Below are 94168 nucleotides of genomic sequence, written 5' to 3'. Positions count from 1 at the left end.
GGCGAGTTCCTCGGTCGTGGCCGCGGTCTCTTCCAGCGAGGAGGCCTGCTCCTCGGTGCGCTTCGAGAGGTCGTCGGCGCCCATGTTGATCTCGCGGGCCGCGAGGCCGACATCGGCCGAGGTGGTCTGGATCGTCGAGACCGTCTCGGAGAGGCGGTCGACCGTCTCGTTGATGGCGCCCTTCAGATCGGCGAACTTGCCGCGATAGGCGGTCTCGACCCGATTGGTCAGGTCACCGCCGGCGATCGCCGACAGCGTCCCGGCGAACTCGGTCGTGGCGGAATCCACCACCGCGTTGATCTCGTTGATGCCGGCGACGAGGCGCTGCATCTGCTCGTCGGCATCCTTGATCTCGAGCCGGGCCGAGAAGTCGCCGGCCGCAGCCGCCGCGACCACCTCGCCGACATCCGAGACCACCGCCTCGATCGACTGGGCACGCGCGAGACGGGTGGCTGCCGCTGCCCGCTCCTGTTCCTGCAATTCGGCGACCTGCTCGATCGCCGAGCGCAGCACCGCGACCGAGCGGGCCATGATGCCGATCTCGTCGCCGCGCTTGGTATGGGGGACTGTGACGGAGGTGTCGCCCTTGGTCAGGCGCTCCATCACCAAGCTCAGATCCGTCATCGGGCGCACGATCGAGCGGCGTGAGAAGACCAGCGCGCCTGTGATCGCAACTCCGAGCAGGACGATCAGCGCCAGCGGCAGAAAGGTGCGGACCTGCGCCGCAAAGGAAACCGTGTCGGCCTCGGCCGCATCGGCGCGCTTCTCGTTGAGGCTGCTGAAGGCCGTCAGCTCTTCCTGCAGAGCGGCGCGGCTCTTCCTGCTCGCCTCGCTGTTGCCCCAGACATCGGCGGCGCGGCCGGAGACTTCTCGGGCGAGGCGTACCGTCTCGGTGCGGATCGTGACGAACTCGCCGATCAGCTTGCCGATCTTGTCCATACGTTCGCGCTCGCTTTCGGGCGCGATCCGGACCAGGCCCTTGATGCGATCGTCTACGCGCTTGAGCCCGGCCTCGACCGTGGCTGCCGCGTTGCCGGCGTCATGAGGATTGCGTGCGGAGTAGACCTGCAGCGAATCGGCGACGACCTGATTGACCGCGACGTTCAGGCGTTCGGTGAACAGGGCGATGTTGTTCTGGTCGGAGGAGTGCCCATACATGCTCTCCATCCGCGAGATCGCGAGCAGCGCACAGCCCATCGCGATCAGGGCGCCGACCGCGACGATCGCGATTTGCCCCACGATCTTGGTCCCGATCGACTTCATCATCCCCTCCGTAGGCCATTCCACGGCTTTGCCGTGTAATAAGTCGTAACGAAGGGCATTGAACGCTGGGTTAACTCCGGCGCGTAACTTATGGTGAAATAAGCATCATGCGGGGCGAGAAACGAGGCAGGCAAGGCTGCCGGAAGGTCGTCAGCCTTCCGATGCCTTGCTCTTCCGGGCCGGTGCCTTCGCGGTCGGCTTGCTCTCGGCGGATTTGCTCTTGGCGGGCTTGCTCGCAGCGGATTTGCTTTTGGCCGCCGTCTTCGTGCTCTTGGCTCGCGCTCCGGTCCTGCCGGCCCCGCTGCCGCCCTTCGTCGCCGCCTTGGCGTTCACGAGCTCGATCGCCTGTTCCAGCGTGATGCTGTCCTGCGCCAGAGTCGTCGGCAGCGTGGCGAAAATCTTCCCCCAGGCGACATAGGGGCCGTATTTGCCGGCCTTGACCTCCAGCGCCCCGCCCGAGGGATGCTCGCCGAGCGGCCGGCCGGGCGTGGCCGAAGCACCTCCGCGACGGCCGCCGCCGCTCTCCTTGGCGACGATCAGGTCGATGGCGCGGTTGGCGCCGAGTTCGAGAACGTCGTCGCCCTTGTCGATATTGGCGTAGACCTTGCCGTGCTGGACATAAGGTCCGAAGCGTCCGATGCCGACGAGGATCGGCTCTCCGCTTTCGGGATGGCGCGCCACCTCGCGCGGGAGCGAGAGCAGGGCCAGCGCCTTCTCCAGCGTCACGCTCGCCGGGCTCATGCCCTTGGGCAGGCTGGAGCGCTTCGGCTTCTCGCCCTCGCCGAGCTGGATATAGGGGCCGAACCGGCCATCCCGCATCGTGACTTCGAGGCCCGTCGCCGGGTCGGGGCCGAGGATGCGCACGCCGGGCTGGCCCTGGCCGCCTTCGGCGCTCGCCTCGCCATCTGCTGCAGGGACGGAGAGGGGGCGCGTATAGCGGCATTCCGGGTAGTTGGAGCAGCCGACGAAGGCGCCGAACTTGCCGAGCTTGAGCGAGAGCGTGCCGTTGCCGCAGGTCGGGCAGACCCGCGGATCGGAGCCGTCAGCGCGCTGCGGGAAGATGTATTCGCCGAGGAAGCCGTTCAGCGCCTCCAGCACCTCGCCGACGCGCAGGTCCTTGGTTTCGCCGATCGAGGCCTGGAACTCCTCCCAGAAGGCGCGCAGCAGCGCCTTCCAGTCCATCTCGGCATTCGAGACGCGATCGAGGTTCTCTTCGAGGTTCGCCGTGAAGTCGTACTCGACATAGCGCTTGAAGAAGCTCTCAAGGAACGCCGTGACGAGCATGCCCTTGTCCTCGGGCACGAGGCGCTTCTTGTCGATGCGGACATATTCGCGGTCGCGCAGGGTCGAAAGCGTCGCGGCATAAGTCGAGGGTCGGCCGATGCCGAGCTCCTCCATGCGCTTGACGAGGCTCGCCTCCGAATAGCGCGGCGGCGGCTCGGTGAAGTGCTGGTCGGCGGCAATAGACCGCTTCTCCAGCTTGTCGCCGCCCTTCATCGCGGGCAGCTTCTTCGAATCCTCGTCTTCCTCGTCGTCGCGGCTCTCCTGATAGAGCGTCAGGAACCCGTCGAAGAGCACGACCTGGCCGGAGGCGCGCAGGTCGAGATTGCGCCCGCCGACCTTGGCCGCGATATCGACCGTGGTGCGCTCCATCTCTGCCGATTCCATCTGGCTCGCGATGGTGCGCTTCCAGATCAGCTCGTAGAGCTTTGCCTGCTCCGGCTCGAGCTGACGCGCGACCATGGCCGGCAGCCGGCCGAGATCGGTCGGGCGGATGGCCTCGTGGGCCTCCTGCGCGTTCTTGGCTTTGACCGTGTATTTGCGCGGCACATTCGGGACATAGCGGTCACCGAATTCCTTGCCGATGACGCGGCGCGCCGCAGCAATGGCCGAGCCGTCCATGTCGACGCCGTCGGTACGCATATAGGTGATGAGGCCGACCGTCTCGCCGCCGATGTCGACGCCCTCATACAGACGCTGGGCGAGCTGCATGGTCCGCGCCGGAGCAAGACCGAGCTTCCGGGAGGCCTCCTGCTGCAGCGTCGAGGTCTGGAAAGGCGGGTAGGGGTGGCGCTTGACCGGCTTGGCCTCGACTTCCGCCACGGTGAAAAGGGCTGTTTCCAGCGCCTCCTTGAAAGCCTTGGCCTCCTCGCCGTTGCCGATGTCGAGGCGGGTAATCTTCTTGCCATCCGCCCCGACGAGGCGGGCCTCGAAGGTCTGGCCGGATTCGGTCGCGAGCGTCGCCACCAGGGACCAATATTCGCGCGCCCGGAAGGCTTCGATCTCGCGTTCGCGGTCGCAGACGAGCCGCAGCGCCACGGACTGGACGCGCCCGGCCGAGCGCGCACCCGGCAGCTTGCGCCACAGCACCGGCGAGAGCGTGAAGCCGACGAGATAGTCGAGCGCGCGGCGCGCCAGATAGGCGTCGACCAGCGCCTGGTCGATGGCGCGCGGATTGGCCAGCGCCTTCTGCACTGCGTCCTTGGTGACCGCGTTGAAGGTCACGCGCTCGACCGGGATGCCTTTCAGCACCTTCTTCTGGTTCAGCGCCTCCAGCACATGCCAGGAGATCGCTTCGCCCTCGCGGTCGGGGTCGGTGGCGAGGATCAGCTTCTCGGCGCCCTTCACGGCGCGCGCGATCTCGGCGACCTGCTTGGCGCCGCGGCCCTCGATCTCCCATTTCATGGTGAAATCGTTCTCGGGCTCCACCGAGCCGTCCTTGGCCGGCAGGTCGCGGATATGCCCGAACGAGGCGATCACCTCGTAGTCGGAGCCGAGATATTTGTTGATCGTCTTGGCCTTGGCCGGCGACTCGACGACGAGGAGCTTCATGGTTTGGTCTCGATAACAGCCCTGATCAGAGCGCGGAACCGGCCGAGACGGACGGTTCCGCGACCCGCAAGACCCCTGCGGTTCGGAATTGCGCGCGAAAGTGGGTCACGGCGTCCGCCGTGTCAAACGCCTATTGCGCTGCGGGAGCAGCCTGCGACGCTTCCGCCGCCTGCTGATGCAAGGGTGAGACATGGGCGCCCGGCCCGCATTTGCAAGCGGCTGGCGCGGTCTACCCGTCATTGCGAGGAGCGAAGCGACGAAGCAATCCAGGGGCGCCGCACGCTACGTCTCCCTGGATTGCTTCGTTCCGCTCGCAATGACGGCTGGGACCTCAGCCCCGAGCTGCCAGCAGCCGATCGACGAAGCCTTCCAGCGAGGCTCCGTATATCCAGCGCAGCACTGCGACGACGTCCTGCTCGGGGTCGGCCCAGATGATGTTGGTTCCGGCGCCCATCGCCGAGAAGGCACTCTGCGGCACGTTGGGCCGCGCTGCCGGCCCCTGCGCCAGCCACCAGAGATAGCCGTAATTGCCGAGCGTGGGCGAGGGCGTCAGCATACGCTCGACCCACACCTTCGACAGGAGCTGCCGGCCGGCCCACTCCCCCTTGCGGGCAACCAGCAAGCCGAAGCGGGCATGGTCGCGCGCACCGATGAAGAGGCCGCCGCCCCAATGGCCGCCGCCGGGCACGGACTGGATGCGCCGCCCGTCGATCTCGACATAGGAGTTCTCGTAGCCCTGCCACTCCCAGTCCGGGGAGGCGCCGACGGGGTCCATAATGCGCTCGCGCAGCACCTCCGCCAGGGGGCGCCGGAAGCGCTGGAGCAGGGCATAGCTCAGCACGTTCACCCGCACGTCGTTGTATTCGTAGAAGCTGCCGGGGGTCTTGAGCTCGCGGCGCTCTCCCTTCCGGCTGTTATCGGCCCCGGGGCCGATCTGGCGGTTGTGGTCGACTTGGTCGGACTTGCCGAAGAGCTCTCCCTGCCACTCGCTCGACTGCTGCAGCAGGTGGCGCCAGGTGATCTGGCCGTTATGCGGGCCGGCGAAGGCGGAATCGTCCACGCTCTTGCAGACGGGCTCCTCGACATCGCGGATCAGCCCGTCGTCGAAGGCGATGCCGGCCAGCACGGCCAGATAGCTCTTGGCGATGGAGAAGGTCATGTCGGTGCGGTTGGTGTCGCCCCATTCGGCGACGATGCGTCCGCCCTTCAGGATCAGCCCGGCCGGGCCGCCGCGCTCCCGCACCGGGCCGACGATCTCGGTCCAGGGGCCGCGCTCGTTCCACTCGACATTCCCGACATAGGAGCCGTCCGGATAGTAGAGGCTGCGCGGCCAGGGGCTCTCATGCTCCTGGGCATAGGCGACTGCCGCCGCGAGCCTGCCGGCATCGAAGCCGGCCTCGGTCGGCGTCAGGCTCTGCCAGTCGGCGCCATGGGTGGAAGGAACATAGGCGTCGGTCGGCTTGGGCAAGGCTATCGTCCTCTCCGGCAGCGGAAAGGACCTGATCTAGCGCCGTTTGGCTGAAAGCTCCACGCCCCTGGGGACATGACGCCCTCCCGCCTCGGAGCGGCTTGCGCAGCTCCCGACTCGCGCCTAGACAGTCTGCTTCAAATGACATCGCCAGCCCCGCTCTATCCGCACCGCCATCTCCTCGGGATCGAGGGGTTGTCCCATCTGGACATCGAGGCGCTGTTGGACCGGGCCGAGGACTATGTCGCGCTCTCCCGGCAGGTCGAGAAGAAGGCGGCGACGCTGCGCGGCCGCACCCAGATCAATCTCTTCTTCGAGCCCTCGACCCGCACGCAGGCATCCTTCGAGCTTGCGGGAAAACGGCTCGGCGCCGATGTGATGAACATGTCCGTCGCCTCCTCCTCGGTGAAGAAGGGCGAGACGCTGATCGACACCGCCGCGACCCTGAACGCCATGCGGCCCGACATCATCGTCGTGCGCCATCATGCGGCGGGCGCGGTCAACCTGCTGGCGCGCAAGGTCGGCTGCTCGGTGGTCAATGCCGGCGACGGCGCCCATGAGCACCCGACGCAGGCGCTGCTCGACGCGCTGACGATCCGCCGCAACAAGGGCCGTATCCAGGGGCTGACGGTGGCGATCTGCGGCGACATCGTGCATTCGCGCGTCGCCCGTTCGAACATCATCCTGCTCAATGCGCTCGGCGCGAAGGTGCGGCTGATTGCACCCTCGACGCTGATGCCGCCCGGCATCGAGCGCATGGGCGTCGAACTCTACACCGACATGAACAAGGGCCTCGAAGGCGCTGACATCGTGATGATGCTGCGTCTCCAGCTCGAGCGCATGCATGGCGCCTTCGTGCCGTCTTCGAAAGAGTATTTCCGCTATTTCGGGCTCGACCGTGACAAGCTTGAGCGCGCCGCATCCGACGCGCTGGTGATGCATCCCGGCCCGATGAACCGCGGCGTCGAGATCTCCTCCGAGGTCGCCGACGGCGCCCAGTCGCTGATCCGCGAGCAGGTCGAGATGGGCGTCGCCGTCCGCATGGCGGTGCTCGACGCGCTGGCGCAGCATCTGCCGAATGCTTGACGGGATGGAACCGAGCATGACTGATCCGCAGGATCTCGCGATCGTCGACGCCCGGCTGGTCGACCCCGCGAGCGGGCGCGAGGGCAGGGGCTCCGTGCTGTTGCGCGGCGGCGCGATCGCCTCTGTTGAATGGGGGGCCGCACCCGCGACGCCCGAGGGCCTGCGCCGCATCGATGCCAAGGGGATGGTGGTCACGCCCGGCCTCGTCGACCTGCGCGCCTTCCTCGGCGAGCCGGGAGCTGAGTTCCGCGAGACTCTCGGCTCAGGCTCCCATGCCGCCGCCGCCGGCGGCGTGACGACGGTCGTCTGTCGGCCGGACACTGACCCGCCGATCGACGACCCCGCCATCATCGACTTCCTGAAGCGCCGCGCCCGCGACAAGGCGATCGTCAACGTGCTGCCCTCCGCCGCCCTGACCAAGGGGCTGGAGGGCAAGGAGATCACCGAGTTCGGCCTGCTGCTCGAGGCTGGCGCCGTTGCCTTCGGCGATGGGGCGAAGGGCCTGCGCAATCCGCAGGTCATGCGCCGGGCCATGATCTACGCCCGCGACTTCGACGCCCTGATCATGAACCATGTCGAGGACCCGGAGCTCCGCGGCTCGGGCGTGATGAACGAGGGCGAGTTCGCCAGCCGAAAAGGCCTGCCCGGCATTCCGCTCGAGGCCGAGACGGTGATGCTGGAGCGTGACCTGCGCCTCGCCCGCGCGACCGGCGCCCGCTACCACGCGGCGATGATCTCCTGTGCCGAATCGGCCGAACTGGTGCGGCGCGCGAAGCAGGACGGCGTCCGCGTCACCTGCGGCGTCTCCATCAACAACCTGTCCCTCAACGAGAACGACGTCGGCGACTACCGCACCTTCTGCAAGGTCTCGCCGCCGCTGCGCTCCGAGGATGAGCGCCTCGCCATGGTCGCCGCGCTGGCGGAGGGTGTGATCGACGTCGTCGTCTCTGACCACGACCCGCAGGATGTCGAGACCAAGCGGCAGCCCTTCGCAGAGGCCGCCGACGGCGCGCTCGGCATCGAGACCATGCTCTCGGCCGCGCTGCGTATGGTGCAGGCCGGGCAGATCGAGCTGCCGCGCTTGCTGGCCGCCCTGTCGGCACGCCCTGCCGCCCTGCTCGGAATCGGCTGCGGGCGGCTCCAGCCCGGCGCGCCGGCCGATCTCATCCTGCTCGATCCCGAGGCGCCCTATGTCGTCGACAAGCGCAAGCTCAAGTCGCGGGCCAAGAACTCGCCCTTCGACGAGGCGCGGCTCGAAGGCATCGTGCAGGCGACCTTCGTCGGCGGGCGGGTGGTCTACGAGGCTGAAAGCTAAAGGCGCTTGAACCTCCACGGGTCATCCCGGGCGGCTTGTCCGGGATGACGTCGCGCTTTCTATTGGACCTGACCGATTCTATTGTGCGCCTGGGCGGGCGACGTGAGGGGCTAAATGGCTGAGACGCTGAACTGGAGCCTTTCCGGGCCCATGACGCTGGTTGCCCTCGTCGTCGGCTATCTCTTCGGCTCGATTCCCTTCGGCATCATCCTGACGAAGCTCGCCGGCGGACCTGACCTGCGCAGCATCGGCTCGGGCAATATCGGCGCGACCAATGTGCTGCGCACCGGCAACAAGAAGCTCGCCGCCGCGACCCTCGTCGGCGACATGCTGAAGGGCACGGTCGCCGTCCTTGTCGGCATGCACCTTCTGGGCGGACCTCAGGCTGCGCTGGCGGCAGGCATCGGCGCCTTCCTGGGCCATCTCTTCCCGGTCTGGCTGGGGTTCAAGGGCGGCAAGGGCGTCGCAACCTATATCGGCGTGCTGATCGGCGTGAAGGCGGTGGTCGCGCTCGCCTTCTGCGTCGTCTGGCTCGGGCTCGCCTGGCTCTTCCGCTATTCCTCACTTTCGGCGCTGGTTGCGAGCCTGCTGACGCCGCTGCTGCTCTGGCTTTGGGCCGGCATGCCGCAGGCCGCGGTCGTGATGGCCGTCCTGACCGTGCTGCTTTGGATCATGCACCGGGAGAATATCGCCCGGCTATTGGCCGGAAAAGAAGGCAAGATCGGCCAGAAGGGCTGACCGGGAATGGCTGGCATCGCGCTTTCCGATCGCCAGCGTCTTGAATGGCTCCGGCTGATCCGCAGCGAGAATATCGGCCCGCGCAGCTTCCTTTCGCTGATGAGCCGCTTCGGCAGTGCCGCCGCCGTGCTCGATGCCTTGCCGGACCTTGCCCGGCAGGCTGGCCGCTCCGTCCGCATCTGCTCTCCGGCGGAGGCTGAGCGCGAGCTTGCGGCGCTGGATCGTCTCGGCGGCTGCTTCATCGCGCTTGGCGAGCCTGACTATCCTATTCCGCTGCAAGCGATCGACTCGGCTCCCCCGCTCATTGCCGTGCTCGGCGAGGCAGACGCGCTGCGGCGGCCATCCGTCGCGCTCGTGGGCTCCCGTAACGCCTCGGCGGCAGGATTGAAGTTCACCGGCCGGCTAGCGCGCGAGCTTGGCGAGGCGGATTTCGCCATCGTCTCGGGGTTGGCGCGCGGAATCGACACGGCCGCCCATGAGGCAAGCCTCGACACCGGCACCGTGGCCGTGCTGGCCGGCGGGCTCGATGAAATCTATCCGCCGCAGAACATTCCGCTGGCCCGGCGCATCATCGAGCGCGGCGCACTCGTCAGCGAGATGCCGCTCGGTTGGGTTGCCCGCGCCCGCGACTTCCCGCGCCGTAACCGGCTGGTCTCGGGGCTCTCGCTCGGAACGGTCGTCGTCGAGGCCGCACAGCGTTCCGGCTCGCTGATCACCGCCCGTTTTGCCAATGAGCAGGGCAGGCTGGTCTTCGCGGTGCCCGGCTCGCCGCTCGATCCTCGCGCCGAGGGCGGCAACCACCTGATCCGCGAAGGCGCGACGCTCTGCGCTGATGCTGCGCATGTTGTCGAGGCGCTGGCGCCGCTCCGGCAGGGCGAACTCGCATTCGTGTCGGAACGCCGCGTCCTGCGCGAGCCGGATCGTGCGCGACCGCACGAGTCGATGTGGGACGAGCTCGATTTTGCCGAGGTCGAGCCGGCGCCGGCTGTTCCCGGCAACGACGATGGCTTTCAGCCACACCCGTCGGGGGCGCAATCCGGAGAAGGGGCGCAGGCGACCGATCTTGGCCGCCTCGTGCTCGACCTGCTTGGCCCGACGCCGGTCGGGCTGGACGATCTGGTCCGTTCCAGCGGGCGCTCGGCGCGCGACGTCAATCGCGCTCTGATAGAGCTGGAGCTGGAAGGGGCAGCCCGCCGCCACCCCGGCGGCGCCGTGTCGCGCGGCTGAGCCGAAGAGGCTTCGGCGGCGCGGCACTTATCCGGACGGGCCGCCTGTCTTGGCGAGGCGCGCAATCTCGGCGGAGGCTTCGATCCGGACCATCTCCAGGAAATAGGAGAGGGCGTTCAGCTGCGCGTCTCGCGCCATGATCCTCATCTCGGCAGCCATGCCCTCGATGAAGGACGCGGCGTCGAGCGCGGAAGCATAATGCTGGGGGGGATAATTGTCGCCGCCGCCCTGGCCGGCTCGGTCAGGCGGCGTCAGATTTCGAACAATATGCCTCATCGCCGATGGAATCTCCCCAAGCTCGACGACCGCTGCGCCCGGGAGGTGTCGATCCCTTCCAGGAATATACAATTATAGATTGCATTTTATCGGAAACTGCAAGTTCAGGTCGTAAGAAAAAGCGCGGCAAGCGGCAGCGTCGCCAGCGCAAGCAGTGTCTGCAGCGTGGTGATTTCAGCCATGAGTTGCGCGTCGCCGCCGAGGTCGCGCGCCAGGAAATAGGCCGCCGTCGCTGTGGGGACCGCGCCGGCGACCACCGTCATCGCCAGCGCCGGGCCGGTCACGCCGAGAAGCCCGGCATAGAGCCAGGCCAGGAGGGGCATGGCCACCAGCTTGAGCACGACCGCGATGCCATGGGCCAAGCGCGGGCGCGCCAGCCGGTTGAGATCGAGTGCCGAGCCGACGACGAGCAGGCCGATGCCGAGCGAGGCCCGGCCGAGAACGTCGAGATAGCCGGTGAAGGCCGAAGGCAGCATCCACTGGACCTGGTTCAGCAAAAGGCCGACCGCCGAGGACCAGATGAAAGGGTTGACGAGGATCGAGCGAATCGTCGCCCCGGCGCTCATCGGCTTGCCGTTGGCGAAGCGGGCAAGCACCAGCACGCACATGACATTGAGCAGCGGGATCATCGCCGCGATGGCGATGGCCATCAGCGTCGTGCCGGCCCGTCCCTGAAGCCCCGCCGCGACCGCGAGGCCCACGAAGGTGTTCCAGCGCACCGAGCCCTGGAAGATCGAGGTGAAGGCCGGGCCGTCGATGCCCGCATGCGCCAGTGCGGGACGCGCCACCAGCAGCAGGGCCGCGACGCTCAGGATGGCGAAGACGAGGCTTAGGCCCATGGCGAGAACCGGCACGCCGCGAAGGTCTGCCATGGCGAGGGTATGGATGACCACGGCCGGGAACAGGAGCTGATAGGTCAGCCGCTCGACACCGACCCAATGAGCCTGCGAGACGATGTTCCGGGTCTTCAGGACCCACCCCGTCGCGATGACGAGGAAGACGGCGATCAGGCTGTCGAGCATGTCCGGGAAACTGGCCGGGCGGGCGGGATGGGGAACAACGGAGCCCGGAATCCGTTGATGCATCGACTGTCGAAACGGCCTGTCCCATGCCCGGCAGCGTCCGGCAAGAGCGGCGACGAAAGCGCGCTCTGTTCGTGCCGCAATGCCGCCGCGATTGGTTCAGGCCCTGTTCAACCGGATTGCGCGAACCTCGGCTCATGGTTCGGGGATCCCGCTAAAGGAGATGCCGTTATGTCTCTTAAGAAGAACGTCGCCATTGCTCTGACCGCTGCGAGCGTCGTGGCCGGCAGCTTCGCTGTTCCGGCGATGGCTCAGGAAAGCCGCAGCTTTGATCCGGCCCGCCTCGATAAGGCGAAGGCCGAGTACAGCCAGTATCGCCATCGCCACTACCGCGGCGGCTATTATCGCGGGGGATCGGCGCGTGGCGCTGCGGTCGCCGGTGCGATCGGTCTCGGTATTCTCGGCGCGGCCGCTGCCGCGGCGAACAGCCGGGCCTACTACTCGGAGCCCTACTACGACGAGTACTACGCTCCGCCGCCGGTCTATGCACCGCGGGCCTATTACCGGCCTTATGGGTACGGCGACTTCCGCGACTATCGCTGAGGCGTTTCCGCCCAAAGAGGCGATCATCGACAGGCCCGCGCTCCGCGCGGGCCTGTTTCGTTTCGCGAGTTATCGGCGAAACTGCTCCTCGTCGTCTTCCTCGACCGCAGATAGCCGGCCGAGCCGGTCCAGAGCGCCTTGGAGGATGTAGGCGGCGGCCATCTTGTCGACGACGGCCGCCCGTTTGGCGCGCGAGGCATCGGCATCGAGCAGCGTCCGCGTCACGGCCAGCGTAGACATCCGCTCGTCCCAGAACACGATGGGCAGCGCCGTGAGCGGCGCGAGGTTGCGCACGAAGGCGCGGGTCGACTGCACCCGCGGCCCCTCCGTCCCGTCCATGTTGAGCGGCAGGCCGATCACCAGCCCGGCGACCTGATACTTTTCCGCGATTTTCAGGAGCGCCGCGGCATCGAGGCCAAACTTCACGCGCTGGATGGTTTCCAGCGGGGTCGCGATCTGCCGCTCGACATCCGACAGCGCCAGCCCGATCGTCTTTGTGCCGAGGTCCAGGCCGAGCAGCCGCGCATGGGGCGGCAGTTCCAGGAAGGTTTCGAGCTCGACGAGGGGGCTGGTCATGCATAGGGCGGTAGCATGCATGGTGGGCGGTTGCGAGCGCACCTTGTCCTGCGCCCGACGAATGGCCGTTTCGCGGGAGCCGTGGCGCCAGTGCCATCGCCTAAAGCGGCGAGCCGCGCTATATGCCGGCGGAGAATGTTCCGCCTGTCGAAGAGTGGGTCGGTAGAACATTTCCGCCCAGAAACCGCTCCGCTGCCAGCGCGAATCTTTTCATGTCTCATGTAGCCACCCGCAAGATGGACGCCCCGGTCTCGCTCTTGCCGGGCATCCTGCTCTCGGCCGCGGTCGCGATCGCCTCCGCCTTGCTGGAGCCTGTGCTGAAGGCGGCCACCGGCGGTCGCATCGGCATCCCGGCCATTGTGGTCGCGCTCATCATCGGGATGGTGCTGCATCCGCTGGCCAATAACCTCCGCTTCGCGCCGGGCATGACCTTCTGCGTCAAGAAGCTCCTGCGCTGGGCGATCGCGCTGCTCGGCTTGCGCATTGCACTGGGCGACATCGCCGCGCTCGGCCTCTCGACGGCGCTGCTGGTCGTGGGCTCGATGGTGGCGACTGTTGTGGTCGGCTTCGTTCTGGCGCGCCGGCTCGGACGCGAGGCCGGCATGGGCGCGCTCGCTGGTGTCGCCACCGCTGTCTGCGGCGCCTCCGCGGCGCTCGCCACCGCGACCGTCGTGCCGGACTACCGTAACAAGGCCGCCGACGTCGCTTTCACCGTCATCGCGATGAACGTGGTGGCGACCATAGCGATGCTGGCCTATCCGCTGATCTGCGTCTGGCTCGGCTTTTCGCCGCAGCAGACCGGCATCATGCTCGGCGGCACGATCCACGACGTCGCGCAGGTCGTCGGCGCCGGCCAGTCCGTCTCGGACGAGGTCGCCAATGCGGCCGTCATCGTCAAGCTCTTCCGCGTCTTCCTGCTGCTTCCCGCCGTGCTGATCGTCGGCTGGTGGCTGGTGCGGGACGGCAGCGAGATGACCAAGGCGAAGGTGCCGGTTCCAGTCTTCGCCATCGTCTTCCTCGGCCTGTGCGTGCTGAACAGCGTGCTTGCGCTCTCGCCTGCCGTTCAGCCGTTCTATGGGCCGCTCCGGGACGGGTTGCTAGAGGCCTCGCGCTGGGGCCTGCTCATCGCGATCGCGGCGCTGGGACTCGGCACCTCGATGGGCGCCATGGTGCGGCTCGGCTGGCGGCATCTGGCGCTGGTCACGGGCACGACCCTGACCATCCTCGTCATCGTCACCGCCGGCCTCTTCCTCATCGGCTGAGCAGGGTAGAGCTGTACGAAACGACATGACCGACATCGTCATCACCGAATTCATGGACGAGGCCGCCGTGGCGAGCCTCAGGGCGCGCTATAGCGTCCATCACGACCCGGAGCTTTTTGCCAAACCGGATGAGCTCGCACGCCTGCTCGGGGGGGTGCCGGCCCTGATCGTGCGCAACCAGACCCAGGTGCGTGGCAAGGTGCTCGAAGCGGCGAATGCGCTGAGGGTCATCGGCCGCCTCGGCGTCGGCCTCGACAATCTCGATATGGGGGTCTGCGCCGAGCGCGGCATCAAGGTCTTCCCGGCCACTGGCGCGAACAGCCTCTCCGTAGTCGAATACGTCATCGGCACCGCAATGACGCTCCTGCGCGGAGCCTATTTCGCCAATGCGGCGATGCTGGCTGGCGAATTCCCCAAGACGAAGCTGATCGGCCGCGAGATCACCGGCAAGCTGATGGGGCTCGTCGGCTTCGGCGCGATCGCGCGTGACGTCGCCCAGCGCGCTCGGGCGCTCGGCATGGAGGTCGCAGCCTTCCATCCGCGCCTGGCCACCAACGATCCCGCCTGGGCTGGCGTGCGTCGGATGGAGCTCGACGAGCTGTTGTCGAGCGCCGATGTGATCAGCCTGCATGTCCCGCTGACGGACGAGACGCGGGGCCTGATCAATGCGAAGGCTTTCGCCCGGATGAAGCCGGATGCGATCCTGATCAATACCGCCCGCGGCGGCATCATGGACGAGGCGGCGCTGGTCGAGGCGCTCAAGGCCGGCCGGCTCGGCGGCGCGGCGATCGACGTCTACGACCAGGAGCCGTTGGGCAAGGCCGCCGCGCAGGTCTTCGCCGGTGCGCCGAATCTGATCCTGACCCCGCATATCGCCGGCAACACGGTGGAATCGAACGGCCGCGTCTCCGGCCTCGTCGCCGAGAAGGTCCTGGCGGCGCTGGACGGGCGAATCTAGGCTACAAGCTTGTGGACGGGGAGTGACCGCTCTCGACCCAGTTCGGTGATTGGGCGTCAGCCCGCATTACGACCTAAACTGGCCCATAGCCGACGTCGTCCAAGTCTGCTTTATGGCAGCCGATCGAGATAACAATCGCGTTCGCCTGCTAGCACAACCCGGCCGTGCAATGGCTAAGGCGAGACGGATTAACCGCTACAATAATTCTGTAGGTCAGACTTGCCATGTGCAGGGTGACGGCAAGGACAATGCTGCATGCCTACAGCGGCTCGCCTATTAGCGAGCATGCGACGCGTGCCAAGTCGGTCACCTACGATAGCTAGGCCGTTTGGCTGATCTCAGTTGATGAAAGCAACTGACCGATAGCCGGAACTTGAGTGGCGCTTTGCGGCGCCGTACGACAGGCTGAGCATACGAGACAGAAGAGCGTCTCGCTACGGTTGCTTACGTGGATCCGCGATCGTGAAACCAGCCGCGCAGGCCATCGCGGATCATCGGCACCCTGTCGAGGACACCGGATGTCAACGGATCGTCGCTGTCCATATAGATTTTTCCATCGGGAGCGACAGTAAATACGGCGCTGAATAGGCCTTTATCATAGCGCACTGTTGCATTTATTTGCCAAGTGATCTCCGGACGTCCAGCAACTCCGCTGACCGGCATGGGTACTACGGGGCCTATCTGCTTAACTATGTCCGCAATGTTGGTTGGACGCTCAGGGGACCAAGACTGATCGAGGTCGCCAATGCTCTCGGCCAGCATGAAGGGTCCCGCCTCGCCCTGCACGACGCCGCAGAAAAATCTGGCATAGTCGGCTGCCTGCTCCGGCCTTTCGAGAAGGACCTTCTCTGCCTGATTGAAAAGGTGGACACGTCGGGCGTTGCCTTCGATAGGAAAGGCGACAGTCTTTCCGAGCATGAACAGCGCACTCCGCGCCTCGGTTTCGTCGCTGCGCCCGCCAAGCAGCACCTCGACGACCGTGGCCGCCTCGTAACAACGCGGTTGGTGAGTCCTTATCGCGCGCATCGGGCGCTGCCGGATCGACTGGAAGAACGGTCTCGTCGACATCGCCCGTTCCAGGCGCGACATCAGGCTCTCGGCTTCTGCAGCGTCCTCAACCTCGTGCCAGCTTCCGGAATACAGAGGCTGGAATGGCCAGGCTGCGGACCCCAGTTCCGACCGGGGTGGCGGCGTCTCGGCGATCGGCGGCGAGGTGAGGTATGGAAAGAGCAGAGGATCGTTGATGTCGGCCGCAATGGCCACCTTGGTACGACCAAGCGCAGCGCGCTGCTCGACCTCCTGAGCAATCTTGTCCCGGTCTGCCATGAGGTGCGACAGGGCTGGATCGACGGCATCCAGCATGGCCATATACGCCTCGAAGCCACCGATCGCCTCAGTGCTCGGCGTCCGCCAGGCGATGATTTTGAGATGGTCGAGATCGCGTTTGGCGGATGCAAGATCACCGGCCGTACCCGACTCGGCTATCCTCGCCGCGAGAAGAGCGGCAAGTTTTCGGTCGAGGGTCGTAGCAGCGCTGGCGTCCATATGTGACCTCGATGGGAGATACGTGAAACTGGCTGGGTCCAGTCCGGCGCCTGACGGATCCACGAGAGTGTCGATGAGCGAAACGATCGCCTGCCCGACATAGGGTATTCCGCCTCTGAACGCCGCAGAGCGCGCATAGTCTGCAAAAAGCTCCAGGTGCGCGGAGCTGACCGAAGGAAACCCGACAAGGGCGGTTGTCGCCCGCAGCACCGCGAGTGCTAACCAAGGCCTTCGCCTGGTGGCTGGCGCGGTCCACGCCTTGTCGATAACCGACAGGACCAACTCGACCTCGCCCAGCCAGGCCAGGTGAAGCCAGAGTGAGACGAGCGCCCCTGTCAGGGCTGACGGCTCGTTCGACGACTCAGCGTCGAGTGCCTTCAGCAGAAGCTCGGCGAGAGCGAGAGCCCCTGCGACGCCTCTGGGTTCTCGCGCAGGGAGCCATTCTTCCACCGCTGCCGCAATGCCGCGGAGGAGCCGATGTTTATCGGCCGGTTGCTGCGGTTCCTGGAGTGCGACGAAAAGCACCCCAAGCGAGTCTCGGATCAGAGCTAGATGATCCGTCTCCATCAGGATCATATAAGCGAGAGGGCCGATCTCCAGTTTATCAGCATCGGCAGATGACCAACTGGATTGGCCGCACCATTGCGTAAGAGATCGCCACATGGCCGGGCGATCGCCGGAGCCGCTTGTCAGGCTGGCACGCAACGCAGCCACCGCCAGTTGGACACGCTGGCGCTGGGCTCCATCCTCGCCTCCGGTCCCAACCCAAGGTAGGAGCGTCAACCTCTGCCATAGTTTGTCTACGGACAAGGATGAGCGTTCGGGCATCTGAAAACGATAAAAGATGCCTGCTGAGGTTTCGATCAAGAGGTTGCGCGTATGCGGCAACATGGCAGCGGTGTTGATCGGCGCGGTTTCAAGGCTGTCGACGATCTCCGACAGGAGGAGCGCTGCCTCGCTCCCGTCGCCGGCTTGGCACGCCGTTACGGTGACATTAGCAATGAACCCCGCAAAACCGCGCTCGCCCCATTGGCTAAGTCCGTGTCGAGACCACAGGGGCTTCAGGAGGTTCCAGCGCGCCGCGTCCGTAGCAAAATCAAGCTGGCTGCCATCGAATACCGCATACATATCCGCTGCTGCGATGCGCAAGGCGAAGGCCACGTCGTCCGGCGAGGGCGTCAATCGAGCGGCATCTGCCATCACCGAATCTACGAACCGCCGGCGCTCGGCCCGCTCACCTTCGGTCAGGCCGGCTTCCGCCAGGCCGCCAGCTGCCTCGTCTCCACGTTTTTCCCAATAGATACTGCCGATCACATAGGCTAGCGATTGCGCCAGGGCCGCCAAAGTCTCAGAGTCGCCTGTGGTGGACCGAAGCCGCAAGACGACGTCGCCAAGCCGACGCAGACGGTCAAGAGCGAAGGCGGCCGTGCTCATGGCTGTCCCTGCGCGCTGTCGAAGCTGCCCGAAAGGCTCGTTGCGCCCCCCTTTCGGTCGGTGGTCGGATCGCTGCCAGCGGACATTGCCCGAAGCTTTGCATCGTGGTCGGCGTACTCGTAATTGATATGTTTGTTCACCGCGCGACCGGCGAAATTGGCCAGCTGCTGCAGGCTGGCGGCCAGATTCCGCGCCACGGCCTCGTTGCCGGGGGCAGCGGCTAGAAGCTGACTCTCGAAACGGTCGTAAACCGCGAAGGCGGCTTCGAGATCCTCCTGAGAGGGTGTCTCATCCTTGCGGGCTTCCGCCATATCCACGATCAGGCCGCGGACGAGAGCCGATATGACGACCGGATCTAGGGTCCCCGCAGCTGGAAGGAGATAATCGAGCGCTGCTGTGGTCCTGGGATAGTCCTGAAAGCAGAGCCGCGCGAAGAAGGCGACATCCCAGGGAGAGAGTATCCACGCCGTCTGCCTCAGCCAATCGGCGCGGTCAGCCCAGATCAGGGGGTCAACGGGCCGGTCGCCTGCGGGAGCGAGCAGATCGAGCACGAGGCGCTCGCCGATCAGGTCCGGCACGAGTGGCGCCAACTGCCCTGCGCCCCCGCTCGACCCCGTGATCGACTGGTAGAGCGCCTCGTCTACAGGGCGAGGCCAATGTGCGGCTCCGAGGTCATAGGACGTCTTACCCGCCGTCGACAGGTTGTGAAATGCACGGCGATCTAGCCCTCGGACGAGGGTTGCCGCGGCGACGAGCCTTTCATGCTGATCGCGGCTCTCCTCGGCGGCGAGCCGGTCGCCGCGGGAAGCCGCCAGGCGATCGAGCCAGATTTCGCGTTCACGCTCGATCAGCGTGCTGAACAGGGCAAGCCTCTTGTCCTCGGCAGTCGCGTCCTGATCGACCTCCGGCAGCATTCGCGCGAACAGGAAATCGGCGACGATGGCCGCAAAGAGCGGACGGCAGGCCTTGTCATACTCACGCAACACTTCGAGCAACTCGCTGTCGCTCTGTGCCACGGGCGCATCAGCGGCCCGGTTGCGCATCAACCGAACAAGATCCTTATCCGAAAGCGCGGCAAGACGATGGATATTCTGCGGGGCTGCAATCCGCAGGCATTCATGCGCCGCAGCGCCTTTCAGCTTCGAGAAGAGCGGGTCATTCGCATTGCGTTCGATCAGCACGACGCGCACCGGCGATTTCAGCTCATGGTTCTGCGCCCGGATGGCTAGGCCCTCGAGAAACTCCATGGTTCCCGGATGGGCGGCCGCATAGTCGATCACCAGGATCGCCGGGTGCTCGCCCACCGGCCACAGCGCGGCGCCTTTGCCGTCGATCGCGAAGGCCTGCACGAACCCGCTGGCTGGCCAGCGCTGTCGATGACGCTCGAGAAGTTCCATCGCGAAACGGCTTTTGCCGGAGCCCCCGTCGCCACAGATCGCGTGCCATCGGAAAGACCTGCGGATGCCGCCGTCGCTGCTGGCGGATTCGCCGAACAGGACGGCTTCGACCTCCGCGAAATCCTTGGCCCGCCCCTGCAGTTCGTCGATGGCGAATTTGAAGCTGAATCTCATGTGTTGCGGGTCGGCGCCCGCATGTCCGAGCTCGGCCTTATCGATACGGGGCCATGTCAGCCCCCTCATCTGGTTCAGGCAAATGGACTCGTGAATGCTGCGGAGCAGTCCTTCGACGCGCCCGAGCGAGGACCGGATCTCGTTCTGGGCGTCTTGCAGCTGGGGAAATACCGCGAGCGCTTTCTTGATCTCGTCATCGATGCCGGCGACGGCACGCTTGAGATCGACGAACTCGGCTGCGAAGAAGATCGCCTGGAAACGTGGGTTCGTCTTGATCTCTTCGGCGATATAGAGCGCGAACACGTCGTACCAGCCGCAGCCATGGTCGCCGCGGAAGACGCTGCCGAAAAGGTCTGGACATGGTCGTCCTGTAGTCGCCTGAATTTCTGCCAGCGCGCGCTCGACAGCTTCGGCGCGCGCCCGCCTGCTGTCTTCGAGGAGCCGCGCTTTGAGACCGTCGCGATTGTCCGGCTGGTCATAAAGCGCCTCGGTACGCGGATCGATGACATGGCCCAGCACGCGATCGATATCGTCGAAGGTCAGCGCGTCCTCGCGCAGGGTATTGGCGTCGAACACCTTGAGGCGCTCATCGAGGAACGCCTTGACGCTCGAATTGAATGAGCGCTCCTCGTCCCGGGCATGCTGCCCCATTGCATCGACTGCATCGACCAGTCTTCTGTGGTCGTCGAGCACCGCACGAACGGCCCCCAGATGCGCTGTCCGGATTCCCCGCACCAGATCATGGTTGACCGGCCGGCTTCTGCCGATCATCCCGCGCTTCAGGCAGCCATTTGCCCAGTCCTTGACCGCCGGAATGGCCAGAGGGAGGCCGAGCATCGAGCCGCATTTCTGAAGCGCCTCAGCCGCTGCAGCGAGCGTCCATGATTCTACAATCATCTCTAACGCAGCCTCGTCCAGCTTTCACATCTCAACTCGTAACGCGGCGATAAGACAGGCGACTGTCGACGCAAATAGAGGTGGGGCGGCGCTCATCCAGCTGGTGGCACTTTGGATGCGCGACCGCGCAGGCTGGCGCTCAGCCTACGGGCAAGCTCCGCCGTATCCGGCGCGGATGCGGTGTCGGTACTGGCGGGGCGCTGATACCATCGGCTGGGCTGCCGACGCATGACGAGTTCCGGTGGTTGCGCGAGATAGAACGGGTTCGGATCGGCTTGACCGGCGAAGGCAGGGTCCGAGAGGTAGTTCGGCTTGCGGGCGATGACCGGCTCGTCACCTGCGATCTGCAGGATCATTTCCTCCGGCTCAAGATCGAGAATGGCGAAGGGAGTCGCAAAACCAGTGACTTCCGCGATGCCGCGGGCCGCCAGGATATTGTTTGCGCCAAAGGCCTGGATAACCTTGCAATTGCTCAGCATAGTTGGCCAGTCGCCCGCATAAAGTCTCTGAATTTGGGTCACATCCTGCCAAAAACTCCAGGTCTGCACGCCATACCCGCGCATCAGCGTCATGGCCTGGCGCAACTGCGGTAGGGTCCCGAGCTGCGCCGCTTCGTCGAGCATGAACAGAGTAGGACGCGGCGGCTTGCCGCGCCGCCGCACGAGTGCGCTCATCAACGCGCCGATCCAGAGCCTTAGCAAGCCGCCATGGGACTCAAGCTTGTTCGGCGGCAGCACCAGGTAGATCGACAGGGGCTCGCCGGATGTGACCGCAGCCATATCGAAGGTTGAGGAGGCCACGGATTCGAGCACCTCACCCCCGCGGAGGAAGCCGAGGCCATCGAGAGCGAAGCTCACGATTCCTCCCATCGTCTGCTCGGCGGGGCTGCGGATGCTGCGGCCAATCATCTGAGCTTCTGGGTGGCTCGAATTGGACAGCATTTGCGCGACCGTCTCCGTGTCCGCCGCCAGGGCGCTGACGATCTCCCGGACCCTGCCGAGATGGCGCTGCTCCTGCGGTTCGTCGGCCAAGACGTAAAGAATGACGCCGATGATCAGGTCCTGCGCTCGGTTGGACCAGAATGCGTCTCGAGGATCGACGTACTCGGCGAAGAGGGCCGAGACCAGCGCGGCGGTATCGTCGACGTCTCCCGCGCCGAAGGCCTGAATCGCATCAAGGGGGTTCAGACAGTCGCTGGTGAAGCCGGTAATGCCCATCGGGTCAATCACGATGACCTGCTGCCCGAGCTCCCGACGCCGCCGGGCCGTCACCATCACATTCTCCCCTTTTGGATCGATGACGATGATCGGTCCGCCGAAGCGCAGAAGTGTGGGGATGATCGCGCTGACACCCTTTCCGGCGCCGGTCGGGGCAATCGTGACGAGGTGCCCCTCACCGCTGAGCAGGACCGGGTCCAGAAAGCCATGCCTGGGCGACGTGTTGGGGTCCCCGAAATGGAAGCCGATAGGCTGGCGGCGATGCTCGTGCTCCAGCGACCAGCCCACAAGGATATCGGGGGTATCAAGCGCTTCGGGAAGGCGAGGGCCGAGAGACGTGAAGGCTTCTGACAAGGACGTCACTCGATCGCTCCAGGGTTTCGAAAAGGAACGACGCGTAGCGGCGGCCTTATCGCAACGCGCGACTGGCCGGTGACTAGCTCGTGATCTTCGAGCATCTCGACCTTTCCGGACGCATCGATCCGGAAAGCAGCGTTGCTGAGCTGCGATCCGTAGATGACGTTCGCGTGCCAGGTCAGCCCGTGCTCGGCTGGTTCGGATCTCAACGGTTCTACCTTCAGCGCCTCGGTCGAAAGTAATAGCGTCGCGGCCTCGCCGGCCGTCTCCACGATGTTAAAGGGGCCGCTAGCGCCCCAGACGACACCGGTGAAGAACTTGAGATAGGCCGACTGGTGGACCGAATCGGCGTCTAGACGAGGCGATAGCCGCTCGTTGAGATCGTGAATGGCGGGCGAACTGCCCGTCACCGGAACAAACCTGCCGTCGCCGATGATAAATGCGCAAGCGCCGTAGCCGTCGACCGTCCGGGCCTCGACCTCGATCAGGTTCCAATCATCGCCATAGAAGGGCAGTTGTAGCGCACGGCCACGGCGTATCGGCTCGAGATATGACGGATTCCACCAACGGCTGCGGTTCGTTTGAAGAAGCTGCGATGCGATCTGCAGTTCCTGCTCGTCAAGCCGGACCCATTCTCCCGTTACCAGCACAGGGCATTTGAAGTTATCGGCTTGGATCACGGCGCATTCCGTTAGGGCATGTAGCGCCACTTTGAACGAGGGGGATGCCGTAACGCAATGCCTCATCTACTTCGCTCTAGGATTTCGGGAGCCTCCGCTGAATGACAGGGCGTTGCGAATGGGAGAGGCCGCCTCCCGGAGCTTACAATTGATTGCAAATGCCGAAACGAACGGTGCCCGTTTCGGCGGATCCGGCTGAGGCCAGTGGCGCCGGATCAGAGCGAAGTGATGCAGACGACGCGCATGCACCAGCCATTCCCGTCGCTCGATAAGACATCGAGATCTAGACGGATCCGATTTTGCCGAATTTGCTCTGTTATGTCCGGTAACGGCCCGTGAGCTAAAGCCCGATAGTGGCGTCCGCGACCGGAATGGCCCCTTAGCTACCACCCGGAGCTGGTCCACTTTGGCCCTTCAGGAAGTCTTCTGGTGGCCCCACCGCTTGCCCGGCAAGGGACGCGATTTCGTAAGATGCTACTGATACGGCATCGCAGGCCATGACGGTCCACGCGAAGCGACGCGCCTCGCGTGGACCAGATGTCTTCAGGCCCGATACCAGCTGGCTAGGCTCCAGGTGTCCACATCCCAGCCGCTATAATTGGGAACCAGCCCGTTTTCCGCTGCAGCGATGCGCGTGCGTGCGATCAGCGGTAGCAGGACATGGGCCTCGCAGAAGATCTCGTTGACCTTGATCAGCAGCGCGGCGCGCTTGGCCGGGTCGAGTTCCTTCTGTGCGGCCTTGTAGGCCTCGTCCGCGGCAGGGTCCGAGTAGCGCGAGATGTTGCGGCCCAGCCACTTGTTCTCCTTGCTGGCGATTTCCCAGGAGACGCACTGGTTGAGGAAGCGCTCGGGATCCGGCTGCGGCTGCGTCTGCGTGTACATCTCCATGTCGACATAGAGCTTGGTGTAGGTGTCGGGGTTCGCGACATCCGATGAGAAGAATGTCGAGGCGGCGACAGCCTTGAGCTCCAGGTCGATGCCGGCCTTCTGGCAGGCCTGCTTGATGATGGCCTGCGTCTTCTGGCGGGGAGCGTTGATCGATGTCTGGAAGACGTATTTGAGCTTCTTGCCATCCTTCTCGCGGATGCCGTCGCCGCCGCGCTTGTAGCCGGCCTCGTCGAGGATCTTGTTGGCCTTGTCGATGTTGAACTCGTATTTGAGCCTGGCCGACTTGAAGCGCTTCGGCTCGTTGACGAAGCTCGCGGTCGCGACGCCGCCACGGCCATAGATGAACTTTTCGACCGAGTCGCGGTCGAGCAGCAGGTTGATCGCCTCGCGGACCTTCGGATCCGACAAGGTCGGGTGCTTGGTCTTGACGCTGGAGCGCTCGCCGTCGACCTCGGTCCACGGGTCGGTCGTGTTCAGGATGATGAATTCGACATTGCCGCTGGGCACGGAGAGTACCTTGCCGCGGCCGCCGGTCTCCATGCGCTTGAGGACCTCGTCCTCGACCTGCAGGCTCCAGGCGTAGTCGTATTCGCCGGTCTGCAGCACGGCGCGTGCTGCGGAGACGGAGTCGCCGCCGCCCTTGAATTCGAGCGTGTCGAAGAAGGGCTGGTTCTTGACGTGATAATCCGTGAAGCGCTCGGCGGTGAGGATGTCGCCCGGCTTGAAGTCCACGAATTTGTAGGGCCCGGTGCCGATCGGCTTCAAATTCGCGGGCGCCTCGCGCGATTTCGCGCCCTTGTACTCGCCGAAATGATGCTTCGGGATGATGACGCCGGCGACGCCGACGAAGGCATCTGCCCAGAACGGCGTTGGCTCCTTGAAGGTGACCTTCACGGTGAGCCCGTCGATCTTCTCGACCTTGACGTCCTTGTAGGCACCTGAGGTGACCGCAGCGGTCTCCGGATCGGAGGCGTATTCCCAGTTGAAGACGACATCGTCGGCGGTGAAGGGCTTGCCGTCATGCCATTTGACGCCCGGCTTCAGCTTCCACGTCACGCTCAAGCCGTCCGCGGCGAGGCCGTTGTTTGCCCGGGTCGGAATCTCGGCGGCCAGCTGTGCGACGAGATTGCCTTCCTCGTCCCAGCCGGCGAGCGGCTCATAGAAGATGCGCGAGGCTTCCTGGTCCTTGCCGCCGCTGGCGAAATGCGGGTTGAGCAGCGTCGGCGCCTGCCAGATCAGGATCTTGAGCGGGCCGCCGCCGCCGGCCTTGGTCGGCTTGTACTGATGCTTGCTCTGCGCCATGGCGACGCCGTTCCACAGCAGCATCTGGCTCGCCATGGGGGCCGCGATGCCCACGGCCGCGACGCGCTGGAGAAACCCGCGGCGCGACAAGCCACCAGCCTTCACATCGTCGATTAGGGTCTGCAGTTCCGAGCTGTTCATGTCTATCTCCACGAAAGATGTCGACTACCGTTCCGCCTCGCCGGTTTTCCGGACTGTTTTTGACTTGATGAGATTCAGAATTTGTCTTGAGAATAGATTATTATTTTCAATAACTTGCATGGTCTCCGATCTGGGTTTGCGACGCGCTACATCTTCGCTGTCAGCCCTCCGTCGATGGTCAGCACGTGGCCCGTGATGAAGGATGCGGCGGGCGAGGCCAGGAAGACCGCTGCGCCGGCGATTTCCGCGGGTCGACCCAGCCGGCCGAGAAAGGAGCGCCCGGAGAGAGCCGCCGCCGTTTCCGGCGCGGCCAGCAGCGCCTCGTTGGCTTCGGTCGCGAAGACGCCCGGCGCGATTGCGTTGCTGGTGATGCCGTGCGGGCCGTATTCCGCTGCCAGCGCGCGCATCATGCCGGTCAGGCCGTGCTTGCAGCCGGCGTAGACGGCATCGTTCGGCCGCGCGACATGGCCGGCAATCGAGGTGACGATGATGAGGCGCCCTTTTTGGCGCTCGCGCATGAGGCGGGCCGCCTCGCGAGCCAGCCGATAGGTCGCGACGAGATTGACCTCGACCATCTCCGACAGCTCGGCGTCGCTAAACTGCTCGAGCGGCTTGCGGTTGCGCATGCCGGCATTGCTGACGACGATGTCGAGCCCGCCATGGTCGCGCGCGATTGCCGCAAAGGCGGCGCGCGTCTGTTCGGCGTCCGTCATGTCGAAAGGCAGGGCGATGGCCTTGCCGCCTTCGTTCGCGATCGTGTCCGCCGCCTGGCCGAGGCGGTCGGCGTCGCGTCCCGACAGAATGACGGTCGCGCCGGCAGCCGCCATGGCCCGGGCGATCTCGAAGCCCAGACCGCGCCCCGCGCCTGTCACCAGGGCGATGTCGCCCGCCAGCGAGAACAGTCCCGCCAGCGAAATTCCAGCGCTTGCGACCGTCGTCGCGACCATGCTCACGCCGCTCCGGAGCCGTCGACGAGGACTGACCATCCGTGCGGATCGTTGTCGGGCCGACGATGCAGCTTCGTGATCTCGGCGTAGAGCCTCGAGGTGACGGATCCGGTCTTTCCCCCTCCGACGGTCAGCGTTTCCCCGCGATAGGTCAGCTGGCCGATCGGCGAGACGACGGCCGCCGTGCCGAGCCCCCAGACCTCCTCGATCTCGCCGCTGCGAATGCCCGCCATGACCTCGTCGATGGCGATCGGGCGCTCGCTGACGGTCTCGCCCCATTCGCGCAGCAGCGTCAGCGCGGTGTCGCGGGTGACGCCCGGCAGAATCGAGTCGCTCAGCGGCGGGGTGACGATCTCGTTGCCGATACGCAGCATCACGTTCATCGTGCCGACTTCCTCGAGGAAGCGACGCTCGACGCTGTCGAGCCAGAGCACCTGGGTGTGGCCCGCCGCCTTGGCCTGTTCGCTGGCCATCAGGCTGGCGCTGTAGTTGGCGGCGGCCTTGGCCGAGCCGATGCCGCCGCGCGCCGCCCGCACATGCGTTTCGGAGGCCAGGATGCTGACCGGAGCGCTGCCCTCGGAATAATAGGAGCCGACCGGCGAGAGGAAGATCATGAAGGTGTAGCGGGCGGCCGGGCGCACGGCCATGAAGCCCTCGGTCCCGATCATTGTCTCGCGGACATAGAGAGCCGTGCCCTGCTGATGCGGGACCCAATCGCGATCGAGGTCCACGAGCCGGAGCAGGCCTTCCAGCACGTCGTCCTTGTCGACGGCCGGCATGCATAGGCGCGCCGCCGAGCCGTTGAGGCGGTCCAGATGGGCGTGGGGGCGAAAGAGGCGGATCGCACCGTCATCGCAGCGATAGGCCTTGTGTCCGTCGAAGATGGCCTGCCCGTACTGAATGGCGGAGGCGGAGGGATGCAGCGTCACTGCGTCGAAGGGCACGATGCGATGATCGTGCCAGCCCTTCGCGCTGTCGTAGTCCATCAGGAACATGTGATCGGTGAAATAGTCGCCGAAGCTGCGGCCGACATCGGCCGGGATGGGCTTCGGGTTTGTCGTGCGGGTCACGGGGATCTGGATGGGCATGGCGAGAGCACCGGCTGTCAGAGTGCGATGTCGCGGGCGAGATGGCCGAGGCAGTCGCCTGGCTTCACGCTTGCGAAAGTGCGGATGCAGATGGCGAGGCCGCCGCCTTTGAAACGGACCTCGACCGGCGGATTCCACGGTGTCGTCGGGTCGTGGATGAAACCTGCAAGCGCTCCCGCCGAGAGTTCGTCGCCGAGCGCAAAGGCGGGCTCGAAGATGCCGGCCGCAGGCGCGAAGGCGAACAGGTCCGCATCGCTGATCGTGAGATGGCGGGTCGGGAAAGGCGCCGTCGAGGGCGCGGCCTGCGGCAGCATGCTCAGATGGCGCAGGACGCCGGTCACGCCCGCTTCGAGCATCGCCTTCCCCGCGAGATTGACGGTGGAGCCGCCGCCGAATTCGCCGGTCAGGAAATGGCAGCCGTTCTGGTCGGCGACATTGCCGAAGACGCGGTCCTGGCCGTCCAGCGCCTTCAGGCTGTCGAAATAGGCCACGCGCGGCGGCGAGAAGGCGGCGATGAGGCCGGCTACGGCTGCCTTCTTCTCTCCATCCTCCCATGTCGGCGCAAACAGCGTCGGTAGATACTGCAGCGACGAGCCCCCGGCATGCATGTCGATCGCATAATCGGCGAGCGGCAGGAGCTCGCTGGAGACGTAGTGCGCGATCATCTGCGTGACCGTGCCGTCCCGGCTGCCCGGGAAGCTGCGGTTCAGATTGATCTGGTCGATCGGCGAGGTGCGTGTGGCGGCGAGATAGGCCGGCTGGTTGACGGACGGCACGATGATGACGCGCCCCGCGAGATCGAGCCGCTCGAGCTGCCGCATCAGGCTGTAGAGAAAGAGCGGCCCTTCGTATTCGTCGCCATGGACGCCGGCGGTCAGGAGAAGCGTTGGTCCCTCGCCACGCTTCGCCACGGCGATAGGCACCGGAATATGACCGTATGCGGAATCGTGGACCGAATGCGGAATCCGCAGGTGGCCCCGTGCAACGCCATCCCGGTCAAGCGGAATCGACGCTGAAATCAGCGACTTCTGACCCATATTATCCCCTCGTCCCGGCTTTCCGAACGCCCTCTTGGGCGGGCGGCCGGAAGCTCTCTGTCTTTCGAAGAGCGTCGGATTTTTGCGACGCAACAACAACAGGAGATACGGGGGGCGCCATCACGGTATTGGCAATTTTTGCTCAGCTGCCCCAGGATCTGGACGTCAAGATTGCCGAAGGGCGCAATAAGTTTTTGCGGTCCGGCGAAAGCGGGGATGGGATGCGGGCGAAACCGGAGCAGACACTCGACGCGACCGACGAGCGCATCCTGGAGGCATTGAAGAGAAATGCCCGGATCTCGAACATCAAGCTCGCCGAGCTCATCGGCATCTCGGCCGCGCCATGCCTGCGCCGGGTCAAGGCGCTGGAGAGCAGCGGCATCATTACCGGCTATCAGGCTTGCGTGGACCGCGAGAAGATCGGCCTCAATGTGATGGCCTTCTCCGAGATTCAGCTCAAATCGACGGAATCGAAGTCGATGCTGGAGTTCGAGAAGGCCGTAGCCGGCATCAGCGAGATCAAGAACTGCTACGTGACCTCGGGAGGATGGGACTACATCCTCGAGATACAGACGACCACGCTCAGCGAGTTCGAAACCCTGAGCAACAAGAGGCTGAACAATCTGCCCTGGGTCAGACGGATGCGCTCTCGTTTCGCGTTGCGGAGGGTGTGACCCCGTTCTCCGAGAATGCGCCGCCGAGCAGCATTTCGAGATGGTGTCGCGAGCACTGCGTTAGCCTGCGCGATAAGTTGGTCGGACGCTTGCTTTGATCGTGGCGCCAAAATTCGCTTTTCGCGCATAACCCAAACCTGCGGTGCGTCTCGGAAATGAGATTGAAGACTCCGTCGACTGATGGCCAATCAGCGTAGACCGGCGCAGCAAGAGCACCATCCTGTCATGCCGACAGCATCCGGCGTGCGATGTCGCGGTAGATCAAGCTCGCAGCGACGAATTCGTCGACGGGGACGAATTCGTCGACCTTGTGCGCCATAGAGAGCCGCGCCAGGGCCAATCACAATCCCTTCCGCTCCGGCGTCGCGGAAATGGACGAGGTCGCACGCCCCCTGAAAACCGAACGGGCCCGGTGACGCGATGCCGTTGGCGGCTGCGGCGGCGACACTTTGGCGAACGATCGGCCGGTCGGAGGCCGTTTCGGTGGCCCCGCCCGTGGTCGGTTTGAAGCCGATAATCTCCGCCCTGACACCGAGTTCGGACTGAGCCCTGGCGAGGAAGGCGGCGATTTCGGCCTTCACTTCCGCCTCGTTCTCACCGGGGACGAGACGGCGGTCGAGCAGCATCTCGCAGGCCCCGGGCAGGACATTGTCCGCATGGCCGCCGGAGATGCGCGTCACGGTCAGGCTGGCTTCGCCGACGAGCGGATGCGTGCGGCGCCTGACGCTCTGCTCGTGTTCCCGGGCGATCAGCCCGAGCAACTCGCCGGCGCGCAGGATGGCGTTCTCGCCCAGATGCGGCGTGCCCGAATGCGCGGGGACGCCGTGCACCCGCACGATCGGCCGCAGGCTTCCCTTGTGGCAGCTATAGACCGTGTTGGAGGTGGGCTCGCCGACCACGGCGAAGTCGATCGGCGGGCGCTTGGCGGCAAAGTGGCGCGCGCCCTTGCTGCCGACTTCCTCGTCGCCGACGAATACCGCCAGCAATGTGCCGGACCAGGCGGACCGCTCGGCTGCCAGCATGCGCACCGCCTCCAGCATCGCGGCGAGCGGGCCCTTGCAGTCGCAAGTGCCCCGCCCATAGAGCCGCCCGTCGGCCTCCCTCAGCACGAACGGGTCTGAAGACCAGCCTTCGCCTGCCGGGACCACGTCCATATGGGTGTTGAAGACCAGTGTCGGTCCGGGACCGTTCGAAAGCCGTGCCTCGACATTCGCCCGGCCGGGTTCGTATTCGTCGATCACGGCATCGAGCCCTGCTTCGCTGAGGCGAGCCGCAACATAACTGGCCGCTTCTGTCTCACGCCCGGGTGGGTTTTCGGTGCAGAGCGCGACGAGATCGGCAAGGTCCCGCTTCATGCGGGGAATATCCGGGGAAACGCTCATCATTGCCCTCGCTTGTACCGGGCCGAGATCATCAGTCGCTGATCGCCGTGGAGTCGGCCTTGCCGAAGGCCGCGGTCAGATGCTCACGCATCATCGTGCTCGATCGCTCGAGGTCGCCGGCGAGCACCGTGTCGATGATGGCCACATGCTCGCGCAGCCAGTCGCGGACCCGGCGGAGATTGCCGTAGCTGTTGAACTCCAACAGCCTGCGCAGCCGGTTTTGCTGCTGGATTGCCTGAAGGAAGAAGGCGTTGCCGCTGAACTCCGCGAACATCTCGTGGAAGCTGGCATCCGTGTCGAACAGGGCCGTGGCGTCCACGGTGGACAGGTCTGGGTGGGACAGGAAATAGAGATGGTGAGCGCGCGCACGGCTGAGCGCCGTCGGGTCGGCCTTGAAAGTCGGCACCAGAAAGAGGGCCGGCTCTATCACCCGGCGGAAATCGTAGCTCGAAGCCATGGCTCGGCGCGAATCCAGCATCGGCAGGAACGTCCAGCCATGGCCCTTGTTGCGCGCGATCAGCCCGTCTTCGGCGAGCCGCGCCAGCGTGCGCATCAGAACGACGCGGTCGACACTGTAGCGCTGCGCAATTTCACTTTGGGTCAGTGATGCCGGCAGATGTCCGCGCAGGCGGTCTCCGACCAACTGGTCGTAGAGGTCGCGGTCGGCCGAACTCGGCACCTCCAATTCGAGCCGCTGCAAAGCGTCGAAAGGCTTCAGGAGGAAGAAGCCGTGATTGCGCCGGGCCTCGACGACACCGAGCTCGCAGAGAAGTTGCAGAGCGCTGCGGATCGGGGAACGCGACACGCCAAGCAGATCGCCGAGCGCCTGTTCACGCAGATGATGCCCCGGCTCGAAACGGGCATTCCGGATCAGATCGAGGATCTGATTGGCCAGGCGGTGACGGCTTTGGGAGGAGCTGCGTGCCATCTATGACGTCAACTGCAGAACGGGGCCGGTCCGCGCGCGTTAGCGTCGCTTCCGGACCCTGCGGAGATTGGGGCGGCGAGCGCCGGTTCGGTCCTGGCTTCGGTATCCTCAATCAGGGCGCGAAGTCGAGGCATGGCATCCACGAAGGCGCTTTCAAGCCTCTCGCCGAGTGCGTTCAGCACGGTGTACCAGTCTGAGGCGGCGGCGCGGGCGGCCAACGCCGGTGCAAGCCCTTCGACCATGGCCCAGGAAGCGCCCATCGCCTCCGGCCGCAGGGGCAGCCCCGCGGAGCGGGCCAGCTGCGCAGCGCGCGCCGGATCGTTGTCCTGCAACAGCGCCATCAACACAGTGCCGAGCCCAACCGCCTCGCCATGCAGGACCGTGCCACCGCTCGCCGCCTCCAGCGCCCAGGCGAAGATGTGCTCTGAGCCGGCGTTGAACCGTGCTTTGGGATGCGAAGCGAAACCGGGCGCAAAGCGGGCCGAGATCGTGACGATCTCCAGGAACGCGGAGAGTTCCCCCGCAGCAACACCGGGGGCTAGCGTGTCGAGCGCCGCCAGCTGAGCACGCGCGAGCCCACGCAGTCCTTCGTCCCACTGCACATCGTGTCCGGCCTCGTGTCCTAGCGACCAGTCGAACAAAGCAGTGTGACTACATAGAATCTCGGCGAACCCGGCCCGGTTGAGCCTGTCGGGCGCCGCGGCGATCAGCTCCGGCACCACGAGCACGGCGTCCGGTATCGGGCAATTGCGCTCGGCCGTCCGGGTTTCGCCATCCATCACCCAGGCGGTGCGGGTGAAGCAGGCATTGTTGGCCGCGGAACCGGGGAGCTGGATGAGCTTCTGGCGATTGACCTTTGCGATGTATTTCGCCGCGTCCATCGCCAGTCCCCCGCCGATGCCGACGAGCGTCGGCGGGCCGGAGAGGTCTTGCGCAGCGCGGTCGAGCGCGCTGCGATGGTTGCTGGCAATGATCAACTGGCGGGCGGGCCTGGCGGTCAGCATCGGCTGAACGGCGCGCCAGGGAGAGGGCGTCGTCACGACCGCGGCCTGCGCTATGGTGCTGCCTGCCGCCAGCAATGCAACCGCACCGACAGTCGGCTCTGGCCAGGCTGTCGGCAGCGGTGCCGGAAGGATGTGGATGGCGGGATTGTCGCCAGACATTCTGCTGCTTCCTGAACGCCAGGTCGGCCTTCCGGCAGGGTTGATGGGTTCAGGCCTCGACGATGTCGCGCGAAATCGTGCTGAGGGTGCGCGCCGCCCCGTCCGTCACCAGCACGGTTTCGCTGACCGCGACCGTGAACTGGTTGTAGACGCGCAGCGTGATCGGAACATGGAACGCCATGCCTGCCTGCAGCGGTACGTCGATGCCGCGGAACAGACTCAGAATGTTGCCCTCGCCCCAATCGGGCGCGAAGGAGATGCCCATGCTGTAGCCGGTGCGCTTGCGGAAGCCCGCGGTCTGGCCGTGCTTGTCGATCACCGCCTGAACGGCGTTGTGGACGTCGGCGCAGGTGTTGCCGACGCGCAGCTTGCCGATCGCGACCTCGAGGGCCTCGGCGCACACCGCATACATGTCGCGGGCTTGCTGCGGAATTGGGCCGCAGGCCACGGTGCGGAAAAGCGCGGCATGGTAGCGATTGTAGCAGGCCGATGTTTCGAGGACCGTCACGTCGCCGCTCTGGATCGTCCGTCGGCGCCAGGTGGTATGGGGGATGCCGGAACGCGGCCCCGAGGTAACGAAGGGCTCCATGCCGACATATTCCGAGCCGGCCTTGATCGCTGCGCCCATGATGGCGCTGGCGACGTCGTTTTCGCTGGCGCCGATGCGGGTGGCGGAAAGCCCGGCGAGCATGCCGGCATCGTTCGCACGGCCGGCCTCTTCGAGTTGCGCGATCTCGAGCGGGGATTTTACACGGCGCAGCGGCTCGACCAGACCCGTGGCGTCGAGCAGCGTGCCGAATTCGGCGATCAGCCGATTGTAAAGGTTGATGGTCAGGAACCAGCCGCCCTGGTCGATGCCGACGCGCTTGCCCGCATATCCGCGCTGCTTCAATTCGGCGGCGAGAGCGGAAGCCGGATTCACGTCGTCGGCATAGCCGATGATCTCGTCGACATAGGTGTTGAGCCGCGCATTCATGGCTTCAAGCCCGCGGAGCACATGGAATGGCTCGCCGTTCGCCGGCACGCACAGGCACTGGAAGCTGTAGTAGCCGGGGGTCTGCTGGCCGCAGATGTAGAAGACGTTCTCAGCGCCGGACAGCAGGAGAAGGTCGAGGCCGCGCTCGGCCATGACGCCGCGGAGCTGCGTCAGCCGCCGATCATATTCGGACTTCGGGAAGGCGCTCTCCGCGCCTTGCGGCACCTGCTTCATGATGGTGTCGAAATCAGCATCGGACATGGTCTGACCTTTTCAACCGCTCTACTGCCTCAGGCACACTGTGCCGCTGCGGGCATGTGAATGATTGTATAATTAGCAACAAACAGTCCAACTCAAGTTCAAATTTGCGGCGCCTTGATTGGAGACAGCGTGAGCTTCCGCCATGACGGCTTCCGCCTCTCCGAGGCTCCAAAATACCCGTTTCTGTCAGTAATATGGCCTGTAAACTCGGCGTCGCTCAGGTGAACGCACGACTCATCGTGGTGCGCGGGAAAGCATCATGCCGACATTCTGTGCAAATAATTGCTGAAATTGATGCAAAAAAAACAAAGCTGCAGATCGACCGGCGGCGCACTCGGGTCTTTAATCTCCCCACTCGGATCACTCGCGCTGCATGGAGATCGGAATGGCCATCACCTTCAATCAAAGGATCGCAACTGCGCTGGCATTCGGCGTGAGCCTGGTCGCTCCCGGAGCGGCGCTCGCCCAACAGGCGTGCTCGTCGATGCAGGTGCTGCTCGGCATCGCTCCCAATCACCGCGAGCATGTGATGGAGTTCATCGCTCCGAAGCTGAAGCAGAAGTTCAACGTGGACCTCGTCGCGGAGGCGATTGGTTCGGCCGCCATGGTCGAGCGCGTTCAGGCGCAGGTCGCCGACCCTCGCATTTCCATTGCGCAATGGGACGCGCCGATCGGCCTGACCGCCTGCGAGCGCGGCCTGTGCAAGCCGATCGACTTCACCAAGGCGCCGAACGCCAAGGGCCTCTCTGACTGGGCCGTGACGAAGCTGGCCGATGGCCAACCCTACGTGCTCGCGACCAATGTTCTCGGCGTCGGCATCATTTATGACGAGGAGCAGTTCAAGAAGAACAAGCTCCCCATCCCGACCTCCTGGGCTGATCTGCAGCGTCCCGAGATGAAGGGGCGTCTCGCGATCACCGCGCCCCAGAGCACGATGGGCACCGCCGCTCTGGTCATGCTGGCCAAGCTCGACAAGGGCGGCGAGAAGAACATCGAGCCCGGCTTCGCGACGACGAAGAAGATCCTGCCCAACGTCCATACGGTCTTCACGTGGACGTCGGAGCTCTCGAACCTGATGCAGCTCGGCGAGGTCTGGGCCGCGGTGACGAGCTCCAACATCGCCCCGGCGATGCGTTCGCAGGGCATTCCCATGAAGTTCGTGCTGCCGAAAGAGGGTTCTCCGACCGTCAATGGCGGGCTGTCCATGATCAAGGGCGGTCCCTGCGAGGACGCAGCTTACGAGTACGTCAACCTGTACTACAGCGACGAATTCCAGGTTCTGCGCATGCGCAAGGGCGGCACCGCCAGCCCGACCAAGACGTCCTGGGACAAGCTTTCGGCCGAGGAGAAGTCCGGCATGGGCATCACTGCTGCCGACTTCGAGAAGCTCGTCGATTTCGACTGGAAGGCGATCAACGACGCAAGGCCGGGCTGGATAGAGCGCTGGCAGCGCGAAATCCGCTGAGCGGAACGGAGCGGGCGCCGCCCGGCGCCCGCTTTCGATCGGAGACCTGCATGTCGAGCCCTACCGTAAACGCCTCTGAACTGGATCCGCCCAGGCCGATCCTGAAGCTCCAGCGTGTTCGCAAGACCTTCCAGGGCCAGGTCGTCCTCGACGACCTTGACCTTGAGATCGGGGCCGGCGAGTTCCTGTCGCTTCTTGGCCCGTCCGGCTGTGGCAAGACGACGACGCTCAATCTCGTAGCTGGCTTCCTGAAGGCTGATGCCGGCTACATCTCGCTGCGCGGAGCGCTGTCCAACGAGCTGCCGCCGCAGAAGCGCAAGCTCGGCATGGTCTTTCAGAGCTATGCGCTGTTTCCGCACATGACTGTGTTCGACAACGTCGCCTACGGCCTCCATCGGCGCGGCGTGCCGTCCGGGCAAGTGTCCGACCGCGTAGCCGCGATGCTCGATCTCGTCCGCCTCGGCCAGGCGCAAGGCAAATACCCCTCGCAGCTCTCTGGCGGCATGCAGCAGCGCGTGGCGCTGGCCCGTGCACTCGTCACCGAGCCGGACCTGTTGCTGCTCGACGAGCCCCTCTCCAATCTCGATGCCGCCCTGCGCAAGGACATGCAGGTCGAGATCAAGCACATCCAGGAACGCCTCAAGGTCGCCACCCTGCTCGTGACGCACAGCCAGGAGGAGGCGCTCGTGATGTCTGATCGCATGGCGGTGATGCGCGGGGGCCGCATCGAGCGGATCGGGCCGCCGCATACGGTCTATTCCGACCCGCGCACCGCCTTCGTCTGCACCTTCGTCGGAGACGCGAACCTGTTCGAGGCGCGCGTTGCGGCGCATGAGGGCACGCCACGGCTCATGGTCGGTGATTGGGCCGTGCTGGCGGACGGTCCTTTGCCGGAGCAGGCCGGCACGCTCGGCATCGCCGTCCGCCCGGAGCATATCGCGATTGCGCCCGCCGGCATGGCCAGCGGCGACAACGTGCTGTCGGGCAGCGTCTCGGACACGATCTTCAAGGGCAGCAACATCCTCTACGAGGTCCGTGTCGGAGACCGCGACATCCTCGTACTCGGCCTGCCGAAGATTGGCGAAGCCCCCTTTGCCCGTGGCGATGCCGTCAGCATCGCCTTTTCCCGCAAGGCCGTGATCCTGCTGGCGGGGGCGGGCCATGGCTGAGGGCACCGCGACCCGCGTCACGCGTGCCGGCGAGAGCATGCGCGGCTGGGTTCTGTTCATCGCGCCGATCGTTCTGCTGCTGATCGTCTTCTTCGTCGTTCCGCTCGTCGATCTGCTGAGCCTCAGCCTGACCGAGCACAAGCCCGGCCCGCGCGACCCCAACGCCGCGCTGACACTGGTTAATTTCGTCAAGATTCTCGGGGATCCATTCTACCTCGCCATGGCCGGAAACTCGCTGCTGCTCGGCCTGTTGACGGTGATCGCGACGCTGTTGATCGGATATCCGGTCGCCTTCTACCTGACACGCAGCTCGGGTTGGGAGCGCACGCTGATCTCGGTGGCCTGCCTGCTGCCGATCTTCACCAACCTCATCGTCGGCATTCTCGGCTGGTACATTCTCCTTCTGCCGTTCGGGGTGTTCCAGCAGCTGCTGTCCGCGCTGGGGCTGGTCGATGGGCCGATCCAGTGGATCCGCTCGTCCTCGGCGCTGGTCGCCGTGCTGACCTATGAGCACCTGCCCTTCGCCATCCTGATCCTCGCCTCGACCATCCAGAATGTGCCGCAGGACAAGATCAACGCCGCGCGTATCCTGGGGGCCTCCATGCCGCGCATCGTCTGGAGCCTGATGCTGCCGTTAACGGCGCCGGGGCTGATCGCGAGCGCGATCCTCGTCTTCTCGCTGTCGGTCTCGTCCTATCTTATCCCCATCCTGATCGCGGGGCCGCGGACGCAAGTGCTGCCGATCTCGATCTTCTCCTACTCGAGCGAGCTCCTGAACCGGCCGATGGCCTCGACGCTGGCGTTCATTCTGCTCGTGATGGTGGCGGCGTGCACCTATTCGGCGGTGCTCGTCGCCAACCGCCTGACCCGCCGCGGCTCGTGGGAGATGGTGTGATGGCCGGCCTGCGCATCTTCGTCTATGTCGTCGTGCTGCTGATGCTGACACCGACGCTGATCAGCCTGCCGGTCGCCCTGACCGACACCAGCCGCATCGCCTTCCCACCGCCGGGATTGAGCCTGCGCTGGTTTCAGGCGGTGTTCGCCGACGGCGTCCTGCTCGGCGCGGCATGGCGCAGCTTCACGCTGGCGATCACGGCATCGGTGGTGGCGGTCGCGATCTCGATCCCCTGTGCCTTCGCGATCGAACGGGCGAAAGGCCGCTGGCGCACCACGCTGGAAACCTTCATCACCGGGCCGCGCATGATCCCGCAGCTGGTGCTGGCGGTGGCGCTGCTGGTCTATTTCGAACGGCTGCGCATGGGCGAGACCTTCCTCGGGCTCGTCATCGCGCATCTCGTGGTCTCGATCCCGTTCGCTTTCCGCACAGTGCTGGTCTCGGTCGCCTCGGTCGACAGGCGGCTGGAGTGGTCGAGCGCGATCCTCGGCGCCGGCCCGGCGACGACCTTCCGCCTGATCGTCCTGCCGCAGATCAAGACCGGCGTCATCGCGGCCTTCATCTTCACCTTCATCCTGTCCTTCAACAACGTCACCATGGCGCTGTTTCTGTCGGGCATCGGCGAGCGCACGCTGCCGGTGGAGATGTTCAACCGCATGTATGTGGGCGGCATGACCCCAGTCATCCCGGCGGTGTCGTTCCTGCTGGTGGTCGTCGGTGTGGCGGTGTTCATCGTCCTGGACCGCACGATCGGCGTTTACAAATACCTCGCCGGGCGGGAGTGACGGGCCGATGCGGATCGCTGCCGTCGATATCTACACGGTCGACCTGCTGCTGGCAGAGCCGTTCCGCCATGCCTCTTCCGGGCTGATCGACAGGCTCGCCGAGGTCGTCGTCCGCGTCGAAACGAGCGACGGAGCTGTCGGCTGGGGCGAGGTGCGCGGTAATGCGCATTACGTCACCGGCGAGACGCCCGGCCGCATCGTCGCGCTGCTCCGCGAACTGCTCGTGCCGCGCCTGCTTACCTCCACAGCTGATACGCCCGCTGGCCATGCGCGGGTCATGGCGGCCGCACTGCCTGGCGCGTCGAGCGCGCGCGCCGTGCTCGATATCGCGATCCATGATGCGGCCGCCCGCGCGCTCGGCCTGCCGCTGCGGGCGTTGCTGGGCGGGCCCGCCGGCGCGACGAAGGTGCATGTCCACGGCACTATCCCGTTCTGCCCGCCTGAGATCGCGGCGGAGCGCGCGCGGACCTATCTCGAACAGGGCATCTTGACCATGAAGGTCAGGCTCGGCCTGCCCGATTTCGCCGACGATCTTGCTCGCCTCGCCGCCGTGGCGGAGGCGGTTGCGGGAACGGATACGGTTATCGCGACCGATGTGAACCAAGGCTGGACGCCGAAGGAGGCGCTGGCCAAGGCACGGCGGCTGGAGGTGGACCGGCTGGGTTTCGCTCTGGCCTGGCTGGAGCAGCCTGTCCCGGCTGGCGCGACCGAGGCGCTCAAGGCGCTGCGAGAGTCGGTAGCGCTACCCGTCTACGCCGATGAATCCTGCGGCACGCCGCAGGATCTGCTGCGCCTGATCGAAGCGCGTGCCGTCGATGGAGTCCACCTCAAACTCTGCAAGGCGGGCGGGATCGGCCAGCTGCATGCGATGACGGCCATCGCCGAGGCAGCCGGACTGCCTTATCTGATCGGCCAGATGGATGAAGGCATGCTGGCCACTGCCGCCGCACTCGCTGTCGCCTCCGCCACCAACCCGCTCTCCTGCGAGCTCTGGGGCTTTCAGCGCGTCGCGGCGCAGCCCTTCTCGGGCATCGCCATGATCGATGGCGATATGGATCTGCCGGCCGCGCCGGGGCTCGGCATCGCTGTCGACGAGACCGGTCTTATGCATGTCGCGCGGCTGGAGGCCGTCCGGGCATGAGCGGCGAGATCGGCCTGCTCTGGCTCGTCGACGCCGATCCTCCGAGCGAGGCGCCTGGTGGGCGCGGCTTCTATCCGGCGAATGGCCGCACCGATCCACCGGACGAGCGCGTGATGGTCGAGCGGCTGAACACGGCTGCGCGATTGATCGCGGCGGAAGCGGGTGGGCGCGCCGTCGTCACGATCCACACCTCGCCGCGTCATCGCGAGCATCTTTTCGCCGAGCCCTATGCCGGCATCTGGCAGGGCCTGCGCGATGCCGGAACCGATCTGGCGCTGCACCCGCATGAGGAACGCCTCGACGGCCGCACCCATTACGGCAACCTCGCTCATATGCGCGGTGTCGTCGAGGAGACGATGGAAGCGGGCCGGCGGATCGGCATCGACTTCACGGTGTTCCGATCCGGCGGTTTCGCCTTCCATGACGCATTGCCGGCGCTGCTGGCCCAGGCCGGCATTCGCCTCGATTGCTCGGCTGCACCCGGCCATGTCGATGCCTCGCGCGATATCGCCTGGCCCGATCGCGAGGAGATCGTGCTCGATGCCGGCGAGCAGACGATCGTCGAAGTGCCGCTCGGCTGGAACGGTGAAGGCACCGATCTCAGCCGAGACTACCTTTTCAACGAGCGCCAGGATCTCGACGGGCTGAAGCGCGTCTGGGATGCGATCCGGCAGCGGTTCGATGCCGGACTGGCGCCACCGGTTGTCAATTTCCTCACGCACGGGTTCGGCCTCGTCGCGGAGGGCTGGCGCGATCAGGCGCTGCGCTTTCTCGACCATGCGCGCCGCAATGGCGCCCGCCTCATCTCGGCCGCCGAGGCCGAGGCCATCGTTCTCGCCCATTGGGCACGCCAACAGGAACCGACACCATGCTGACGACGCATCCGATTGCGCAGGAGCTCTTCTTCCCGGGGGAGGAATACGAGACGCGCCTCGCCACGATCCGCGCCGCGATGGCGCGCCGCGGCGTCGACGTCATGCTGTGCTCGGGGCCGGAGAACATCTTCTACGCCAGCGGCTACCAGACCTTCGGCTATCACTCCTACCAGCTCCTGGTGATCCCGCTGGAGGGCAAGCCCTTCCTGATCCTGCGCTATCTCGAAAGCCTGCTGGCGCATCGCTATTCCTGGGTGACGGACATCGTCACCTGGGACGACACCGACGATCCGATCGAGATCACGCTGGCGGCGCTGAAGGAGCGCGGCCTTGCGGCGGGGAAGGTCGGCGTCGAGCAGAAGGCCTACTTCCTCCAGGTTTCGAGCTTCCTCAAGCTACAGGCCGCGCTGCCTGGGCTCGTCGACGGCTCGGGCGTCGTCGAGGTCTCGCGGGCGATCAAGTCGCCGCGCGAACTCGCTTTCATGCGCGAGGCGGGCAAGCTCTCGGACATCGGCATGGCCGCGGCGATTGAGGCGGTCGCCTCGGGCAGCTCGGATCAGGATATAGCGGCGGAATGCTTCGCAGCCATGACGCGCGCCGGCTCCGAGTGGATGTGCCGCTCGCCGATCGTGACGACGGGCGACCGCTCGGGCCTTCCTCACTCAAACCATCTGCGCCAGAAGCTGGATGGCGGCGACGCCGTGCTCATCGAGATCTCGGCGGTCTACAACCGCTACTACTCGCCGCTCATGCGCGGTGCGCTGGTCGGCCGCTCCAATCCGAAGGTCGAGCGCATTGCCGCCGTCTGCATCGAGGCGTTGGAGGCTGCGATCGACGCCGTCAAGCCGGGTGCCACCTCGGGCGAGGTCGACGAGGCCGCGCGCCGGGTCATCGAGCGCGAGGGGCTCTGGGAGAACTATCGCAAGCGCAGCGGCTATGCTGTCGGCGTTGGCTTCTCGACCTGGATCGAGGGTGCGATCGGCAGTCTGAAGATCGGCGACACCACCGTGCTGAAACCCGGCATGTGCTACCACATCCCGATCGCGATCCGCTATTACGGCGAGGCCGGCATCGGTTTCTCCGAAACCGTCGCGGTCACGGAGACCGGCGTCGAGGTGATGGGGCGCGCTCCGCGCAGCCTGGCGATCCGATGATCTCCTCCGGCGCGATCTCTACTGATCAGGAGATCTACGAGACGGATGTTCTCGTGATCGGCGGCGGCCTCGCCGGCCTGCGCGCCGCGATCACTGCCCGCGAAGCCGGCGCGCGCGTCATGCTGGCGGTCAAGGGCAAGCCGGGCCGCAGCGGCTGTTCGGCCATGACCACGGCCGGCTATGCCGCGGCGATGCCGGAGGCCGATCCGGCCGATGGTCCGGAGCTATGGGCTGCGGATACGCTGAAGGGCGGCGCCGGCATCTGCGACGAGGCGCTGGTCGAGATCATGTGCCAGGAGGGCGCGGCCTGGATCCACGATCTCGAAGCACTCGGTGGCCGCTTCGAACGCAGCGGCGCCGACTATCGCCGCGCGCCGAGCGGCGAGCATTCGCGCCCGCGCGTCCTTGTTACCGAGAACCATATCGGCATCGATCTGACTGTGCCGCTGGCGGCACGCGCGGCCGAGCTTGGCGTCATCGTGCCGGCCCCCTGCATGGCGCTTCGCCTCGTCACGGATGGGAGGGGCGTCGCCGGCGCGGTCCTGATGGACTTGAAGACCGGAGCCTGCTTCGCGGTCGCTGCGCGCGCCGTGGTGATCGCGACCGGTGGTGCCGGGCGGCTCTTCGCGATGACGAGCAATCCGAACGGCATGACCGGCGATGGGTTCGCTCTGGCGGCGGCAGCCGGCGCGCGGCTGCGCGACATGGAGTTCATCCAGTTTTATCCGTGGCGCTGCATCGATCCATTCGACAAGGCCCGCGTTTCGATCCAGCCCTCGACCTTCGTGCTCGGCGGGCGGCTCTACAACAGCGAGGGCGAGCGCTTCATGGTCGCCTTCAACCCGGACGGTGCCGAGGCCACGACGCGCGACGTTGCCGCGCGGGGCATCTACGACCAGATGCGCCGGGGCCTCGGGGTACGCGGCGGCGTGCGGCTCGATCTGTCTGCGCTCTCGGCCGAGGATTTCGCGCGCAGCAATCCCAAGGTCGCGCGCTATTGCGCGGCGCAGGGCATCGACCACGCGAGCTATCCTTTCATCCTGACGCCCGAGGCGCATTTCTGGATGGGTGGCATCGCCATCGATTCCGACGGAGCCACCAGCCTGCCCGGCCTGTTCGCGGCCGGCGAGGTGGCAGGGGGAGTGCATGGAGCCAACCGTCTGAATTCCAACGCTCTGCCGGAAACGCAGGTCTTCGGCGCACGTGCCGGCCGGGCTGCAGCTGGCATGGCGGGTGGAGAGGCGGGCAAGGCTGTGCTGGCCGACGCTCTGCTCCAACAGGCGGCAAGCGCGGGCATGCACACACAGCTTCCGGCCATCGAGATCGCCACCCGGCTCGACGCCCTGAGAGCGATCATGTGGAAATCTCTGGGTATCATCCGTGATGCCGGCGGGATGCAGCGCGGCTTGAGCTACGTGCAGAACCTGTCTCAGGACCTGGCCGGGTGTGACGCAGAGCCTCAGGCGCGGCGGGCCCTTCACGAACTCGCCTTCCTCGCCGCGACGGCCGAACTCTCGCTTCGCTCCGCCCTGTTCCGGCGTGAGAGCCGGGGGGCGCATTTCCGCAACGATTTCCCGCTCACCGATCCCGGCTGGCGCGGCAGCGTCATTGTCGGACAGGCCGAAGCCAGGATCGAGACGACTTTTCTGGAGAGACTGAACGATGCCGCATGAGGCCGTCACCGCCGCCGTCGCGGCGCGCAAGGAAGCGCTGACCGCCTTCCTCGCCCAGATCGTCAACATGGATTCGCCGACGCTCGACAAACCGCTCTGCGACGCCGTCGCCGCCGTGCTGGAGGCCAAGGTGCGGAGCATCGGCATGAGCGTCGAGCGCGATCCGCAATCGGAGTACGGGGACAATCTGGTTTGCCGCGCGGGCCAGGACCGGCCGGGCCCCCGCGTGCTCTTGGTCGGCCATTTCGACACTGTCTATGCCGCCGGGACGGTCGCGAAGCGGCCCTGGAAGGTCGAGGGCGACAAGGCCTATGGATGCGGCCTCTACGACATGAAGGGCGGGCTGGCGCTGGGCATCTTCGCGCTGGAGGCATTGGCGAGCGTGCGCGGCGGTTTTCCGCTGCCCGTCACCTTCATCTTCAACAGCGACGAGGAACTGGGCTCCAAGGCTTCGCGGCGCGTCATCATCGAGGAGGCGAAGAAGCACGATCTTGCGCTGGTTCTCGAACCGGGGCGTCCGGGACCGTCGCTGACGATCTCGCGCAAGGGCGTCGGCTTCTTCCACATCGTCGTCACCGGCCAGGAGGCTCATGCCGGCGCCGAGCCTGAGAACGGCCGCAATGCCGTGGTCGAGGCGGCGCACAAGATCGTCGCAATCGAGGCCCTCAATGCGTGGGACCTCGGTACCACCATCACGCCCGGCGTCGTCTCCGGCGGCTCCAAGCCGCATGTCGTGCCCGGTCATGCTGAGATCGAGATCGACTGCCGCGTTACCTCGGCCGCAGAGGAGGCACGTGTCATCGCGGCGATCCATGCCATTGCGGCTTCATCGACCGTGCCGGGTACCAGTGCGACGATCACCGGCGGCTTCCACCGCTCGCCCATGGAGCCGTCCGAAGCCTCGCTCGCCTTCAGCGCGCAGTTCCGCGCCATTGCGGCGGATGTCGGCTTTGCGCTCGGCGAAGCCTCGAGCGGCGGCGGCTCGGACGGCAATCTCACCGGTGCAGCCGGCACGCCGACCCTCGACGGCCTTGGCGTCCATGGCGGCCGGGCGCACAGCCCGGACGAGTTCCTCGAAATCGCCTCGATCGAAGGGAAGTGCCGCGCGCTGGCGGCCTTCCTTGACACGCTCGCTTCGGCACGCGGATAGAGCAGGCGACAACCTCGCAGACGGCGATCTATGCCGCCGTCTCTCCCGCTCGTTGAATTTCCTTGTGTGATGCGATGCCGATCGATCGAGACCGTTTGTGGGCGCGCCTGGAGACGCTCTCCCGCATCACCGAGCCCGATATGCCCTGGACGCGCCGTTCGTTCACGCCACGCTTCCTTGAAGGCCGGGCGTGGCTGGCGGAGGAATTCCGTGCAGTCGGGCTGGAAACCACGCTCGATGCCGGCGGCAATCTGATCGGGCGGCTGCCCGGCACCGAACAGGGCCTCAGGCCGATCCTGATCGGCTCGCATTCCGACACCGTTCCGTCCGGTGGGCGCTATGACGGCATGCTAGGAGTGCTCGCCGCGCTCGAAGTCGCACAGAGCCTGATCGAGAGCGGCCGGCGCCTGCGGCATCCGCTCGAAGTCATCGATTTCCTCGCCGAGGAACCGAGCGAGTTCCAGGGGCTCTCTTGCATCGGCAGCCGGGCGATGTCCGGAGCGCTGACAGACGAGCACATGGAGTTGCGCCGAGCCGATGGGACGAGCCTGCGCGATGCCATCACCTATGTCGGAGGTCGCCCGGATCAGATCGCATCTGAGACACGCGCTGCCGGCAGCGTCGCCGCCTATGTGGAGGTGCATATCGAGCAGGGAAGGATGCTTGAGGCGGAAGCGATTCCGCTCGGCATCGTGACCGACATCGTCGGCATCCGCCGCGAGCGGATCACGGTGAAGGGGCGCGCCGACCACGCCGGCGCGACGCCGATGCCGCTGCGCTCGGACGCGTTGGTCGGGGCGGCGAAGCTCATCGAGCGCGCTTACGAGAAGGCGCTTGCGACGTCTCGGGATGTGCAGCCGCTGGTTGCGACGTTCGGCAAGATCGAGATCTGGCCGAACGCGGCGAACGCCGTGCCTGGCTCGGTCGTGATGACCCTCGAGGTACGATGCGGCAGCGAGGCGGCCGTCGCCGCCTTCGGGGAACAGCTCTTGCGCGAACTGGCTCCTGCACTGGCGGACGTGCGGGTAACGGCAACGGCCGAACGCGTCAGCCACGTCGCCCCCGTCGCCTGCGCAGCCTCGATCCGCTCGGCGATTGCGGACGCGGCAGCTTCGTGCCGTTTGGCCGCGCGCGATCTTCCGAGCGGCGCCGGCCACGACGGCGTATTCGTCTCCCGCCTTGGCCCAGTGGGGATGATCTTCGTGCCATGCCTCGACGGGCGCAGCCACGCTCCGGAGGAGTCGATCGAGCCAGGGCAAGCGGAAGATGGAGCCCGTGCGCTTGCTGGAACGGTCGATCTCCTCGACGAGCGCTTGGATTAGAGACGCGAGGCGATGTTATCGAGGCGCCCCCCTGCGATGCGGATGGCGAAGATGTGGTGATCGCCGAGCTTGCAGGACAAGGTGGCCTTGCAGCGAGGCAGACGGCGCTGGCGAGTGCGGTTACCCTGTCGAAGGCGGGAGCAAATCCCTTGAGAGAGATGGAAAATGATGCCTCCTGACCGCCGTCTGCGACGGTCTTCACCTTAAGCACTCCGCCAGCACGCAGCAGTGCGAGGGTAGGCGCATCAAAACTCACCGGTACGAGGGCCGATTGGCAGGCATGTCCGGAAGGGAAGTGCTTGTCCTACCGATCTGTCTTCGATCTGAAGCCCTGCGCCAGAAGCGAGAGCCAAGCCGAACGGCAACACGATGACGCAAGCAGCCTTATTGGCAATCGGCGCGTTGATCTCGATTGTCAGAACACGCTGGCCGCTTTGTTGAGTCTGACTTTGCGAGAGCGCGCAGCGCGTGATGTTCAGCTCGGGTACGTCCGCTCTCGGGTAGGCCGCCAGAGTCTGCTCCTGGCGCGATCCGGCCAGATTGGGCTGCTTTGGTGGACGTCGGCTTCCGATTCATTGCAGACGCCCCACCTTTCGCTTCACAACCTGACTCACCCTCACAACCTCACACGAAATCGAACCGGTCCACATCGACCAGCCCCTTGTCGGTGATCTTGAGGTGCGGGATCACCGGCAGGGTCAGGAAGGCGACTTGCAGGAAGGGCTCGGCCAGCACGACGCCGAGCGCCTTTGCCGCGGCGCGCAGGCTCTCCAGATCGTGCCGCACCGTCTCGAAGGGCTGCTCGCTCATCAGCCCGGCGACGGGCAGTGCCAGTTCCGCCGTCACCCTATCGCCCTCGGCCACGGCGAAGCCGCCGCCGATCTCGATCAGGCGGTTGGCGGCGGCCGCCATCGCCGCGTCATCGACGCCGACCACGCAGAGATTGTGGCTGTCATGCCCGACCGAGGAGGCGATGGCGCCGCGCTTCATGCCAAAGCCATGGACGAAGCCGGTCGCGATGCCGCCGTTCTTGCCATGCCGCTCGATCACCGTGACCTTGACCGCATCCTGCGCCAGGTCGGGCAGGGCGAAGCCGTCGCGGGAGGGCAGGGGCATCGACAGCCGCTCGGTGATGATCCGGCCCGGCACCACGCCGATCACGGGCGTCTCGCCTTCGCGCGCCTTCGCGTGGAAGGCCTCCGGCGTGACGGGCTGGCATTTCACGCTGCCGTGCCCGACCGCAGGGATGGTCGCTCGATCCACAAACAGCGCCTCCTCGACCAGCCTGCCGCCGGTCAGGACCTGCTTCACCGAGCAGGCGGCGAGGTCCTCGAGCAGCACGATGTCGGCGCGTTTGCCCGGTCCGATGAAGCCACGGTCGAACAGGCCGAAATTCCGCGCCGCCGAATGCGAGGCGATGCGATAGGTCGCGAGCACGTCCGCGCCATGGGCGATGGCCGTGCGGATCATGTAGTCGAGATGGCCTTCCTCGCCGATATCGAGCGGGTTGCGGTCATCGGTGCAGAAGGCAAGGAAGGGCGAGGCATCGCGCGAGATCAGCGGGATCAGCGCATGCAAATCCTTCGAGACCGAGCCCTCTCGAATCAGGATCGCCATGCCCTTAGCGAGCTTCTCGCGGGCTTCGTCCGCCGTCGTCGTCTCATGGTCGGTGCGGATGCCGGCGGCGAGATAGGCGTTGAGGTCGAGGCCTCGCACCAGCGGCGCATGGCCGTCGATATGACGGTGGGAGAAAGCCTCCAGCTTGGCGAGGCAGGCGGGATCGCGATGGATCACGCCGGGGAAGTTCATGAACTCGGCCAGCCCGATGACCTTCGGATGGTCCATCAGCGCCGTCAGGTCGCCGGCTTCCAGCACTGCGCCTGCAGTCTCAAGATGCGTCGCCGGCACGCAGCTCGACAGGTTGACGCGCAGATCCATCCGCATCGCCTGGGCGCAGGCGAGAAAATAGCGGATCCCTTCCGCGCCCAGCACATTGGCGATCTCGTGCGGATCGCAGATCGCGGTGGTGACGCCGTGCGGCAGCACGCAGCGCTCGAATTCGAACGGCGTCACCAGCGAGGATTCGATGTGCAGATGCGTGTCGATAAACCCCGGCACGGCGATCAGCCCCTTGGCATCGAGGACGCGTTTGCCTTGGTAGGTGCCGTAGGTCCCGACGATCGTGTCGCCGCAGATGGCGATGTCGCTCTCGACGAGCGCGCCGGTGACAAAATCGAGCAGCCGGGCGCCCTTGATGACGAGATCGGCCGGCTCGTCGCCATGCCCCTGGGCGATCCGGCGGGCGAGAGTGGCGGCATCGGTCATGGGGCGATTCCGTGAAGTTGGCTTGCGGGCAACCTGCATGGCTCCTGTCGGCTTGTCGACTTGGTCGGTGGCACGGATCGGCCTAGAAGGGGCCGGCACTGCGAACGCCCGGAGTTCCCGCATGAAGCTCACCTGGTACGGCCATTCCGCCTTCCGCCTCGATATCGGAGGCGCCGCGATCCTGATCGACCCGTTCTTCACAGGGAATCCGGCGTTCGAGGGCGATGTCGCGGGGATCTCCAGCGGCGTCAGCCATATCGTCGTCACCCATGGTCATGGCGACCATGTCGGCGACACGCTCGCCATCGCTGAGAAGACCGGCGCGACGGTCATCACCAATTACGACCTCGCCATGCATCTCGCCTCGCAGGGGCTGAAGAGCTTCCAGCCGATGAACACCGGCGGCACCGTCGATCTCGGTCCGTTCAGCGTCACGCTGGTCCGCGCCGACCATTCGGCCGGCATGGGCGAAGGCGGTGTCAACGTGCCGGTCGGCAACGCCAATGGCGCGATCATCAAGGCCGGGGGCGAGAAGACGCTCTGGCATATGGGCGATACCGACATCTTCTCCGACATGGCGCTGCTCGCCGAAATCCACGGCGTCGAGATCTGCATCTGCCCGGTCGGAGACCGCTTCACCATGGGCGGCAAGGTCGCCGCGCTCGCCATGACCCGTTTCGTCAAGCCGAAGGTCGCGATCCCGAGCCATTACGGCACCTTCCCGCTGATCGACCAGAACGCCGACGCCTTCGTCGCCGGGCTGAAGGGGAGCGGCATCGAAGCGGTGGTGCCGAAGAAGGGCGAGGCCTTCGCGGTCTGAGCCTGCCGTCATTCTCGGCCGAAGCGGAGCGGAGAGCCGCGAACCTCTGGAAGGGAGATGGTCGGGTCAATCCCGACCATGCCGCGCTTGGTCTTGGCCCTTACTTACGCGCCGCCATCTGCTATAGCGCGGCGAAGCTTTCTCGGCGCGTGATCCGCGCCTTATTCAGGAGTCCGCCATGTCGGTCGATCTCGCCACCGTCAAACGCGTCGCGCATCTCGCGCGCATCGCCGTTCCGGAGGCCGACCTGCCCAAGCTGCAAGGCGAGATCAACGCCATCCTCGGCTTCGTAGAGCAACTGGGCGAGGTGAATGTCGATGGCGTCGAGCCGATGACCTCGGTGATGCCGATGGCGATGAAGCAGCGCGAGGACGTGGTCAACGACGGCGAAATCGCCGACGAGATCATCGCCAACGCCCCGGCCTCCGAGGACGATTATTTCATGGTGCCCAAAGTCATCGAGTAGCGTGCATCGTCCTCTGTCATTGCGAGCGAAGCGAAGCAATCCAGGGGGACGTCGAGCGCTGCCGCTCCTGGATTGCTTCGTCGCTGCGCTCCTCGCAATGACGGTTCTCCCGACAAGTTCATTCGGATAACCATCGTGACCGATCTCACCCGCCTGACGCTGACCGAGGCCCGCGACGGCCTGAAGACCAAGAGTTTCTCCGCCACCGAGCTGACGAAGGCCCATATCGCCGCCGTCGAGAAGGGGCGGGCGCTCAACGCGTATGTGCTCGAAACCCCCGACCATGCGCTAAAGCAGGCCGCCGCCTCCGATGAGAAGCTGGCCAAGGGCGAGGCCCGCCCGCTCGAGGGCCTGCCGCTCGGCATCAAGGATCTCTTCGCCACGGAAGGCGTGCGCACCACCGCATGCTCGAAGATCCTCGGCAATTTCGTGCCGCCCTATGAATCGACCGTCTCCAGCCAGCTCTGGCGCGACGGCGCGGTGATGCTCGGCAAGCTCAACAATGACGAGTTCGCCATGGGCTCGTCGAACGAGACCAGCGCCTTCGGCAACGTCGTCAATCCGTGGCGTCGGAAGGGCTCCAACGTGTCGGCCGGGCAGGGCGGCGGCGTAGAGGGCAATCATCTCGTGCCGGGCGGCTCCTCCGGCGGCTCGGCCTCGGCTGTCGCCGCCGGTCTCTGCCTCGCCGCGACCGCGACGGATACCGGCGGCTCGATCCGCCAGCCCGCTGCCTTCACGGGCACGGTGGGCATCAAGCCGACCTATGGCCGCTGCTCGCGCTGGGGCATCGTTGCCTTCGCCTCGTCGCTCGATCAGGCCGGGCCGATCGGCAAGACGGTGCGCGACTGCGCCGCGATGCTGCGCTCCATGGCCGGGCATGACCCGAAGGACACCACATCGGTCGATGCGCCGGTGCCGGATTACGAGCAGGCCGTCGGCCGCTCGGTGAAGGGCATGAAGATCGGCATTCCGAAGGAATATCGTCTGGAGGGGCTGAACCCCGAGATCGACGCGCTCTGGCAGAAGGGCATCGACTGGCTGAAGGCCGCCGGCGCCGAGATCGTCGAGATCTCGCTGCCGCATACCAAATACGCCCTGCCGGCCTATTACATCGTCGCGCCCGCTGAGGCGTCTTCGAACCTCGCCCGCTATGATGGCGTCCGCTACGGCCTGCGCGAGCAGGGCAAGGACATCGTCGAGATGTACGAGAAGACCCGCGCCGCCGGTTTCGGCGCCGAGGTCAAGCGCCGCATCATGATCGGCACCTATGTGCTCTCGGCCGGCTACTACGACGCCTATTATCTGCGCGCCCAGAAGGTCCGCACGCTGATCAAGCGCGATTTCGAAACGGTCTACGCCGCCGGCATCGACGCGGTGCTGACGCCTGCGACGCCGTCCGCGGCCTTCGGCATCGGCGAGAAGGGCTCGGCCGATCCGGTCGAGATGTATCTCAACGACGTCTTCACCGTGACGGTGAACATGGCGGGCCTGCCCGGCATTGCCGTTCCGGCCGGTCTGGATGCCCAGGGCCTGCCGCTCGGCCTCCAGCTCATCGGCCGCCCCTTCGACGAGGAGACGCTGTTCTCGCTCGGCGAGGTCATCGAGCAGGCCGCCGGCCGCTTCCCCGTGACGGAGAAGTGGTGGGGCTAAGCCACATCGCAGCGAGATACAAAAAAGGGCCGCGCAAGCGGCCCTTTTCATTTGAGAGGAGCGGCGCGGGATCAGTGCGCCGTATGGGTCGCCTGGGCCGCCAGCGCCTTGCGGCGGTTCCCGCGCAGATCGGCCAGCCAGCGCACCATCACGTAGAACACCGGCGTGAAGATCAGGCCGAAGATGGTCACGCCCAGCATGCCCGAGAACACCGCGATGCCCATCGCCTGGCGCATCTCGGCGCCGGCGCCGACCGAGACGGTCAACGGCAGCACGCCGAGGATGAAGGCCATCGACGTCATCAGGATCGGCCGCAGGCGGGTGCGGGCGGCGGCAATGGCCGCGTCGCGCCGGTTCATGCCCTCGTCCTCCGCCTGCTTGGCGAACTCCACGATCAGGATCGCGTTCTTGGCGGCGAGGCCGACGAGCACCACCAGGCCGATATCGACCAGGATGTTGCGGTCGAGCCCCGCATAGTTCACGCCGAACATCGCGGCCAGGATACACATCGGCACGATCAGGATGACCGCCAGCGGCAGGAGCCAGCTCTCATAGAGTGCTGCCAGCAGCAGGAAGACGAAGACCACGGCCAGGCCGAAGGCGATCGTCGCCGTGTTGCCCGCGAGCTTCTCCTGCAGCGCGATCTCGGTCCATTCGAAGCCGAAGCCGGCCGGCAGGCGCTGCTCGGCGATCTGCTCGATCGCCGCGATGCCCTGGCCCGTTGAATAGCCGCGCGCCATCGAGAGCTGTACCTCGGCCGCCGGGTAGAGATTGTAGCGCGGCACGCGATAGGCACCGGTGGTGTTCTCGAAGGACGCGACCGAGCCGATAGGCACCATCTCGCCGTCCGCGTTGCGGGTCTTGAGGTTGGCGACATCGCGTGTGGTCAGGCGGAACGGGTTGTCCGCCTGCGCGGTGACGCGGTAGGTGCGGCCGAGCAGGTTGAAGTCGTTCACATAGGCGGAGCCCATATAGATCGACAGCGTCTCGAAGATGCGCGTGACCGGCACGCCGAGCATCTCAGCCTTGGTGCGGTCGATGTCGGCATAGATCTGCGGCGTCTTGGTCGAGAACAGCGTGAAGGGCTGCTGGATGCCCGGAACCTGCCCGGCGGAGCCGGCAACGATCCAGGCCGCACCTTCGAGCGCCGCAAGCCCGCGCCCGCCGCGATCCTGCACATAGCCCTTCAGGCCGCCGCCGGTGCCGATGCCGGGCACGGCCGGCGGCGGGATGGCGAGCGTGAAGGCTTCCGTCACCCCGAACATCTGTTGGCGCAGGTCGTTCAGGATGCCGTCGGTCGTCAGGCCCTGCTTCTCGCGCTCGGCGAAAGGCGCGAGCGTGACGAAGGCGACGCCGGCGTTGGGCGCGATGGTGAAGGTCGCGCCGTCCAGGCCGGCGAAGGCGACGGTATGCGCCACGCCCGGCCGCGACAGCAAGATGTCGTTCGCCTTGCGCAGCGCCTCGTCGGTGCGCGCAAGCGTCGCTCCGGCCGGGAGCTGCATGGCGATGATGAAGTAACCGCGGTCGAGCTGGGGCACGAGGCCGGTCGGCGTATTGTTGATCCGCTGGGCCGTAAGAGCGATCAGCCCGGCGTAGACGATGAGCAGGATCACCGCGAGCCTGATCAGCCGCGAGGTCACCCTGCCATAGGTGTTCGAGAGCCAGTCGAAGCCGGCGTTGAAGTAATGGAAGAACCAGCGCAGCGGTGCGCCGAGAGAATGGATGATGCCGCGCGGCTGCGGGGCGTCATGAGCCCGGTGCGGCTTCAGCAGGATCGCCGACATGGCCGGCGACAGTGTCAGCGATACGAAGCAGGAGATCGCTGTCGAGGCCGCGATGGTGACGGCGAACTGCTGGTAGAAGGTGCCCTGCAGGCCACTGATGAAGGCGGTCGGAATGAACACCGCGCAGAGCACGAGCGCGATGGCGAGCAGCGCGCCGCCGACTTCGTCCATCGTCTTGTGGGCGGCTTCCTTGGGCGTCATGCCCTGCGCCAGATAGCGTTCCACGTTCTCGACGACGACGATCGCGTCGTCGACGACGATGCCGATTGCCAGCACCAGCGCCAGCAGCGAGATCGTGTTGAACGAGATGCCGACGGCACTCATGATCAGGAAGGTGCCGACCAGCGAGACCGGGATCGCGACGATCGGGATGATCGCGGCCCGCCAGGTCTGCAGGAACAGGATCACCACGATCACGACGAGGACCACCGCCTCGAGCAGCGTGCTGACCACCGCCTTGACCGATTCGCCGATGAACTCGGTCGGATTGTAGATGATGCGGTGCTCGAGCCCCGGCGGGAAATCCTTCGCCATCGTGTTCATGCGCGAGAGGATCGCGTCCGAGGTCGAGAGCGCGTTCGAGCCCGGCCTCTGGAAGACACCGATGGCGACGGTGGTCTTGTTATCGAGATAGGCGTTGGTCGTGTAGTCCTGAGAGCCGAGCTCGACGCGCGCGATGTCGCGCACCCGGATGGTGCCGCCATCGGCGTCGGCGCGCACCACGATGTTTTCGAACTCCGAGACCTCGGTCAGGCGGCCAAGCGTGTTGACCGCAAGCTGGAAGGCCTCGTTCGACTTGGCCGGCGGCTGGTTCAGTGCACCGGCGGCCACCTGGACGTTCGCGGCGCGCAACGCGGTGATGACGTCCGTCGCCGTCAGGTTGCGCGATGCGACCTTGGCCGGATCGAGCCAGATGCGCATCGAGAAGTCGCGGGCGCCGAAGACCTGCACGTCGCCGACGCCGTCGATGCGGGTCAGTACGTCCTTCACATAGAGCGAGGCGTAGTTGGAGATGTACTGCGCGTCGCGGGACCCGTCCGGCGAGATCATGTTGATGACCATCAGGAAGTCGGGCGAGGCCTTGCGCACCTGGATGCCGAGCGCGCGCACGTCTTGCGGCAGGCGCGGCTCAGCCTGCGAAACGCGGTTCTGCACCAGCACCTGCGCCTGGTCGATGTCGACGCCGGCCTTGAACACGACGTTGATCGTCACCACGCCGTCGCCGGTCGATTGCGAGGTGATGTAGAGCATGTCGTCGACGCCGTTGACCTCCTGCTCGATCGGCGTCGCGACCGTGGCCGCGACGGTTTCGGCCGAGGCGCCCGGATAGGTGGCGCGGATCGACACCGTCGGCGGCGCGATCTCGGGATATTCGGCGATCGGCAGCGAACGCTGGGCGATAGCGCCGGCGATTGTCAGCAGCACCGAGAGCACGGTGGCGAAGATCGGCCGGTCGATGAAGAAATGGGCGAAGCGGAACATGGAAGATGTCCTGTCCGGAAAAGGCGGGCAGGCGCCCCGATGGGCGCCCCTGATGTGGTATCGCGTCCAAGGCGCCGGCCCGCGGGGGAGCCGGCGCCGGAGCCGCTAGTTGGTCGTCGCGACCTTGATCTCGCCCGGCTGCGGCGTGACCGCGACGCCGGGGCGCACCATCGGATTGGCTGTGCCGCCGATGATGACCTTGTCCTGGACGGTCAGGCCCGAGCGGATGACGCGCAGCCCTTCGCTGATAGGACCGAGCTCGACCCGCTTCGGCACCACCTTGTTCTCCGGGCCGACAGTCATGACGACCTTGTTGGCCTGGTCCGAGGAGATGACCGTGTCGGGCACCAGGAGCGCGTCGCCTTCGCCGGCAAAGAAGCGCAGGCGGCCGAAGACGCCCGGCGTCAGGAACTGGTCCTTGTTCTCGAAGACGGCGCGGCCGCGGATCGTGGCCGAGCGGGCGTTGACCGCGTTGTCCACGAAGTTGACCTTGCCGCGGCGGCCCCATTTCGTCTCGTCGGAGAGGCGCACCTCAACCGGCGTGCCAGCTTCGCCGCCGCTGTTCTCGCGCAGGCTCGCCAGACGGGAATAGCGCAGGAAGTCGGCCTCCGAGACGTCGAAGGTGAAGTAGATCGGATCGACCGCGACGATGGTGGTGAGCAGCGTCGCGCCGGACTGGCCGCCGGCGATCAGGTTGCCGGGATCGACGCGGCGGTTCGAGATGCGACCGGCCAGCGGCGCGCGCACCTCGGTCCATTCGAGGTTGAGCTCGGCGTTCTTGAGATTGGCCTCCGCGCCCTGCTGCGAGCCGACGGCGCTGTTGAGGTTGGCGCGGCGCTGGTCGACGTCGCGCGCGGTGATGGTGCGGTTCTGGGTCAGGCCCTCGGCGCGGTCGACCTCGTTCTGCGCCAGTTCGACCTGGGCCTTGGCACGGGCGACCTCGGCGCGCGCCACGTCGACAGCCAGCCTGTAGGGGCGCTGGTCGATGGTGAAGAGCAGGTCGCCCTTCTGCACCAGCTTGCCGTCCGCGAAATGCACGCTGTCGATGAAGCCGGAGACGCGGGCGCGCACCTCGACCTGGTCGCTCGCCTCGAAGCGGCCGGTATACTCGTCCCAGTGGGTGATCCGCTTGGCGAGCGGGCTCGCGACCTGAACCGGAGGAGCCGGCGGGGCGCCCTGGGCCGACGCATCGGAGGCCGGAAGGCCAGTCGATGCGAAAACGGCGGCGAGCACCAGGCCGATGGAACGGCTGCGTGACATGAGGGAACTCCGAATGGGTAGGCTGGCGTCAACCATGACGGTTTCGCGGCCTTGGGCGCAATTGAAACAGAGAGTGACGAATGTCAATATCCATCACCCGTCAAAAACCACGATCTTGTGCCGCATAGGCCACAATTGCGTCATCAGGTTGCAGGAGCGCAACGAAAGGCGCCGTCACAGCGACTTTCCGGCCTGCGTCCCCATGCGAGGGGCGAGCAGCGCCCTTGCCGCGCTCGCGCCCCTTGCCGCCTGCCCGCCGACATCGTAACGCGTAGGCTACGAATTTCAGCCGGAAGACCGCAGATGAACGCGCATGCCCGCCCCGCCGATCCGAAGAAGCTGATCAAGGGCGCGACCGGAGACTGGGAAGTGGTGATCGGCATGGAAATCCATGCCCAGGTCACCTCCAACGCCAAGCTGTTCTCCGGGGCCTCGACCGGCTTCGGCGCCGAGCCGAACGAGCATGTCAGCCTCGTCGATGCCGCGATGCCCGGCATGCTGCCGGTCATCAACGCCGAATGCGTCCGCCAGGCGGTGCGCACAGGTCTCGGCCTCAACGCGCAGATCAACAATCGTTCGGTCTTCGACCGCAAGAACTATTTCTATCCCGATCTGCCGCAGGGTTACCAGATCAGTCAGTACAAGAGCCCGATCGTGGGCGAGGGCGAGATCGTGGTCGATTTGTCGCCGACCGAGCAGATCACCGTCGGCATCGAGCGCCTCCATCTGGAGCAGGATGCCGGCAAGTCGATCCACGACCAGCATCCGACCATGAGCTTCGTCGACCTGAACCGCTCGGGCGTCGCGCTGATGGAGATCGTCTCGAAGCCGGACCTGCGCTCGGCCGACGAGGCGAAAGCCTATGTCTCGAAGCTGCGCACCATCCTGCGCTATCTCGGGACCTGCGACGGCGACATGGAGAAGGGCAATCTGCGCGCGGACGTGAACGTCTCGGTGCGCAAGCCGGGTGATGCGCTCGGCACCCGCTGCGAGATCAAGAACGTCAACTCGATCCGCTTCATCGGCCAGGCCGTCGATGTCGAGGCGCGCCGCCAGATCGGCATCATCGAGGATGGCGGCACGATCGATCAGGAGACGCGTCTCTACGACCCGGGCAAGGGTGAGACGCGCTCGATGCGCTCCAAGGAAGAGGCGCATGACTATCGCTACTTCCCCGATCCCGACTTGCTGCCGCTCGAATTCGACGAGGCTTTCGTCGATTCGCTGAAGGGCGCGCTGCCGGAACTGCCGGACGCCAAGAAGGCCCGCTTCATCGCCGAATACGGGCTGTCGCCCTATGACGCCTCGGTGCTGGTCGCCGAGCGGGATCAGGCCGATTATTTCGAACTCGTCGCCAAGGGGCGTGACGGCAAGGCCGCTGCGAACTGGGTGATCAACGAGCTGTTCGGCCGCCTCAACAAGGAAGGCCAGGACGTTACGGCATCGCCGGTCTCGGCCGCGCAGCTGGGCGGGCTCGTCGACCTGATCGGCGAGGGCGTCATCTCTGGCAAGATCGCGAAGGACCTCTTCGAGATCATCTGGACCGAAGGCGGCGATCCGCGCGAGATCGTCGAGGCCCGCGGCATGAAGCAGGTCACCGACACCGGCGCCATCGAGAAGGCGGTCGACGAAATCATCGCGGCGAACCCCGACAAGGTCGAGCAGGTCAAGGCCAAGCCGACCATGCTCGGCTGGTTCGTCGGCCAGGCGATGAAGGCCTCGGGCGGCAAGGCCAACCCGCAGGCGCTCAACGAGATCCTGAAGAAGAAGCTCGGCATCGAGTGAGCATGTGACACCGGCCAATCTCGTCATCCGCGACGCCGAAGCCGCCGATATCCCGGCGGCGAGGGCGCTTCTGGTCGAGACCTGGCACCATACCTATGACGGGATCTATGGCTGGCAGCGCGTCGCCGAGATCGCCAATGCCTGGCATTCGCCTGAGAACCTGCACAGCCAGCTCGGCCGCGACGAGGGCGTCTTCCTCGTTGCGCTGATCGGCGAGGAGATCGTCGCCACGGCCTCGGCCCGGCCGGAGCGCGACGGCGCTGCCCTGCTGACGCGGCTTTACGTCCTCCCGGCCTGGCAGGGCGCCGGCATCGGACGCACGCTGCTGCAGGTGGCGCTGGCCTGCTTCCCGAAGGCGCCGGTGGCCCGGCTCGAGGTCGAGAGCCAGAACGAGGCGGCCATCGCCTTCTACGAGCGCATGGGCTTCTTCCTGCAGCGCCAGGCCCGTTTCGACGGGCGCGACGACACACCCAATACGCTGCTGATGGCGAAGCGCCTCTTCGTCGAGTGAGCGAGCCGAAAGCCTGAGACGATGTCCCGAGAACCCGTCGCACCCGTAGAGATCGCGATCCGCAGCGCCCGGCCCGAGGACGCCGCCCGCATTGCTGAACTCATCATGCTCGGTGCTGCGACGCAGACCATGACGCTGGAAGAGGTTGCGGCCGAGGCCCGGCATCCGGCTTATGCGGAGGCCTTCGCCGAGGTCGAGGCGAGCCCGGCCAATGCGCTCTTCGTCGCCGAGCGGGCAGGCGAGGTGGTCGGCACCTTCCAGGTCACGCTGATCCCAGGCCTCGCCGCGCGCGGGCGCAAGCGTGCCAAGATCGAGAGCGTGCATGTCGCGCCGGAATGTCGCGGTCTCGGCATCGGCGCTCTGATGATCGAGCACGCGCTCGCCTTCGCCAGCAAAAACGCCGTCGGGCTCGTCGAGCTCACCTCGAACAAGAGCCGCGAGGACGCTCACCGCTTCTACCGCAGGCTCGGCTTCGACCAGAGTCACGAAGGCTTCAAGAAGGCGCTCGACGACTGAGGGGTTCCACGCAGCGGCGGCATGGCGCGGCCGCGCCTGAGGCAGGCCGCAGCCCTTCCGGCCGTCATCCAAGGGCCTTAAGTCTGTGACGAACCGCCAATCCGCGAGGAGAACGCCGATGTCCCAGGTCCCCGCCAAGCCGATCGACCTCTATTACTGGCCGACGCCGAACGGCTTCAAGATCACCATCATGCTCGAGGAATGCGGGCTGCCTTACACCGTCATCCCGGTGAACATCGGCAAGGGCGACCAGTTCAAGCCGGACTTCCTCGCCATCTCACCCAACAACCGCATGCCGGCGATCGTCGATCATGAAGGGCCGGACGGCAAGCCGATCTCGATCTTCGAATCCGGTGCGATCCTGCAGTATCTTGGACGCAAGACCGGCAAGTTCTATCCGCAGGATGAGCGCGGCCGCGTCGCCGTCGACGAATGGCTGTTCTGGCAGATGGGCGGCTTCGGCCCGATGCTCGGCCAGACGCATCACTTCCGTCTCTATGCGCCAGAGAAGATTCCCTACGCCATCGACCGCTATACCAACGAGGCCAACCGCCTCTATGGCGTGCTGAACAAGCGCCTCGAAGGCCGGGACTATATCTGCGGTGACTATTCTATCGCCGACATGGCCTGTATCGGCTGGGCCCGCGGCTGGGAGCGGCAGGGCCAGGACATCAAGCAGTTTCCCAATGTCGGTCGCTGGATCGAGACCATGATGGCGCGCCCCGCCGTGCTGCGTGGTGTCAAAATCGGCGAGGAACTGCGCAACCCCGCCGGCATCAGCACGCCGGAGGAAAAGGCGATCCTCTTCGGCCAAAGGGCAAGGTGAGGCGCTGACGGAACTCCATCGTCATGCTCGCCCTTGTGGCGAGCATCCACGTCTAGGGCTCCTCATGCGATCGGTCAGGCGAAGACGTAAGTGGTCGGGACAAGCCCGACCGTGACGGCCCACTGCGGCTAATCAGTTGCTTCGCGACCACTTCACCGAGCGGCAGATCAGCCCGCCCAGGATGCAGCCGGCAGTGGTCAGCGTCTCGCCCGAGAGCGTCATCGTGCCGGAATAGGTCTTGCCATCCTCCGGATTGAAGGCGCTGCCGCTCCACTTGCCGCCGCCATTCGGCTTCATGTCGTAGAAGATGCGCTGGCCGAGCTTGGCAGGGCCGTTCGCATCCTTGAGCCAGGCGATCGTCCCGCACAGCGCTTCGCCGCATTTGGCGAAGCGCACGCGCGAGGCGCCGGTCTCGCGCTCCCAGACCCCGGCTACCTCCTGTGCGCTCGCCGTCGCGATGCCGGCCAGCAAGGCCAGCGCGGCGCAGCCGGATCTGTTCCAGAAATGCATCCGATCCTCCCTCTTTCGGCCAGCTATGCTGCATGGTTCATATCTGAACCATATCGCCGTGCTTGCGCCTTTCCAAGTTGCCGCAGGGACAAGCGGTTGAGACCCTTCCGCGACGTAAGGTGAATCCAGTGTCAATCGAAGATCTCGGTAACCCTGTTCAGGTCACTGAAATGACTATCGATTTCGCGATTCTGAGATGAACGACCCGTTACCTTAATCATCTAATCAGGTCTCGTTGAGACTCGATTCATCGCGAATTTTAGCATCGCTTTCAGTGGCGGCCGCCCAGTCTCACCCCATCAGGCCGGCCTTGAATGGTGGCCCCACAGGACAGAAACAGGGGATTTCGACATGGCGCGTATGGAGATGAGTGCGGTTCCGGCTTCTCTGGTCATTCCGGCGGAAGCTTCCGCCGAGGCCTATTACGAGCTCGGCCTGATGCATGCCTCGGGACGCGCAGGGACGGTCGATCTGGTTGCCGCGCAGAAGTGGTTCAATGTCGCTCAGGCTCGTGGTTGTGTCCGTGCAGCGGCGCATCGGCAGGAGCTGGCGCTGGAGATGAGCCGCGACGAGATCGCCGAGGCGCTGCGCGAGGCCCGCGCCTTCCTGACGCGGCACTGACGAAGTTCATATTTCGCATCTGCTTTTCCCGAGAACCGGATTCCACGTTTCGGGCTGATGCTCGGGCCGACGAGCCTTGTGAGGCGGGGAGGGGGTCGCTATAAGCGCGCCACCTTTCCTGACAGAACACCTCCAAGGATCATTCGATGGCTGTCCAGCGCACCTTCTCCATCCTCAAGCCCGACGCGACGAAGCGCAACCTCACGGGTGCGGTCAACGCGGTCATCGAGAAGGCTGGCCTGCGCATCGTCGCGCAGAAGCGCATCCAGATGACGAAGGCCCAGGCCGAGACCTTCTACGCCGTCCATTCGGCGCGGCCCTTCTTTGGCGAACTCGTCGAGTTCATGACCTCCGGCCCCGTCGTCGTGCAGGTCCTCGAGGGCGAGGACGCCATCGCCAAGTATCGTGAGGTCATGGGCGCCACCAACCCGGCCAACGCCGCCGAGGGCACCGTCCGCAAGCTCTTCGCCCTCTCGGTCGGCGAGAACACGGTGCACGGCTCGGACGCTCCGGAGACGGCGGCGGTCGAGATCGCCCAGTTCTTCGCCGGCAACGAGATCGTCGGCTGATCCCAGCCGCCAGCTCGATTCAAAAGAAAAGGCGGGCCGGTTTCCGGCCCGCCTTTTCTTTTTTGCCTGCTCTCGCTACGGCCGGAGAAGGCCCGGCCACAGTGTTGCAGTCGTTCAGAGCCCGCCCAGCGAGTAGTTGGACCCGGTATCAAAGGAGTAGCTCGCCGAGAGGCCGACCGTGATCGAGTCGCGCGAGCCGTACGGCCTGACGATCGGGGAACGCGTGGCATCGCCGACGAGGCGCTTGTACTCGACATAGGCCGTGGTCTTCAGGTTGTCCGACCAGTGATAGGTCGCCTGTGCCAGTGCTCCGAGCGTGTGAACGCCGGTGTTGAAGCGCTGCAGCACGCCGCCCGTGCCAGGCATTGCGCCATAGGTGCCGAAATAGGTTCGCACATAATCGGCCGAGGTCACCCGCATGCGCGGGCCGACGCCGAGCGTCCAGGCGCCGATATTGGTGAAGGCATCGAGCTTCAGGTCTGCCACGACGCCGTCATGGGCGGCGATGCCGCGGCGCAGGTCGACGCGGCCCCGCAGCCAGGATGTCGGGTAGAACTCGACGAAGGCGCCGGCCTCGGCCCCGAACTTGGTTTCCGGCACGACGACGAGCGCCTGGTTGACCTTGGCGTTGCGCTTCCAGAGCAGATCGCCCGAGAAACCGATGCGCCAGCCCTGGCCGGAGAAGACGCCGATGCTCAGCATCGCGTCGTCCTCGGCGCTCCACCATGTGCTCTTCAGGCCCCTGCCCAGCGAGATGATCGGCCGTGCGCGGAAGACGTAGTCATCCGAGCCAGTGTAATCCGGTTGATAGCGCACGCCGGCGCCGAGCGTCAGATACCAGTTCTGAGCCGATTGGGGCGAGGTGAGCGTCGAATAATCGCTCGATTGCGCTTCGGCGCGACCCGTCAGCGAGAATGAGAGGCAGATCGCCAAGGCCGTCAGATAGGCAACGCAACGCATAGTCCAGAACTCCGGCGCAAAGGCGCCCGCAACGAAACGGATGCCTGCAGTCTGAGGGCGGGGGATTAATGTCGAGTTAGCGTTGATGATGCGTTGCACCAGCGCGATTCGCAATTGTCACAGGGAAGGCACGACGCTCGAAAACCGGTGCCGGTCACGGTCTCGGCACTTGACGTTGGGATGGCACTGGCTTCATGCGGAAAACAGCGTCGGGCGAGCATTTTCGCGCGCGCGGCTGTTTTCGAAGGGCAGGCGGAAATCATGGCGATGCGGCGCATGTGTGCGGTCATTCTGGCCGGTGGATTGTCGATGATGGCGAGCGTCTCGGCCTATGCCGCAAGCAGCTCGACCGCTCTCCCGCCGCCGGACCCCACCGCAAAGAATCTCTCACCCTATCGGATTCAGCTGCGCGCTTTCGATGCCTGCCTGATCACGCAGTCGCGCCTGCTGAACACCACCCAGGAGGCCGTCCACTCGCCGTGCTCCTGCTACGCCAAGGGCACGGTCAGCGCCATGACCAAGGACGAGATCCAGGCCTTCCGCGACACGGGCTACTTCAACGACTCCGCGCGTGAGAAGGGCTTGGGCTTCATCGACCAGTGCAAGCTGAAGCGGCCGTTCTGAGCTGAGCAGCCGTCATTCTCGGGCGAAGCGCAGACCCCAGGATCTCAGGACAAGAAGGCACCGGTTTTCGAGATGCTCGGGTCAAGCCCGAGCATGACGGTGCGCTGGTTTCACGTCCTCTCCATCTTAGCCTTGCTCCTGACACGCTCCTGACAGAACCTGTCACCGCGCCCGTTCATTCTGGCCGTAGGTCGGAAGGCGGGTGAGGAGACGACGCCATGCAGCGCGCCGAACGGTTGCTCGATATGATTCAGAGCCTGCGTCGCCGCAGGCGCCCCGTCACGGCAGAGACGTTGGCCTCCGAGCTCGATGTCTCCGTTCGCACAGTTTACCGCGACATCGGCGCGCTAGTGCGCCAGGGCGTGCCCGTGCGCGGAGAGGCCGGCATTGGCTATGTTCTCGACGCCGGTTTCGACCTGCCGCCGTTGATGCTCTCTCCTGACGAGATCGAGGCCGTCCTGGTTGGGATGCGCTGGCTGAGCGACCGCGCCGATCCGACACTCGCCCGCGCGGCCGAGGATGTGGTCAGCAAGATCGCCGCCGTGCTGCCGGCGCATCTTAGGCCGGTGCTGCTCGACGGCGCCCTCTTTGCGGCCTCCTACCCGGGCGATCTGCCGGTGGACCGCGTCGACATTGCCGCCGTGCGCGCGGCCATCCGCAATGGCCGCAAACTGTCGATCGAATACAGCGACGAGAGCGGGCAGGCGACGCAGCGCATGATCTGGCCGATCGGCATGACCTTCTACGAGCGCGTGCGCGTCGTCATCGCCTGGTGCGAGCTGAGGCAGGCCTTCCGCCATTTTCGCACCGACCGCATCACCGGCCTCAACGCGCTGGAGGAGCGCTATCCCGCCCGCCGCGCAGATCTCTTCCGCCGCTGGCAGAAGGAGGAGCAGCAGGCCCGTGAGGAATGGGACCGCTGCAAGCGCGAGGGTGGCGGGGATGTGTCCGCGGACAATCGCCCGGACGAGGCTCAGCTTCGGATGACGGCGCCGTCCACGAGCCTGGCGCGGCCGGAGGCCACCTCGGCCAGCGCGGCCGGATAGAGCTTGTGCTCCTCGACGAGGACGCGCGCCGCCAGCCTGTCCTCGTCGTCGCCCGGCAGCACCGGCACCTTCGCCTGCAGGATCACCGGGCCGGCATCGAGTTCCGGGACGACGAAATGAGCCGAGCAGCCATGCTCTGTGACACCGGCCTCCAGCGCCTGTCGGTGCGTATGCGTGCCCTTGAACAGCGGCAGCAGCGACGGATGGATGTTGATCATCCGCCCTTCCCAGCGCTTCACGAACCAGGGTGTGAGGATGCGCATGAAGCCCGCGAGAACGACCAGATCGATCTGGTTGACCCGCAGAACTTCATCCACCGCCCGCTCGAATGCCTCGCGATCCTTACCGAAGGCGCGGTGATCGACCGTTGCCGCAGCGATGCCGAAGTTCCGCGCCCGTTCGAGCCCGGCGACATCGGGAATATTGGAAACGACCAGCGAAAGCTCGGCCGGATAATCCGCCGCTCTCGCAGCTTCCGCGAGCGAGACCATGTTGGAGCCGCGGCCGGAGATCAGCACTCCGACGCGCTTGCGCGGGCCCGTCATGCTCACAGCGAGAGCTTGCCGCGATAGCTGACGGGCTCTTCGTCTTTCGCAGCCGGCACGATTTCGCCGAGCTTGACCGGAGCCTCGCCGACAGCCTTCAGCGCGGCCAGTACGTCGTCGGCCTTGGCTGCATCCGCGGCGACGATCATGCCGATGCCGCAGTTGAAGGTGCGCAGCATCTCCCGCTCGGCGACGCCGCCGACCTTTGCAAGCCAGCCGAAGACAGGCGGCACGGGGATCGCCGGCAGGTCCAGAGCCACGCCGAGCCCCTCGGGCAGCACACGCGGGATGTTGTCGGGGAAGCCGCCGCCGGTGATATGCGCCAGCGCCTTGATGCCGTCCGTGGCCTTCAGCGCCTGCAGAAGCGGCTTCACATAGATCCGGGTCGGCTCCAGCAGCGCCTCGGCGAGGCTCTTGGCTGTAGCGAACGGGGCTGGTGCGTCCCAGCCGAGCCCGCTCAGGGCCACAATGCGGCGCACCAGCGAATAGCCGTTGGAATGAACACCGGAGGAGGGCAGGCCAAACACCACGTCGCCCGGCTTCAGGTCCTCTCGCGGCAACAGCGTGCCGCGTTCGGCCGCGCCGACCGCAAAGCCAGCCAGATCATAATCCTTCTCGGCATACATGCCGGGCATCTCGGCCGTCTCGCCGCCGATCAGCGCGCAGCCGGCCTGCCGGCAGCCATCGGCGATGCCGCGCACGATCTCGACGCCGACCTTCGGATCGAGCTTGCCGGTGGCGTAATAGTCGAGGAAGAGCAGGGGCTCGGCGCCCTGGACGATGAGGTCGTTGACGCACATCGCCACCAGATCGATGCCGATGGTGGAATGCAGCCCGCTCTCGATCGCGATCTTCACCTTGGTGCCGACGCCGTCATTGGCGGCGACGAGGATCGGGTCCTTGAAGCCGGCCGCCTTGAGGTCGAAAAGCCCGCCGAAGCCGCCGATCTCGGCATCCGCCCCGGGCCTGCGCGTCGCGCGCACCAGTGGCTTGATCTCGTCGACCATGGCGTTGCCGGCGTCGATGTCGACACCCGCCTGCGCATAGGTCAGTCCGTTTGCGCCGGGCTTGCTCATAGGGTTCTGGCCTTCCTTGATGTTCCGGGCGAGCGATAGGCAAGCGCGCCGCGGCTGGCAAGGCGTATCGCCGTTTTCGCTCTTGCCGATCCACCGGCGCCGACCTTAGCGTCGTCTTATGTCGCGATCCGCCAGGCATTGTGAATGACGATCCCCAACCTGATCACGGTCGGCCGGCTCTTCCTGGTGCCGCTGGTGATCGTCATGATCGTCAATGAGCGCTGGGACGCGGCCTTCATCATCTTCGTCGCGGCCGGCGTCTCGGATGCCGTCGACGGCTATCTCGCCCGCAACTGCGGCATGGCGAGCGAACTCGGCGCCTATCTCGATCCGATCGCCGACAAGGCGCTGATCGTCTCGATCTACATCACGCTTGCGCTCGTCGGGGCGGTGCCAGTCTGGCTGGTGATCCTCGTCGTTGCGCGGGACCTGATGATTGTTGCGGCGGTGCTTCTGTCCTGGCTGCTGGCCCGGCCCGTCACGATTGCGCCTTTTCTGGTCAGCAAGCTGAACACCGCGGCGCAGATCGCTTTCGCGGCGCTGGCGCTGGGCTCGCGCGCCTTCGGCGTCGATCCGGGCTTGAGTCTGGCGGTCGGGGAGGTCGTCGTCGCGCTGTTGACGCTCGCCTCGATGACGGCCTATCTCGCCTTCTGGCTGCGGCATATGGCGGGCTGAAAGAGGCTGATCGATGACCCTGCAACGCCAGATCGGCTTTTGGCTCGGCTCCCTTCTCGTCTTCGTGCTGATGCTCGTGCTGCTGCGGGATGTGCTGCTGCCCTTCATCGCGGCGCTTGCTCTGGCCTATCTGCTCGATCCGCTCGCCGACCGGCTGGAACGCATCGGCATGAACCGGCTGACGGCGACGATCGTCATCCTCATTATTTTCCTGTTCCTCTTCGTACTGGCGCTGGTGCTGCTGATGCCACTGCTCGGCCAGCAGCTTGCTGGCCTGGTCGCGCGGCTGCCCGAAGATGCGGCGAAGCTGCAGTCGCTCGTGCTCGAAAGGGGCGCCCCCTGGCTCGAGCGCTTCGGCGGCGGCGAGCTCGCCAAGCAGGCGCAGAGCTCGCTCGGCGACCTCGTGGGCCAGGCGACGAAATGGGTCGGCGGCCTGCTTCAGTCGCTCTGGACTGGCGGAACGGCGATCGTCGGCGTGTTCTCGCTGCTGGTGCTGACGCCGGTCATCGCCTTCTATCTCCTGGTCGACTGGGACCGGATGATTGCGACGGTCGATAGCTGGCTGCCGCGCGACCACCGCGAAACCATCCGCGGCCTTGCCCGCGAGATGGACGTGGCAATCGCCGGTTTCCTGCGCGGGCAGGCGCTGGTCTGCCTGCTGCTCGGCACCTTCTATGCGATCGGTCTGAGCATGATCGGCGTCAATTTCGGCGCGCTGATCGGCATCATTTCTGGTTTCCTCTCCTTCATTCCCTATGTCGGCTCGCTGACCGGCCTGGTGCTCTCGGTCGGCGTCGCCACCGTGCAATTCTGGCCGGACTGGACCTGGCCCCTGGCGACGCTCGGCGTCTTCTTCGCCGGGCAGTTCCTGGAGGGGAACATCTTCCAGCCGAAGTTCGTCGGCGACTCGATCGGCGTGCACCCGGTCTGGCTGATGTTCGCGCTGCTCGCCTTCGGCTCGCTCTTCGGCTTCGTCGGGCTCCTGCTGGCGGTGCCGCTCGCGGCCGTCATCGGTGTGCTCAGCCGCTTCATGCTCAGGCAGTATCTGGCCAGCCGCCTCTACCACGGCAACGCCCCGGCGCCGGTGGCTGAGAGCAAGGCGAAGACCAGGTCGCGCCGCGGCTCCGATGCCTGATCGGCCCGTGCCAGAGATTCCGCAACGCCCGCGCCAGCTCGCATTCGATCTGCCGGTCGACAGCCGCCACGGCGTCGAGGACTTCCTCGTCGGCGCCTCGAACGAGGCGGCCTACGGGCTTATCGAGCGCTGGCCCGCATGGCCGGAAGCCTGGCTGCGGCTGACCGGGCCGGAAGGCGCGGGCAAGACGCATCTCGCCGCCATCTGGGCTCGCACCGCCCATGCCTGGACGCTCTCCGCCTCCGAGTTGAACGAGGACAAGGTGCCGCATCTGGTATCGGGCGGCGCGCTCGTGATCGAGGATTGCGATGCCGGCCCCCTCGACGAACCGGCGTTGTTCCACCTGATGAACGCGATCAAGGCCCGCGGCGGCTCTCTCCTGCTGACGGCGCGCCGGCCGCCTGATCTCTGGGGCCTGGCCGTGCCGGACCTCCTTTCGCGGTTGAGGCTCGCCCCCGCCGCGACGATCGAGCCGCCCGACGACGCGCTGCTGCGCGCCGTTCTCGTCAAGCTCTTCATCGACCGGCAGCTCGTGGTCGACACCGCAGTGATCGATGCGCTCGCGCTCCGGATGGAGCGCTCCTTCGCCGCCGCCCGGCAGGTGGTGGACAGGCTCGACCGTGTCGCGCTCGAGCGCGGCCGCCGTGTCACCCGCCCGCTGGTGCAGGAGGTGCTGGCCGAGCTCTTCCCCGAGGAGCCGGGCTGAACACCGCGCCTCGCGCTGCGTTGAATATGTCTATCGTCATCGAACCGTCACGCTAGAGTGTCTTCAACAGATGAGCATGAGCAACGCGACCAGCGGGACACGGAAGAAGCGCATGAACCTCCACTCCGCGGCGGATGCCCGGGACGCGGCTTCCGACGATTCCGGCCTGCCGGCGCTGCGCCAGATGCCCGAGCGCTTCGTCAACCGCGAGCTGTCCTGGCTGCAGTTCAACCGCCGGGTCATGGAGGAGGCCTCGAACCGCAACCACCCGCTGCTGGAGCAGCTGCGCTTCCTCTCAATCTCGGCGAACAACCTCGACGAGTTCTTCATGGTCCGCGTCTCTGGCCTGCGCGAGCAGGTCAAGGCCGGTGTGATCACGCCGAGCCAGGATGGTCTGACGCCCGCCGAGCAGCTCGTCGCCATCGGCAAGGCGGTCGCGGCCCTCACCGGCGACCAGCAAGCGCGCTGGGCGGAACTACGCCACGACCTGCATGAGAACCGCATCCACCTGCTCCAGCCCGGCGATATCGGCCCGCAGGACCGCGTCTGGCTGGAGGACTATTTCCTCAACTACGTCTTCCCGGTGCTGACCCCGCTTGCGATCGACCCGGCGCATCCATTCCCCTTCATCCCGAATCTCGGCTTCACCGTCGCGCTGGCGCTTGAGCGCAAGAGCGACGGACGCCAGCTCGACGCGCTGATCCGCGTGCCGGCCAAGATGGACCGCTTCATCGAGCTGCCGGACCTCGCCCGCGAGGGGCTGCACCGCTGCATCACGCTGGAGGATGCGGTCTCGCTGTTCATCAGCAAGCTCTTCCCTGGCTATGAGGTGAAGGGCACCGGCTCCTTCCGTGTCATCCGCGACTCCGATCTCGACATCGAGGAGGAGGCCGAGGACCTGGTCCGTGTCTTCGAGACCATGCTGAAGCAGCGCCGGCTCGGCGTTGTGATCCGCCTCGAAGTCTCGACCGGCATGCCGGATCATCTGCGGCGGATGATCGTGCGCGAGCTCAAGGTCGACCTCCTCGACGAGGTGGTCGAGGTCGATGGCATGATCGGGTTGAACGAACTCTCGCAACTCGTCGGCGTTGACCGGCCTGACCTGAAGTTCAAGCCTTACAACGCCCGTTTCCCGGAGCGCATCCGCGAGCATGGCGGTGACTGCTTCGCCGCGATCCGCCAGAAGGACCTGCTCGTCCACCACCCCTATGAGAGCTTCGACGTCGTCGTGCAGTTCCTGCAGCAGGCGGCGCGTGATCCCAATGTCGTCGCGATCAAGCAGACGCTCTACCGCACCTCTGCCAACTCGCCGATCGTCAAGGCGCTGACCGAGGCGGCCGAGGCCGGCAAGTCCGTGACGGCGCTGGTCGAGCTCAAGGCCCGCTTCGACGAGGAAGCGAATATCCGCTGGGCCAAGGAGATGGAGCGGGCCGGCGTCCAGGTCGTCTACGGCTTCATAGAGCTCAAGACCCACGCCAAGCTGTCGCTCGTCGTCCGCCGCGAGGCCGGCCAGCTCGTCACCTACTGCCATATCGCGACCGGCAACTATCACCCGATCACGGCGCGGATCTACACCGACGTTTCCTTCTTCACGGCCGATCCGGCGATCGCGCAGGACGTGGCGCGCATCTTCAACTTCATCACGGGCTATGCCGAGCCTGCCGGGCTCGAGCGCATGGCCGTCTCGCCGACGAACCTGAAGCAGCGCCTGCTCGACCACATCGCCGAGGAGGTCGCCCATGCCAGGGCCGGCCGCAAGGGCGCGATCTGGGGCAAGTGCAACTCGCTCGTCGACCCCGAGATCATCGACGCGCTCTATGACGCCAGCCAGTCCGGCGTCGAGATCGACTTCGTGGTGCGCGGCATCTGCTGCCTCAGGCCCGGCGTGCCCGGCCTGTCGGAGAATATCCGCGTCAAGTCGATCATCGGCCGCTTCCTGGAGCATACCCGCATCTACGCCTTCGGCGCCGGCCACGGCCTGCCGTCAGCCAAGGCCAAGGTCTACATTTCCTCGGCCGATCTGATGCCGCGCAACCTCGACCGCCGCGTCGAGGCGCTGACGCCGATCCTGAATCCGACTGTGCATCAGCAGCTCCTCGATCAGATCATGCTGGCCAATCTCCTCGACAACGAGCAGAGCTGGACGATATTGCCCGATGGCGGCTCACGCCGCATTGTCCCCGCGCCGAACGAAGAGCCGTTCAACGCGCATAAGTACTTCATGACGAACCCGAGTCTGTCCGGACGTGGAAAATCGCTCTCCAACTCTAGTCCCCGTTCCCTCTCGCGTCGCGGAGGGCGGAAAGCCTGAGCTGAGGCACGCGCCGGGGCGCCTGGCGCTTTCCGATACGATTGCGATCGTCGATATCGGCTCGAACTCCGTCCGCCTCGTCGTCTACGAGATGCTGGCGCGGGCGCCCTCGCAGGTCTTCAACGAGAAGGAGATGGCCGGCCTCGGCCGTCAGGTCGCCTCGACCGGCCGCCTCGCGGAAGACGCCATCGAGAAGGCGATCGCCGCTCTGGTGCGCTTCCGCATTCTCTGTGAGGCGATGCATGTCGGCGAGCTGCGCGTCATCGCCACCGCTGCTGCGCGATATGCCGAGAATGGGACGGCTTTCATCGCCCGTGCCGAGGAGGCGATCGGCCAGCCGATCGAGCTGATCTCCGGCGGGCGCGAGGCGGTGCTCTCCGGGCTCGGCGTCATTTCCGGCTTCGACAATCCCGACGGGGTCGTGGGCGACCTTGGCGGCGGCAGCCTGGAGTTGATCTCGGTCAGGAACGGCGCGGTCGAGGAGGGCTCCAGCGTGCCGCTCGGGGGCCTGGCCCTGCTCGACCGAGCCAAGGGCTCGCTCAAGACGGCCGAGAAAATCGTCAGGGACGAACTCGACAAGCTGCCGCAGGTCGCTGCAATGCGCGGCCGCGATTTCTACGCCGTCGGTGGGACCTGGCGCGCGCTCGCGACGCTGCACCAGCGCCGAACCGACTACCCGCTCAACGTGATGCACGGCTACACCGTGCCTTCCAGGGACGTCGCCGATTTCGTCAAGCTGGTCGAGCGGGCGGACGCCTCGGTTGTCGATGCGATCGACGCCGTGTCCTCGGCGCGCCGGCCATTACTGGCCTATGGCGCGCTCGTGCTCGACGAGCTGATCAAACGCGGCAGGCCGCGCGGCGTCATCATCTCGGCGCAGGGCGTGCGCGAGGGACTGCTGCACGAGCAGCTTTCATCGGAAGAGCAGGGCGCCGACCCGCTGCTGCAGGCGGCACGCGACTACAACCTGCTGCGCGCCCGCGACCCGCGCCACGCCGCCGACCTGATCGGATGGACACGCGGCATCCTCGAAACCGCCGGACTTTCGCAGGACGAGCCTTCCGGCCGACTGATCGAGGCGGTCTGCCTGCTCTCCGACATCGGCTGGCGCGCTCATCCGGATTACCGTGGCGAGCAGAGCATGAACGTGATCGCCCATGCCTACTTCACGGGCATCGACCATGTCGGACGGGCCTTCCTGGCGCTGGCCATCTTCCTGCGCTATGCGGGGCTGAAGGCCAGTTCCCCGGCTGCTGCCGGCCTGAAGACGCTCCTTACGCCCGCGCTCTTCGCTCGCGCGACGCTGATCGCGGCGATCTTCCGTGTCGCCTACCTGCTCTCGGCCGGCATGGCGGGCATCTTGCCACGCATCCCGGCGGCCTGCGTCGACAACCGTCTTCGGCTGCGTTTCCCGGACGATCTTGCACCTCTGGCCAGCGACCGCGTTGAGGGCCGGCTCAAGCAGCTCGCCAAGCTGCTCGACAAGGAATTCGAGATCGGGCGGGTTTGATGGCTATAGCCGCGCCGTCGTTCCGGGGCACGAGGGCCTGAGCCCGGAACCCATGAACACAGCGCAATGAAAAAAGGGGCTGCAGCGATGCGGCCCCTTCTTCGTTAGCCTCGGAATGAGGGCGTGGTTCCGTGCCGGCTTCGCTGACCGTTTCAGCTTGCCGCGCGCAGCCGGGCGAAGCCGGCATCCAGATCGGCCTTGAGGTCGTCGAGAGCCTCCAGCCCGATATGGATGCGCACTGTCGGGCCCTCGTAGCCCGGAGTCGTCGCCGTGCGGTAGGGGCGGCAGTCGAAAGGCAGCACCAGGCTCTCATAGCCGCCCCAGGACGCGCCCATCCCGAACAGGGTGAGATTGTCCAGCATCGCCGCAACGGCCTTCATCGAAACCGGCTTCAGCTCGATCGCGAAGAGCGAGGAGGCGCCGGTGAAGTCGCGCTTCCAGATCGCATGGCCCGGATCTTCCGGCAGGGCGGGATGCATCACTCTGGCGACTTCGGGACGGGCCTGGAGCCATTTCGCCATCTCGATGCCGGCTGGCATCTGCTCCTTCAGGCGGATCGCCATGGTGCGCATGCCGCGCAGCGTCAGGAAGGCGTCCTCGGGCGCGACGAAGATGCCAAGCGTCTCCCAGCACTTGCGCAGCGTCCGGTAGAGCTCCGGCGTGCGGCCCGAGACGGTGCCGATCAGCACGTCGGAATGGCCCGCATAGTATTTCGTCCCGGCCTGCACCGAGATGTCGACGCCGAGCTTGTGGCTGTCGAAATAGAGCGGCGAGGCCCAGGTGTTGTCCATCATCGTCAGGATCCCCCGCTCCCTGGCGGCGGCGGCGATCGCCGGGATGTCCTGCATCTCGAAGGTCTGCGAACCCGGCGCTTCGGTCCAGATGGCCTTGGTATTGGGCTTGAATAGAGCGGCGATGCCCTCACAAATGAGCGGGTCGTAATAGGTGACCTCGATGCCCAGGCGCGGCAGCATGGAATCGCAGAAGTTGCGCGTCGGGCGATAGACGCTGTCCGTCACCAGAACGTGATCCCCCGCCGAGAGGAAGGCGAGGAAAGGCAGGGTGCAGGCCAGCAACCCCGTCGGCGTCACCACGACGCCGGCGCCGCCCTCGATGGTGTTGGCCGCAGCCTCCAGCGCGTCGAGCGTCGGATTGCCGTTGGTCCCGTAAGTGTAGCGCGCCTTGCGTACGAGGAAGTCCTCCGTGGTCTGATAGATGACCGTGGAGCCTCGTACGATGGGCGGATTGACAAAGCCGTAGCTGTCTGTGGGGTCGCGGCCGGCGAGAACGAGACGCGTGCGCTCGTCGAGGCGAGCGAATTCAGGCGAAGACAGCTTTTTCATCGAACGGCACGTCTGAGGAAGGGGAGAAATGCGGTCAGGCTTGACCAGCCCCTACAAAGTCGCATGTGATGTATGCGGTGGACAAGGGGCGCCGGGGGTGGATGGCGGTTGCTTGACGCTCATGGGTTGCTCTGGCAATCGACTGCAATCAAGGGGGCGCCGCACAATTGCAAAGTGAACTGCGCAGAATAGCGCAGCCGAGCAGCGCAGGTTGACCGATCGGCGAAAACGCCATTGGCGGCGAGACCGGGATGGCTTCCGGCACAGGCCGGAAACAAGTTTCAACGGGAGAGTAGCGATGAAGAAATTGGTAGCAGCCGCCATTGCGGCAGGTTTGGGCCTCGCCATTTCCGCGACGGCGGCTTCGGCGCAGGCGACGCTCGCGCAGGTCAAGCAGCGCGGCATGCTCAATTGCGGCTCCAACACCGGCCTCGCCGGCTTCGGCGTTCCGGATGCGCAGGGCACCTGGAAGGGTCTCGACGTCGATTATTGCCGCGCCATCGCTGCGGCGATCTTCAACGATGCCTCGAAGGTCAAGTTCATCCCGCTTTCGGCCAAGGACCGCTTCACCGCGCTCCAGTCGGGCGAGATCGACGTCCTGGTCCGCAACTCGACCTGGACGATGACGCGCGACGCTTCGCTCGGCCTGCTCTTCACCGGCATCAACTACTATGACGGCCAGGGCTTCATGGTCCGCAAGAAGCTCGGCGTGAACTCGGCGCTGCAGCTTTCCGGCGCCTCGGTCTGCACCCAGCAGGGCACCACCACCGAGCTCAACCTCGCCGACTACTTCCGCGCCAACAACCTGAAGTACGAAGTCGTCGCCTTCGCCACCTCGGACGAGACGGTCAAGGCCTATGATTCCGGCCGTTGCGACGCCTTCACGACCGACGCCTCGGGCCTCTACGCCGAGCGCCTCAAGCTGACGAACCCGGATGAGCACATCGTTCTGCCGGAGATCATCTCCAAGGAGCCGCTCGGCCCGTCCGTGCGCAACAACGACCCGCAGTGGTTCAACCTCGTGAAGTGGGTCGGCTTCGCCATGCTGAACGCCGAGGAACTCGGCGTGACCAAGGCTAATCTCGACGCCCAGCTCAAGTCGGAGAACCCCGAGGTCAAGCGCCTGCTCGGCACCGAGGGCAAGTTCGGCGAGCAGATCGGCCTGACCCCGGACTGGGCTGCCCGCATCGTCAAGCTCGTCGGCAACTACGGCGAATCCTTCGAGGCCAATGTCGGCCAGGGCTCGCTGCTCAAGATCGCGCGCGGCCAGAATGCGCTCTGGACCAAGGGCGGCCTGCAATACGCCCCGCCGGTTCGTTGAGATCATGACAAGGGCGCGGGAGGCAACTCCCGCGCCTCTTTTGTTTCGCAGGCGCAACGCCGAAGGGGGCAGGAAGCGCCACCAAAGGAGAATGACGCGGCCATAGGGAGTGGTCCGGGACTTGCTAGCGGATTGAGGACGGGATCAACCCGTTCCGCCAATAGGGGATCGACAGATGAAGATGTTTTTTGCCGCTACGCTCGCCGTGGCCGCCACTGTGGCCTGTGCCGGCGGAGCGCAGGCGCAGTCGGGGACGCTGGCCCAGATCAAGAGCAAGGGCAGCGTCACCTGCGGCGTCGGCCCCGGCCTCGCCGGCTTTGGTATTCCCGATGCCCAGGGCAATTGGAGCGGGCTCGATGTCGACCTTTGCCGCAGCATCGCCGCCGCCATCTTCAACGACCCGAGCAAGGTCAAGTTCGTGCCGCTGTCCTCGAAGGACCGCTTCACGGCGCTGCAGTCGGGCGAGGTCGATCTGCTCTCGCGCAACACCACCTGGACGCTCTCGCGCGACACGTCGCTCGGCCTGAACTTCGCTGGCGTCAACTACTATGACGGCCAGGGCTTCATGGTCCGCAAGAAGCTCGGCGTCGACTCGGCTCTCAAGCTCGCCGGCGCCTCGGTCTGCACCCAGCAGGGCACCACGACCGAGCTCAACCTCGCCGACTACTTCCGCGCCAACAAGATGAAGTACGAGGTCGTCGCTTTCGGCACCTCCGACGAGACGATCAAGGCCTATGAGTCCGGTCGCTGCGACGCCTTCACCACCGACTCCTCTGGCCTCTATGCCGAGCGCCTGAAGCTCCAGGTTCCGACGGATCACATCGTCCTGCCCGAGATCATCTCGAAGGAGCCGCTCGGCCCGGTCGTGCGTCATGGCGACGATCAGTGGTTCGACATCGTCAAGTGGAGCTTCAACGCCCAGCTTAACGCCGAGGAACTCGGCATCACCAAGGCCAATGTCGACGAGATGCTGAAATCGGAGAATCCCGAGATCAAGCGCTTCGTCGGCACCGAGGGCAAGTTCGGCGAGGCGCTGGGCCTGACCAACGACTGGGCCTACCGCATCGTCAAACTCGTCGGCAACTACGGTGAATCTTTCGAGCGCAACGTGGGCGCGGGCTCGCAGCTCAAGATCGCCCGCGGCCTCAATGCACTCTGGACCAAGGGCGGCCTGCAATACGCGCCGCCGATCCGCTGATCCGCGATCTTCGCGGCTCCGCAACTCGCGATGAAAAGACCACCGGCGGCCTCCGCCGGTGGACCCGACACCACCATAACGAAAAAAGGGCGTAAAACGTGGCGAGCACTCCCAGCGATGCGAGAGAACCGGGCAGGGCTTCCCTGCTCTACGATCCGAAGATCCGGGGGTATTTCTACCAGATCGCTCTGCTGGCCATCGTCGGCTTCCTGATCTGGTCCGCCGCGTCCAACGCCATCGAGAACCTGCGGGCGCAGAAGATCGCGTCCGGCTTCGGCTTCTGGCACAATCCCGCAGGCTTCGACGTCAACCAGAAGCTGATCCCGTTTTCCGCATCGAGCGGCTCGACCTACGGTCAGGCCTTCCTCGTCGGCCTGCTGAACACGCTGCTCGTCGCCGCCCTCGGCATCGTCTTCGCCACCGTTCTCGGCTTCCTCGTCGGCGTTGGGCGGCTCTCGCATAACTGGGTCGTGGCCAAGCTCGCGACCATCTATGTCGAGGTCATCCGCAACCTGCCGCTGCTGCTCCAGCTCTTCTTCTGGTACAACGCGGTGCTGAAGCCGCTGCCCGATGCGCGCAACTCCATTCATCTGCCGGGCAGCATCTATCTCAACAACCGCGGTATCATCCTGCCGAGCCCGCAATTCGGGCCGGCCTTCGAAGTGGTGGTCATCGCCTTCCTCATCGCCGTCGCCGCGGCGATCGCTTTCTTCATCTGGGCGCGCGGCCAGCAGGCGAAGACCGGCAGGCAGTATCACAATGGCTGGATCTCCCTGGCGCTGGTCCTCGGCGTGCCGCTCGTCGTCTTCTTTCTCGTCGGCCAGCCTCTCTCCTTCGACTATCCGCAGCAGGGCCGCTTCAACCTCACCGGCGGCATGCAGATCTTCCCGGAGTTCGTGGCGCTCCTGGTTGGCCTCTCGACCTACACCGCGGCCTTTATCGCCGAGGTGGTCCGCGCCGGCATCCTGGCGGTGTCGAAGGGCCAGACCGAGGCGGCCAACGCGCTCGGCCTGCGCTCGGGGCCGACGCTGAAGCTCGTCGTCATCCCGCAGGCGATGCGCGTCATCATCCCGCCGCTGACCTCGCAATATCTCAACCTGACCAAGAACTCGTCTCTGGCAGTCGCGATCGGCTATCCCGACCTCGTCCAGGTCTTCACCGGCACCGTGCTGAACCAGACCGGTCAGGCCGTCGAGGTCGTGGCGATAACCATGGCGGTCTATCTCACGATCTCGCTGGTGACGTCCTTCTTCATGAACATCTACAACAAGCGCATGGCGCTGGTGGAACGGTGAGGAGGGGGCGATGACCGACGCGACACTCGAAAACGCACCCTACTCCTTCGTTCGGAAGGACACGCTGCCGCAGGAAGCCCCGCCGCTTTCCGTGGCCGGGCCGCTGGCGTGGATCCGGACGAACCTGTTCTCCAGCCCGCTGAGCAGCATCCTGACGCTGATCGGCATCTATCTGGTGATCGACACCGTCCCGGATATGATCCGCTTCTATCTGATCGATGCGGTCTGGACCGGCAGCAATCGCGACGCCTGCCTGGCCGACAAGGTCGGTCGGCCAGTCGGCGCCTGCTGGGCCTATGTGGCCGATCGCGTGCAATATTTCATCTACGGTTCCTATTCGGTCAGCGAGCGCTGGCGGGTGAACATCGTCTTCGCAATGTTCGCGCTGGGCGTGGTCTGGTTGCTCTGGAACCGTGCGCCGCTCAAGAAGGTCGGCGTCTTCTTCTTCTTCGTCATCCTGCCGGCCAGCGCCTTCATCCTGCTGCTCGGCGGCGACCGGGCGGAGGGCTTCCTGCGCTTCCTGATCCTGGCGACCTTCGCGCTGGCCGTCGTCTATCTCGTGCTGTCCTTCAAGCCGTCGCTGATCAAGTTCTGGATCGGCGAGGGACAGCTCGGCGTCGAGGAGGCAATGCCGCCCTGGCAGCGCTTCTACCGGCCAAAGCGCCTGATCCTGATCGCGATGGTCGTGTTCGGCCTGCTCGCCGTGCTGGATGAAAAGGTGGGCCTGCCGCGCGTCGATACCGGGCTGTGGGGCGGCGTCATGGTGACGCTGCTGATCTCTGCTGTCGGTATCGTCTTCTCCCTGCCGCTCGGCGTGCTGCTGGCGCTCGGCCGGCGCTCGCGCCTGCCGGCGATCCAGCTTCTCTCGGTGATCTTCATCGAGTTCGTGCGCGGCGTCCCGCTCATCACCGTGCTCTTCATGGCCAACACCATGCTGCCGCTCTTCGTGCCACAGGAATGGTCGCCGGACCGGCTGCTGCGGCCGCTGATTGGTGTCGCCGTCTTCGCCGCTGCCTATATGGCGGAGGTGGTGCGCGGCGGCCTGCAGGCGATCCCGAAGGGGCAGTACGAGGGCGCGATGTCGCTCGGCCTCGGCTATTGGCAGATGATGCGCCTCATCATCCTGCCGCAGGCGCTTCGGATCGTCATCCCGGGCATCGTCAACACCTTCATCGGGCTGTTCAAGGATACGACGCTGGTCGCCATCGTCGGCATCTTCGACTTCCTGCGCACCATCGAGGCGACGCTGGTCGACCCGACCTGGGCGACGCCGACCACGCGAGGGACAGGATATGCCTTCGCCGCTATCTTCTATTTCCTGTGCTGCTGGGGCATGTCGCGCTATTCAGTCGCGGTCGAGAAGCGCCTAGCCGCCGGCCAGAAACGTTGAGAGGACCAAGACCATGGCACTGGCAGAAACCAAGACGACCGACTCCCGTCCCGCGGCGCTGAAGCCGACTTCGCTGAACACGGCGACGGCGGTGGAGATGATCGGCGTCAACAAGTGGTATGGCGAGTTTCACGTGCTGCGCGACATCAACCTGAAGGTGTCTCGCGGTGAGAAGCTGGTCATCTGCGGCCCGTCGGGCTCGGGCAAGTCGACGATGATCCGCTGCATCAACCGTCTGGAAGAGCACCAGAAGGGCCAGATCATCGTCGACGGGACGGAGCTGACCAACGATCTGAAGAAGATCGACGAGATCCGGCGCGACGTCGGCATGGTGTTCCAGCACTTCAACCTGTTCCCGCATCTGACGATCCTGGAGAACCTGACGCTGGCGCCGATCTGGGTCAGGAAGATGCCCAAGAAGGACGCCGAGGAGATCGCGATGCACTATCTCAAGCGCGTCAAGATCCCCGAGCAGGCGCTGAAATATCCGGGCCAGCTCTCGGGCGGCCAGCAGCAGCGCGTGGCGATCGCCCGCTCGCTGTGCATGAGCCCCAAGATCATGCTGTTCGACGAGCCGACCTCGGCGCTCGACCCGGAGATGGTCAAGGAGGTGCTCGACACCATGGTCTCGCTGGCCGACGAGGGCATGACCATGCTCTGCGTCACCCACGAGATGGGCTTCGCTCGCCAGGTCGCCGACCGCGTCATCTTCATGGACGCCGGCCAGATCGTCGAAATGAACACCCCCGACGCGTTCTTCAAGAACCCCCAGCACGAGCGCACCAAGCTCTTCCTCAGCCAGATCCTGCACTGAGCGAAGCCTGCTCCGTACCATTGCAAGCGCGTCGGCCTGGGCCGGCGCGCTTCGTCGTTGCGGAACGAATCCTCCCCTGAGCCGTTTTTGGCGGGAATGGAGGATCCACGATGAAACGGTTTGTTCCTGTCCTGATCGCCGCTCTCACGCTGGGCGGCGGAGCCTATGCCCAGTCGATCAATGTCGGTCCGGGCGGAGTCAGCGTCGATACGCGCACCCCGCACGAGCGGGCGATGGATCGCGAGATGCGTCATGAGCGCCACGAGCGCATGCGCGAGCGCGAATGGCGGCGCGCCAATTACCGTGGCGACGATTGCCGAACGGTAACCACCGAGCGCGAGACCCCGCGCGGCACGGTGAGGCGCACGACGCGCGTCTGCGACTGATCGGGCCAAGGCCCAAATCCGATAGGCGAAGGCCCGCGGCGCATTGCATCGCGGGCCTTCGCTTTTCCGATATTGCCTATTGCGCGTTGCGCGCCTTCACGGCCTGATCGGGGAAGTCCGAGAACAGCCCGTCGATGCCGAGCGCGAAGAAGGCCTTGTACTCGGCCCCTGCATCGCCCTTGTAGGTCGAGGCGAGGCGCTTCGGCTCGCTGCGGAAGGTCCAGCTGTGGACGAGCAGACCGACCGCATGGGCATCCTTCACGACGCTCGTCGGCGCGATCAGCGTCCGGTCGCGCTCGTCGATCGCCCCGTCCCCGTTGAGATCCTGCGGCTTGCCATCGGCGCCGATCGTCTGCTTGGCGCCCATCAGATAGGGCTTCCAGGGGCCGACGCCGTCGGCATAGGTCGCGATCTCTTTCAGCCCTTCGGGCGAGAGCATGTCCTGGAAGGTCCGCTTGTCGCCGAGCACCGCGAAGTCGTACGGCCGGTCGAAAGGCGCCTCCAGCGTGACCTTGCCGTCCTTGTCGACGCCGTCGCCATCGACGAGCTGGACGAGGCGCAGCTGCGTCTTTCCGCGCAGGTATTTGAGATTGGCGGTCTCGAAGCTCTGGATGAAGACCGGCGAGGTCTTCTCGGTCCAGCCGGCGGCCTTGAGCATGTCGAGGAGCTTGTCCTCGAAGGCGAGGCCGAGCGCGGCGTGATAGGTCGGGTGCTTGGTCTCGGGATAGATGCCGATCGTGCGGCCCGTGCGGGCGCTCTCGGCTTTGGCGAGGTCGATCACCTCCTGGAAGGTCGGGATCGCGTATTTGCCGTTATGCGACTGATCCCGGTCGGCGAAGGCCTGCTTCGCCTTGAGCGTCTTGATCTCGGCCAGGGTGAAGTCGTTGGCGAACCAGTCGGCGGTGTCGATGCCGTCGACCTTGCGCGTGATCTTGCGGTTGGCGAATTCGGGCCGCGCGGCGACATCCGTCGTGCCGCTCAGCATCGGTTCATGGCGCACGATCAGCACGCCGTCCTTCGTCGAAACCAGGTCGGGCTCGATGAAGTCCGCACCCTGCTCGATCGCGAGCTTGTAGCCTTCCAGCGTGTGCTCGGGCAGGTAGCCGCTCGCGCCGCGATGCGCGACGACGAGGGGCTTCTGGCCGGAAAGTGTCGGTGCGGGCTGGGCGAGGGCCGTCAGCGGCTGCAGGGCGACGACAGCGAAAAGCGATGTCGAGAGAAGGAAGGATCTTGTCATGGTTTTGACCTCGGCTCGCGGAAAGGCGTGCAAAATAGGTCGGGGCCTGTGACACCCCCATGAAGCATCCTGCACGAACCGGCGTCGGGCGGATACTTCGAAATTTGAAGCCGGCACGCGGATGCGGCTGCGGCTCCTGCGCACGGGCCGTCCGGCTTCCCGGAACGGCCCGCGCCAGCGCTGGCTCAGCGGCGGGTCTCGAGCGTCGTCTTGGCGTCGAGGCGCTTGGAGGCTGGCGGCGTGAGGTCCTGCTGGGCCTGGGTCGCGCAGGCGGCGAGACCGATGGCGAAGAGGCTCAGGATGACGATGCGGCTGGCGCTTTTCATATGTGGATACCTCAGTGGCCGCGACATGCGGTTGCATCGTCTTGCCGCTTGTGAAACGACCGCGTCAAGAGCATGCCGCAGTGGCCTCCATGTCCCTGCGTCATGTTTGAACCGGTCGAAAGCATCATTCATTCGCCTCGAGGCGCCGGACCCGCCGGGCAGCCAGGAAACCAGCTATCATGACCCCAGCCGCCCGGATCAGCGCCGCCATCGAGGTGCTGCAGGACATCATCGAGCGACGCCGGCCGGCGGCCGATTCGCTGAAGGACTGGGGCCTGTCGCGGCGTTTCGCCGGCTCCAAGGACCGCGCGGCCATCGCCTCGCTGGTCTATGACGCGCTCAGGCGCAAGGCCTCCTCCGCCCATGCGATGGCTTCCGAGACGCCGCGCGCGCTCGTGCTGGGCATGCTGGCAGGGCTGCGCGGCATGGCCGTGTCCGAGATCGAGGCGCTCTGCTCCGGCGAAAACCACGCGCCTGCGCCGTTGAGCGAGGATGAGACGGCGCTTCTCACGGTCTTTTCGAGCGATGATGCGCCCGGCCATGTGCAAGCCGATGTCCCCGAATGGCTCTGGCCATCCTTCGAAGCCGCCTTCGGTGAGGCGGCCGTGGCCGAGGGGCAGGCGCTCGCTGCCCGCGCGCCGGTCGACCTGCGCGTCAACCGCCTCAAGGCGAGCCGCGATGCCGTGCTCGAGGACCTCTCCCATCTCCAGCCGGAGCAGGGCCCATGGTCGCCGGATGCGTTGCGCTTTCAGCCCGGCCATGACGGGCGCGGGCCTTCCCTGCAGACCGAGCCCGGCTTCTTCGCCGGCGCCTTCGAGATCCAGGACGAGGGCTCGCAACTCGTCACGCTGCTGGCCGGCGCGAAACCCGGCGAGACGGTGATCGATCTCTGCGCCGGGGCAGGCGGCAAGACACTCGCGCTTGCGGCGCTGATGTCCAATCGCGGCAGCCTCTACGCCACCGATCTCGACAGCCGCCGCCTTGCCCCGCTGCATGACCGGGTGGCGCGCTCGGGTGCCGGCATCGTCGAGGTCCGCATTCCCCGCTCGCGCGGCCACGAGCCGTTCGCCGACATCGCGGGCCAGGCCGATCTCGTGCTGGTCGACGCACCTTGCACAGGCTCCGGCACCTGGCGGCGCAACCCGGATGCGAAATGGCGCGTGCGCCCCGGCGCGCTTGCCGAGCGCATCAAGGACCAGGCCGAAGTGCTGGCGCGCGCCGCCAAGTTGGTGAAGCCGGGCGGACGCATCGCCTACATCACCTGCTCCGTGCTGCCGGAAGAGAATGACGAGGCCATCCGCGCCTTCCTCGCCCGCCATCCCGGCTTCGCGCCCGTCGCGCCGGTCGACGTGCTGAAGGGGGCCGAGAGCGACTTCTCGCTGCTCGCCCGCTTCGCCACCGAATTCGGCTTGCAGCTCTCGCCGCGGCGGACCGGCACGGACGGGTTCTATCTGGCCTGCCTCAGGCGCGGGGATTGAGGCGCTGGCGCCCGTTGCGCGCATCATCGCGATCCATTAACGGAACGCGATGACGAGCGCTCAGCCCCATCACGACTCCATCCTCATCATCGATTTCGGCTCGCAGGTGACCCAGCTCATCGCGCGCCGTATCCGCGAGATCGGCGTCTACTGCGAGATCGCACCGTTCCAGTCCGCTTCCGAAGCCTTCCGGCGGATGAAGCCCAAGGGCGTCATCTTCTCCGGCGGCCCGGCCTCGGTGCCGGACGCAAACTCGCCCCGCGCCCCGCAGGAGGTCTTCTCGACCGGCCTGCCGATCCTCGGCATCTGCTACGGGCAGCAGACCATGGCCGAGCAGCTCGGCGGCAAGGTCGAGAGCGGGCATGCCGCCGAATTCGGCCGGGCCGATGTCGAGATCGTAACGCCTTCGGCGCTGTTCGAGGGCATCTGGGAAGAGGGCGGTCGTTACCCAGTCTGGATGAGCCACGGCGACCGCGTCACGCAGCTCCCGACGGGCTTCACCGTCAAGGCGACCTCCGAGAACGCGCCTTACGCCGTGGCGAGCGACGAGGCGCGGCGCTTCTACTCCACCATGTTCCACCCCGAGGTCGTGCATACGCCGGATGGCGGCAAGCTGCTGCGCAATTTCGTCGTGAACATCTGCGGCTGCCAGCCGGACTGGTCCATGTCGGCCTATCGCGCCGAGATGCAGAAGAAGATCAAGGAGCAGGTCGGCACCGGCCGGGTCATCTGCGGTCTCTCCGGCGGCGTCGACTCTGCCGTGGCGGCAGTGCTGATCCACGAGGCGATCGGCGACCAGCTCACCTGCGTGTTCGTCGACCATGGGCTGATGCGGATGAACGAGGCGGAGGAGGTCGTGCGCCTGTTCCGCGATCACTACAACATCCCGCTCGTCCATGTTGAGGCCGAAGAGCTTTTCCTCTCCGAACTCGCCAAATGCGGCGCTGACCCGGAAGCCAAGCGCAAGACCATCGGCCGGCTGTTCATCGACGTGTTCGATGCCGAGGCCGCCAAGCTGGGCGGCGCGGATTTCTTGGCGCAGGGCACGCTTTATCCGGACGTGATCGAGAGCGTCTCGTTCAGCGGCGGCCCCTCGGTCACCATCAAGAGCCACCACAATGTCGGCGGCCTGCCCGAACGCATGAAAATGAAGCTGGTCGAGCCGCTGCGTGAGCTGTTCAAGGACGAGGTCCGCGTACTCGGCCGCGAGCTCGGCCTGCCCGAGGCCTTCGTCGGCCGCCATCCCTTCCCAGGGCCGGGCCTCGCCATCCGCTGCCCCGGCGAGATCACCAGGGAGAAGCTCGACATCCTGCGCAAGGCGGATGCGATCTATCTCGACGAGATCCGCAAGGCGGGCCTCTACGACGTGATCTGGCAGGCCTTCGCCGTGCTGCTGCCGGTGCGCACCGTCGGCGTGATGGGCGACTACCGCACCTATGACCATGTCTGCGCGCTGCGCGCCGTGACCTCGGTCGACGGCATGACGGCGGATTTCTATCCCTTCGACATGAATTTCCTCGGCCGCGCTGCGACCCGCATCATCAACGAGGTCAAGGGCATCAACCGCGTCGTCTACGACGTGACGAGCAAGCCCCCAGGCACGATCGAGTGGGAGTGAGGTCGGACGCGCCAGCACGCCCGCCTAGTCTGACCTTCGTTATGCCGCATCATCCCTTAGGGGAGTTGCGGAATGACATCTGGGTTTCAGGGAAGGGAGCTGCCTTGCCGTTCGATGCGAAGTTGTTGCCCGTCGGGGCACTGATATTGGCTGGTGTGGTCCTGGCGGCCTGTCAGAGCGAAACGACGCAGTCACAAACCGGCGCTGCGCCCGGCCTCTGCCGGCGCGACGCGGCTGAGACGCTCGCGGGCAAGGACCGCGTCACCGATGAACAGGCCATGCAGATCACCGGCGCCCCCCTCGTGCGCCAGATCAAGCCGGGACAGCCTGTGACGATGGACTTCCGGCAGGAGCGCGTGACCATCGAAACCGATCCGAAAACCGGCAAGATCCTGCGCGCCTTCTGCGGATAGGCCGGGCTGCCTCCCGCGCTTGCGTGCAGTGAGGCACAGGACGGCGGAACCTCGCACGGCAGCGAACGCGATGATTGCGTTTGTTCTTATTTTGTTCTTTTATGCTTTCGCGACCGTCTACCGTCGATGGAGGCCGCGATGGAACGCGATGCCGGGCCTTCCGAACGCGCGAACTATTTTTTTGCGCTTCTGCCGGATCCCGCTGCAACGGCTGCCGCCGATCGTATGGCGAAGGCGCTCATACACTGGTTCGAGCTCGCGGGCCGCCCGCGCACCAACAAGTATCATGTTTCACTGTGGGGCTGGTCGGCTGTCGTAGAGCCCGATGGACAGGGCCTAGCGCTCATGCGCCGGGCCGCGCCACGCGTCAGGCAGACAGCATTCAAACTGACCTTCGATGAGGTCGCGAGCTTCTCCCAACGAGCGGATAAGAAGGCGCTCGTCATGACGGGCCGCGATACGGTCGTCGGAGCCCATCGGCTCCACGATGCGCTCGATCGAGAGATGCGTGCGGCGGGTTTCCTAGGCCGGCGGGTGTCCGGTCAACCTCATCTGACGCTTCTTTACGATCACCGGCTCGTTCCGCCGGTCCGCGTGCGGCCGCTAAGCTGGCTAGCGACCGAATTCGTCCTGATCCGCAGTGTCCGGAGGGAGGATTACGAAATCCTCGACCGCTGGCCGCTCCAAGGCTGATCATGCAGTCACGCAAGGCGGGCTTGCAGCCATGGGCGGGGCCTCCCGTTGCATTGGACGCGCCCGGCTCTATCGTCCTGCCCCGAAGCTCTTCCGATTCAACCGGAGCCCCCGATGGCCGATCTCTCCGCATTTCCGATCACCAAGCGCTGGCCTGCCAGCCATCCCGACCGCATCCAGCTCTATTCGCTGCCGACGCCCAACGGCGTGAAGGTCTCCATCGCGCTGGAGGAGCTCGAACTGCCCTACGAGCCGCATCTGATCGACATCGGCAAGAACGAGACCTGGGGGCCGGAATTCCTCTCGCTCAACCCGAACGGCAAGATCCCGGCGATCATCGATCCGAACGGGCCGGCCGGAAAGCCCTTTGGCCTGTGGGAGTCGGGCGCGATCCTGCTCTATCTCGCCGAGAAGACCGGCAAGCTCCTGCCTCAGGACCCGGCGCGACGCTACGAGACGATCCAGTGGGTCTTCTTCCAGATGGCGTCGCTCGGCCCGATGTTCGGCCAGCTCGGCTTCTTCCATAAGTTCGCGGGCCGCGAATACGAGGACAAGCGCCCGCGGGATCGCTACGCCAGCGAGAGCAAGCGCCTGCTCGGCGTGCTGGAAGGCCGGCTCGGCACCCACACCTGGGTGATGGGGGACGAATACACCATCGCCGACATCGCCATGCTCGGCTGGGTGCGCAATCTTGTCGGCTTCTACGGCGCGGGCGAACTCGTCGACTATGCCAGCCTGACTCATGTGCCGATCTGGCTGGAGCGCTGCCTGTCCCGCCCCGCTGTACAGCGCGGCCTCGACAGCCCGAAGCGCCCCTGAGTTGCGCGGCTTGACCGTCTCCGCGTTTCTCCGAGGCGCGGGGAGGGGTGCCCATCCGTATTGGCGCATGCGTTTGCGCGAATCGGTGTGGAGCGTCGCTGGGAATACTCTAGCGCTCGACCGGCGCCAGCTTTTCCAGCGCATGCACCGACATGCCGCATGGGGCGAGCCGCTCCCGGCCGCCCATCCCCTCCAGTTCGAAGATGAAGAGCGCCTGCATGCAATGTGCGCCGAGGCGGCGGAGTAACTGCGCCGTTGCCAGCGCGGTGCCGCCTGAGATCAGGCAGTCGTCGATGATGGTGACGTGCCGCCCGGCCAAATCATAGCCCTTCGACAGGGCGACGCCGTCTCCGAGCTCGTAATTGGCGGCGAGGTTGCGGATGACGCCGGCCCGGATCGAGCTGACCTTGCGGATATCGATGAAGCCGAGGCCGTTCCGCAGCGCCAGCGCGCCCGCAAAGCCGATGCCGCCGATGTCGATCCCTCCGAGAAGATCGGTCTGCGGGCTCAATTGGGCCGCCAGCGCCTCGCAGGCCGTCCGCATCCAGCGGCCGTCGCAGGTGAAGGTCGCCGCATCGGGGAAATCGATGCCGACGACCGGGTGGTCCTTCCAGCGGCGGTGTGGAAAAGCAGTGGCAGTCGGCGCATTCTGCGCAGAGGCCGAGACGGTATCCATGCTATCTGCTGCCCGAATCCGACGATGTCCCCCGTCAACTCATGCCTGTTTGCGGGGCAACTGACAAACCCCGATGACAGTCTGGCGGCGGGCGCGACGATTTTCAGGCCGAACCTGGCGAAGGCGCGATGATTACGATCTACGGCATCAAGAACTGCGACACGATGAAGAAGGCGCGCAACTGGCTCGATGGCCATGGCGTCTCCCACGCCTTCCATGACTACAAGGCGAGCGGCATCGACAAGGCCTCGCTTGAGCGATGGGTGAAGGAGCATGGCTGGGAGACGGTGCTGAACCGCGCCGGCACCACCTTCCGCGCGCTTCCGGATCTCGAGAAGCAGGGGCTCGACGCGGCCAGGGCCATCGCGCTGATGCTGGCCCAGCCCTCGATGATCAAGCGCCCGGTGCTCGATATGGGTCAAGGCAGGACGCTGGTCGGCTTCAAGCCGGAGATCTACGAGGCGGCGGTGGCGAAGGGGTGAAGCCTCTTCCCTAATGGCCTGCGCTGCTCTACCTCGCAGGCCATGACCGCACAGCCTCAGATCGCGCAGCCGGAAACCGCCGCGACGACCGATTTCAGCTTCCATCTCGCCGCTCGCGACGGCGCCGCGCGCACCGGCGAGATCAGGATGCCGCGCGGCGTCATCCGCACGCCGGCCTTCATGCCGGTCGGCACCGCCGCGACCGTCAAGGGCATGTATCCCGAGCAGGTGAGGGCGCTCGGCGCCGATGTCGTGCTCGGCAACACCTATCACCTGATGCTTCGCCCGGGCGCGGAACGGGTCGCGAAGCTCGGCGGCCTGCACAAGTTCATGAACTGGCCGCACCCCATCCTGACGGACTCCGGCGGCTTCCAGGTGATGTCGCTGTCGCAGCTCAGGAAGCTGACCGAGGAGGGGGTGACCTTCCAGTCGCATATCGACGGCTCGAAGCACATGCTCAGCCCCGAGCGCTCGGTCGAGATCCAGAACCTGCTCGGCTCCGACATCGTCATGCAGCTCGACGAGTGCGTCTCGCTCCCCTGCGAGGACAAGGTCGCCGAGAAGGCGATGCGCCTTTCGCTGCGCTGGGCCGAGCGCTGCAAGGCGGCTTTCGGCAACCATCCCGGCCGCGCCCTGTTCGGCATCGTCCAGGGCGGGGCGGTGCCGCATCTGCGCGTGGAGAGCGCCCGCGAACTCGCCGCCATGGATTTGAAGGGCTATGCCGTCGGCGGCCTTGCCGTCGGCGAGCCGCAGGAGATCATGCTGGCGATGATCGAGGCGGTGGAGCCGCATCTTCCGCAGGAGAAGCCGCGCTATCTGATGGGCGTCGGCACGCCGGACGACATCGTCCAGGCCGTCGCGCGCGGCATCGACATGTTCGACTGCGTGATGCCGACCCGCGCCGGCCGCCATGGCCAGATCTTCACGCGCTTCGGCCGGATGAACCTCAAGAACGCTAAGCACGCCGAGGACCCGCGCCCGATCGACGAGCAATCCTCTTGCCCGGCGGCGAGGGACTGGTCGCGCGGCTATCTGCACCACCTCGTCAAGGCCGAGGAGATGCTTGGCAAGATGCTGCTGACCTGGGTGAACCTGGCCTATTATCAGGAGCTGATGGCGGGCCTGCGCGCAGCGATCGCAGCCGGCAGGCTCACCGATTTCATCGCCGAGACGAAAGAAGGCTGGGAGCGGGGCGAGCCGGCGTGAACGACCCCTGGCTTGGCCTGCTCCTCGTCAAGATGACCACGGCGGCGGGCATCGTCGTCGGCTGCTCAGTGATTGCCGAGCGCTCGGGGCCGCTGCTGGCCGCCATGATCGCGACCTTGCCGATTTCGATCGGGCCGGTGCTGGTCTTCCTCGCGCTGGATCATGATGCCGCCTTCCTGTCCCAGGCCGTACTCGCGAGCATGGGCGCCAATCTGGCGACCGCCAGCATGGTACTCGTCCATGTGCTGATGGCGCAGCGCCATGGCGCGATGCTTTCCCTGGGAGCCGCGCTGGCGCTCTGGGCCGTTGTTGCGACGGCGCTGCGTTTCGTGCAGTTGCCGGCTGTGGCGATCATCCTCGCCACGATCCTTGCCTATGGTGGACTCCACCGCCTGTTCCGCCCCTACCTCGAGATCCGGCCAGCGGCGCCGCCCGCGCGTCTCTGGTATGCTATCCCGTTGCGAGCAGGCTGCGTCGCCCTCCTGGCGGGCACCGTTACCGTGGCGAGTTCCCATGTCGGCTCCGGCTGGTCCGGCACGCTGGCGGCGCTGCCGGTGGTTTTTTCCAGCCTCATCGCGATGCTGCAGCCGCTGATCGGCGGTCCTGCCATGGCCGCGATCGTCGCCAACAGCGCCCTGGGATTGATGGGCTTCGGGCTGGCGCTCGCCGCCGTCCATGCCGCAGCCATGCCTCTCGGCTCCTGGCCGGCCCTGCTCATCGGCCTCCTGATCAGCGTCGTCTGGAATCTTGGGCTGATGGGCCTCAGGGCGCGGCGCGCACCGGCCGGCGCCACGAGGCGACGAACAGCCCACCGATGATCAGCACGATGCCGACGAGCTGAAGCGAGGTGGGGATCTCGCCGAGGACGGGGATCGCCAGCAGCGTGCCGGTCACCGGGATCAGCGGCGGGAAGCGGCCGACGGTCTGTCCGAGCACATGGGCAGACCAGCCCCAGATCCAAAGCCCGACGATGACGTTGAGCACGCCCTGATAGACCGCGTGGAACAGCAGCACCCACCAGGGCGCGATGTCGAAGCCGCGGAAGAAGAACAGGAAGTAGATCGGCAGCCAGATCAGCGACAGCACGGAGACGACGGCCGTTGCGCGCAGGCCGTCGACCTTCCAGAGCTGGATCATCAGCGGATAGAAACCCCAGAGCAGCCCGACGCCGAGGAACATCAGGTCCCCACGCAGCGTGCTGGCGTTTGCGCCCGTCGTGCCGGCTATGGCGAGGCAGGCGAGCCCCGCCACCACGCCGCCGATGCCGATCAGCAGGTTGCGTGTCAGCGCCGCGCCGAACAGCATCACCGACCCGACGATGCCGATGACGGTGACGGTGCCGGGGCCGATCGTGGCCCCATGCGCTGCGGGCGCCATGGTGAGGCCGGTCAGCATCAGATAGGTCATCGGGAACCCGCTCGAGGCGAAGAGCAGGAAGCCGCGCTTCCAGCCGACCCCGCCGCAGCTGGAAAGGCCCGGCTTCAGGAACAGCGGCAGCAGCAGCGTGCCCGCCATCGCGAAGCGCACCGCCAGCAGGTCATAGGGTGTCAGGCCGTGCAGGACGGCGTGGCGGCTGATCGCGAAATTGGAGCCGAAGATCACCACGCTGAACAGCATGCCGGCGACGGCCAGCCGCCGCTTCAGGCGCAACCTGCCATCGGCCAGCTCGGCCTGGGTCTTGTGCGGTGCAGGCGCGCGCTGGTCCATCGCCCCTGTCTAGCCCCGGCTGGCCCCCGCCGTTACGGGCCGGCGCGCATGGCGCCCTCGCGTTGCGGTGCAGCGAGCCGGCTCCGCCTCGGCCCGCTATGCGCGATGCGCATGACGAGCCGAGGCGGAATATGGGTCAGGCCAGGGCCTTCAGCGCGCCACGGCCGGCATAGATCGCTTGCGTGCCGAGTTCCTCCTCGATGCGCAGGAGCTGGTTGTACTTCGCCGTCCGGTCGGAGCGGGCGAGCGAGCCGGTTTTGATCTGCCCGCAGTTCGTTGCGACGGCGAGGTCGGCGATGGTCGAATCCTCGGTCTCGCCCGAGCGATGCGACATCACGGCGGTGTAGCCGGCGCGCTGCGCCATCTCGACGGCGGCCAGCGTCTCGGTCAGCGAGCCGATCTGGTTGACCTTGACCAGGATGGAGTTGGCCGTCTTGGACTTGATGCCCTGCGAGAGGCGCGTGACGTTGGTGACGAAGAGGTCGTCGCCGACGAGTTGGCACTTGGCGCCGACGAGGTCGGTCAGGGCCTTCCAGCCCTCCCAGTCATCCTCGGCCATGCCGTCCTCGATCGAGACGATCGGGTAGTTGCCGACGAGCTTGGCGAGATACTTGGCCTGCGCCTTGGGATCGCGCGTCTTGCGCTCGCCTTCATAGACATAGGAGCCGTCCTTGAAGAACTCGGTCGCGGCGCAGTCGAGCGCCAGAGCGACGTCCTCGCCCGGGCGGTAGCCGGCGGCCTCGATCGCCTGCATGACGAAGTCGAGCGCGGCTTCCGCGGACTTGATGTTCGGCGCGAAGCCGCCCTCGTCGCCGACATTGGTGTTGTGGCCGGCGTCGTGCAGCTTCTTCTTCAGCGTGTGGAAGATCTCGGAGCCCATGCGCAGCCCCTCGGCGAAGGAGGTGGCGCCGACCGGCATGACCATGAATTCCTGGAAATCGATCGGGTTGTCGGCATGCGCGCCGCCATTGACGATGTTCATCATCGGCACCGGCAGGACGCGGGCCGAGGTGCCGCCGACATAGCGGTAGAGCGGCAGGCCGGCGGCCTCCGCGGCGGCCTTGGCGACGGCGAGCGAGACGCCGAGGATGGCGTTGGCGCCGAGCTTGGACTTGTTGGGCGTGCCGTCGAGCTCGATCATCGTCTGGTCGATGGCGGTCTGGTCCTCGGCGTCCATGGCGACGATGGCCTCGGCGATATCGACATTGACCGCATTCACGGCCTTCAGCACGCCCTTGCCGAGATAGCGGCTCTTGTCGCCGTCTCGCAGCTCGACAGCTTCATGCGCGCCGGTCGAGGCGCCGGAGGGAACGGCGGCACGGCCCATCGAGCCGTCCTCGAGCACGACATCGACCTCCACAGTCGGGTTGCCGCGGGAATCGAGGATCTGGCGTCCGATGATGTCGATGATCGCGGTCATGTCAGGCTCCGGGGAGGCGAGTTGGCTCGAAGCGCTTCTAGCTTCCTGGCCGTGGCGGGGAAAGTCTCAATCCGCATTCCGGAGCCAGGCAAGGCACGGTTGGCCCTTCGCTTGCGGCTTTTCCGGCGGGTTTGCGCCCATAGCCCCACCGGGAAACGATCATGTTGCAGAATATGTCTATGCGCCCTCGGCCCTCTCTTGCCGCTGTCCTGTTCTGGGTCATCCTGACCGTCGCGTGGTGGGTGGGCCTCAACCTGTTCGCGGGGCGCGCCGTCTGGCTCTGGTGATCAGTCTTCGCCTTCGCGCAGGCCGAGATAGCCACCGAGCATGAAGCCGGCCTGCAACGCGAAGATGTAACCGATCCAGACGAGCACCCGGAACAGGTCGAGCTCGCCGCGGATCAGCCAGGTCGGGAAGGCAACAAGGGTTACGACGGCGCTCGCGGCGATGATGGCCGGATAGCCGCGGGACAGGCCAATGAGAAGGCCTGCCAGGAACAGGATGCCCGCAATGATCATAGAGCGTTCTTGTGCGCCAGATTATGATTGAAGTCGGGCTAGAAGATGCGGCGTCTCCGGCAAGGAAGCGTGTGAAAGATCGCTCAATATTGACGCGAATTGTGGCGGTATTCGACCTGGCGTTCACGGGATACTTCGGACGTCCCGCCGGCAAATCCGGGGCATGACGGCGAAGCCGGCATGCTCTAGAAGCCGCGCAAACAGGAGTATCTCCCCATGGCCATCGATGCCTCCACCCTGCAGCTCGGCCAGAGCAGCGCCTTGCCTGCCTCGCCTGAGGAAGCCCGGCTCGACCGCGTGCCCAATCCCCATGCCGGCACATCCTATCTCGCCCGCTTCACCTGCCCGGAATTCACCTCGATCTGCCCTGTGACCGGACAGCCCGATTTCGGCATCCTGGTGATCGATTACCTGCCGGGGCAATGGCTGGTGGAGTCGAAGTCCCTGAAGCTCTATCTCGGCTCCTTCCGCAATCACGGCGCCTTCCACGAGGATTGCACCGTCGGCATCGGCAAGAAGCTGGTCGAGCTGCTGGAGCCGGAATGGTTCCGCATCGGCGGCTACTGGTATCCGCGCGGCGGCATTCCGATCGACGTCTTCTGGCAGACGGGCGAGGCGCCAAAGGGGCTCTGGCTGCCCGATCAGGGCGTGGCGCCCTATCGCGGCCGATAAGGGCCGGCGCTCAGGTCCGCGAGCCGAGCGGCGGCAGCAGCCACGGCGACAGCAGGCCGAGCACTCCGATGCAGAGACCGATCACCACGATCGCGGCCTGTGTCCCGAGCACATGCAGCAATCCGCCAGCGGCGAGCGGCCCGGTGGCATGGCCCATGAAGAAGAAGCCGGCGAACAGCGCCATGGCCGAGCCACGCGCCGTCGGCGCGAGCTCGGTCGCCTGCGCCTGGAACGTGCCGTGCAGCAGGAAGAAGCCGAAACCGGTCAGCAGGAACAGGCCGAACGCCGTCCACCAAGGCCCCGGCACGGAGAAGGCCATATAGCCGAGCCCCATGGCGACGCCGCCATAGCGCATCATCTGGCGCGGGCCGACACGCTGCACGAGGATGCGCGTCAACATGCCGTAGAACAGCCCGCCCAGGCCGAGCGCGCCGATCACCAGCCCCGCCTCCGAGGCGCCGACGCCGGAGCGCTCGTGCAGGATGGCGGCGACGAAGGGCGGCAGGCCGAAGACCAGCGCTCCCTCCACCAGCACGATCAGGTAGAGCAGGATGCTGCGCGGGTTGCTGAAGACGGCCCTGTAGCTCTCGATGGCGCCGGACAGGCTGAGCGGCGGGCGGTTCGCGGCCGGGCGCGGCTTCAGCGCCAGCCGCACTGTCAGCGCGCCGCCGGCAGCGATCGCCGCCGCGATGACAAGCACGGCGCGCCAGCCGATATGGTCCGACACGATGCCGGAGAAGGTCGCTCCCGTCATTTGCCCGATGATCATGATGACGAGGAAGCGCCCGAGCATGATCTGCCGTTCGGCCATCGGCGCACGGTCACCTATGGCGGCCATGGCCGCCGGGATGACGCCGCCGGCCATCACCCCTGCCGCGGCGCGCAGGACGAGCAGCATCCAGAACTCGGGCGCGAAGGCGGCGAGCGCCGACATCACGCTGAGACCGGCGAGGCAGAACGTTATGCTGCGAAGCTTGCCGATGGAATCGGCGATCGGGCCGAGGAAGGGCTGGCCGAGCGCGTAGCAGCCGGAGAAGGCCGTCACCAGGAATGCGATCTGATGGACGCTCTGGCCGAACTCGGCCGCGAGCGTCGGCACCAGCGGGTCGACGAGCCGCATGGTGAAGGTCGAGGCGAAGCCGCAGAGCCCGAGGACCGGGATCAGCAGGTGGAGATTGTCGCCGCCGGCCGGGCCCGGCTGGGATGCGGGCTCGGAAACCGGTTCAGACATGGGCTGCGGCGGCCATCCGGTTCTTGGCGAGGCGGTCGAAGGCCTGCAGCTCGGCGATAAGGTCCTTGAACTGCGACAGCGGCACCATGTTGGGCCCGTCGGAGGGGGCCCGGTCCGGGTCGGGATGCGTCTCGATGAAGACGCCGGCAACGCCCACCGCGACGGCCGCCCGCGCCAGCACCGGCACGAATTCGCGCTGGCCGCCGCTGGAAGAGCCCTTGCCGCCCGGCTGCTGCACGGAATGGGTCGCGTCGAAGATCACCGGCGCGCCGATCTCGGCCATGATCGGCAGGGAGCGCATGTCCGTGACCAGCGTGTTGTAGCCGAAGGAGGCGCCGCGCTCGGTCAGCATCACGTTGTCGTTGCCGCTCTCGGTCACCTTGGCGGCGACGTTGACCATGTCCCAGGGCGCCAGGAACTGGCCCTTCTTGACGTTGACGACCCGGCCGGTCTCGGCTGCCGCCACGAGCAGATCCGTCTGGCGGCAGAGGAAGGCGGGGATCTGCAGAACATCGACGACCTTTGCGACCGGCGCACATTGGCCCGCATCATGCACGTCGGTCAGGACCGGCAGGCCGGTGCGCTCGCGGATCTCCGCGAAGACGGGCAGGGCTGCCGCGAGCCCCATGCCGCGCTGGCCCTTCACGCTGGTCCGGTTGGCCTTGTCGAAGGAGGTCTTGAAGACGAGCCCGATGTCGAGCGCAGCCGCAATCTCCTTGAGCGCCATCGCGCATTCGAGCGCATGGTCGCGGCTTTCCATCTGGCAGGGGCCGGCGATCAGGGAAAGCGGCAGCGCATTCCCGAAGCGAACCGGCCGGGCGAGATCCGCGCCGATGGTGACGACGGCCTTGGGATTCATGGCGGTTTCCTTGTCCAGATGCCGCGGCTTATGTCTGCGCAGCTACGGACGGGTCAAGTCGCGGCGGCCGGAGGGCGGCCATGCCGCAAAAGCACGGGCTCGCGCAAGCCTCGGCAGCCATTGCCATAAAATCGCTCGCCCTGCGGCGAAGAGTTTGGTGCGCAGGCGTCGAACGGGCTGGCGGAGCGGGATCGAGGTCTGTAAATTCAGGAGCGAAGCACTATCTCGGGTGGGAATGCAGGATCGGGTGGATCGGTTTTTTGTGGTGACGGCGCAGGCGGACGAGATGCAGGCAGACGAGGGTACAGCAATGCGGGCCGTTTCCGTGTCGCTCCTTGGGGCGGGCACGGCCGAGTTCGTCATGGCCGATCGTCCGCGGCGCGCCGGCCCTCCCGCGGACGGTGGCCGCGAGGGCTCTGGCACGGCGGTGTTGACCCGCACCCGGACCCGCAAGCCGAACCTCTATCGCGTCCTGCTGCTGAACGACGACTACACGCCGATGGAGTTCGTCGTTCACGTTCTGGAGCGGTTCTTCAACAAGGACCGCGCCGAAGCCACCCGCATCATGATGCATGTGCATCAGAACGGCGTCGGCGAATGCGGCGTCTTC

General features: G+C 65.8%; 83 protein-coding genes and 2 pseudogenes (1 of these 85 cut by a window edge). 50 read left to right on the top strand and 35 right to left on the bottom strand.

The genetic code is table 11. The features are described from left to right. From BoBH3_RS24490 to BoBH3_RS12750, 3 genes are all read right to left on the bottom strand, one after another. Positions 1-1263: HAMP domain-containing protein (locus BoBH3_RS24490; protein WP_316045101.1), on the bottom strand; the 1263-nt coding region annotated here is incomplete at its 3' end. Between the two features lie 150 nt (positions 1264-1413). Beyond that, positions 1414-4095: a type I DNA topoisomerase gene (gene topA, locus BoBH3_RS12755; protein WP_262331155.1), complete on the bottom strand. Its 2682-nt coding sequence runs from the start codon at positions 4093-4095 to the stop codon at positions 1414-1416. A gap of 331 nt (positions 4096-4426) precedes the next feature. After that, entirely contained in the window at positions 4427-5563 is a 1137-nt protein-coding gene (locus tag BoBH3_RS12750) for a serine hydrolase domain-containing protein (protein WP_262331154.1), read from the bottom strand. A 141-nt stretch (positions 5564-5704) separates the two neighbouring features. On the opposite strand from BoBH3_RS12750, the gene BoBH3_RS12745 reads away from it, so the two are divergent. From BoBH3_RS12745 to dprA, 4 genes are all read left to right on the top strand, one after another. After that, positions 5705-6649: an aspartate carbamoyltransferase catalytic subunit gene (locus BoBH3_RS12745; protein WP_262331153.1), complete on the top strand. Its 945-nt coding sequence runs from the start codon at positions 5705-5707 to the stop codon at positions 6647-6649. A 16-nt stretch (positions 6650-6665) separates the two neighbouring features. Further along, positions 6666-7964 (top strand): dihydroorotase, encoded by a 1299-nt coding sequence (pyrC, locus tag BoBH3_RS12740; protein WP_262331152.1) that lies wholly within the window; start codon positions 6666-6668, stop codon positions 7962-7964. Between the two features lie 114 nt (positions 7965-8078). Beyond that, the gene (gene plsY, locus BoBH3_RS12735; protein ID WP_262331151.1) at positions 8079-8702 is read left to right on the top strand and encodes a glycerol-3-phosphate 1-O-acyltransferase PlsY; all 624 of its coding nucleotides are present in this window, start codon (positions 8079-8081) and stop codon (positions 8700-8702) included. Positions 8703-8717: 15 nt separating this feature from the next. Then, positions 8718-9929 carry a DNA-processing protein DprA gene (gene dprA, locus BoBH3_RS12730; protein ID WP_262331200.1) on the top strand — a complete coding sequence of 404 codons (1212 nt, stop codon included), beginning with the start codon at positions 8718-8720 and terminating at the stop codon, positions 9927-9929. Positions 9930-9956: 27 nt separating this feature from the next. Here dprA and BoBH3_RS12725 read toward each other — a convergent pair whose 3' ends face one another. After that, positions 9957-10205, bottom strand: a complete 249-nt coding sequence (locus tag BoBH3_RS12725; RefSeq protein WP_262331150.1) for a hypothetical protein — start codon at positions 10203-10205, stop codon at positions 9957-9959. A 104-nt stretch (positions 10206-10309) separates the two neighbouring features. Then, positions 10310-11290 carry an AEC family transporter gene (locus BoBH3_RS12720; RefSeq protein WP_262331149.1) on the bottom strand — a complete coding sequence of 327 codons (981 nt, stop codon included), beginning with the start codon at positions 11288-11290 and terminating at the stop codon, positions 10310-10312. Positions 11291-11458: 168 nt separating this feature from the next. Here BoBH3_RS12720 and BoBH3_RS12715 point away from each other — a divergent pair, with 168 nt between their 5' ends. Beyond that, on the top strand, positions 11459-11830 hold the full coding sequence (locus tag BoBH3_RS12715; protein ID WP_262331148.1) for a hypothetical protein: 372 nt from the start codon (positions 11459-11461) through the stop codon (positions 11828-11830). 69 nt (positions 11831-11899) lie between these two features. Here BoBH3_RS12715 and ruvX read toward each other — a convergent pair whose 3' ends face one another. Next, positions 11900-12406, bottom strand: a complete 507-nt coding sequence (ruvX, locus tag BoBH3_RS12710) for a Holliday junction resolvase RuvX (RefSeq protein WP_262331147.1) — start codon at positions 12404-12406, stop codon at positions 11900-11902. Between the two features lie 212 nt (positions 12407-12618). Between ruvX and BoBH3_RS12705 the strand changes: the two genes are divergently transcribed. Both BoBH3_RS12705 and BoBH3_RS12700 read left to right on the top strand, forming a co-directional pair. Next, positions 12619-13668, top strand: a complete 1050-nt coding sequence (locus BoBH3_RS12705) for a YeiH family protein (protein WP_262331146.1) — start codon at positions 12619-12621, stop codon at positions 13666-13668. A gap of 25 nt (positions 13669-13693) precedes the next feature. Continuing rightward, positions 13694-14626 (top strand): hydroxyacid dehydrogenase, encoded by a 933-nt coding sequence (locus BoBH3_RS12700; RefSeq protein WP_262331145.1) that lies wholly within the window; start codon positions 13694-13696, stop codon positions 14624-14626. Positions 14627-15070: 444 nt separating this feature from the next. On the opposite strand, the gene BoBH3_RS12695 is transcribed toward BoBH3_RS12700, so the two are convergent. The 8 genes from BoBH3_RS12695 to BoBH3_RS12660 all read right to left on the bottom strand — a co-directional run bounded on the left by BoBH3_RS12695 (position 15071) and on the right by BoBH3_RS12660 (position 27616). After that, a complete protein-coding gene (locus tag BoBH3_RS12695) occupies positions 15071-17605 on the bottom strand; it encodes a hypothetical protein (RefSeq protein ID WP_262331144.1) in 2535 nt (844 codons plus the stop codon). Continuing rightward, positions 17602-20073 carry a hypothetical protein gene (locus BoBH3_RS12690; RefSeq protein ID WP_262331143.1) on the bottom strand — a complete coding sequence of 824 codons (2472 nt, stop codon included), beginning with the start codon at positions 20071-20073 and terminating at the stop codon, positions 17602-17604. The genes BoBH3_RS12695 and BoBH3_RS12690 overlap by 4 nt, the downstream gene beginning before the upstream one ends. Before the next feature lie 92 nt (positions 20074-20165). Continuing rightward, on the bottom strand, positions 20166-21644 hold the full coding sequence (locus BoBH3_RS12685) for a type IV secretory system conjugative DNA transfer family protein (protein WP_262331142.1): 1479 nt from the start codon (positions 21642-21644) through the stop codon (positions 20166-20168). A gap of 5 nt (positions 21645-21649) precedes the next feature. Further along, positions 21650-22327, bottom strand: coding sequence for a hypothetical protein (locus BoBH3_RS12680; RefSeq protein ID WP_262331141.1), 678 nt, complete (start codon positions 22325-22327; stop codon positions 21650-21652). 543 nt (positions 22328-22870) lie between these two features. Continuing rightward, on the bottom strand, positions 22871-24658 hold the full coding sequence (locus tag BoBH3_RS12675) for a peptide ABC transporter substrate-binding protein (RefSeq protein ID WP_262331140.1): 1788 nt from the start codon (positions 24656-24658) through the stop codon (positions 22871-22873). 146 nt (positions 24659-24804) lie between these two features. After that, positions 24805-25575: an SDR family oxidoreductase gene (locus BoBH3_RS12670; protein ID WP_262331199.1), complete on the bottom strand. Its 771-nt coding sequence runs from the start codon at positions 25573-25575 to the stop codon at positions 24805-24807. 32 nt (positions 25576-25607) lie between these two features. Next, positions 25608-26693: a branched-chain amino acid aminotransferase gene (locus tag BoBH3_RS12665; protein WP_262331139.1), complete on the bottom strand. Its 1086-nt coding sequence runs from the start codon at positions 26691-26693 to the stop codon at positions 25608-25610. 17 nt (positions 26694-26710) lie between these two features. Continuing rightward, positions 26711-27616, bottom strand: a complete 906-nt coding sequence (locus tag BoBH3_RS12660) for a succinylglutamate desuccinylase/aspartoacylase family protein (protein ID WP_262331138.1) — start codon at positions 27614-27616, stop codon at positions 26711-26713. A gap of 56 nt (positions 27617-27672) precedes the next feature. On the opposite strand from BoBH3_RS12660, the gene BoBH3_RS12655 reads away from it, so the two are divergent. After that, positions 27673-28404, top strand: a complete 732-nt coding sequence (locus BoBH3_RS12655) for an Lrp/AsnC family transcriptional regulator (protein WP_262331137.1) — start codon at positions 27673-27675, stop codon at positions 28402-28404. A 188-nt stretch (positions 28405-28592) separates the two neighbouring features. Here BoBH3_RS12655 and BoBH3_RS12650 read toward each other — a convergent pair whose 3' ends face one another. From BoBH3_RS12650 to BoBH3_RS12635, 4 genes are read right to left on the bottom strand one after another with little or no spacing between them, the layout of a single operon-like run. Further along, positions 28593-29789 (bottom strand): M20 family metallopeptidase, encoded by a 1197-nt coding sequence (locus BoBH3_RS12650; RefSeq protein WP_262331136.1) that lies wholly within the window; start codon positions 29787-29789, stop codon positions 28593-28595. Between the two features lie 28 nt (positions 29790-29817). After that, positions 29818-30714, bottom strand: coding sequence for a GntR family transcriptional regulator (locus BoBH3_RS12645; protein ID WP_262331135.1), 897 nt, complete (start codon positions 30712-30714; stop codon positions 29818-29820). A gap of 8 nt (positions 30715-30722) precedes the next feature. Next, a complete protein-coding gene (locus tag BoBH3_RS12640) occupies positions 30723-31877 on the bottom strand; it encodes an iron-containing alcohol dehydrogenase (protein ID WP_262331134.1) in 1155 nt (384 codons plus the stop codon). A gap of 49 nt (positions 31878-31926) precedes the next feature. Then, entirely contained in the window at positions 31927-33114 is a 1188-nt protein-coding gene (locus BoBH3_RS12635; RefSeq protein WP_262331133.1) for a M24 family metallopeptidase, read from the bottom strand. A 385-nt stretch (positions 33115-33499) separates the two neighbouring features. Between BoBH3_RS12635 and BoBH3_RS12630 the strand changes: the two genes are divergently transcribed. From BoBH3_RS12630 to BoBH3_RS12585, 10 genes are all read left to right on the top strand, one after another. Continuing rightward, positions 33500-34579, top strand: coding sequence for an ABC transporter substrate-binding protein (locus BoBH3_RS12630; RefSeq protein WP_262331132.1), 1080 nt, complete (start codon positions 33500-33502; stop codon positions 34577-34579). Between the two features lie 50 nt (positions 34580-34629). Next, entirely contained in the window at positions 34630-35748 is a 1119-nt protein-coding gene (locus BoBH3_RS12625) for an ABC transporter ATP-binding protein (RefSeq protein ID WP_262331131.1), read from the top strand. Continuing rightward, positions 35741-36643, top strand: a complete 903-nt coding sequence (locus tag BoBH3_RS12620; protein ID WP_262331130.1) for an ABC transporter permease — start codon at positions 35741-35743, stop codon at positions 36641-36643. The genes BoBH3_RS12625 and BoBH3_RS12620 overlap by 8 nt, the downstream gene beginning before the upstream one ends. Further along, positions 36643-37428: an ABC transporter permease gene (locus tag BoBH3_RS12615; protein WP_262331129.1), complete on the top strand. Its 786-nt coding sequence runs from the start codon at positions 36643-36645 to the stop codon at positions 37426-37428. Before BoBH3_RS12620 ends, BoBH3_RS12615 begins: the two co-directional genes overlap by 1 nt. A gap of 7 nt (positions 37429-37435) precedes the next feature. Beyond that, positions 37436-38569 (top strand): mandelate racemase/muconate lactonizing enzyme family protein, encoded by a 1134-nt coding sequence (locus tag BoBH3_RS12610; protein WP_262331128.1) that lies wholly within the window; start codon positions 37436-37438, stop codon positions 38567-38569. Continuing rightward, positions 38566-39444, top strand: a complete 879-nt coding sequence (locus BoBH3_RS12605; protein ID WP_262331127.1) for a polysaccharide deacetylase family protein — start codon at positions 38566-38568, stop codon at positions 39442-39444. Before BoBH3_RS12610 ends, BoBH3_RS12605 begins: the two co-directional genes overlap by 4 nt. After that, positions 39438-40598, top strand: coding sequence for a M24 family metallopeptidase (locus BoBH3_RS12600; protein WP_262331126.1), 1161 nt, complete (start codon positions 39438-39440; stop codon positions 40596-40598). The genes BoBH3_RS12605 and BoBH3_RS12600 overlap by 7 nt, the downstream gene beginning before the upstream one ends. Continuing rightward, positions 40595-42271 (top strand): FAD-binding protein, encoded by a 1677-nt coding sequence (locus tag BoBH3_RS12595; protein ID WP_262331125.1) that lies wholly within the window; start codon positions 40595-40597, stop codon positions 42269-42271. The genes BoBH3_RS12600 and BoBH3_RS12595 overlap by 4 nt, the downstream gene beginning before the upstream one ends. Then, a complete protein-coding gene (locus BoBH3_RS12590; protein WP_262331124.1) occupies positions 42261-43421 on the top strand; it encodes a M20 family metallopeptidase in 1161 nt (386 codons plus the stop codon). The genes BoBH3_RS12595 and BoBH3_RS12590 overlap by 11 nt, the downstream gene beginning before the upstream one ends. Positions 43422-43495: 74 nt before the next feature. Then, positions 43496-44743, top strand: coding sequence for a Zn-dependent hydrolase (locus tag BoBH3_RS12585; RefSeq protein ID WP_262331123.1), 1248 nt, complete (start codon positions 43496-43498; stop codon positions 44741-44743). Between the two features lie 133 nt (positions 44744-44876). Here the strand turns inward: BoBH3_RS12585 and BoBH3_RS24535 are convergent. Next, a pseudogene (locus BoBH3_RS24535) lies at positions 44877-45216 on the bottom strand (invasion associated locus B family protein); the annotation flags it as partial. 151 nt (positions 45217-45367) lie between these two features. After that, entirely contained in the window at positions 45368-47068 is a 1701-nt protein-coding gene (gene ade / locus BoBH3_RS12580; RefSeq protein ID WP_262331122.1) for an adenine deaminase, read from the bottom strand. Positions 47069-47189: 121 nt separating this feature from the next. Here ade and BoBH3_RS12575 point away from each other — a divergent pair, with 121 nt between their 5' ends. From BoBH3_RS12575 to gatA, 3 genes are all read left to right on the top strand, one after another. Continuing rightward, the gene (locus BoBH3_RS12575; protein WP_262331121.1) at positions 47190-47888 is read left to right on the top strand and encodes a metal-dependent hydrolase; all 699 of its coding nucleotides are present in this window, start codon (positions 47190-47192) and stop codon (positions 47886-47888) included. 178 nt (positions 47889-48066) lie between these two features. Next, a complete protein-coding gene (gatC, locus tag BoBH3_RS12570) occupies positions 48067-48354 on the top strand; it encodes an Asp-tRNA(Asn)/Glu-tRNA(Gln) amidotransferase subunit GatC (RefSeq protein ID WP_262331120.1) in 288 nt (95 codons plus the stop codon). 135 nt (positions 48355-48489) lie between these two features. Next, entirely contained in the window at positions 48490-50004 is a 1515-nt protein-coding gene (gatA, locus tag BoBH3_RS12565; RefSeq protein WP_262331119.1) for an Asp-tRNA(Asn)/Glu-tRNA(Gln) amidotransferase subunit GatA, read from the top strand. Between the two features lie 71 nt (positions 50005-50075). Here the strand turns inward: gatA and BoBH3_RS12560 are convergent, their stop codons facing one another. Both BoBH3_RS12560 and BoBH3_RS12555 read right to left on the bottom strand, forming a co-directional pair. Next, a complete protein-coding gene (locus tag BoBH3_RS12560; RefSeq protein WP_262331118.1) occupies positions 50076-53270 on the bottom strand; it encodes an efflux RND transporter permease subunit in 3195 nt (1064 codons plus the stop codon). A gap of 105 nt (positions 53271-53375) precedes the next feature. Further along, entirely contained in the window at positions 53376-54530 is a 1155-nt protein-coding gene (locus tag BoBH3_RS12555; protein ID WP_262331117.1) for an efflux RND transporter periplasmic adaptor subunit, read from the bottom strand. Positions 54531-54833: 303 nt separating this feature from the next. Here BoBH3_RS12555 and gatB point away from each other — a divergent pair, with 303 nt between their 5' ends. The 4 genes from gatB (at position 54834) to BoBH3_RS12535 (ending at position 58168) form a co-directional block, all read left to right on the top strand. Next, positions 54834-56315 (top strand): Asp-tRNA(Asn)/Glu-tRNA(Gln) amidotransferase subunit GatB, encoded by a 1482-nt coding sequence (gene gatB, locus BoBH3_RS12550; protein WP_262331116.1) that lies wholly within the window; start codon positions 54834-54836, stop codon positions 56313-56315. Positions 56316-56319: 4 nt separating this feature from the next. Next, complete coding sequence (locus BoBH3_RS12545) at positions 56320-56826, top strand: GNAT family N-acetyltransferase (protein WP_262331115.1); 507 nt, start codon at positions 56320-56322, stop codon at positions 56824-56826. Positions 56827-56847: 21 nt separating this feature from the next. After that, a complete protein-coding gene (locus tag BoBH3_RS12540; protein ID WP_262331114.1) occupies positions 56848-57342 on the top strand; it encodes a GNAT family N-acetyltransferase in 495 nt (164 codons plus the stop codon). A 118-nt stretch (positions 57343-57460) separates the two neighbouring features. Beyond that, complete coding sequence (locus BoBH3_RS12535; protein WP_262331113.1) at positions 57461-58168, top strand: glutathione S-transferase N-terminal domain-containing protein; 708 nt, start codon at positions 57461-57463, stop codon at positions 58166-58168. Positions 58169-58300: 132 nt separating this feature from the next. On the opposite strand, the gene BoBH3_RS12530 is transcribed toward BoBH3_RS12535, so the two are convergent. Next, complete coding sequence (locus BoBH3_RS12530; RefSeq protein WP_262331112.1) at positions 58301-58678, bottom strand: DUF2147 domain-containing protein; 378 nt, start codon at positions 58676-58678, stop codon at positions 58301-58303. Between the two features lie 351 nt (positions 58679-59029). Here BoBH3_RS12530 and BoBH3_RS12525 point away from each other — a divergent pair, with 351 nt between their 5' ends. Both BoBH3_RS12525 and ndk read left to right on the top strand, forming a co-directional pair. Beyond that, entirely contained in the window at positions 59030-59299 is a 270-nt protein-coding gene (locus BoBH3_RS12525; protein ID WP_262331111.1) for a sel1 repeat family protein, read from the top strand. A 146-nt stretch (positions 59300-59445) separates the two neighbouring features. Further along, the gene (gene ndk, locus BoBH3_RS12520; RefSeq protein WP_262331110.1) at positions 59446-59868 is read left to right on the top strand and encodes a nucleoside-diphosphate kinase; all 423 of its coding nucleotides are present in this window, start codon (positions 59446-59448) and stop codon (positions 59866-59868) included. Between the two features lie 114 nt (positions 59869-59982). On the opposite strand, the gene BoBH3_RS12515 is transcribed toward ndk, so the two are convergent. Then, a complete protein-coding gene (locus BoBH3_RS12515) occupies positions 59983-60828 on the bottom strand; it encodes a MipA/OmpV family protein (protein WP_262331109.1) in 846 nt (281 codons plus the stop codon). A gap of 93 nt (positions 60829-60921) precedes the next feature. Here BoBH3_RS12515 and BoBH3_RS12510 point away from each other — a divergent pair, with 93 nt between their 5' ends. After that, entirely contained in the window at positions 60922-61452 is a 531-nt protein-coding gene (locus BoBH3_RS12510; protein WP_262331108.1) for a hypothetical protein, read from the top strand. 218 nt (positions 61453-61670) lie between these two features. Beyond that, positions 61671-62339, top strand: a pseudogene (locus BoBH3_RS12505) (helix-turn-helix transcriptional regulator); the annotation flags it as partial. An 86-nt stretch (positions 62340-62425) separates the two neighbouring features. On the opposite strand, the gene purN reads toward BoBH3_RS12505, so the two are convergent. Then, entirely contained in the window at positions 62426-63043 is a 618-nt protein-coding gene (purN, locus tag BoBH3_RS12500) for a phosphoribosylglycinamide formyltransferase (RefSeq protein ID WP_262331107.1), read from the bottom strand. 2 nt (positions 63044-63045) lie between these two features. Beyond that, positions 63046-64119 (bottom strand): phosphoribosylformylglycinamidine cyclo-ligase, encoded by a 1074-nt coding sequence (gene purM / locus BoBH3_RS12495; protein ID WP_262331106.1) that lies wholly within the window; start codon positions 64117-64119, stop codon positions 63046-63048. A 144-nt stretch (positions 64120-64263) separates the two neighbouring features. Here purM and BoBH3_RS12490 point away from each other — a divergent pair, with 144 nt between their 5' ends. The 5 genes from BoBH3_RS12490 (at position 64264) to ppx (ending at position 70456) form a co-directional block, all read left to right on the top strand. After that, positions 64264-64794, top strand: coding sequence for a CDP-alcohol phosphatidyltransferase family protein (locus BoBH3_RS12490; RefSeq protein ID WP_262331105.1), 531 nt, complete (start codon positions 64264-64266; stop codon positions 64792-64794). A 13-nt stretch (positions 64795-64807) separates the two neighbouring features. After that, positions 64808-65929 (top strand): AI-2E family transporter, encoded by a 1122-nt coding sequence (locus BoBH3_RS12485; protein ID WP_262331104.1) that lies wholly within the window; start codon positions 64808-64810, stop codon positions 65927-65929. Then, on the top strand, positions 65922-66635 hold the full coding sequence (locus tag BoBH3_RS12480) for an HdaA/DnaA family protein (RefSeq protein WP_262331103.1): 714 nt from the start codon (positions 65922-65924) through the stop codon (positions 66633-66635). Before BoBH3_RS12485 ends, BoBH3_RS12480 begins: the two co-directional genes overlap by 8 nt. 112 nt (positions 66636-66747) lie before the next feature. Then, positions 66748-68946, top strand: a complete 2199-nt coding sequence (locus tag BoBH3_RS12475) for an RNA degradosome polyphosphate kinase (RefSeq protein WP_262331102.1) — start codon at positions 66748-66750, stop codon at positions 68944-68946. Continuing rightward, a complete protein-coding gene (gene ppx / locus BoBH3_RS12470) occupies positions 68882-70456 on the top strand; it encodes an exopolyphosphatase (protein ID WP_262331101.1) in 1575 nt (524 codons plus the stop codon). Before BoBH3_RS12475 ends, ppx begins: the two co-directional genes overlap by 65 nt. 152 nt (positions 70457-70608) lie before the next feature. On the opposite strand, the gene metC is transcribed toward ppx, so the two are convergent. Further along, positions 70609-71799: a cystathionine beta-lyase gene (gene metC, locus BoBH3_RS12465; RefSeq protein WP_262331100.1), complete on the bottom strand. Its 1191-nt coding sequence runs from the start codon at positions 71797-71799 to the stop codon at positions 70609-70611. A gap of 298 nt (positions 71800-72097) precedes the next feature. Here metC and BoBH3_RS12460 point away from each other — a divergent pair, with 298 nt between their 5' ends. The 6 genes from BoBH3_RS12460 to BoBH3_RS12435 all read left to right on the top strand — a co-directional run bounded on the left by BoBH3_RS12460 (position 72098) and on the right by BoBH3_RS12435 (position 78203). Next, positions 72098-73120 (top strand): amino acid ABC transporter substrate-binding protein, encoded by a 1023-nt coding sequence (locus BoBH3_RS12460; RefSeq protein WP_262331099.1) that lies wholly within the window; start codon positions 72098-72100, stop codon positions 73118-73120. Positions 73121-73295: 175 nt separating this feature from the next. Beyond that, entirely contained in the window at positions 73296-74318 is a 1023-nt protein-coding gene (locus BoBH3_RS12455; protein ID WP_410050588.1) for an amino acid ABC transporter substrate-binding protein, read from the top strand. Between the two features lie 98 nt (positions 74319-74416). Beyond that, positions 74417-75613: an amino acid ABC transporter permease gene (locus BoBH3_RS12450; RefSeq protein WP_262331098.1), complete on the top strand. Its 1197-nt coding sequence runs from the start codon at positions 74417-74419 to the stop codon at positions 75611-75613. Positions 75614-75623: 10 nt separating this feature from the next. After that, a complete protein-coding gene (locus BoBH3_RS12445; protein WP_262331097.1) occupies positions 75624-77003 on the top strand; it encodes an amino acid ABC transporter permease in 1380 nt (459 codons plus the stop codon). Positions 77004-77100: 97 nt separating this feature from the next. Next, complete coding sequence (locus tag BoBH3_RS12440; protein WP_262331157.1) at positions 77101-77817, top strand: amino acid ABC transporter ATP-binding protein; 717 nt, start codon at positions 77101-77103, stop codon at positions 77815-77817. Positions 77818-77927: 110 nt separating this feature from the next. After that, entirely contained in the window at positions 77928-78203 is a 276-nt protein-coding gene (locus BoBH3_RS12435; RefSeq protein WP_262331096.1) for a hypothetical protein, read from the top strand. A 76-nt stretch (positions 78204-78279) separates the two neighbouring features. Here the strand turns inward: BoBH3_RS12435 and BoBH3_RS12430 are convergent, their stop codons facing one another. Together BoBH3_RS12430 and BoBH3_RS12425 are read right to left on the bottom strand one after the other, a co-directional pair. Next, positions 78280-79440, bottom strand: a complete 1161-nt coding sequence (locus BoBH3_RS12430; RefSeq protein WP_262331095.1) for a glycerophosphodiester phosphodiesterase — start codon at positions 79438-79440, stop codon at positions 78280-78282. A 185-nt stretch (positions 79441-79625) separates the two neighbouring features. After that, positions 79626-79766, bottom strand: a complete 141-nt coding sequence (locus BoBH3_RS12425; protein ID WP_262331094.1) for a hypothetical protein — start codon at positions 79764-79766, stop codon at positions 79626-79628. A 179-nt stretch (positions 79767-79945) separates the two neighbouring features. On the opposite strand from BoBH3_RS12425, the gene BoBH3_RS12420 reads away from it, so the two are divergent. The 5 genes from BoBH3_RS12420 (at position 79946) to BoBH3_RS12400 (ending at position 84787) form a co-directional block, all read left to right on the top strand. Beyond that, positions 79946-81244 (top strand): RsmB/NOP family class I SAM-dependent RNA methyltransferase, encoded by a 1299-nt coding sequence (locus BoBH3_RS12420; RefSeq protein ID WP_262331093.1) that lies wholly within the window; start codon positions 79946-79948, stop codon positions 81242-81244. A gap of 49 nt (positions 81245-81293) precedes the next feature. Beyond that, a complete protein-coding gene (gene guaA / locus BoBH3_RS12415) occupies positions 81294-82862 on the top strand; it encodes a glutamine-hydrolyzing GMP synthase (protein WP_262331092.1) in 1569 nt (522 codons plus the stop codon). Between the two features lie 104 nt (positions 82863-82966). Then, the gene (locus BoBH3_RS12410) at positions 82967-83275 is read left to right on the top strand and encodes an I78 family peptidase inhibitor (protein ID WP_262331091.1); all 309 of its coding nucleotides are present in this window, start codon (positions 82967-82969) and stop codon (positions 83273-83275) included. 138 nt (positions 83276-83413) lie between these two features. Beyond that, positions 83414-83968 (top strand): 2'-5' RNA ligase family protein, encoded by a 555-nt coding sequence (locus BoBH3_RS12405; protein ID WP_262331090.1) that lies wholly within the window; start codon positions 83414-83416, stop codon positions 83966-83968. A 114-nt stretch (positions 83969-84082) separates the two neighbouring features. Beyond that, the gene (locus tag BoBH3_RS12400; RefSeq protein WP_262331089.1) at positions 84083-84787 is read left to right on the top strand and encodes a glutathione S-transferase N-terminal domain-containing protein; all 705 of its coding nucleotides are present in this window, start codon (positions 84083-84085) and stop codon (positions 84785-84787) included. A 109-nt stretch (positions 84788-84896) separates the two neighbouring features. On the opposite strand, the gene BoBH3_RS12395 is transcribed toward BoBH3_RS12400, so the two are convergent. After that, on the bottom strand, positions 84897-85463 hold the full coding sequence (locus BoBH3_RS12395; protein WP_262331088.1) for a phosphoribosyltransferase family protein: 567 nt from the start codon (positions 85461-85463) through the stop codon (positions 84897-84899). A 128-nt stretch (positions 85464-85591) separates the two neighbouring features. On the opposite strand from BoBH3_RS12395, the gene BoBH3_RS12390 reads away from it, so the two are divergent. From BoBH3_RS12390 to BoBH3_RS12380, 3 genes are read left to right on the top strand one after another with little or no spacing between them, the layout of a single operon-like run. After that, positions 85592-85945 (top strand): ArsC family reductase, encoded by a 354-nt coding sequence (locus tag BoBH3_RS12390; protein WP_262331087.1) that lies wholly within the window; start codon positions 85592-85594, stop codon positions 85943-85945. A gap of 42 nt (positions 85946-85987) precedes the next feature. Next, positions 85988-87151, top strand: a complete 1164-nt coding sequence (tgt, locus tag BoBH3_RS12385; RefSeq protein WP_262331086.1) for a tRNA guanosine(34) transglycosylase Tgt — start codon at positions 85988-85990, stop codon at positions 87149-87151. Beyond that, positions 87148-87969, top strand: a complete 822-nt coding sequence (locus BoBH3_RS12380) for a hypothetical protein (protein WP_262331085.1) — start codon at positions 87148-87150, stop codon at positions 87967-87969. Before tgt ends, BoBH3_RS12380 begins: the two co-directional genes overlap by 4 nt. Here the strand turns inward: BoBH3_RS12380 and BoBH3_RS12375 are convergent. From BoBH3_RS12375 to BoBH3_RS12365, 3 genes are all read right to left on the bottom strand, one after another. Next, on the bottom strand, positions 87914-88858 hold the full coding sequence (locus BoBH3_RS12375; RefSeq protein ID WP_262331084.1) for a DMT family transporter: 945 nt from the start codon (positions 88856-88858) through the stop codon (positions 87914-87916). The genes BoBH3_RS12380 and BoBH3_RS12375 overlap by 56 nt on opposite strands. 136 nt (positions 88859-88994) lie before the next feature. Then, a complete protein-coding gene (gene eno / locus BoBH3_RS12370) occupies positions 88995-90278 on the bottom strand; it encodes a phosphopyruvate hydratase (protein WP_262331083.1) in 1284 nt (427 codons plus the stop codon). Between the two features lie 287 nt (positions 90279-90565). Further along, entirely contained in the window at positions 90566-90796 is a 231-nt protein-coding gene (locus tag BoBH3_RS12365; protein ID WP_262331082.1) for a hypothetical protein, read from the bottom strand. A gap of 216 nt (positions 90797-91012) precedes the next feature. Between BoBH3_RS12365 and queF the strand changes: the two genes are divergently transcribed. Then, entirely contained in the window at positions 91013-91468 is a 456-nt protein-coding gene (queF, locus tag BoBH3_RS12360) for a preQ(1) synthase (protein ID WP_262331081.1), read from the top strand. Between the two features lie 10 nt (positions 91469-91478). Here queF and BoBH3_RS12355 read toward each other — a convergent pair whose 3' ends face one another. Then, entirely contained in the window at positions 91479-92699 is a 1221-nt protein-coding gene (locus BoBH3_RS12355) for an MFS transporter (RefSeq protein WP_262331080.1), read from the bottom strand. Further along, a complete protein-coding gene (gene kdsA, locus BoBH3_RS12350; protein ID WP_262331079.1) occupies positions 92692-93558 on the bottom strand; it encodes a 3-deoxy-8-phosphooctulonate synthase in 867 nt (288 codons plus the stop codon). The genes BoBH3_RS12355 and kdsA overlap by 8 nt, the downstream gene beginning before the upstream one ends. A 361-nt stretch (positions 93559-93919) precedes the next feature. Between kdsA and clpS the strand changes: the two genes are divergently transcribed. Beyond that, positions 93920-94168: the 5' portion of an ATP-dependent Clp protease adapter ClpS gene (gene clpS / locus BoBH3_RS12345; RefSeq protein ID WP_262331197.1), read on the top strand. The gene runs 93 nt beyond the window's last position; only the first 249 of its 342 coding nucleotides appear in the window; its start codon is at positions 93920-93922; its stop codon lies off the right edge, out of view.

Origin of the sequence: Allobosea sp. BH3 (assembly GCF_025499465.1) — a bacterium.
GTDB lineage: Bacteria > Pseudomonadota > Alphaproteobacteria > Rhizobiales > Beijerinckiaceae > Allobosea.
The sequence above is the reverse complement of the archived record's forward strand: the minus strand, read 5'-3'. Positions and strand labels throughout refer to the sequence as shown.

What these genes read in the sequence shown, in the direction of transcription:
- BoBH3_RS12420 (WP_262331093.1), top strand. Translation starts at nt 79,946, where the DNA reads ATGACCCCAGCCGCCCGGATCAGCGCCGCCATCGAGGTGCTGCAGGAC.
- BoBH3_RS12595 (WP_262331125.1), top strand. Translation starts at nt 40,595, where the DNA reads ATGATCTCCTCCGGCGCGATCTCTACTGATCAGGAGATCTACGAGACG.
- BoBH3_RS12700 (WP_262331145.1), top strand. Translation starts at nt 13,694, where the DNA reads ATGACCGACATCGTCATCACCGAATTCATGGACGAGGCCGCCGTGGCG.
- BoBH3_RS12610 (WP_262331128.1), top strand. Translation starts at nt 37,436, where the DNA reads ATGCGGATCGCTGCCGTCGATATCTACACGGTCGACCTGCTGCTGGCA.
- tgt (WP_262331086.1), top strand. Translation starts at nt 85,988, where the DNA reads ATGACCGCACAGCCTCAGATCGCGCAGCCGGAAACCGCCGCGACGACC.
- kdsA (WP_262331079.1), bottom strand. Translation starts at nt 93,558, where the DNA reads ATGAATCCCAAGGCCGTCGTCACCATCGGCGCGGATCTCGCCCGGCCG.
- BoBH3_RS12435 (WP_262331096.1), top strand. Translation starts at nt 77,928, where the DNA reads ATGAAACGGTTTGTTCCTGTCCTGATCGCCGCTCTCACGCTGGGCGGC.
- BoBH3_RS12440 (WP_262331157.1), top strand. Translation starts at nt 77,101, where the DNA reads ATGATCGGCGTCAACAAGTGGTATGGCGAGTTTCACGTGCTGCGCGAC.
- BoBH3_RS12480 (WP_262331103.1), top strand. Translation starts at nt 65,922, where the DNA reads ATGCCTGATCGGCCCGTGCCAGAGATTCCGCAACGCCCGCGCCAGCTC.
- pyrC (WP_262331152.1), top strand. Translation starts at nt 6,666, where the DNA reads ATGACTGATCCGCAGGATCTCGCGATCGTCGACGCCCGGCTGGTCGAC.
- BoBH3_RS12375 (WP_262331084.1), bottom strand. Translation starts at nt 88,858, where the DNA reads ATGGACCAGCGCGCGCCTGCACCGCACAAGACCCAGGCCGAGCTGGCC.
- BoBH3_RS12650 (WP_262331136.1), bottom strand. Translation starts at nt 29,789, where the DNA reads ATGATGAGCGTTTCCCCGGATATTCCCCGCATGAAGCGGGACCTTGCC.
- eno (WP_262331083.1), bottom strand. Translation starts at nt 90,278, where the DNA reads ATGACCGCGATCATCGACATCATCGGACGCCAGATCCTCGATTCCCGC.
- ruvX (WP_262331147.1), bottom strand. Translation starts at nt 12,406, where the DNA reads ATGACCAGCCCCCTCGTCGAGCTCGAAACCTTCCTGGAACTGCCGCCC.
- BoBH3_RS12475 (WP_262331102.1), top strand. Translation starts at nt 66,748, where the DNA reads ATGAACCTCCACTCCGCGGCGGATGCCCGGGACGCGGCTTCCGACGAT.
- BoBH3_RS12400 (WP_262331089.1), top strand. Translation starts at nt 84,083, where the DNA reads ATGGCCGATCTCTCCGCATTTCCGATCACCAAGCGCTGGCCTGCCAGC.
- BoBH3_RS12620 (WP_262331130.1), top strand. Translation starts at nt 35,741, where the DNA reads ATGGCTGAGGGCACCGCGACCCGCGTCACGCGTGCCGGCGAGAGCATG.
- metC (WP_262331100.1), bottom strand. Translation starts at nt 71,799, where the DNA reads ATGAAAAAGCTGTCTTCGCCTGAATTCGCTCGCCTCGACGAGCGCACG.
- BoBH3_RS12605 (WP_262331127.1), top strand. Translation starts at nt 38,566, where the DNA reads ATGAGCGGCGAGATCGGCCTGCTCTGGCTCGTCGACGCCGATCCTCCG.
- BoBH3_RS12485 (WP_262331104.1), top strand. Translation starts at nt 64,808, where the DNA reads ATGACCCTGCAACGCCAGATCGGCTTTTGGCTCGGCTCCCTTCTCGTC.
- BoBH3_RS12540 (WP_262331114.1), top strand. Translation starts at nt 56,848, where the DNA reads ATGTCCCGAGAACCCGTCGCACCCGTAGAGATCGCGATCCGCAGCGCC.
- BoBH3_RS12600 (WP_262331126.1), top strand. Translation starts at nt 39,438, where the DNA reads ATGCTGACGACGCATCCGATTGCGCAGGAGCTCTTCTTCCCGGGGGAG.
- BoBH3_RS12645 (WP_262331135.1), bottom strand. Translation starts at nt 30,714, where the DNA reads ATGGCACGCAGCTCCTCCCAAAGCCGTCACCGCCTGGCCAATCAGATC.
- BoBH3_RS12395 (WP_262331088.1), bottom strand. Translation starts at nt 85,463, where the DNA reads ATGGATACCGTCTCGGCCTCTGCGCAGAATGCGCCGACTGCCACTGCT.
- BoBH3_RS12690 (WP_262331143.1), bottom strand. Translation starts at nt 20,073, where the DNA reads ATGATTGTAGAATCATGGACGCTCGCTGCAGCGGCTGAGGCGCTTCAG.
- BoBH3_RS12490 (WP_262331105.1), top strand. Translation starts at nt 64,264, where the DNA reads ATGACGATCCCCAACCTGATCACGGTCGGCCGGCTCTTCCTGGTGCCG.
- BoBH3_RS12460 (WP_262331099.1), top strand. Translation starts at nt 72,098, where the DNA reads ATGAAGAAATTGGTAGCAGCCGCCATTGCGGCAGGTTTGGGCCTCGCC.
- gatB (WP_262331116.1), top strand. Translation starts at nt 54,834, where the DNA reads ATGAACGCGCATGCCCGCCCCGCCGATCCGAAGAAGCTGATCAAGGGC.
- BoBH3_RS12355 (WP_262331080.1), bottom strand. Translation starts at nt 92,699, where the DNA reads ATGTCTGAACCGGTTTCCGAGCCCGCATCCCAGCCGGGCCCGGCCGGC.
- BoBH3_RS12665 (WP_262331139.1), bottom strand. Translation starts at nt 26,693, where the DNA reads ATGCCCATCCAGATCCCCGTGACCCGCACGACAAACCCGAAGCCCATC.
- BoBH3_RS12625 (WP_262331131.1), top strand. Translation starts at nt 34,630, where the DNA reads ATGTCGAGCCCTACCGTAAACGCCTCTGAACTGGATCCGCCCAGGCCG.
- BoBH3_RS12525 (WP_262331111.1), top strand. Translation starts at nt 59,030, where the DNA reads ATGGCGCGTATGGAGATGAGTGCGGTTCCGGCTTCTCTGGTCATTCCG.
- BoBH3_RS12390 (WP_262331087.1), top strand. Translation starts at nt 85,592, where the DNA reads ATGATTACGATCTACGGCATCAAGAACTGCGACACGATGAAGAAGGCG.
- BoBH3_RS12405 (WP_262331090.1), top strand. Translation starts at nt 83,414, where the DNA reads ATGGAACGCGATGCCGGGCCTTCCGAACGCGCGAACTATTTTTTTGCG.
- BoBH3_RS12445 (WP_262331097.1), top strand. Translation starts at nt 75,624, where the DNA reads ATGACCGACGCGACACTCGAAAACGCACCCTACTCCTTCGTTCGGAAG.
- BoBH3_RS12585 (WP_262331123.1), top strand. Translation starts at nt 43,496, where the DNA reads ATGCCGATCGATCGAGACCGTTTGTGGGCGCGCCTGGAGACGCTCTCC.
- BoBH3_RS12425 (WP_262331094.1), bottom strand. Translation starts at nt 79,766, where the DNA reads ATGAAAAGCGCCAGCCGCATCGTCATCCTGAGCCTCTTCGCCATCGGT.
- BoBH3_RS12705 (WP_262331146.1), top strand. Translation starts at nt 12,619, where the DNA reads ATGTCTCATGTAGCCACCCGCAAGATGGACGCCCCGGTCTCGCTCTTG.
- BoBH3_RS12675 (WP_262331140.1), bottom strand. Translation starts at nt 24,658, where the DNA reads ATGAACAGCTCGGAACTGCAGACCCTAATCGACGATGTGAAGGCTGGT.
- BoBH3_RS12430 (WP_262331095.1), bottom strand. Translation starts at nt 79,440, where the DNA reads ATGACAAGATCCTTCCTTCTCTCGACATCGCTTTTCGCTGTCGTCGCC.
- BoBH3_RS12640 (WP_262331134.1), bottom strand. Translation starts at nt 31,877, where the DNA reads ATGTCTGGCGACAATCCCGCCATCCACATCCTTCCGGCACCGCTGCCG.
- queF (WP_262331081.1), top strand. Translation starts at nt 91,013, where the DNA reads ATGGCCATCGATGCCTCCACCCTGCAGCTCGGCCAGAGCAGCGCCTTG.
- BoBH3_RS12455 (WP_410050588.1), top strand. Translation starts at nt 73,296, where the DNA reads ATGAAGATGTTTTTTGCCGCTACGCTCGCCGTGGCCGCCACTGTGGCC.
- purN (WP_262331107.1), bottom strand. Translation starts at nt 63,043, where the DNA reads ATGACGGGCCCGCGCAAGCGCGTCGGAGTGCTGATCTCCGGCCGCGGC.
- BoBH3_RS12615 (WP_262331129.1), top strand. Translation starts at nt 36,643, where the DNA reads ATGGCCGGCCTGCGCATCTTCGTCTATGTCGTCGTGCTGCTGATGCTG.
- BoBH3_RS12635 (WP_262331133.1), bottom strand. Translation starts at nt 33,114, where the DNA reads ATGTCCGATGCTGATTTCGACACCATCATGAAGCAGGTGCCGCAAGGC.
- BoBH3_RS12535 (WP_262331113.1), top strand. Translation starts at nt 57,461, where the DNA reads ATGTCCCAGGTCCCCGCCAAGCCGATCGACCTCTATTACTGGCCGACG.
- BoBH3_RS12365 (WP_262331082.1), bottom strand. Translation starts at nt 90,796, where the DNA reads ATGATCATTGCGGGCATCCTGTTCCTGGCAGGCCTTCTCATTGGCCTG.
- BoBH3_RS12515 (WP_262331109.1), bottom strand. Translation starts at nt 60,828, where the DNA reads ATGCGTTGCGTTGCCTATCTGACGGCCTTGGCGATCTGCCTCTCATTC.
- BoBH3_RS12575 (WP_262331121.1), top strand. Translation starts at nt 47,190, where the DNA reads ATGAAGCTCACCTGGTACGGCCATTCCGCCTTCCGCCTCGATATCGGA.
- topA (WP_262331155.1), bottom strand. Translation starts at nt 4,095, where the DNA reads ATGAAGCTCCTCGTCGTCGAGTCGCCGGCCAAGGCCAAGACGATCAAC.
- plsY (WP_262331151.1), top strand. Translation starts at nt 8,079, where the DNA reads ATGGCTGAGACGCTGAACTGGAGCCTTTCCGGGCCCATGACGCTGGTT.
- BoBH3_RS12720 (WP_262331149.1), bottom strand. Translation starts at nt 11,290, where the DNA reads ATGCATCAACGGATTCCGGGCTCCGTTGTTCCCCATCCCGCCCGCCCG.
- BoBH3_RS12715 (WP_262331148.1), top strand. Translation starts at nt 11,459, where the DNA reads ATGTCTCTTAAGAAGAACGTCGCCATTGCTCTGACCGCTGCGAGCGTC.
- BoBH3_RS12560 (WP_262331118.1), bottom strand. Translation starts at nt 53,270, where the DNA reads ATGTTCCGCTTCGCCCATTTCTTCATCGACCGGCCGATCTTCGCCACC.
- ndk (WP_262331110.1), top strand. Translation starts at nt 59,446, where the DNA reads ATGGCTGTCCAGCGCACCTTCTCCATCCTCAAGCCCGACGCGACGAAG.
- BoBH3_RS12745 (WP_262331153.1), top strand. Translation starts at nt 5,705, where the DNA reads ATGACATCGCCAGCCCCGCTCTATCCGCACCGCCATCTCCTCGGGATC.
- BoBH3_RS12555 (WP_262331117.1), bottom strand. Translation starts at nt 54,530, where the DNA reads ATGTCACGCAGCCGTTCCATCGGCCTGGTGCTCGCCGCCGTTTTCGCA.
- BoBH3_RS12695 (WP_262331144.1), bottom strand. Translation starts at nt 17,605, where the DNA reads ATGAGCACGGCCGCCTTCGCTCTTGACCGTCTGCGTCGGCTTGGCGAC.
- BoBH3_RS12530 (WP_262331112.1), bottom strand. Translation starts at nt 58,678, where the DNA reads ATGCATTTCTGGAACAGATCCGGCTGCGCCGCGCTGGCCTTGCTGGCC.
- guaA (WP_262331092.1), top strand. Translation starts at nt 81,294, where the DNA reads ATGACGAGCGCTCAGCCCCATCACGACTCCATCCTCATCATCGATTTC.
- BoBH3_RS12630 (WP_262331132.1), top strand. Translation starts at nt 33,500, where the DNA reads ATGGCCATCACCTTCAATCAAAGGATCGCAACTGCGCTGGCATTCGGC.
- gatC (WP_262331120.1), top strand. Translation starts at nt 48,067, where the DNA reads ATGTCGGTCGATCTCGCCACCGTCAAACGCGTCGCGCATCTCGCGCGC.
- BoBH3_RS12725 (WP_262331150.1), bottom strand. Translation starts at nt 10,205, where the DNA reads ATGAGGCATATTGTTCGAAATCTGACGCCGCCTGACCGAGCCGGCCAG.
- BoBH3_RS12590 (WP_262331124.1), top strand. Translation starts at nt 42,261, where the DNA reads ATGCCGCATGAGGCCGTCACCGCCGCCGTCGCGGCGCGCAAGGAAGCG.
- ade (WP_262331122.1), bottom strand. Translation starts at nt 47,068, where the DNA reads ATGACCGATGCCGCCACTCTCGCCCGCCGGATCGCCCAGGGGCATGGC.
- purM (WP_262331106.1), bottom strand. Translation starts at nt 64,119, where the DNA reads ATGAGCAAGCCCGGCGCAAACGGACTGACCTATGCGCAGGCGGGTGTC.